A 115,343-nucleotide genomic window follows, 5' to 3' on the forward strand; every position below is an offset into this window, starting at 1 on the left:
GCTGGCGCCTATTGTTGGACGGCCGTTGTACAACCAGGTAATTTTTCATCCATCAAAATATCCTGTTGGCAGCGACTGGCCGCAGAAAGCCTGCGGCATAACGCCCGAAGACATTTACTTCCAATCTGAGAACGGCAATAAGCTACATGGATTACTTTACAGATTGCCGGGGGCAAAGAAAATCGCCCTGATCAGTCACGGCAATGCGGGAAACGCGTTGCAACGAGCATTTCTTGCCGAACGACCGCTGAGCAACAATTGCTCCGTCTTTGCATACGACTATTCCGGCTATGGTCGCAGCCAGGGCGAGCCGTCGCTGGAGGGCATCGTGCAGGACGCGGAGGGCGCCTACAAATTTCTGCTCAGTCATAACTACAAGCCGGAGCAGATCATTTTCTTTGGTGAATCGATAGGGACGCTCGTAAGCGGCGAACTTTCGCGGCGCCACAAAAGCGCGGCGGTTATCCTTGAGTGTCCGCTTTACTCACTGCGCCATAAAGCGCTCTCCATTCTGCCGTTTCTGCAGTATTATCCGCAGTGGCTATGGTTTGCTCCTGGATATTATCTAGACAACTCGACAGCTTTCCACGAGCAACATGCACCACTTTTATTGATTGCCGGAACGGCTGACCATCTAACACCGATCGAACAAGCCAATCTGCTCTTTGATATGGCTGCGGAACCGAAAGGAATTCTTCGTATAGACGGAGGTGGGCACGGAGACAGAGTAATGATGTCATCTCCCGTCTATAAGAACGGCTTAGCCGAATTTATGCAAAAACTGGAGTGAGAATTTCAAGAGGATATACTCGGGAAACATTTTGAAGGTGCCACCCGATGATCAAAGATTTCAAAGAATTTCTCCTCAAAACAAACGCGTTTGCCCTTGCCGTAGGCGTCATCATCGGTGCAGCCACAGGAAAAGTCGTTTCAGCAGTTGTCGACGACTTGCTCATGCCGCCAATCTCTTGCGTCATGCCTGCAGGTGATTGGCGCGATGCACAAATTGTGCTGAGCAAAGGCGTTGATCCCAGTGGTAAGCCGACGGTGAGTGCGGTCAAGTACGGGCACTTTCTTGGCTCGGTCATCGATTTCACCATCATTGCCTTTGTTGTGTTCGCCATCACCAAGACTGTATTACCGAAGGACCCAGAACCTGCACCGGCTGACCCGACCAAGCAATGTCCGGAATGTTTGGAGACAGTGCCGACGGCCGCGCGTAAATGTCGCGCCTGCTGCTCTGTGTTTGCTTAACCACTACAGACGGTGGCTTATGTCTTTGATCTTTTCGGCATGGGCGAAGACTCGCTCAGCAAATTTGCTGTCACCTTCAGCAATCGACTGCTCCCGAGAAACTCCAAGCAATTCAAAAGCGGTCGTTGCGGTTCCGTATAATCGCGGTGAAACATACATATTGGGTAAGTACGTCTGAGGCACAAATCTTCCCTGATAAATAGCATCGAGCAACTCAAATGTGGATGGATCAAATTGTGCGAGCCAAGCGGGACCGCGCTCGGGGTAAGGATCCATGTATCCGCCGTCGCCCTCGCTGCCGCAATACCATGTGCTCATCTCAGCAAAAAACTCGTCTGAATTAGTTCGCGCCCAGGTGGCAGCCCAGTGATTTTTGGAGGCAAGATATTGCTCTTTGACCGCATCGCGCATGGCGGCATCAAACCCAAAGTCCATCAGACCGTGAGCGAATTCATGAATACAAACATCGCGCAAGTCTAACCCTTCACGCTCAGGCAAAAGATTTTCCTCACCGCACGACGAAAACAAACCGCCCTGCCCGCGCACCCTCTGGTCGAAAGAGAAAATACCCGGACGAGGTTTTCGCCTGCCTCTAAAGCGATGCTGGGGCAAATCTGAAGTCTTTTGCTTGAGACCAATAATGTGATATTCAGCCTTCGCGTGCAGAAGATTTGCCAGAACCTCAGGAGCCTTGTGCAAGGCATATGAAATCCTTCGGTGCGCCTCAATCAGTGCCACATCACTGACGTCTTCATGACCCATGATCAAGAAGCCTTTGTAGTGGACAGCCTTTGAGAAGAAGCCACGAAAGGGCTGAGGCAATCTGTAAATCTGTGGAGGCGCAATTTGGCTCGTGGTCATAGGATGTCCTGCGAAGAGTTCAGCGAAACGACCTACGCAGACCAAATTACCACGGCTAGCGCTTAAACTCTATTGATCCATCCTTTTGAACCCTGGCGCTAGTCAAACAACCTGCCTCTTCCTTCGCTTCCTGAAATTCTTTCTTCATTGCCGGAGTCAACTTTCCTTGTTTCTCAAGACCGGCAAAGTATCCTAATTCTTGGCTGTTTGGATACTGCCTGTACCCTGCCAGCGCCTTCCGCTCATCAGAAGTGAGCTTATCCCCTTCGTGTTCTCTAGTTGCTAGATACGAAGCGCTCCGGCTGTGGGGAAACTCACGGTCTCCATACTGAGGCGCGTGGGGCAACACCGTGTAAAACTGAAGTCCCATTCCCTGAGGCGTATAAATCGTCTCGACACGCCCCTCTTTCGGGGTTCCGGCCTCCCTGGCCATGTCCATTAAGTCGACGAACGTTGTACCTTTGCAGACTGTGTCGCCTGAATCTCGATGTCTTACCATTGAAATCTCTCCAGAATCGGGGGCAAGGTTATATTGCCGTTTCCTTGTTACCAAGTTCTTACTCGAAAAATGAAAGCAATGCGCCTGTAACGGTCTTAGAACGGGCTAAATTATTTCGGCGTTCGATACGGTAAAATCAACCACACCGCGGCACCCAGCGGAATTTTTATGCGAGGTTAGTTGGCAATGCTGGAATTTCGGCAAAAGTTCTTTCTATCTACGGCGATGACGTTGTCACTCTGTTATTCGGCGGCTTTTGCGGAGGAGACGACTGGCGAGGCAAAGCATTCCACTGCACCTGTACCGGGAAACGCCCCTCTTCACCTGATGCAACCCACGACCAGCCAGGGCGTCGCTAACGGAAAGGACGAAGAAGAAGCACTCCTCCCGAGAGAGAGCGATGAAGCCATTAAAAAGGCGAATGAGCTGCATGCCCAGGCGGCAGAACAACTGAAAAAGGACAACATCGAACAAGCAATCAAATTAGACGAAGAAGCGATGAAAGCAGCTCCGCACTACTGGCTGCCTCACGTTGCCCTGGCCTATCTGTACTCATATTACAAAGGCGGCGGTCCTGCCCTGGAACAAGCTGCGATGGGCGTCAAATGCGAACACCCAGCCATGGCAGAAAACACACATGCTGCACTGATCGGCTCACTGCATGCCTTCGCCTCAGCGATGGAAAGATACAAGAAGCTAGCCGCAGAAGATCCAACCTCCTGGCGCGCTAAGGTCGGTCTTGCGGCTTGCTATATGAATAAGGGTGATGCGAAATCCGCCAATGCCATTCTCGATGAATTGAACAATGCGGGCGTTAAAGAACCACCAGCGCTGCTGATGATGGGCAACTACTACAAGAAGACCGGCGAACAAGAGAAAGCCAAAGACGTATTGAAACGAGGTCTAGCCAACAATCCAGATCCAAAAATCAAAGACAAGTTGCTGATTCAGTTGTTTGAAATAGCCGTAAACACTAACGATGCAGCATTGATAACAGAACTCAAACCAAAAGTATCGCCAATTCTTGATGCCAGACAAAGATCCTGGTTGCGCACAGGCGATATCAAACTTGCAAAGACTCCAAAAGAAGCAAAATTGGCTCTGCAACTGGCAGAAACTGAGACAATCACAGACTCGGAATATCGAAGCTACGCAAGAATTTTCGATGCCATGGCCAAAGCAAATCCATCGGAACAAACTGCGTGGCTCAAGCTTTCTCAGGAAGCGCTTACACAGGCATTGACGCTAAAACCTGCCGACCTGGAAAACAAAGCATTGCTCGCAGCTAACGACGAACAGCTCGGTGACAAAAAGCAAGCACTGAAAATTATCCATACACCGTCACCTGTGACTCAGGCAGAAGCGGAACAAGATGTGTACCTCTCAAACTATTACAGGAAGGCACGAAAAGCACAGGACGACGCGTTGGCAAAACTGTTCGTTGCGGATAAGGACGGATACAAGTGCTTTGCACAGGCCATCGATTTCAAAATACCGATGGCTAATTGCAAATGCAAAGTCAATTCAGCCAGTTCGATGATCAAGGGCATTCCAGGAGTGTTCGATGTCATCGTCGGACCAGGCGATACACCTACAGCTACAGTCGTTTTCGACAAGAAGAAGCTAACTGGTCCTGGCATTTTTCAGGACCCCAAAATCAAAAACTTCAAGGAAAAGCTAGAGGTCAGCAACGAAAGACCGGTCAACAGTATCTCTGAGCTCGCGCAGATCTATGGCAATAAGGAACAATATCCGATCGCGCAGAGCCCGGCAGTTCAACTCGTCTCATTGCAATATCCATCAGTTGAAGATGCAGTGACAGCCGTTTCAGTGGGCTCGAACTCCCACACTAATTAAGCTGCGATACCGGTAGCGCTTAACCCGAGAGCCTTATGGGTATAACCATCTCAGACAATCTGTCTGGGGTAAATCTATGGCTAGCTTAGAACGTAGACGCAAACTAACGCTTGACGAAGTTAACATCTACTGGCACAAACTCAAGGAAGGCACTGAGCGTGCCAACTTGCATAAGTTGTGCAACGCCATACGCACAATCGACCTGGCGCTGGCAGAAGACAGTCCAGCCCTCTGTCGAAGACTGACCGCAAAAGGATGGTCACGCATTCGAGATGATTGCTTCGACTACTTAATTTCATCATTTCCAGGCCACTTCATCATTTACGACGACGAAAGCAAAACGCCGGTCGAACCGGGCGTAGACTGGCCGGAGAGCGGCACGCTGGAGTTCTATCCTGAGGGCGTGAAACGTCGCGAAGATGCCTACCAGTCACAACTCGAACGCATACACAAAGACGTCGTAGTGCGCTACAGATGGTGCTTCGCCGAAGGCAGACAAAACACCACTCCACAGGATTTTGCTGCATTCAGAGATGGGCTTGAACAGCCGAACACCGAAGAAGCCGAGAATGCGCGCAATCTCATGGAGCAGCTCTACGAAGCATGCGCTGAGGAAGCAGTTAAACTGAAAAAAATTGCACACCGCCAATGGTGGCAGCTTCACTACGAGGCAGATGCCTGCGCTGATAGACGGCACAAAAATGCCCTCAGGCAACAGATGATAAATCTGGAGCTGCTCTGGGGCAAGAGCACTGCACAGTAGCTACATGTTTCCGTTCTGTCCTACAGATGCATAATGGGGAGCCTGACCGCTGCCTGCATTCAAGGCTTGTGCGACAGCAGAAGTTCCTACTGTTTTAGCCAGCGCATCGAAGAACATCGTGCTGCCATGCGGGTTGAGATGCACCGTCTCAAGGAAATTGGAAGCATCGTTCAACGGCGCCTTGTTCAAATCTTGGAACTCGACGGAATTCTCGCGACACAGGCGTTGTGATTCTTTCATGTAGTAATCGTAGAGTTGCGGCGGCATGATGGCGACATTATCTTGAGAGATAGGCATGTTAACTACCAAAACGGGCACATGCCGACTGCGACAGAGCTTGAGCAGGCGATCGAAATAAGCAAATTGAGTTTTGATTTGACTGGGAGCAAGAGGGTTATACCGATTCAGATAAGCTTCCTTCATATGCTCAGCGCTGGGATGACCGACAGACTCTCCAGGCGCGAGGGGTCCATCAATCTGCATAGCCGGAGCGGCTGAAGGTTTCGCCGCGACTGCGGGAAGTAACGAGCCAACAGGCTTGAATGCAACCTTGCCCACCTGATTGCTCAAGGCGCTGCGATCATCCCAAAGAGGACAGACAGATGCCAGAGTCAGGGCCAACTTTGTGTCGGCTGTCATCTTCGGAAGACGCCAGATATCCGGCAAATCTTCAGGCTGGTAGAACAATTTGAATGCTTCGCTAGTCTCGACACCAAACATCAAATTATCTTGAAAGTCTCTGACGCTGATACCATATATGATGGCGCGTGGGGCTTTGTTGCCGTTCAAAACATGTTTAGCCAGCAAATAAGCATCAGAAGCCATTGCCCCTCCAAGAGCGAGGCAAGCAGTATTGGTCTGTACGCCAAGATTCCGAGACAGAGCCTGGTCGAAATATTCGCTGTTTCGATGGGTCAACCGGTCCACCGGTTTCTTTTCAGCAATTGCTGCCGCCTGAACAGACGAGACAGCCACCAGCGACGAACCTAAAAGTCCAATGTCAGGCGACAATTTCTGCTCACGCATGAAACTGGAAACAGCCAACGCATCACTGGCGTGGGGGTCTAAACGGCTCTCACGGGAGAGGCTGTCTTGCCCCGAAAGCCAGAGATTAACCACGAACACAATTACCAACGCGACTATGGCAGCGCTGACGGGCACATTTTGTCTTGATTTCAAATCGGTCAAAGCGATACCGCAGCCGTTCTTTTCGGACCAACCAGGCTTTCCACTTGGCTAGCGTCGAACAATTTTACCGTGTCTCTTGTCTACACGTCCACGAATAAAAAGCCCGAAAAGCCGCCAGCAGCTAGCAGTTGCATTAGACCTGACTTATAAACGTCCAGTAAAACATACAGCCACGCTGACCACGTCCATGAGCCAGGCGCACTATGGCTAGTTTTTAGATCGAAAGCCCGGTACTTAACTGCGGAGCATGACCTTCTGCCGAATTCGCATCCTTCGCATAGGCTTCGGCACCATAAAGCAGCAGAGCGAGCAAGCTAGCTATCAAAAAACGTACTTTTGCTGATTTCATGGTTCCTCCACTGACGCCTCGCGTTGACTCCTGCGTTGATTGTTGTCACTGACGGATTCAACGACAAAAAGCTCCTAATTTAGGCGGAAAGTTATGAATTTCAAGTCGACTATATCCAAATTGGGAATAAAGATTAGGGCTATTACGAGGCACTGGTTTGAGTTTCAAAGAAAAATCAAAGTTTGAATTGAAAACTTGCTGTTCAACTTGCGGAAAGCCGATTTCAACAAAGGCAGAAAGTGACGTGACCCGTTTTCTTTCCTTCGAGAGTCGTTGCACATGCGGCGCTCCGCCATCAGGAGATACCGCAGATAGTGCCGACTCGCCAGCGAATACGCACGACGCAGAACCTGGCGAAACAGCGCCCGTAGACGAAGAGGCATTAAGAAACAACGTTAGCGAAAATCTTGGTGAGCGCTATGAGGTGCAAACGCTGCTTGGTCAGGGCGGAATGGGCGCCGTCTACAAAGTTAGAGATAAAGAACTGCAAAAGACATTCGCCATCAAAGTTCTAAATTCAAATCTGGTTGAAGACAAAAACTCGCTCAAACGTTTCGAGCAAGAAGCCCAAGCAGCGCGCGGTCTGACCAGCCCAAATCTGGTTGCTGTTTACGATTATGGCATGGGCAAAAAAGGCTCACCATATATCGTTATGGACTATCTGGACGGCACCAGTCTTGATGCAGTACTGGCAGACGGCGGCTATATGGACGTTCCGCGCGCCCAGGATATCTTTATACAAGTCTGCGAAGCGATGGTGCATGCTCACGGCAAATCAGTAGTCCATAGAGACATCAAGCCAAGCAACATTATGCTCACGAAAGGCATCAACGGCGGTGACTTCGTCAAACTGGTCGATTTTGGTATCGCCAAAGTCCTGCCCAGTCAGCAGAAAGCAACGCAGAATCTTACCCAGACCGGAGATATCTTCGGAAGCCCGCTGTACATGTCACCTGAGCAGTGCCTGGGCAACAAGCTCGACAATCGCAGCGACATTTATGCCTTTGGCTGTGTCATGTATGAAACATTGACCGGGCAAGCACCTTTTGCGGCGGAGAATCCAATCAAAATAATTCTCAAGCACTTAAACGAGCAAGCCAAGCCGTTTTCCAGCCTTGTCAATGATTACAAAATTCCCGCTCAACTGGAAGCGGTGATCAGGCGATGCCTGGAAAAGGACCCAAACGACAGATATCAAAGTGCCGACGAACTGTTGAAAGACTTGCAAGATCTCAGAGACGGAAAGACACTCAAAGTTAAGAACTCTCAACGCAAGAAGTCCTACGGTTTGGACAACAAGGCTTATGTAGGCGCTGTTAGCGCCGTTGCACTGCTAGTGAATTTCATGTTTATCGCAGGAGCATTTTTAGTGATCAAAAATGTCCCCGCTCCTGCCCCGGTTCAGCACAGCCAGCCAGGCCCTTACGATCCACTCAAAGACGCCAACGATTTCGACAATAAATCCTATCAATACTTCGTCAACAAAGACTATGAAAAGGCAATTCCGCTTCTGCAGTTTGGATTGAGCGCCTACAAAGACCGAGGTCCTTACTATCTCGCCGACAATTATCAACATATCGGCAAATGCTACCTCGGCTTGCACAAGTACGCACTTGCCCTGCCTTACTATGAAATGGCTCTGAAGATTTACGGCGAGCAGAAAAAAATTCATGGACCGGGCTTCGGAATGGAAGGCGAGGCGCGCAGTGACTACGCTGAAGTACTTCGTCAACTCGGGAACCCGGACAAAGCGGAGCAGGTCGCAAGCGGGCAATACACCCCGACCACGGCCGTCGAACCATCGCCAAACATGCGATAAGTCCGAAAATGCCGAAACTGTTTGAAATGTCACAAGCGCGTCACGCGGCTGTCATAAGCAGGTCACGACCGTAGCTCATTATGGGTGTACAAACCGAAACCTGGGTTTGCTCATTAAAGAGGAACGACGCGATGTTTGCGACTGCGGCTAGATTTGCTTTGCTGAGCCTCCTGATCGGTCTGTTTACAGCCGGTCCCGCCGGTGCACAAAATGTCCGCCAGGCAGTAAATCGCATAGCCACCAGGGCGGTCGGCAACGTGCTCAGACAAGCCACCGGAAATTCCAATCGTGCAGTTACTCAAAATTCGCCTCAAGGTGGTGTCATCCCTGGTGTCATCATGCTGCCGAACGTATCGACTGCATCGGTCGACCTCAACACTTGCGACATGGATTTCATCGGCGGCAGATCGCGTCCATCGGCTGGACCGGGCGGCGGCAGCGGTGGCAGCGGCGGCTCAAGCGGCGGCGTCGATACGACAGGATATCCACCCAAACCAGGTCCTGACTACCAGCCCATGACGCAGCACGGACAATTTGTGGGATGGTACAGCCCGGAGGAAGTCGCTCTTTCCCAAACAGACTTTCCTGCCGCCCTGGTAAGCATTCTGAGAAGCGATCGTTATTATGGTGGCATAAGCGGAGCGGCATCAATTTTGTACGAAATTGGAGCAATTTCCAGTCCATTTAACTTCGACGAAGCAGCAGCATTTCTTGGCAAGTAAGACTGCTGAAACGCCAGCGGCTCACAAAGATTTATTCGTCATTAACAGTCTGCCCATACCGCACGAGTATATCCATGATACAAATCCATAATTGGATTCGTACGAGTGGAGAAAGTCGTGAAAAACATAGGAATCATTACATCCGGCGGCGATTGCGGTGGGTTGAATGGAGTCATCAAGGGCGCTGCATTGATGGCGTTGAGCAAAGGCATTACGGCCTGGATCATTCCCAACGGCTACGCTGGGCTTTACAACCTGAAAGATCTTAAGAGCTTGACTAAACTGACCAAAGAACGCGTCGAGGAAATCGATGTAATCATCGCAGGCAGCGAAGCGGGAAATTCGCGCGTCAAAGTCTCGAAAATTAAAGATGACAACAAATATGAACGGATCAAAGAAGGATTGAAAAAATTCAACCTCGATGCGCTGGTCATCGCAGGTGGTGACGATACAGGAAGCGTTGTAGTCGACCTGGCGAGCCGCGGAATTCCTTGTGTTCATGCACCGAAAACGATGGACCTGGACTTGATGCCATACAGCGTCGGCGGCGATTCAACAATCAATCGCATCGCGGAATTTGTTCGCGACTTAAAAACAACAGGAAGAACACACAACAGAATTGTCGTCATGGAAGTTTTCGGTCGTTACGCCGGACACACAGCATTCCGCGGTGGTGTAGCAGCAGACGCCGACGCAGTTTTAATTCCGGAAATACCGGTTGATTTTGACGTCTTGTACAAGAGCGTCAAAGCAGCCTTCTGCAAACGCATCGAATCAAGCGATGTGCACGCAGGCACTGCAGTCGTAGTGGTAGCTGAAGGTCTTCGCGATGCATCCGGAAACGAATTGGTCGACATGAGTTCAGAACCTGACTCGTTCGGTCACAGAAAGCTGATGGGCGCAGGACGATACGTCGTAAAACAAATCGAAGATCGAATCAAGAAAGATCCCGAAATCAAAGAGTTCATGAAACGCACCGGACAGTTTGTTGAAGGACTTTATGAAATTCCCGAAGTGCGCGAAATTCGCCCGAGCCATCTTGTGCGATGCGGCTTCAGCTCAGCTGTCGATTCAAATTTTGGATTGGAAGTCGGCTCTGCTGCAGTTGAATTGATGACTCAGAATATATTTGGAGTCACCGTTGTTTCCTACCGCGGCGGCAAAATCGAGTACATGGACGTGAAAGATGCGATCGTGCAACGTCACGTCACTGAAGCAGATGTCGCGCTGTTCGAGACGCTGGGCGTTTGCTTCGGACGAGAGCCGAAGAAGCCTTCCGCTGAAGCTGTAAAAGTTTCCGGAACGCCTGTTCGGGTCTACTAAAAGCGCGCAGGTAACTGAAATTGCAGTTTTGCTGAAACTGTTTAGCGAGATTGCATTGGCTGAAATATAAGCGTTGAGAAAGACTGCTCCCAAAAGAGAGCAGTCTTTTATGCACCCGCCGAGTGCTCCATCCGTTTATTTCGCGTGTGACGAGAGCTCAGCTAGAGTTTTCTTTGCGTTCGACTGGACGAACATATTTTCGTCATCGAGCAACAACGCAAGAATTTCAGGCGGAATCTTAGGGTTGTTTGCCAGCCCAAGGCGAACATCTTCGCTTGAGTCTTTCGCTAATCGCTCTAGCACCAATGGCGGTGCCTTAGGATTTTCTGATACGGCAAGTCTAACATCAGGATGATCGTCACTTGCCAGGCGCAAAAGCACTTCAGCTGGAGTTTCTGGATTCTCCGCCACTCGAGCACGCACTTTTACAGTCGTATCGTCAGCCAACTTTGTCAGCACCATAGGAGATGTGTGAGGATTGCCGGCAAGCACATAATGCACATGAGCCTGAGCTGTTGGATCAGCCTTGGCGTCCTTAGCTTCGCCGTCTGTGTTCAATTCATAAATGGACTTGACCAGCGCCGTCAAATTCTGTGCAGTCACAGGCTTCGCCAGATAGTAGTTCATTTTCAATTTCAACGCTTCAAGCACATCCTCATCGCGCTGTGATACGGTCAAGAGCACAACCGGAATTTTAGACAAGTCTTTGTCTGATTGAACATCAGCGAGCACTTCATGACCATTCTTTCTTGGCATATTGAGGTCCAAGAGAATCAAATCAGGCAGTTTCTGCCCGCCATTCTTACGCTCATTGAGGTAGTCCATAGCCTCGACGCCGTCGTTAACAACGGACATCGTGTACTTCAATCCGGATCTCTTGAGAGCCTCCTGGGTCAAACGGACATCACTAGGTGTGTCCTCGACCAGAAGTAATTCGATGTTATTTTCCATTACCGCTCTCCTTCATTTTTCCTGCCGGCAAAGTGAAAAGAAATATGCACCCCTGCCCGACTTCTGATTCCACCCAAATTTTTCCGCCATGCGAATTGACAATTTTTTTGCAAATCGCTAAACCCATTCCCGTTCCTGAATATTTCGTTTTGCCATGAAGACGGGCAAACATGTCAAAAATTTTGTCAGCGTATTTAGGATCGATGCCGATACCATTGTCACGTATGGAAAACAGCCACTCATTAACACTCTTCTCTGCAGTGATGAAAATCTGAGGCGCCGCTTTGTCCCTGTATTTCAGGGCGTTACTGATGATATTTTGAAACAGCTGAATCAACTGCGCGCGCTCAACAGCTACAGTTGGAAGATTGTCCACCTCTAATTTAGCGTGACACTCTTTTATCGTCGCGTCAAGATTATCGAGAACCTCTTCAATAATTGCATTGCAGTCAGTTTCAATATCTTCTACCGTTTCATCTCTGGTAGCGATGTTCGAATGCACCAAAACGGACTGAATCAACTGCTGCATTCGTTGCGTGCCATCGAGAATATAGTCGATGAATTCAATCGAATCCTGATCCAATTTACCTTTCGTGCTCTCCTGCAATAGATTAGCGAAGCCTTGCACCGCTCTTAGTGGCTCCTGCAAATCATGAGAGGCAATCTTGGCGAATTGTCTCAGCTCTTCGTTCGAATGCGTTAATTCAGCAGTTCGCTCTTGCACACGGCGTTCAAGCTCTTCAGCAACGTGCTTTCTTTCAGTAATGTCGCGGGCGAATGCACAATACATATAGCTGTCATCTTCGTAGATTCGGAAAACAACGATTTCGATTGGAAATTCATGACCATCTCTGTGCTGAGCGATCAACTCGGTCGTGTAGCGCTGGATTTTGCCCTCACTGGCCTTGAAGAATTCGTCGACTTCGCGAGCATACTGCTTCCTCAGATGATGAGGCGCGATAATTGCCAGACTCCTGCCCAGCGCTTCAGTTCTCTTGATGCCGAAAGTCTTTTCCGCTTGATTATTCCAATCAGTAATGTTGAATTGATTGTCCATAGACGCGAACGCATCATATGAATGTTCCAGAATAATGCGCAAACGGCGTTCGCTTTTGCGTAGCGCCACTTCCACCTTATTTCGCTCGATGGCGTACTGCAAACAGCGATAGACCGAATCATCACCGGCAAGACCTTTGATTAGATAGTCCTGAGCGCCGTTCTTCAGCGCCTCAATGGCGATATCCTGATCATCTAAACCTGTAAAAACCACAGTTGGCACGCCTGAGGCAATTTGCCTGATTTTATAGAATGTCTCAATGCCGTTGCTGTCGGGCAACGACAGATCGAGTAAGACGACGTCGATGGCATCCCGTCTCAAATAGCTCATCGCCTCATCCAGGGTGGAGGCACAATTAACGTCCAACCCCCGCCGCTGCAAGCTGATGCGAGCAAAGGTCGACTGCGTCGGATTATCTTCGACGACCAGCACACGCATCAGTGCCCACTCCTGATTTCAGTCACAACGTAGCTCTGCATTTGGTTTTATGTCGTGAACTAAACAAAGAAGTTCCCGAAACCTGAAATCAGGGTAGCAGAGGGTTTGGCCCCGAATATTAAACGCACAGGTTAACGAGTAGTTTCAATAGCTTAGAAGCAACGAGGTCGGTTAACTCTTCCGTGGTATGAAAACGGTAGACGAACCCCGAAGGGAGGTGTGACATGGCGCCACAGGATGAGCAGGGCAAGCCGGCAAAGAAGGATGCATCAGCCGTTCTTCACGACAATACGATTTCGCCCCGCGATAATCGAAAAGAGAGAGGAAAGGCACTGAGAGCTGCATTTCCGCACAAACTCCATGCGCCGTGGAATCCATCACCGACTCGCCGAGATCCAATCACAGTGCTGGAGGAATCGAATGTCGGGCGCATCCAGGAACTGGCGCCAGTGCGCTACGGACGCATGATGCAGTCGCCATTCACCTTCTACCGTGGCGCTTCAGCAATCATGGCTGAAGACCTTTCGATTACGCCCAATACAGGTATTCGAGTCCAGGCTTGCGGTGACTGTCATCTTCTCAACTTTGGTGCGTTTGCAACGCCGGAACGAAACATTGTTTTTGACATCAACGACTTCGACGAGACACTTCCAGCGCCATGGGAGTGGGATTTGAAGCGGCTCGCCGTCAGTTTTGTGCTCACCGCTCAAGATAACAATCTCAGTCCCAAATATGGGGAGCAAGCCGCCCAAACAGTTGCCAGAGCGTATCGCGAGCGAATGGGCGAATTCGCGAAAATGAGCATCCTGGACATCTGGTATGCCGCAGTCGATTGGAACAGCGTTATCGAGCGCACCACAGACGTTGAGTTGCAGAAGCAGCACAAGAAGCAGCTGAAGAAAGCGATGAAGCGAACGATACAAGATTATTACTTTCCGAAAATGACGCAGCAGATAAATGGTGCGTACAAGCTGAAAGACACGCCGCCCATCGTCTATCACTTTCCTGAAGATGAGCAAGAAGCATGGCACGAACGCATTACAAAGGCATTCGAAAAATATCAAACCACACTGCAAGAAGACCGGGCGCGCCTTTTCAATAGATACAGACTCTCAGACTTTGCTATTAAGGTAGTTGGTATCGGCAGCGTGGGCACGATGTGCGCCGTTGCAGTCATGCTCGCGCCTGATGATGAGCCGCTCTTGCTGCAACTCAAAGAAGCGCGTGCTTCGGTACTCGAGCCGTATGCAGGCAAAAGCGAGTTTGAAAATCACGGTCAACGTGTCGTAGCGGGGCAGAGAATTGTTCAATCGGCAAGTGATATCTTCCTTGGATGGACTTCAATTGACGACGGCAGACACTTCTATATCAGGCAACTGCGAGACACGAAGGTCAAGCCGGAGCCGGAACTCTGGCAGGGACCACAGCTTCTCGAAATCGCAGAAACGCTCGGTTCCGTGCTGGCTCGCGCTCATGCCCGTTCAGGAGACGCCGCCTACATTCGCGGCTATCTAGGCAGCAGTCCCAGTTTTGACGAGGCTATCGCTGAGTTTTCACTGGCTTATGCAGACCAATGCGTAAAAGATCATGCGTTGCTGCTTGCGGCAATCGAGTCGGGTCGGATAAAGGCCGATCCCGATGCTGCGAACTAGTGAGCGTTCGTTATTCTAGTAAGCCCAACGCAAAAGCGTCGCACCGGCGCTGAAACCAGCGCCCATAGATGCAAGTAGAACCAGGTCGCCTTTCTTGAGCATACCTTTCTCGAGGGCTGTGTGCATCGCCAGTGGTATCGTACCGGCTGTGGTATTTCCGTACTCGCCGATATTTACAACAACTTTATCCATGGTCATGCCGAGGCGTTCCATGGCTGAAGTGATGATACGAAGATTGGCTTGATGCGGGATGAATACATCAACGTCTTTACCAGTCAAGCCATTGCGATCGAGTACTCGAGTGCAAACCTCTGCCATCTTGCGCGTAGCGAATTTGAAAACAGCTGGTCCGTCTTGATGCACATAGTGCATGCGCTTATCGACAGTTTCATGTGAGGCAGGATAACGGCTACCGCCCGCGGGTAAGCAGAGCGAAACACCACCTGAACCATCAACTTCATGCACGAAGTCGATTAATCCAAACTCTTCCCCGGCTTCGCACGGCTGTATCAACGCCGCGCCACCACCGTCACCAAATATGATGCAAGTTTGCCTGTCTGTGTAGTCGATGATTGAAGACATCACATCAACGCCAATCACCACAACATTTTTGTGAGCACCCGTCTGTACAAATTGAGCGCCAACTTGCAACGCATAGAGGAAGCCTGAGCAGGCTATCGAGACATCGAAGCCCCAGGCGTTCGTCGCACCGATGTTGTTCTGAACTAGACAGGCTGTGGCTGGCAACTGCATGTCCGGCGTTATCGTGGCGAGAATAATCAGGTCGATTTCCGTTGCCTTGATTCCGGTTTTAGCCATGAGTTCTCTCACAGCTTCGGTGGCCAGGTCTGACGATGCCACTCCCTTGGCGGCTATGTGACGCTGATGAATACCTGTTCGCTCGACAATCCACTGGTCGGATGTCTCAACCATGCCTTCCAGGTCTTTATTGGAAAGAATGCCGGGCGGAACGCAGGCTCCAACCGCACTAATCTTAGGTATTGGCACTAATAAGCTCCTGAGCGCTGCCAGCAGAGGCATGACAGCTTCTTTGCATTCCGGACATCATACGATACACGATCTATCGCGTCACTCTCAACATACGTGACGTTTCTTAGTCACCAGGATCACCACAGAAACGGCGCTTTCCGCGTCTAGTCAAGCGACGATTCGATAAAATCGTTGTCATGCCAGATTCTGCTAATCCCACCAGAAGTGCCAGACTCGACCATTGAGCAGCTCGGCAGCCAGGCTGGACACATTTCCAGCCCCTTGATCGACGGAGTCCGGGCAATAGACAAAGTGTTCACGAGCTATTTCGAGCGCCTCCTCGCGCGTTGATGGAGGTCTTTCTACGACCATCTCGATTGTTGCTCGCCCGATCGAAACAATCTCGGCGTCGTGCATTTTGAACCATCTTTTGAAAAATCCAACGTGCACCTGAGGCACGGGGCAATCGTTCCAGCCCCCGTACAAAAGCTTTGCCGGCACTTCCCATGCATAATCAGCTCGAACAAGCAAAATGTAGACTGAGTCCAATTCACGGCTGCCCAATTCAGGGTCCCAAATCTGAAGCGACTGCAGGTTGTTATCAGGCATGACATCAAACGGCCATTCGCCCTCATCCTCATCAACGCCATCTCTTAATGCAGATTTGAGGTGCAACCATTTATCCATATTCATCTTTTCGCCGGCCGCGACCAGATCATCAAGAGAAGGCTTAACGGCACCGCTGCCGTCTAAATCAACAGGATCAGCCGAGCCTTCCAGCTCCTTCAAATCTCGAAAAAGAAGCGCGGCTCGGTCTCCTTCATCCAGCACCAGGTCGTTGCTGTTGTATGACTTCTTGCGCGGCGTCCAGACGTTCTTGCTCTGAGAAAATTCAAGATGACAAGACAAATTTTCTACAATTCCATCCAGTTCGTCCTCATCCGCAGCAATGACCGGCCAGTAGCCGGTTTGTATTGAAATTCTGCGCAGCGTGCCCCAGATATTTTCAGCTTCGGAGCCCTTGACTGAAAGCGAATAAATCATGTCGACAAGTGGCCAATTCAGCCGACCAAGCGTGCTGACGTTGATGTTGGCAGCCTCGAGTTTGCCGCAAAGATCTTTGACGTGATTGTCCTTATCACTGGAAATAGCTTCAGGAGCGGGATTAAGCGTGCCTTCGCGCTCGCCGCAAACCCATTTACTGACTTCCATATCCGACTCCTAAAAAATGGAAACTCAGATACTACGGGTTATGAACTTTGTTTTCAACAACTGCAGTCGCCACAGCCTGAGCAAGCGTCGAGCCCACCGGCGCAATCGCCGCAGCCACCGGCACAATCACCGCAGCCCGACGCACAATCACCGCATCCAGAGCAGACGTCGAGCCCCGCACCGCAATCGGCACAACCTGAGCAACAATCTGCACCAGCGCAGGCGTCTCCACCAGTGGCACAGCAATCCAAGCCTGTGCAGCAACCGTTAGTACCCATACCGAGGCAGTCGCAACAATCACCGGCACATTCTCCGGACTCGCAGGCATCAAAACAGCAATTGGCGCACATATTGAAGCTGCAATTCATCAGACATTGATTGCAGAAGAAGTCATTCGGCGTCTGGCTGGCGCGATAATTCTCCGCTCTTCTGAATCTTCTTCTGGAATTGTTTTGTAGTGGTGGTGGCTCAGAATTTTCAACATGTGGATCTGGCGATGCTCCAGAGTCCGCCGATGCAGCTGGTTCCGAGTGGAGCGGTTCCGAGTGAAGCGGTTCCGAAGAATTGTGATACGACAAGGAAGAAATGAAGGGGGAGACAACGCCGTCTTGCGACGAACTAATCTCAGGAGATGATTTTTGTTCATCGACATCTAAGGGTTTAGTGTCAGAAACCTCAACCAACTCAGGAAGCGGCTCAGATATACGCTCGTCAGAGAATTTTCGAGGACGCCTGCCGCCCCATTTTTGTGGCTCGGCCTTCGCATGCTGATCAGATGGGACATCGCCACCGCCAGTACTACCACCTTCAGCACTGCCACCTTCGGCACTTCCATCATCGGCACTGCCACCAGATGAACTACTACCTTCGGCACTACCACCGCCGGAACTGCCGCTGCCCGAACCACTACCACTGCCGCTGCTCATTGCAAAAGCAAACTGAAGTTTTTGATTCGGAAAAGCCAAAAGTTCATTGACCAGAGCGCCCCAGGCAATCAAATTGAAAGGAAGTCCGAAGATCTGGTCTCGATTCTTAACCAGCCGTGCATGATAAGGAAAAGCAAAAGCAATCAAGAAAACAAAAGGCTTGATGATGAAATCGAACCAGGAGCTTTGGTTGGAACAGGCATGTTCACAAATTGACACAGCAGCGCTATATCTCTGCGTCATGCTCAACCGCGCATTGGAGCATGACCGAGCAGAATCTCGAACTGATGAAGAGCAAGAATGCACATGCGATGCGCAAGCCGATCTGACAAACTCGAGCCAGTCTGTTCCTAGTTTGTCAGAAATATTCTGGCGCAATCTGGAGCGGAACTGCTGCAGCTGCTCAGGATCCAGAATCAACGCGGAAAGAGCATTCTCAATGGTCTTCGCCAATGACTGCACGTAAGGATAAATATCCTGCTTACAGTGTTCGGGCAACACAGTTGCTTCAATGCTGTAGGCGACTGCGAATGGATTGAACTCACCGCGTCTTACGTCTCTGGCAAAATCATCAAATGCATCAAGCACATAAACGAGTTTTCCAAAAGCATTGCCCAACTGATGCATCCGGCTGAGCACCATATTGTCGGAACAGCCAACAGCACGCGCACCACTTTCAAATACAATAGCGGTCATATGAGCAGTAGGATTTGCGCAATAATCGATCAACTGTCGAGGAAAGTGCGTTTCCATAAACTCTTCAGCGGAGAGTTCATGCTTTCCCTGCTCGTCAAACCACTTCCAGAGTTGATCGACAGGGAAACAGAGTTCTTCTAAAGCGTTCGAAGCTTGCTGAAATTTTTTCGAAAACAACTTCTGCGCAGTTTTCCAATGATTCTTTTCCGTATCAATCAGATGGTCAGCGATTTTAAGTTCGGTCAGCACCATCGTCACGTTAGCCGCAATCGAGAGAGGAAGCGGAATTGTGTTTTCATTGGCAGGCACAGCCAGGCAATTAAATGATTGGTATGCGCCGGCCCAGGATGAGATGTTTGCGGGTTGCGGAGATATAGCAGACAACACTTCCGCAAGAAAAACGGCATCATTATTCAAAAGAAAGCGGGACGCTTGACCGAACAACGTACCCATCGTTTTGCACGTTCCGCAGTAATGCATCCGATATTCAAGTTTCTGTTCATCACTCTGCGAGCAAGAGCGATTTTTCATCACTCCGAACATAGGAATCCTTCCCGCTCACCGGTGCTATGTTTTTTCATGCGACGAAACGGATTTCCCGGTTGGTTTGTCCTTTGTACCAGCAGCACCGTGGTTCTGGTTTCCAGACTCGTGTGCAGGCGCAGCTTTACCCTTTGAGTTAGTCTTATTCTTTGTTCCAGCAGCCTTTGAGTCAGAGTTCGGCTTGCCGCTTCCTGCTTCCCCGCTCTTACTCTTCACTCCAGAATCCTTTGTACCTTTATTCACACCCGACTCAGACTTATCCTTCGATCCAGCCTCGCTTTTGTCCTTAGAGCCTTTGCCGGCACTGCTCTTAGTTTTATCCGTTGTTTCACTCTTGCCCTTCGAAATGACATCCGCTTTGACTTCCGGTTTGACATACTTGGGCAAACTCGGGTCGACAACCAGCACATGACGGCTATTCAAACCGACCGCGTAGCCAATGAACAGTCCGTTCAAAGTAACGAGACAACAAATGAAATAGAACTTGATTCTTTTAACTGCGTCCACTAGTTACTCTTCGTGAATTTCATTGTCTGGGTGTCGTTTTCAGTCTGAGCAGCATTGCGCTGATAACTCAGCACAACATCACCAGGTTTGTAATTCTCTTGAATAACAGGGCCAGAAACCAAATTCAAAATCAACTTCTTCGAGTCATCACCCTTGTGTGCGTTGAACTTCTCTTCCAGTTCCTGCGCATTGAAAGTAATCGAGTTGTCGCCCTTCTTCAGCAAACGCGTGATATCAACAGCCTTGCCTGGAGCGAAAAAATTATCGACGTCTTGATCGTTGACTGTGACCTTGATCGAATAGCCGATGTAGTCTGAGCCGCTGGATGCAATCCAGAATTTTTTACCGTGCTTCTTCGTCGAAGATGATGCCGGTGTCGGAGTTACAGTCACAGTCTCTTCTGGTTGCTCATCAGTCTCTTCGGGTTTACCACCTCCAGATTTTGGAGCCACTGTATTTGGTGTTGCAGGAACTGCACCAGGCGTACCTGCACCTACTAATTGAACAGGCGCCATGCGCTGTATCGTGCCGAACCAGTAACCGGCGCCGCCGCTGGCTCCCAACATCAACAGCAACAAGAGAAGATCGCCGATTGCTCTCATGATTCCGCTTCCAGCACTAGCAATCGCACTCTTCGGCTTCTGAGTCATTTCAAATTTGCTCCGATATCTGGCATAGTCAGCATTATAGGTTTACCACCAGCCTTCCAATTCTAAGCTATGGCGCAGCGCCGTAAACCGTTGAAAACCCTGACGTAAAACTGCCGACCTACGGCGCTGAACGCACAAAACGAGCCAGAAAAATCATGCTTATTAAGAGAATACAAAGAAGTGCTAATGCTACCCTTAAGGTCAAAATTTCAGCGGCAAAACCGATGATAGGAGGTCCGGCAAGTAAGCCGAAGTAGCCGACCAGCGCAACGGTTGCAATGGTCGGTCCAGGCTCCATATTTGGTGCATTTCCGGCTGATGTAAAACAAATCGGCACGATATTTGCCACACCCAAACCGATCAATGAAAATCCACACAAAGCCAAGACCGGGTTTGCGGGAAATATTATGAGACACAATCCGACTAACGCCACTAAACAGCCGTAGCGAACCATTGCAGCTGCACCGAACCTGGTATTCAACTTATCGCCAAGCAACCGCCCCGCAGTCATTGCCACCGAAAACCCAGCATAGCCGAGAGCGGCAAATCCAGCGTCGGTTTTCAGTGACTGCTGCAAAAACACTCCGCTCCAGTCGCCCATTGCACCTTCCACGAGAAAACAACAGAACATCATCACACTGAGAGCCAGCAAGAAACTGGAGCTGGATAGAAGTTTCAGTGTGTCAAGATGCATAGAGCCGCTTACCTTCGCACCAGTCTTGTCTGCAGATGCGGGCAGCAACCAGCCCTTACAAAGAAGTCCGGAAAGCAACAAAACCGCTGCTACAGCGGGGAAATGCAGTTCAGGCGAGATTTTCAAAGACGCCATAACCGCCCCCAAACAAGCCCCGGCAATACCGCCGATACTGAACAAAGCATGAAATGCCGACATAATAGGTCTCTGGTAAGCACGTTCGACGGCTACAGCATGCGCATTCATAGCTACATCCATCGACCCGGCAAACAAACCAAGAGCGGCGACTGAAGCTGAAAGACTAGTCAGGTCTGGGGCGTAAGCCGGAAATATCAGGGTGAGGCAGGTAAAAACAAGGGTCCAGACGATTACAGGACGACTGCCGAAACGAGCGGAAAGCGCTCCAGCGAACGACATTGCTGCAAGCGCACCGAATGCCATGCTTAACAACGCGATGCCAAGGTTACCGGTGCCGAGAGCCAACTTGACTTGAATCGCCGGAATGCGCGAGGCCCAGGTGGCAACAACAGCGCCATTGACGAAAAAGACAAAACCTACTGCGGCTCGAGCCCGTGACAGCTCCGGAGCTTCGCGTGTCGGTGACGACTCAGAAGCGGCGTTACTTGCAGGTAGTGGTTCCGATGACAAAGGTTCCGATGACAAAAGATAAGTTCCAGAAAGAAGCCTATCTTAGCAGATCAATCAGTAATTACTCGTCAAATTTTAGCACCATATCTGGTGCATAAATCGTGGCGATGGCATTGCCAAAGTAATTGGTAGCAGAGAAAATACTGGCATCGATAACGTTGGCTGCAATCAAATTGACGACAACGGCTACAGCGACGCCTCCGAATGCACTAACCGAGCCTGCCAACACGTGCCGCTTGCCAAAACTAGAATCTTCGGAGATTTTTATCAGTCCATAAAGTAAGAACGGCACTCCGCAAGCGATTCCCACCACTTCAATAGCATTTGAGACTGCCAGCATCAGGGTCTGAACGTTCATCATCGAAAACAGAAACACAACCGGAATGGCGGAGAAAGCAGGATTAACGCTGCGCAGAGAAAACTGAGGAGCAGCCGACACTAATTTGGATGCTCTGGTGGCGGAGAGATGCTGCTCGAAAAGTTCATTTATCGCAAATGCCAACGCTATAGAGGCGATTAAACAGACAACAAATTGATTGTGACTACAGATCGAGTAACCGCTTATCATCAACATCGCGGTCGCGGCCATAAGCCCTTTAACAAACGATGAGGCGATGCGCGCCGGTTTCGATTTAACAAAACAGTAGTCGAAGTAAAGCCAGTCTGGAGGAGCCTCGGAAAGCTTATAACTGACTGCGGGTACATCGCGCGTTTCGATGATAATCATTGATAATAGTCCTGCAGGACAAGAGACAGCCCGCAACCAACCGACCAGTTCGCTTAATTGAACTGGACAAGCGAAAAAGACCTTGCGGCCACGCTCAGTTTTTTGAATTTAGTAAGTGCTTCCAAACCCAGGAAAAGCCCTGAGAATGATAACTCTAGCGGAATGACCACCCGCTGTCAAGTTGAAACAATACATCCAGCAGATGCAAAATCATTGCTGGGCGTCCATAATGTATGAATCTGATGAAATGGTTCCTGAAAGCACGCTTGAGTACCAATGCAGACGCCCCTGGATAAACAGTCCCGCCCAATGAAACTGCTTGCCGCAGTTGATCTGCACGATTTGGCGCTGCGAAATTCAAGCTTGCCAGGGTCGAGTGGATACTTGCCTCAACACGGCATCATTAATGTCTTTGTCAGTCATTACATCGAGCAATGTCAATCGAAGGACAGGACGTGTTTCAAGATAATCTGGACACATGGGAATGCGCTCGCACCACATGTGACACCAACAGGCGAGGAGACAACAGCCGCTTCATCACAGCCGACTCCTCGGATTATGACTGGAATCTCCAATCTCTCAATCACCACAGATACTCACCCCCGCATCGAAGAGGCGAAGGCAATCTGCGCGTTTTCCTCGAACGGCATAACATATAACGAAGCAAGAGCAAATGATGACTGTTATTCGCATCTTATCGCCCAGGCACACAAATGGCGTCTACTCCTGCGCATCAGTGATGAGCAAACCGATTATCTAATCTTGATTCACGAGGATGACCCGGCTCAAGAGCAGTTAGAAAAAGCATGGCTCGTGCGTTTTAAAAGGGAATAGCTAAATTGGAAACGGCGACCGAACCCGCGGAACACTCATAATGCATAACACCCGTCAAATTCTCTCTGCCACTCTTCTAGCGTGTCTGCTCGGCTTTGCGCCTGCCGCACACGCAGACGCAGCGCTGAATGAGGGCATCGCTTGCTACAACAAACACGACTACAAGAAAGCAATTGAATTGCTCACCAGGTCTGCAAATGCCAATCCTGGGCTTCCCACGCCGCTCTATTACCAGGCTCTAGCCTACTCGCAGCTTGGTGATGCGCAGAAAGCGAAATATTTGTACTCAGTCATCGCCCGCAAATTCCCGGAGTCTGAGGAAGCTAAAAATGCAAACATCTATCTAGCTAGAGTCAACAATGTTGGTGCGGCTACGACAGCCGGAGCGGCGACCTCCAGCCAGGCGGCGCAGCGCTCCAGAGCCTCCACAGCTGCAACTGCGCCCATGGGCGACATGACCACTTTCGCCGCTGCCAACGCAACCAGCGAAGATCTGAGCAAGTTGCCTGATACAGGCAGTGTGCCGTTTACACGAGGTTCAGGCGGACACTTGTTCGTTGACACACAAATAAACGGGCGCACTGTAAAAATGATGTTTGATACCGGTGCCTCTACCTGCTTGATCGGCAAAAATCAGTTAGAAGCAGCCGGAGTGATGGACAATGTGATCAAAGGACAGCACACCCAGATGGGCGGTGTCGGGAGTGCTACCAACTCTGCCGCTCCGATGATCGTTGACTTGCGAGTCGCCGGTATCCAACGACGCATGCCTATCATGGTGCAAGACAGGTTCGATCTGCCACCACTGCTGGGGCAGACTTTCTATAACGGCTATCAGTACGACATCGATAACCAGGCGGGCGTCATTCGCTTCACAAAGAAAAGCGCCGCTCGCAACAACATGGGTTACGACGCTATCGAAATTCCTTTCCAAACAGTAGGCAACAATCTCGTCGTTACAGCCCAGATAAATGGTCACCAGTGCCCCATGTATTTCGACACTGGCGCAGCAATGAATTGCTTCGCTATGCAGACGTTCCTGGCGATGGGGCTATCTATTCCTTCTGATGCTTCGATGGCTATGGTAGGTGGCGTGGGCGGTTCTGCACCAGCGTACAGTTTCAATGTCAGATCGATGAAACTGGGTTCCATGGAAAAGAACAACATTCCAGTCTACGTTATGCTCTCAGGCGGACCACCGCTGCCGCTTCTTGGCCAGCCCTTCCTGCATGATCGACGCTTCGTCATCGACAACGACAAAAAAGTGATTCGATTTTCTAGATAGTTCTACTTACCGTCCGGCTCCACTCGAAACTGGTCCGGTCGGAATTTGTCCCTTTTGATAGTCAGGGTTGGTCATCAGCTCTTGTCCCACGTCTCTCCACTGGGGCAAAATATGACCAGATTGGCCCGAGAAGAACTGCTGATAGGTTTCGCCGGGCGCCATGTAACCCATTACTTGCGCGGTATTAGGATTTCTGACCTGCACCCAGTCGGGACCGATGGGATATTGCGGATTGCCTTCGGGCGCATTAGCCGGGTTTTGCGGATTGCCTGCCGCATCCATCTGAGCGCCGGGACCACCCAGTCTCGGGTTGCCGCCGTTGTGCCCAGCTTGACTCCACTCTGCTCCGAGGAACTCATCATTGCCCCAGGCAGATGGCAAATAGCTGCCGTGCCCTGTCGTCAAACCTGCATCACGTCTATCGAAAATGCCGCTGTTGATGCGGTTCTCATACACAAACTCGGAAAACGGAGGCGGTCCTTCATGACCTTCATCTCCATAGATATTTTCAGCTTGACCTGCAGCCTGCCTGACAAAACTGTCGGTGCTGGTAGGAGGCAATCCCTTGCTATTTAGTTGTGCCATGGCCGGCGTCACAAGCGCCACAGTCAGACAGAGGCAGAAGAGAAGCTTGGCAGGCAATGTCTTATTCATTTGCACCTTCGCAGGAAATTAGAATGACACCATGTCTGGTGATTCGTACCGCCAACCTGAAAAGCCAGGTTGCAGATACAGCTCAACGGTCAACTAATAAACTGAAAAGGCTGGTAATTGTTGAGCGTATATATATTGAAGGAAAAACCATTAAATGTCAAGTGAGAATGCCATTTTACGGGCACTACGCCGCCCAGGCGTCACATGATACCCTGAGGTTGCCGCACCAGGGAATCAGGAATTTCAATGAACATCGTCGTGGTCAATTCTGGCTCCAGCAGCCTAAAAATGTCCATGTTTCAGACAAATGACGGTTCTGTGCCTCAACAGACAGCCTGGGACCACGAACAAGACCTCGACTGGCAAACAGAGAGCGCCAGCGAAATCGATCATAAAATTGAATCGACGCTGTCTGAGATCTGGAGCGGCACAAACCAAGTTTTACGAGGTCCGGAGGAAGTCGGCTTCGTCGGGCACCGCATTGTTCACGGTGGTTCACTTTATTCATCGCCCGTAGAGTTAAAGCCCGCGGTCGTACAAAACCTCGAGCAGTTGAACGAATTTGCGCCTTTGCACAATCCAATCAACCTCAAAGCGCTGCACTCCGTGCAGAGAATTCTGCCGAAAGCAAGGCACATAGCAGTTTTTGACACTGCCTTTCACGCCACCTTACCAGAGGAAGCGGCTGTCTATCCAGGTCCCTATTCCTGGTACAAAGACCTGAAGATCAAAAAATACGGATTCCACGGGATCAGCCACAAGTATTGCAGTGAAAAGGCTGCCGCTATCCTGGGACGCAAAGATCTGCGCCTCGTCTCCTGTCACCTCGGTGGTGGATGTTCACTGGCCGCAGTACTGAACGGAATCAGCGTCGAGACCACTATGGGCTTCACGCCTCTGGACGGCTTGATGATGCGCTCGCGCAGCGGCGCCGTGGACCCAGGCATACTGATCTATCTATTGAAAAACCACAAGTATTCAGTCGAGGACCTCGATCATGTCCTCAACAAAGAGTCGGGAATGAAAGGCATCTTCGAAAAGTCAGCCGACTTGAGAGACATCGTCAAAGCGCTAGGTGAGGGCGATATCCGCGCGCAATTGACTTTTGATATGTTCACGCACCGGCTGGCTGCCAGTGTAGCCGCCATGGTGCCGGCATTGGGCGGAATTGACACGCTCCTTTTCACAGGCGGAATTGGCGAACACAGTGCTCAGGTGCGCGCCGCCGTCTGTGAGAAACTCTCATTTTTCAACCTGCACCTGAACGCCGTGCTCAACGAAAAACATCCTGCCGATGTCGACATATCTTCAGCAAATTCGGCGGTGCGAATTCTAGTTGTGAAAGCCAGAGAAGATTGGCAAATTGCCAGCGAATGTGCGGCATTCTCATAAATCGTCTTTTCAAAACTAAAAAAGTGCACGATCTTTTTCGGTAATCAATTTCTGAGAAATTAAAGCCACCCTTTGGTCACAACTTCCTCCTAAATTAAAGTCATGGACTGGCGAACGAACGAGGAGAAATCGCATGAGCGTGATGCTTCCAGCATTTTTTGGACAACAAGCAGCAGTTACCAAATATGAGCTTTCCGACTTCGCTGGAGAAAACTCGACTCGTCTGGTCGATGGCACTCAGATGAAGCTGAATGATGATGGTCGTGTCAGTCAAATTCAGTATGCCAGTGGTGCGACAGTGCGCCGTCATCAGAGTTATGTGCTCGTGCGCTCAAGCAATTCCAGTTACTGGTTCGGCGATGCCAACGGTCGCTGGTACCCGATCGACTAATACAGCACAGATACGAATAAAGGTTTAAGCACCGAATGTGGTGCGACTACTGGAACAGATCCTTGCGCAGCTTGCGTGGATTTTGCCAGCCCATTTCGTCAAGGGCAGTGTCGAAATCGACGCGACTGCGACTGCAGTAGTTCAAAGCGATGATGCATTGTTCCAACTTCAAGAAGCCTTCTCGAATCATGGGCAGACAAATCACGGCCGCATCAAAGGTCTGTTTATCGAGCTTTCCAGCCGCCTGCAAAAGTTGAGCGATATCACCGCCGACTTTTGACCGTGTGGCAGCAGCAGCGTTCAAATCGCTTTGCGTTAACAAACCGGCTTTCACCAGCAAATCGAACGCGGCCTTCGCCTGCGCTCCACTATGTGGTCGTACTTCGTTCGGCTTTTTCTTTTGCACTTCAGGCAATACGACCGAATCAAAATCAGTCAGATACTCACCGATTGCCTGTCCCTTCGAGTGAAACTTGAAAAGCCCCTTAGCTGCTTGTTCAGGCGTACAAAGTCCCTCTTCGACCAGAGTTTGAAGTTTCAAAGCCGCATCGAGTGTCAGTTCAGAGATCAATGTTGATTCCAGAAGCAGCTTCCCAAGCTGAATTTTGGCTCGTTTGGAGACAAGATTGTAGTCAACCGGCAGCTTAGCAGTAGGAGCGCTACCGCCAGCTAAAGACGAAGATTCCTGGGGAGCCTGAGGCGGAGGAGCCTGTGGGGGAGCGCCGGCAGGAGGATAAATTTGCCCCGGAGGATACGAGGTGCCCGGTGGTTGCTGCTGCGGGTAGTTGGCAGGTGGCTGACCTTGAGGCGGGTATGGCCAACCAGGTGGTGGCATCGCCGGATAGGGCTGACCCGGGTAGTAAGGCGGATAGCCATATTGAGCAGCCATATTCGGGTCCATAGGCGGATAAGCCATGTTCGGGTCCATCGGAGGATAGCCCGGCATCGGATACATCGGAGGATAGTAGCCAGGTGGAGGCATCTGCGGCGCGACCGGCTCCGGAGGTGGCGGCGGCGGTGGCGGCGGTGGTGGAGGGGGTGGCGGCGGCTCAGCAGCTGCCTTGGGAATAGGGTCACCCATCGTCGACATACAGACAACGTCATACATTATCGGAATATCGCCCGGAGCATACGGATTAGCCCAGTGCAACTTGGATTCTTGACCATACTGCTCATAAAGCGACCAGATCGGACCGTCGCCGTTAGACTGCCATTCGACGCCCAATATCCACAACTGCATGGGCTTATTGCCCTGCCACGGCAATTCGACCAGGCATCCGCGACGCCCTTTAGCTTCATTGAGCTGGGCTTCTACGGTATAGAGGGAAGGCAGCTTAGACTCGATATCGAGTCTCAAACGGTTAGTATTTCTTTGCTCAGGCTTCGGTTTGTACATGGGCGGCTCGTTTGACTCCGGTTATTTTATTCCCGGAGAACTGACACAGTAGCATCATCGCATATTAACGTTGACACAGTTTCGCTCAACATTGCCAAGATGATCGTAAAATATGGCTGTCCAATAATATCTTGCCCGCAACTGGTATGTGCAAACGCAGCCCGGTTGGCGCACAACTGCCACATCATGAGGGAATTATGACCAGTCATCTGCTCGTTTGCAGTCAGCTACCAGACGACGAGAACGGCGTTATCACAAGAGTAACCGCCGAAAGTGCAGGCTGGGAATTTCTCAACATGGAGGCGCGTCGCCTCGGTAAAGGCCAGACATGGAAACATCAGACCGACAGCAACGAACTTGTGCTGGTCATACTAGGAGGACGTATAAATGTACGTTCGAATCGCGGTGACTGGCTAAACATCGGGCGAAGAGCAAACGTATTCGACGGTATGCCAAACGCTCTTTATCTGCCGCGGGAGACTGAATTTGAGGTGCAGTCTCTGACTGAACATACTGAAATTGCGGCAGCCTGGACGGCGACCGACCAGGAGCATCCGGCACGACTGATTACTGCAGACCAGTCCAAAATCGAAATTCGAGGCGGTGGCAACGCCACCAGGCAGATAAACAGCATCATTGAGCCCGGGTTCGATTGTCATCGTCTTGTCTGCGTCGAAGTGTATACGCCAGGCGGCAACTGGAGCAGTTATCCGCCTCACAAACATGACGTTCATAAGGAAGAGCAAGGAAAGCTACTGGAAGCAGATCTCGAAGAGATTTACTTCTACAAGTTCAATCGTCCAGAAGCTTTTGCTTATCAAAGAGTCTATACAGACGACCGTTCACTCGATGAATCGATTGCGGCATCGAACAATGACATTGTGTTGATACCAGAAGGTTATCATCCAGTTTCTGCGGCTTATGGCTACGATTGCTACTACCTGAACTTTCTAGCGGGCTCAGCACAGTCGCTTGCTGCTACTGATGATCCGGCGCATGCCTGGACACGAGAGACCTGGCACGCAAGAGATCCACGTCTGCCCCTCGTCACACATGCGATGGAAGAGATGGTCCTCTCATGAGCGATAGAAAATACGATTTGATCTGCATGGGTCGCAGTTCCATCGACCTTTACTCAAACGACAGTGGTGCCGAGTTCAAGCACATCACAAGCTTTTCAAGCTTCGTGGGAGGCTGCCCGACTAACATTGCCGTGGGCACCCGCAGGTTGGGATTGAAAACACTTCTGCTCACGGCTGTAGGCGAAGATCCGGTCGGCGACTTCATACTCAACTTTTTGCAAAACGAAGATGTGGAAAGCAAGTTCATTCCACGCAAAAGCGGCTTCAGAAGCAGCGCCGTTCTACTTGGAATAGAACCCCCAGACAAATTTCCGCTCGTTTTCTACCGGGAAAACTGTGCTGATTTCCAATTGACTATGGACGACGTTGACGCGGTGCCAATAGAGGAAGCGAGAGCAATCCTTGTTTCAGGCACAGGTTTGAGCCGAGAACCGAGCCGCAGCGCCACAATCTACGCTGTGGAAAAAGCACGCGCGGCTAAAGTCACTGTTTTCCTCGATCTGGATTTTCGTGCAGACCAGTGGACAAACGGTCCATCCGCCGACATCCGCGCCTACGGAGTGACTGTGCGCAGTATCTTGAACCATGTCGATTTTGTAATTGGCACCCAGGAAGAAATTAAAGCCTCGATGCTGAAAGACAAATCATTCGTGCAAGTCAAAGATTCAAAGATCTCGGCACCAGAAGTGTCAGGTAATGTCGAAGACGGCATCGAGGCGCTTTTGAAAACCGGACTTAAAGCGGTAATCGAAAAGAGAGGCGCCGCAGGTGCAATCGTTCACTTGCCGGGCGGAAAGAGCGAGACTGCTCAACCGTTCAAAGTTGACATATGCAACGTTCTCGGTGCAGGCGATGCCTTCGCCAGTGGTTTCATATATGGTTACTTGAAAGGTTGGAATTGGGCAAAATGCGTGCGCATGGGCAACGCCGTCGGTGCCATCGTGGTAACACGACAGGGTTGCGCAAACTTCATGCCGAGCGAAACTGAAGCTCTCGACTTTGTCAGTTTGCATGGTGGCTTTACAAAGGAATCAGCTGGGGTCCCACGATGAAAAAAACATTGAGTGAACATATCAAGGAAATTACAAGACAACGTATCGAAACACCTGATCTGGGTCGAGTGTTAGCCGAGAAGCGCTTGCGGCGAGAATCGCTGACAACGGATGGACGCCTCAACATCGTGGCAGCAGACCACCCGGCCAGGCGTGTAGTGCAAGCTGGAAGCAATCCGCTGGCTATGGCTGATCGAGCCGATTACTTGCGCCGAATCAGTGAAATCCTCATCGCCGATGCCGCTGACGGTGTCATGGCGACAATGGATGTGCTGGAAGAACTGCTGATACTTTCACATCTGATCGAACAGAGCGGCGGAAAGTCTTTCATCGACAATAAAGTTCTGATCGCCAGCCTCAACCGCGGAGGACTGGCACGAAGCGCATGGGAACTCGACGACCCTGTCACTGGAGCAAATCCACGCACCTGCGCAGATTGGAACCTGGATGGTGCCAAGATGCTACTGCGCATCGACGACGAAGATCCAAACTCTTTAAAGACAATCACTTATTGCACCGAAGCAATTAACCATCTTCTCTATCTCAACCTGCCGATGTTCCTGGAGCCACTGCCTGTAGTGCGCGAAAAGAGCGGACTCCTCAAAGTCAAGAAAGATGCAGAGTCACTGGCAACCATTGTTGGAGTCGCATCTGCACTGGGTGAATCAAGCAGCCGCTTGTGGCTCAAACTGCCATACTGCGACAATTTCCAAATAGTAGCCCAGAGCACCACACTGCCGATTCTGTTATTGGGCGGCGAATCGCAAGACGAGAAGGTTGTGCTGAAAGGAATTAAAGCAGCTCTGGCAGACCATCCTAATGTCTGCGGCACCATGATCGGGCGCAACATTCTCTACTCCAACCAGCGCTCACACGTCAGCATGGCGGAAGAAATCAATGGGCTCGTACACGATCAGATCATCATCATAACTTGAGAGGGAATTGCCGTGAAAACAGTGAAGTTGACCATGGCTCAGGCGCTGGTAAAGTTCATCAAGAACCAATATGTGTGCCGCGACGGCTCTTCACAGCCATTCTTTGCCGGCTGCTTCGGAATTTTCGGACATGGCAATCTGGCCGGAATAGGGCAGGCGCTGCAAGAGCATGAAGACTTCACCTACTACCAGAGTCGCAATGAGCAAGCGATGGTTCACGCGGCAGTAGCCTATGCTCGCACAAAAAACCGGCTACAAACTATCGCCTGCACAACATCAATAGGTCCCGGTGCGACAAATATGGTAACAGGTGCAGCACTTGCCACCATCAACAGGTTGCCCGTTCTTTTGTTACCCGGTGATATATTTGCCCGTCGCGACGTGGCGCCGGTACTGCAGCAGCTTGAATCTGAACACTCTCAAGATATTTCAGTAAATGACTGTTTCAAACCAGTCTCCAGATACTGGGACAGAATCAACCGCCCCGAACAGCTGCTTACAGCTTTGCCGGAAGCGATGCGCGTCCTCACCTCGCCTGCCGAGACGGGTGCTGTCACGCTCTGCTTGCCGCAAGATGTTCAAGCCGAAGCATATGACTATCCGGAAAGTTTTTTTGAGAAACGCACCTGGCATGTAACAAGACTGAGGGCAGACACTGATTCGATTCAGACAGCAGCCGATCTTATCAACTCGAGCAAGCAACCCTTGATCATTGCCGGTGGTGGCACCATCTACAGCGGCGCGTCTGACGTGCTGGCAGAGCTGTCCAAAGTCGCCGGCATTCCTGTAGTTGAAACTCAAGCGGGCAAAGGCTCGCTCCACTATGAACATCCGATGGCACTTGGCGCAATCGGTGTCACAGGAACTAAGGGAGCTAATATTCTCGCCAGAGAAGCCGACTTGATTATCGGCGTTGGCACCAGATATAGTGACTTCACTACAGCCTCCAAGTCGGCGTTTCAAAATGACGATGTAAAATTCATCAACATCAACGTCACCGATTTCGACTCGCACAAGCACAACGCGCTGGCTCTGGTGGGAGACGCGCGCGTCACTCTGGAAGAACTATTACCGCTCGTTCAAAAGGGACAACGAGAAAAATACATTCAAAGTGTGCATGAATATCGCAACGAATGGAACAACATCGTCGAATCCATTTACAATCCCCCTGACCAGCCCGCCGACTCACCAATCAGTCAGGGTGAGGTAATTGGAGTACTGAACGAACTTTCCGCACCGGAAGATGTTGTCGTCTGTGCCGCCGGTAGTTTGCCTGGCGACCTGCACAAGCTGTGGCGCTGCCGAGACGTAAAAGGCTATCACGTCGAGTATGGCTATTCTTGCATGGGTTATGAAATTGCAGGCGGACTCGGCATCAAAATGGCCGCGCCGGAGCGTCAGGTATTCGTCATGGTCGGCGACGGGTCATACCTTATGATGGCGCAAGAGATCACGACGGCTGTGCAAGAAGGCGTAAAACTGACGATCGTGCTGCTGGACAATCACGGGTTCGGAAGCATCGGCAGTCTTTCGAAATCGTTGGGTAGCGGTGGATTTGGCACAGCATACAGATATAGAGACGAGCATGGACAGCTCAATGGGGAGTTCCTGCCTATAGATTTTGCCGCTAACGCAGCCAGTCTCGGCGCCTCCATCTGGAAAGCTAATAACAGAAAAGAACTTATTCTGGCTATCAATCAAACAAAACATCATCCCGGTGTATCAATGATCGTCGTATCTATAACGAGCGACAAGAAAGTGCCAGGCTATGAGACGTGGTGGGACGTACCGGTGGCGGAGACGTCGACTATGGCGGCTGTTCAAGACGCACGCACAAGTTATGAGCGGCAGCGAAAAAAACAGGTGGCATACTACCAGCCAAGCAAAAAAACAAAAGTCGAGCCAGGCAAATTGAAAGAGGCAGCAGTCAAATGAAAAAGATAAAAGTGGCAAATGCACCTTGTTCCTGGGGTGTTTTAGAATTCGAACTCGACCAGAAGCCCCACACGTTCGATCGGGTTCTGGACGAAATGGCGCAAGCAGGTTACGCAGGCACCGAACTTGGTGACTGGGGCTTCATGCCTACCGATGCTCTAGAATTGCAAAATGAGCTCTCCAGGCGTAATCTCAGCATGCTTGCCGCCTTCGTGCCGGTTGCGCTTGCTCAACAATCGGCTCACCAGGAAGGCATAGAGACAGCTGTCAAAACAGCCCGTCTGTTAGCGCGTGTCAGTCCTCATCCCTTCATCGTGCTCTCCGATAATAACGGCACGAACGATACGAGAACCAGGATGGCTGGACGCATTACTGAACAGCAACAGTTGACTGAGTCACAATGGAAAACATTCACGTCAGGAGCTGAAGCGGTGGCACGTGCGGTGCTCGAGGAAACCGGCGTCAAGACGGTGTTCCATCATCACTGCGCCGGGTTTATTGAAACACCGGCTGAAATCGAAAGATTTTTGCAGAGCACAAATCCCTTGCTGATCGGGCTGTGCCTTGACACCGGTCACTATACTTTTGGTGGTGGCGATGCTCTTGCCGGTTATAGAAAGCACGCAGATCGCGTCTGGCATGTCCACTTCAAAGATTGCCAGAGCGAGCTGGCGAAAGAATCGAGAGAGGACGGCTGGGATTATTTCGAGTCTGTCCGCAGAGGCATTTTCTGCGAATTAGGCAAAGGAACGGTTGATTTTGCCGGGCTAACGAGAGAGCTGGTCGACCGAGGATACGGCGGCTGGATCGTCGTCGAGCAAGATGTGCTTCCAGGCATGGGAACACCGCTCGAAAGCGCCATCCGTAACCGATCATTTTTGGAGAGCATCGGCATTTAAATTCAAGCCTCGGATCAAACGAACGCATCGAAGACACGCACCCGCATTTGAGGAAAAAATTGTGAATAGAAACAAGCAACTCAGAGTCGCTGTCATCGGCGCCGGTCGCATCGGACGAGTACATGCACAGCACTTAACAAACCGCATTGCCCGGGCCAGACTGATTGCCATTGCAGACACCCATGAACCAAGCGCGAGGAAGCTTGCAGACGAGCTGAATATTGACGCAGTTTATTCCGACCACAAGAAAATGTTCGAGAAAGAAGAACTTGATGCGGTTCTAATTTGCTCCTCGACAGATACACATTCTCAAATCATCCAGGACGCTGCCGCTGCAGGGCTTCACATCTTTTGCGAAAAGCCCATTGACCATGAGGTGAGCAAAATAGATAGAGCCCTCAAAGCTGTGCAACAAGCTGGAGTCAAGCTGCAAATCGGATTCAACCGCCGCTTCGACCCTAACTTTCGACAAGTTCATGCGGTCGTAAAAGCAGGACAGATAGGAATACCTCACATCATTCGGATCACAAGCCGCGACCCCGCACCACCGCCGATTGAGTACATCAAAGTCTCGGGCGGCATGTTCATGGATATGACCATCCATGATTTCGATATGGCTCGCTTTCTTGCCGGGTCCGAAGTAACCAAAGTGTTCGCCACAGGTGGCGTCAGAGTCGACCCACGCATCGGTGAGGCAGGCGACATAGATACAGCCGTCGTCACCCTCGAGTTCGAAAACGGCGCCATAGCGACAATCGACAACAGCCGTCAGGCCGCGTATGGCTATGACCAGCGAGTTGAGGTTTTCGGTTCGGAGGGTGCAGTCGCTGCCGACAACAATACGCCCCATCGAACCGTTAAGTCCGACAAAACGGGAGTTCACACACCGCTGCCGCTTAATTTTTTCATGGACCGGTACATTGACTCCTATCTCTGTGAAATTAATGAATTCGTGCAAGCCGTTTTAGACGACGCCGACGTGCCTGTATCCGGCGCCGATGGAAGGATGCCGGTGTTGATCGCACAGGCGGCAAAGCAGTCTCTGAGGGAGGAAAGGGCTATTGCGCTTTCTGAAATTGCCGCTAAGATTTCCAAGTAGAGGGTATAAAGCCTGAGTAGCCACGCATTCGAGGTCAGCGAATTTGACCGCCGGAAAAAATCGCAATCCTCGTAATGCTCAGGGGCACGGCTCTTTGGACGATTTACTGTGGTTGCACAAGGCCAGTGCGCCCACCACAGTCGAGCACGTCGAGTCTCTCGAGCAGGAAACGCTCGACTCAGAAGCTTTCGCACGTATCTTCATTCAGACTTATCCCCGCCTGGACCCGAAAAACCAGGGGCTGACCAAAGAGCACCTGAGCAAACTGATTATGCGTCCAGACGCCTTCAGCCATGATGAGTACGTCATGCTCGTCATGTTAGCCAAGTATTTCGACACAATTGCCAACCTGGTCGATGATGAACCAGGCCCGCAGACCATGATCACGCCCATGGACAGGGAAGTGCTGTGTCAGTTTATCGTCCATGGCAAGTTGAGCCTGGCTGAACTGCACCGCTGGCGACTTCTTTGCCAGGCTCCAAAGGAAGAGCCATTCGAAGGTCCACCGCTAAGCGGCGCTTGAGCGGCAGTTCGCGCAGCCCAATTTTGCACCACATGCGACACCACAAACAGGACACTAGACCTGATGATGTTTCTGACAATCTGGTGAGCACATGTGGTGTCCATCAGCTTCAGCAATAGATTTTTCGACGCTTTTCTCCTTCAATGCGTTCTCTTCATCATGTGCTTTGCCGACAGGCGTTGATGGCTTACCATCGGGATGCAAGTAGTCGATATCCTTTTCTTCTTTAGTGGTTGACATAGTCATTTCTCCGTGAGACGAATCTGGGACGCAACAAGCGCTACCAGAGTTCCCGCTCAGTCAGGAAATGCGCCGGATTTGTACTTTACGCTTATACTTAAGATTGACCATACGGCGCAGTCCGAGATCCGAGGCCACATATGGACGAGACAAGAGTTCTGGTCGTTGAAGATGACAAAAGCAATCAAATAGTTTTTTCCACACTATTGAAGAACATGGGTCTCGACTTCGACCTGGCTGAGACAGGCCGACAAGCAGTGCAGGCGGTAAGAGAGCGTACTTATTCGATTATCCTGATGGATATTCGAATGCCGGAGTTAGATGGGCTGGAAGCCACAAAAACAATACGTTCGTTGGGTTCGGTCAACGGCAAACAAATCCCCATCGTTGCCGTCACCGCGCAGGCTATGGATGGCGACAAAGAACGCTGTATCTGGGCCGGGATGAGCGATTATCTCTCCAAGCCGTTCACGCGCGAAGAGCTTGAAAAAACAATTCGACATTGGCTTGGACCCAGCGAGCCATAGATGATTGAAAGACAGGTGAGATGGAAAGACAGGCGAGATGGCTAACTCTCAGGATGACGGGCGGCGACAGCAGCCTCTGAGAGCAGGCGATATTCCTCCGCTGATGAAAGCTCCAGCGGTGCGCTCTTGACGCGCTTGTAAACGTTCGAACAATTATCACAACGATAAAAAGTAATGTACGAATAAGTCTGGGGACCGCCGTCAGCATGCACTTTGAGCGTTTCGAGTGAATTCAGCTTGCGTCGTTTACAGCTGGGACACTTGTCACGCAATATATTCGGGAGCAGTGGAGTGATCAAGATCACTGCAAAAACAATGAACCAATGCCAATCTTTCATGTGCTTGTTGTCATCCCTTTAGACCGCAACTCTGCTGCAGTAATTTTTCGCTTGCAGATATGATATCAGGAGAACTCTGCAGTTCCGCGCCTGGTAACAAAATGAAGACACGAACAAATCAAACTTTTCCCTCAACACTTAAAGGGCTCTGGTAAAAACCGTCTGACAATGATGAGATGCCAGAGTCAGCCATGCAATAACAACTGTGCAAATCGACTCACTGTTGAGCCAGCGCTGCTGCACTTCAACACCACATGCGGTGCATGACTTCAACTCAAATCTTCATGCCAACCGGTTACTCAACTGTTCCAGGTTCAAAACACCATGGGAGGTTCCAACATCGTAACAGGCACACTTTTTAACTCTTTGGTAGCAAAATGTTGTTCTTCTCGAAATATTAGACGTAGAATATATCTTGGAGCTTAATCGCGGAACGAGAATGGAAAAACCAGCAATCCTAGTAGTCGAAGATCACGTCATCGAACAAAAACTGCTCTTCCTCCTGGCCAAGAAGTACGGGTACGATGTACAAATCGTTTCAAGCTCAGAAGAAGCACTGAGCGAGATAGAGAAAGGTCGTCCGTTCGCTTTGATTTTGATGGACTGGAAACTGCCCGGCAGCGATGGGCTGACGTGCACCCAGCGAATACGCGAGCTGGAGCGCGACAAAGGTTACCATACGCCCATTGTCGCCATTACCGGTCGGGCCATGGACGGCGACAAGAAAAAGTGCCTCGGTGCTGGTATGGATGACTACATGAGCAAACCATTTACTGCTGAAGAGTTCAGAGAAATGATCTGCAGATGGATTCCCGATGGTGGCGGCAAGCACGCCTCGCACTGAGCAAGCGCACCGAGAAGGCGAACTGTTCCACTGAGCTATCCGCCATGCCCTTGCTATGCGCTCTTAGCCAGCGAAACCATAGCGGACTTGAGCGTATAGACGACATTGTGGGTCACATCCTGCTCCGGCAGCAAATCTGTCTGCACCAGAGACAGTGACAAGTTATCCAGGTCGCTTAAGCTCGACTCGTACAGAGCAAGAACGCCGTTTTCGATATTTTCGAAGAACATCAAAATTCGCGATGAAATATCATCAGCTGCACCGTTGAAAATGAAGTCCAGTGGTGGACGGCGCGAAAGTCTCTCGACTGGCTTGCCGGCAAGCTCACGCAGACGCTTCTTCAGCTTCTGAGCGCGCTTGGAATGAGCGATGTGGAGTTCCTCTAGTTCCGCCTTGATGTCCAGGTTCGGTTGCCTCTGAACAACCTGTCTGTAAGCTTCTGCCGCTGTCATTTCTTCCATTAATAGTGAATTCAAAACGCTTATCACGGCTTCAGTCATCAAAAGCACCTCGTAGGAACTGGTGTTGAAGACTATTGAGCCTGAGCAAAGTTCCCAAATTCGAGTCGAGTCAGCCGTTCTGCACTTCCACATCGAAGCGATCAGACGGCAGGAACAGATCGTCACAGCCCCCGTCTAGAGAACGTTCCCCGATCAAGTGGTGCCATTATGCCTAGAGCGATTTGGAGCGGAGTAATTAGCTTTGGACTTGTAAGCATTCCGGTTAAGCTGTACACGGCGACGGAAAGCAAGAGTCTGTCATTTCACCAGCTTCACGAAAAATGCAAGACCCGCATAAAGGAACAACGCTGGTGCCCTCACTGCGACAAGCAAGTAGACTACGATGAAATCGTCAAGGGCTTCGAGTACAGCAAGGGTGATTACGTTGTGGTGACCAGGGACGATCTGGAAGAGTTGCCACTGCCAAGCAAGAACATCATCAACATTAGTGCATTTATTAAGGCAGAAGAGATTGATCCTCTTTATTTCAACGGCAGTTACTATCTCGAACCGGAAAAACTTGCCCAAAAGCCCTGCGCCCTGTTCATGCACGCCATGGAGGAGAAGGGAATGGTGGCGATAGGTACTCTGGCACTTCGCAACAAAGAACGGCTGTGCTCGCTCAGGGTGTTGGGCGGCAACCTCCTTGTAGAGATGTTGCTCTATCCCGACGAAATAAGAGTAGACATGGACAAAAAATTGCCGGCAGCAAAATTGAGCAAACAAGAACTCTCTATGGCTTCTAGCTTGATTGATATGATGACACAAGATTTCCAGCCGGACGATTACGAGGACCACTACAGAGAGGCGCTACAGGCGCTAATCAAAGCCAAAATCGATGGCGATGAGACAATCGAGCAGCCGGAAGAAACCAAACCAACGCGCGTTGTGGATTTGATGGAAGCGTTACGCGCCAGCGTCGAGAATGCAAAATCAAGTCGGTCGAAGAAATCGCCTCAAGCCGAAGAAGAAAAAGTGCTCAAATCAATTAAGCGCCAAACAGCAAGCAAGAAATCAGCAGATAAACAAGCACCTGCGAGAAAAGGCAGGCGCTCGACAGGATCTAAGCCTTCAGTAAAGAAGAAAGCTCCGGAGAAGAAAAGAGGAGCTGCATAAATCGACCACCACATACGGTGATAAGCAGCTCCCTTGAAGACGCTATCCTTTTAGCTCATCGCTACTTTTCTGAGTGATACCCTGGCACGTTGATTGAACGACATAGGCATTTTCACAAGTGCCGGTGGGGCGATTCTATTGAGTGTACGCCTGGCTCTGTGTGCGACATAACAGTTCTCATCGGCGGCCAGCAACTGCAGTAATTCTTCACTCAAGTTGTGGTTTTCGGCCATTGAAAAGCGAACATCTGCATGCTCATCGTTGACCAGTATATTCAAAATCTCAACTGGTGTATTGATGTTTTCTGCCACAGCGATGCGAACGGCTGGTGATGCGTGTCCGGCTAGCCGCGCCAGTGTAGAAGGTGCGGCGTTAGGATTCTCGGCGATACGCTCAGCAAAAACCGAGCTATCGACACTGGCCAACACGTCCAAAACAGCAGGACTTGTCTGCGGATTTTTGGCAATCATCCAACAAACTTTTGCGGCCAAATGATCTGACTCAGACACTTTAGATTGATCTGCATTATCGTCTGTCAACTCAACCAGACGCGCCCAAATCAACCTTCTCAGCAACAACTCTATATGTTCGGGCCAATCCCACTCCAGAAGATAGCTGTACGGAAAAGTGTCAGAGTCTGTTTCGGAATGTAGTATAACTGAATGCATTGTTTTAGCTCCCTCCCGCTCAACGCGGGTTCGTACGCCTGTTCCCGTTATATCACGAATTATTGACGCGAATCGGCTGCTGGTGCTGGATTCGGTCATATTCATCTATGGAAAACCCCATGTACAGACGCACGTCTACCAGCCTGTAGTACGGAAACAATGACGGGATGAGGCACTGCAAGTTCCCGAGTCTAATTTCCGCTTGCTTCGAAACTATGGATTCCCAAGCGAAGGCAAAGCGGAGATCAATGTTCAGTACAACGTTTCGGTCCTACAACTCTACGCGCATACTCAGGCAATCATTCCACACTCGGATCTGAGTGAACTTAATATCCGAAAAGATATTTCTACAAAAGTTGCAACGAATTTTTAGATCTTGCGTCACTAGGTCACCGACTAAAAGTCGAAGTGATCAGTTAATTACAACGGCCCTTCAACTGAAGGATACTGGAGGATAAATGGCGCAAACAGTTATCGGTTTAACAACCACCATCGACCAAGCTGAATTATTGGTAGACAGACTGAAAACAGCCGGCTTTAGCAGCAACGACATATCAGTGCTATTGCCAGACAGAGAAGGTGCGCAAGATTTTGCTCACAAGAACACGACCAAGGCTCCTGAAGGCGCCACCACTGGTGCATCTACCGGCGGCGTGATTGGTGGAGCACTGGGTTGGTTGGCTGGTATTGGCGCGCTGGCGATACCCGGACTGGGCGCTTTCGTGGCGGCCGGACCAATCATGGCAGCGCTCAGCGGAGCCGCAGTCGGAGCCACCGTCGGCGGCGCAGCTGGTGCTCTCATCGGCTTGGGTATCCCCGAATATGAGGCAAAAATGTACGAAGGCAAAATTCGCGAAGGAAATATCCTCATAGCGGCACACAGCGACAGTAAAGATTTGCTGAAAGCAGCCGAGGAGATCTTTAAAGACCTGGGTGCAAAAGATGTTCATCGCACATCAGAAGCCAAAGTCGAAAAGAGATAGTCGCAGGTCAGCGATTCGAACTTCGAACAAGCTGGGACTGCGATTCAATTCAGGCTGTAATTTCGAAAAAGAAGAGGGCTGCTTACGCAGCCCTCTCCTTCTTACACTCGATTGATGTCAACGTGCCGCTGTGCTTGGAGCAGCTACCGTATTTTCAGGTTCGGTAGCGACCGACTGCACTGATGTCACCACATGCGGTATCTCAAATCGGTCATTCTTCAATTTTGGCATAAGAATTGCCGGCATAGAGAATGAGATGAAGGATTGAAAGCAATTCATCCAGGTCTTGGCTCGCATCATGCGCATCCCTTCCACAACCTTACGAACAGTTGATTCGAGTTGCAGAAGATTGGCTACATATACAATTTGAGCTTCCGGTTTCACACGCTTGAAGTGATCTTTTACTTCTTGCGATACGCCGGCAGTAGAGACCACAAATGCCAACTTCGGTCTCTGCAAAGCTATTCTCGTGCCGAGAGAATAGGCATCACTCAAACCATATTCACTATCTTTGAGTTCGAAGAGAACAAGCGTGCCGTCTATATCTACAATAAATTCGACGTGATCAGAACCTTCCTCGGTGTGCAAAATTATCCGATCTGACGTTACGCCCAGACTATTGAGTAGCCTGACAACAGTAGCGGTCATCCAATAGTTGCTGTCCAGCATACTCTGTAAGGACTCATCGGCAGCCAGCAGACCTTCGATGGGCTCAGAAGCGATATTTTTTCCGCACGAGCACAAAACACCGAGCGCGCCCATTTGCTCAATAGTTTCGCGGCTTTCCACCCTGTTTACGTGTGCACCGGTTTTGGAGCACATGACTACATATTCTTGATGAACCAGATCGGCTTGCAATAGCTGATCGACATATTTGATCAACTCGCTTGCGTTCTCGGCCTTCTGCTTGAGCAACTCCTTAGCCAGGATTACACCCGAGCGGCGCACCAGCTGAGCGGTATCGCGGATGGCAGCATTTTCGAGAGCCTTGGCTGCTTTCAGGTCTTTCTCGCCAATCTTGGAAGCTAAATGATACGACTCATCGTGAGCCCCAACAATATCGTTGAACTGCTTGCTCTGCACAACATCGTTCGTCCAGACAATATCTACATTTTTCTCTTCGAAAGCTTTTGCCACCGCATCAGAGAATTCAAGTAAACTTCCTGTCTCATCGGGGTCGCCGATGAATCCGATGCGCAGCCTGCTGACGGTGTCTGGAGTAGGCTTCTGTTCTGTGCCTTTAGTGTAGTAGTCAACCATGGTAACGAACAGCAGTCCGGCTCCATCTTCACTGAAAAACACTTCGCCTCGAATCTCGGGCGTTTTTGTGGTGCCTTTGTGGCTCTCGAGACCGAAATCATATCCCAACTTTTCGAGGCTCATGAGTTTGCGCCGACCGAACTCACATTCCTTCTCCAGATCTTCGAGTTCGTCATCCTCTCCTGAGAGCGCTTCGTCACCGTTGCCACCAAAAGCCTGCGAAAAATTTTGCGCTGCTTTCCGCATCAGTGGTTCATAGCCGAGCCGCTCAAGACGGTCGATCAGGTTTTCAAAACTATCCGGAGAGTAGCTGAATGTCGCCGATCGGCTGTCAATAAAAAGATTCATGACCTATTCCCTCTTAAATCGTCGCTGATAGATTTGTTCCCCAACTGCACACTTACTATGCCGAAATCTGCGAGATTAATAGAAAGTTTCCGGCGACCGATAACGATTATTCCCATTGACAACCACCCGTTTGGAACCGAGTAGCAGTGGTTTCCGTCGCAGCAAAGGTGAATGGAGGAATGGGAAATGAACGCCAATAGTTTGAAAGGATGCCTGGCCATAGCTTTGACTGTCGCACTGCAACCTCTTTGTTTTGCCGACGACGCCGTCAGCACAACAACAGTCAAGACCGAAGGACCGCCAGTAGTGCTGGACAGTTACATGAAGCCCACGGTTGTGCAGACAAAAGAGACTACCGATGCCAACGGCAATGTAGAGAAATCGGTCGCGCCGATTATTCAAGAACGACATGAGCACGTCATGTTGCCTTCGAGCGAAACAACTACCACTATGACTGAGCACACGGGCACGAGCCAGACAGTCAAAACCGAGGCTACCGCAGTTGCGAGAAGCACCTTCCGCAGTGCCCCGCGGCGCAAGGTCGCGCACCGTGTACGACACCACCGCCGTGCTTGCGTAGCAGCTAAGCCGAAAAGTGTTGCCGTTGCTCAAAAGACGGTCGTAGAAAAAAAGGTTATCGAACCGACTGTGATTCAACGCCAGGATACGACTGTTGAAAAAGCAACTGTCATCGAACGCAAAGATCCAGCCTTGAACAACCAGTAAATTCACCGTTTAATAAAGCGCGAAACTGCCTCCCTGACTACAGTTGGGGAGGATCGCCGCGCCTTGCGGAACATGAGCTCCTGCCAACCGTCAATACTCTTGTAAGTGAGGATGGGAAGATGAGCGAACTGGATTCGGTCAATTTTTGCGTGGGCGCTTCTGCCGGTATCAAATATGGTGCCGAATATGCAGACGTGGGGAACACTTCTGAGCTTCTGGACAACGAATTGGTGGATAATTCGAGCCTGATGCACGACTTTGAGTCTGTGCCCCGGGAGCAAGACGAATTGCTGGCGGACGTATGTGCCGACGGGGTCTGTCCGACTAATTGGAAGCCCGAACGTCCGCAGGCTGCGTGAACAAGTAAGGGCATAGCAGTAGAAACTTAGAACAGAAGAACAACTCCAGAACAACGAGTCTCTGGAAGACAACGAGTCTCTGATTGCCACAGGTGCAAACCTTCACCAGGCTTTCAGGGGCTCTTTAATATTTATAAGCCATAGCCCAGACGGATAAGAAATGCCGTGCCACGCAGTACTTGGAGTATTTTGCGCATAAATTGCCAGGCTCCTCGCCAACCTCCAACCTCTTGATAATTGTTGAAAATGACACGCTGTTGCCACGGAGATGAGTTATATTCAGATCATAGGGAAGAGAATAATGTTGCAACACGAGCGGCCAGACCTGAAAGAGCAGCTTGAACAGCGTATTGCGGAACTCGAAAACGAGCTCCGTATGCTGGAAAGCGACATCGAATATGCACCTGCATCCACTGAAAGCAACATAGGCACAGAGTATCGCAGCAGTCTGGAACGTTTCCTCGCCGCCGACTCCATCGCTATAATCCGCGCCAGCCTGGCCGGCGCCATACTGGATGTGAACCAGGCCTTCACTGACATGCTCGGATACACCAGAGAGGAAGCCCTGTCGGGTGCCTTGCAGTGGACAGAAATCACTCCACCGGAGTGGATACCACACGACGAACTGGCTAAAGAGCAGATTTTGCAAACAGGCAATGCCGCACCTTATGAAAAAGAACTTGTCCATAAAGACGGGCACAAAGTGCCGGTGATGCTGGCTGTTGGCGGCGCTGACCCAAACGGAGAAGACTGCTTCTGTCTGTTTGTCGACATGTCGGAGCAGAAGCGCAAAGAAGCCGAGCTCAAGTTGACCGAAGCGCAATTCAGGTTACTGGCGGAATCTATCCCGCAAATGGTGTTCACAGTCGGTGCAGACGGCACAACAGACTATTTCAACAAGCGTTGGGGCGAACTGACCGGTTTTCAACCAACACGAGGATTTGAGAAAACGTGGCACGAACTATGCCACCCAGACGACGTTCAGCGCGTGCAAGAGCACTGGGACGTTGCCCAGGCCAACAAAAGCGTCGTCGAAATTGAATCGAGATACAAACGAAAAGACGGCACTTTCGCATGGGCGATGCAACGAGCTTATCCTCTCATTGCTGAAGACGGCAGCATTGCGAAGTGGTTCGGCACTCTCACCGACATAGACGATCAGAAACGAGCCGAAGAAGAGATAAGAGCCAGCGAAGTCCGCTTTCGCACACTGGCTGACGCCATTCCACAAATTGTCTGGACGGCCGACGCGAGCGGGCAAATCGACTTCTTCAATAACCGCTGGTTTGAATATACCGGTCTGACCATTGAGCAAAGCCTGGATGACGGTTGGAAGCTTTTGATCCACCCGGACGACCTGCCGCTGTATGTCAAAGAATGGGAGAACGCCATCGAAACAGGCGACACCTACGAGGTAAATTTCAGACTGCGTCGAGCCGTTGGGGTAAAGAACGGCTCAAAGAATCAATACAGACGGCATTTGGGCCGCGCTGTTGCCTTAAGGGGCAAAAATGGGCAAGTAACTAAATGGTTCGCCACGTGGACTGAGATCGAACATCAAGGGACGAACGAATAGCCATGACGGCCAGCGACACATCGGCAAGATCCTCCGAACTGCTTTTGCTGCGGGCGAAGATTTTTGAATTGGAAACGCGGGTTGAGCGCGCCAAGCTGCAAAGAAAACTGAAAAGCACCGGCTTTAAAGATTTTACCGATCTGGATCGGCTGCGGCGCTTCGTTGACTCCAACATCGTGGCAATCCATCGGGCAGATATATACGGAAATATAACTGAAGCAAACGACGCAACCGTGAAGTTGCTGGGCTACAGCAAAGATGAACTGTATTCGGGCCGAGTGAAGTGGACTGATTTCACCCCTCCCGAATATCTGCACATGGATGATAAAGCGATAGTCCAGCTGCGCACCACAGGACGAACACCGTTCTACCGAAAAGAATACATTCGCAGCGACGGCACCAGAATTCCAGCGCTGGTGCAAGTGACCGCCATCAACAGCGAAGCAACAGACTGCTTCACAGTCGTCTTCGACCTGACTGAAATGGAAAAATTGGAGCGACAGCTAAGGGAGAGCGAGAACCAATTTCGTTTATTGGCTGAAGCGATACCGCACATCGTCTGGATGTGCGATCCATCCGGAAAAATCGCCTACGCAAATCAAAGATGGTTTGACTTCACTGGACTCTCAACTGAAGATCACGAACGGAAATGGCTTTCCGTGCTTCATCCTGACGATAGACGACTTTGCCTGGAAGAAGCGGAACGAGCATTTCGCACCGACACAACTTTCAACATGGAAATCAGATATCGTGCTGCAAATGGTTCATACGTGTGGCACCTGGTGCGAGCTCAGACAATAACTGATCCGCGAACCGGAGAAAAAATCTGGTTCGGCACAAGCACAGATATTGACGATAAAAAACGAGCCGCAGAAGAAATCAAAGAGAGCGAAATGAGATATCGCATGCTCGCCGATGCGATACCACAGATAGTGTTCACAGCAGATGCAGCCGGCGAGATCGATTTTTTCAATGACAGATGGTTTGAATACACCGGATTGTCGCTGGCACAGAGCCAGAACAATGGCTGGCAATTACTGATTCACCCTGACGATCTTGATAAGTACATGGCTGAATGGAACCGCTCTCTTGCAACCGGAGACAGCCACGAAATCGAATTCAGATTGCGCCGCGCAGTAGGTGTGAAGACGATGAAAAACCACGCCTATCGCTCCCACCTCGCCCGGGCAGTAGCCTTACGAGGTACGGACGGTGAAGTGATTAAGTGGTTCGCCACCTGGACAGAAATTGAAGGTACTAAGTAAGACCGGGTCTACCAGGCACGACTGTGTTTAGACATGCGTGTGCAATTGCTTTGAAGACATTGTTTGCACATTGGCGGGCGGCGCAGATGGACTGACTTCAGACCCGCCTTCACTGGCGACAGTCTTTCCAAACATGAAGTACATCAAGCCGAAACCTATGGCCGCGACCACACTGAGAGCCATAAATATTGCTCCGAAATTCGATTTTTCCTTGGCGAGATAAGTCATTCCCTTCTACCTCTAGAGTCGATGCGCGCAGATTTAGCGCGGTTCCCCAACGACGGAAAGTATTTCAACGGCAGTCGATCGATTGACGCCGCGACTACTAAGTTCAATTCAACGAGTAACAACTGCGTTGAATCTAATTAAATAGACTATCGAAAAGTCCAGATGTTTCCAGATGCCAATCAAGATTTTTTTCGAAATTTTAGAATTATTTGCAGCACTGAGGAATTCTTGAGATGCTGCCCTGGGCATGGTCTAGAGGCTGGGGAGGGATTAGATGCTCGGTCTCGTTTCCAGGTGAAAAGCAGCCGGGCGAATCAAGACGGATAACTCGGCCGGACTCTGAGAAACTGGGGCAATGCTCAGCAAAGTCGGCGCAGGTACCATGACACAGAACCATATTGCAGATATATGGACAGCAGTAGTTCTGCCGCCATCTCTCAAAGGAACTGCGAAACGTCGGCGTGCGCATACCGGCATATATCAGATCTCCAAGGAGACGGTCGTTTGTCTGTCGATCGGATAGATTTTGCGTTCCATGCGCGTCTGGTCTGGGAATGCGAAAGCAATCCGCACTCTCTTCAGCAAAGGCCAATGGCACCCACAGCAGAGAAAAAACAATAGCTATCAGCGCACCACAAGAGCTCTTTATGGTGGCGCCGGGAAAAGCCCTCCGGTATATCAACAAGCGGATAAGCTGCCAGTCTTTCATGCTCATCCCAATACTCTAAAAATGAAAGCCGCCGCCCATCATCCGACAAATCGGGCAGTGCAATCCTGACGAGTAAAGCGCTGCGCGCATTCCGACATTGAGGACCTTGCCAAACCCGCTGCCATTTTTGGGCGGCTGCTGTGCTACACCCATGGTTGGCGGCGGACCTTGCTGATTCACTGACATCCTTCCGGCAAACGGCTGGCTGACCGACATTGTCGGGGCGTAGTTATTAGTGAACTGCGTTGTATTCATGATCAAATCGTTTTTGGTACCACTCAGTTGAAAAGGCTGACCGTTCACTCCGCCGCTGATTGGTGAGCCCACGTCTACCAGAGGAGCGCCGGCAGTTGCAGCATCTACAGGCACCCTGAAATGACCAACAGTAGCAGTTTTCGTCGCATGAAGGGGCGCCGCAGATGAAGCCGGTGAAGCTGATAACTGGTGCTCCATGGCGTCGACAGCAGTGATGTAATCTTTGTCGGTGGGATTGAAATTCAGCGCAGCGCGATAGTTCGTCAAAGCAACGACATAATCGCGTCGGCGTTCAGCCAGCGATCCCAGATTGTAGAAAGCATCAGCATTGCGAGGATCGACGGTGAGGACCCGGCGAAACGTCTCCTCAGCGTCGTTATACCGACCGTTTGAAAACTGCCGCATACCTTCGCGCAGCAAATCCCGAGCTTGCGAACTTTTCGATGGTGCTTCTGTTTTGGACGCGGTTTTCAAATAGCTGTCGTTCGATGAGCCAGCGACACCTTTCGGCGCAGATTCTGTCGCCTCACGTTTCGGCTCTACAGCCTTACTTACTTCATTCATCGAAGCATCATGCGGCGCAACATCTTTGCTCACTGACTCCTTCGAATCTTCAGGCGCCGCAGAATCATCAGACTTTACGCCAAGAAAGTCCGAGATAGCATCAAGACGCTTAGAAACCGATCCATGCTTCGTCTTTCCGTAAAGGCTCATCTCGATCGTATCGAGGCGAGTTTCAAGGGACTGGTCTGCTGAAATCTTGCCGAGCAACAGCTGCTCAGCTTTGCTGATTCTGGGATCAGCAGCATCATCGGCCCTGGCTGTTCCTGCACTCAGGGTTGCAAGCAGAAAGAAAGAAAGCGCTAGATACATTCGATAGTTCATTAATCTAACACTCGCGGCTCTAAAAAATTAGGATGAGTTGCAAAAGATCCTGGCGCCTGATCTTGAGAGTTGCTGCCTAGTATGTACCCTGCCGGAGGGCTAAATTCCTGAACAGTACAGACCATTTTACAAAAATCGAACTTGCTTGAACCGGGCAGTTAGCTTTGTCATACTGCAACAGTTACCGCCCGCTTTCCGTCGAGAAAACGCAACTGTTCGGCACTTCTAAAGGTGAAGGGAAATTCAATGAAACGTACATCAATTTTTGCAGCAGTCCTCGGGCTGTTGGTAAGTATTTCAGCACTTCAGCAGCCTGCGCAGGCTGGTTGGACAATCTATGAAAGACAAGTCCGCCTGAGAAAAGAAGTCAGTCAGGGCATGAAAGCCAACGAATTGACTAAAAAAGAATATGACGGGTTGAACGATTCATTGACGAAAATCGATGAACGAATCAAGAAAATGAAAGCAAAGAACTTAGGCAAATTGAGCATCAAAGACCAGGGCAAGATCGAGAAGAGCTTGAACGATGTTTCACTTAAAATACAGAAATATCGCCTGGAGAAGCGAGTAGCAAAATAATCGTATCACCGGCTCTTAGAACAGTTCAATGATCACAGGGCCGAAAATCCGATACTACATTTAGTGGCGGTGGCAGTTGTGGTTCTACCAGGAATCAACTCCACCGCCTCCGAATCCACCGCCAGAAAAGCCGCCTCCATCGAAGCCGCTGAAGCCGCCGCCGGCAGAGTCGCCACCGCCCCATCCGTCCGACTGTCCACTCGAGTAACTGGGCACAGACGGAGCCGGCTCAGATGTCAAAGCACGCGACATCGTAAACAATGAATTATCAAGCTCCTGCAGAAACGAGTAAGTAGTCCACTCTACGTCACCAGTGCCAACGTACCAGTCAGGTGGAGTCGTAGCCAGATCCTTAAAGGCTTTCGACCATTGTTCGGCGCAGCCCAGCACCATTGCATAAGGCAACAGTCTGCCGAAGATTGTAGGATCTTCCTTCGCTAAAACTTCGAGTCGCTTCTTTTCAGCCTTCTGAACAAAACGTTGAAAAGCCTGACACTGATTTAGAGCCTTGACTCCAGCAGCAGTGCGAGAGGGCATGGCTCGGGCAGAAGCAGCCAGGACGATACCGGAAAGCAGAAAGCCAACGGAAGATGCGCGCAGATCATTGCCGCCGAGGATAACGAAGAATACGCCCACGACAACTACCGTGATGCCGAAGGTAACGAAGGTGCTGCGATCGGTATTTGGATCTCGTGCGAAGTATTTCTTGGCCAGTAGCGAGTCGTATACAGCACTGCGAATTTCCGGAATGTTGGCGTAAAACTTGCCCACCAGTCGAGATAAAGAACTCTCTCGAGAGACATAACCAAAGACTGCGTTCAGCATCAATGACTCATGCAGCTTCAATGGAATGGCATCAGGGGGCGGTTTCAGTTCAGTGAAACGATAATCTGATTTGGACATCATCATGATTCCGTCGTACGGAATGCGCTCGATCTTCATGAAACCTCGAGCCGCCAGATCGATGAGAGTCGAGGTAATGTCGGACATATCGCACTGTTCATCAATCAAAGTTCCAACTTCAGCCGGAGTCAGATCTTTAGGAGGCTCCCACTCGACGCCAATTGCTTTCGAGCCGCCTCTATCTCTTCCGAAGAACAACCAGTAAATCCAGAGCATTACTGCCGTTGCCAACGGCAAAACAAAGGCTTCCCACCAATCCTGCGCAAACCAAATAATCTCTTGCGACACCTTCGGTGGTGTCACAGTACCGGCGGGCATACGAATGGCAAAAGTCAAGCCCTGACCTGGTGGCAACTTAGCCGGAGACCTGACTGTTACGACATTGTTCGACTCGCTCACGGGAACAGTCTTAGTGGAACCTGGCGGTCCGACGAAAGCTTCCGTTCGAATTCCCGACAGACTGGTCATAGGCAAATGTATCGTCGCCGAGGCTGAATCGATGGCATATTGCGACTGATCGCCAGTGACGTTCCAATAGAGTTCGGGCTCATTGCCGAAAAAATTGACAGCCCTGGCTACTTGATAATGAACTTTATAGACATGACGCCCGCTTATTAGCGTGCCGGCATCACCGATTTTGATAGTAACGTCGCTTCCCGCATCGGTTTTTTGAAAATGATAAGGCACTCCTTTTTCATCTGCCACAGACAAGACGCGAATGAACGTAGTGTAAGTACCTAAGGCGCGATGAAATTTCACGGGAATAAATCGGAAAATGCCGTGTCTTGGTTGGTTGGCATAGTCCATATCGATCGTCTCAGTGATGTCGAGTACCCCATGCTTCGACAAGGCAATATCTGCATCAAAGCTGATCATTTTCGCTGTTGGCACCTTCGTAGCAGGCGCCTTAACCGACTGATGACGCAAATCAGACGTCGCAACTTTTGCATCTGCAAAAGCGCATGTGATACCAAAAATGGCACCGGCAAGTACCAGAGTCTGGCAAAAAGATCTAGAAAAGAATTTTCGCATTGGGTTCATGACAATCCAATCGAGCCCGTGACGGCTATTATAGCTACATTCGGGTATAATCGGAACGCACCTCTAAGGCGGTCTGGCATATGTGGCTGTGGATAGTACTCGGAATCATTGTTCTTCTTGCATTCTGGATGATTGGCAATTACAACCATATGGTCATGCTGCGCCAAAATGTTCGAGAAAGCTGGTCAGCAATTGAGACCGAACTGAGACGTCGATATGACCTGATACCAAATCTGGTTGAAACAGTAAAAGGTTACGCGACTCACGAGAAAAGCACTCTAGAAGAAGTTATACGCGCACGCAATTCGGCCGTATCTACAGTCGGCATGCCTGACGCACAGAATGCTGCCAACATGGCACTGACTGGAGCGTTGACCAAGCTCGTCGCCCTGAGCGAAGCCTATCCTGAACTAAAAGCAAACGATAATTTCAATCAGCTGCAAAGAGAATTGACCGAGACCGAAACAAGAATTTCACAGGCACGTCGCTTCTACAACGCCAATGTGAGAGAGCTGAATGCCGCGGTCGAATCTTTTCCTACCGTACTGGTTGCAACTAGCTTCGGATTCCGCGCCCAACCGTACTTCGGCATAGAAGACCCAGCAGCCTTCGATGCTCCGGCTATCAATTTCGGCGGCAACAAACAAGCCGAAAATTCACATACAATTACCTTGAAACAAACCGAAGAGGAAAAGAGCACCTGACGGCGCGGCACTGGAATGGCAAAAATTCTCTTAGTTGAAGACGATCGCGATCTGGCCGGAATGGTCATTGACTGGCTCAAGTTCGAGCACCACCTGGTGGAAGTCGTGCATGACGGTGAAGACGCAGTCAGTATGCTCAAGTCTTATCAATTCGACGTAATCATTCTCGACTGGCAATTGCCGAAGATGGAAGGCGTAGATGTGCTCCGTAACTACCGCGCCGGTGGAGGTCAAACACCCGTCTTGATGCTCACGGGCAAAGGTGCAATCTCGGAAAAAGAAATCGGACTGGATGCAGGCGCAGACGACTATTTAACCAAACCATTCCACATGAAAGAACTCTCGGCCAGGTTGCGAGCGCTGCTGCGCCGTCCCGGCAGTGTCACGGGAAACATCCTGACGGCCCGAGATATCTGCCTGGAACCAGCCACTTTCCGCGTCACCAAAGGTGGTGCTGATATTTCACTGCTGCCCAAAGAGTTTGCTTTGTTGGAATTCCTGATGCGACATCCGAACCAGGTTTTTAGCGCTGATGCGTTGCTCGACCGAGTCTGGAAATCAGAGTCGAACGTCTCTCCGGAGACCGTGCGCACCTGCCTGAAGCGCTTGCGTCGGAAGATAGACAATGAAGACCAGGAATCGCTCATCCAGACGCTGCATGGCGTTGGCTACAAGCTCGTTTCTTGATCGGCAGCGGCTGATAATAAGAACGACCCAGGGCGGAAGCGTAAAGGTTACCGGTCAGTGCGCACAAGGCAACGCCTCTGCCGCGAATGACGCCGCCGTAAACAGGGAAAGAGAAACATAACTAGCGTTGTGTTTGCACCCGATGTTCTCCAACTTGAACTTATCGCAAAAGGGCCTCATCCTGGTAGTGATTCCACTACTGTTTCAGCTCGGGTTCATCTACGTCCTCAACGGTCAACTGGACCAGGCGGAAAAAGAACGCGTACAAGAGTCGATTTACAAAGAGAAAAAGCGACACCTGGCCAAAATTTCCCGCATTATTCTGGCTGACGCCGGCGGGTTAGCCATTTATGGCATCAGACGGGGAAGCGACGTGAGCGGCCCGGAGGTTCGTTACAAGCACGTTTCAGATGCCGTACCAGCAGAATTCGAAGCACTGGAGAGACTATCGCAAGACGACCCTCAAGAGTTGAAAAACATTCAACAGATGAGAGACCTGGCGACAAAAATCGTCCAGGACTTTCGTCGTGTGCGCAAAGACATCAGTACCGATAATTATCTGGTTGCAGTCAGGCAATTCAATTTGCTGCGTCCTCAAATTGCAGAATTGGAAAATCAGCTACAGACAATAAATGACCTGGAAGACCAGCTCGAGGACGCCGGCACTGAAAACTGGTCGGCACGGCGAACGACAGTAAAAATGGTGTTGATGCTGGCCACATTTGTCAACATCTTAATCGCCTCGCTGCTATCGCTCTTCTTCTACAGGGGCACCACACATAGGCTCTCTATACTCGTAGACAATTCGATCAGGTTAGCTACAGGGCAGCCGCTGCATCCCCCGCTCTCAGGCACCGACGAAATCGCCAAACTGGACGAGATGTTCAACGCCATGGCAAAAATATTGGAAGAGTCAGCGCGTAAAGAACGGGCCGTTGTAGAAAACGCGGTTGATGTAATTTTCTCGGTTGACGAAAGAGGTTCGCTGGAAAAAGTCAGTCCGGCCTCACTGCAGGTTTTTGGATATGAATCAGAAGATTTGCGCGGGCATAACGTTCGCTTCCTGCTACCGCCTGACGAAGCAGATGCGATACTGGATAAATTAACGGCTACACAACACGGTGATGCTCAATTTGAAAGTCATGTCACTAAATATGGTGGCACCATTATCGACGTACTCTGGAGTGTTCACTGGTCTAAAGAAGAAAAGCTCTACTTCTGCGTTGCTCACGACATCACAGAGCGGAAACGAGCGGAGAATTTGTTGCGCTTAGCGGAAGCGCGTATCAGGCTGATTGTCGAGAGTATGCCGATAGGCTTGATTATTATCGATAACAACGGGCGCATGGAGTTGAATAACCCGAGCGTAGAGCGCATGTTCGGACTGACCCAGGATAAACTGCAAGGCAAGTACATTGGCTCACTATTCGGCAAACCAGACACGGTGACAGAGGCAGAGTTTACAGCCGATTTAATTCAAAAAACCAGAAATCATGCCTATGAAATGACCGTGCCTTCAGTCTACAAAGAATCACTGCCAATCGAACTTTCAATGAACGAATTCGAAACACTGGAAGGGAAAAGATATCTTGTACTGGTTATGGATGTGACCGAGCGCCACGTAGTAGAACAATTGAAACAAGAGTTCATTTCCATGGTCAGTCACGAGCTGCGCAGTCCACTTAATTCGGTGCTCGGCTTTCTGGAGATGCTGCCCGAGGGAATCTATGGCGAGTTGAACGCGACCGGTCAGGAGAAGGTGACCGTGGCCGAACGCAACGTCAATCGCCTGATCAGACTGATCAACGATCTGCTGGAAATCGACAGAACCGAGGCAGGACGTTTGAGTATGGAGATAGAAGAAATCCCTATTAAGCCACTCATCGATCGTTCGGTCGATGCCGTAAAGGCGCTAGCCGACAAGGAGAATATCACAATAAGCGTATCCGACAGCGATGCCATTGTCACCGCTGACGGTGACAGAATTGTGCAAGTGATCGTCAACTTACTTTCCAACGCCATCAAATATTCACCCAGTGGGGGCACAATCGAAGTGAGCACAGTTACCCAGGAAGAGTGGCTCGAGGTGCGCGTCAAAGATCATGGCAAAGGAATTCCGGAACAGTACAAGGCATTGATCTTCGAGAAGTTCCAGCAAGTCAACTCGTCTGACTGGCGGCAAAAGGGCGGCACCGGTCTGGGATTAGCCATCTCAAAAGCAATTGTCGAGCAACTAAACGGTTCAATCGGCGTCGAAAGCGAAGAAGGCAAAGGCAGCACGTTCTGGTTCCGACTGCCCCTGAAGTAAGCACAACCTCGCAAATTTGAGCCTCTTAGGCTAAAATGACGTATCGTCTCAGATGCTCGTTCATGTTATTCAAAGCCAGGCAATCGCTAATTCTGGTCGGATGCTTATCAGGACTGCTCTTACAGGCAGCTTCTGCAGAAAGTGGCGACGTAGCGGCGATTGGACCACCCTCCGAGAGAATCGAGCCGGAAAAGAAATTCAGCGAGAACGTCGAACTGCCTGTTACTGACACGTGGACGAGGGAGTACAACTCCGGTTTAAAAGCGGTTCAGAATCGCATGTACGCAGAAGCAGAGCAAAAGCTTTTGGCTGCAGTAAAAGACGCTAAAAAGGGCTCATCAGGCTCAACCGGTGACCAGCGATTAATTCTCGCCCGCACAGCTCTGGCTGATGTCTACTGCGCGCTGGAAAAATACGACGAAGCCGAAAAGCTTTACAGCTGGGCATATCAGGCAGCTCGCAAAGGCGGGGAGGAAAGCGAAAGCTTTGGAAAGGCGGCTCACGGTCTGGCTCTGGTCAACTATATGCACGGCAATTATGAGAAAGCAGCGACAATCTGCAAGCAAGCAATTGTCGCCCGGCGCAAAGCGCTCGGCGCCACACACCACGATGTCGGTCAGAGTTATGTGCTCATGGCAGTCATTCTCGGAAAACAAAATTATCCCGATGAGGCTGAACCCTATCTCACCAGAGGGCTTCGCTTCCTGGAAAAGGCTCCCGGTCCCAGGCAGCTCGACTATGCCGACGCGCTCAGAACAGCAGCGCAGTACCGCCAGAGCCGTGGACAGAAGAAAGAAGCAGAACAATTGTTCGAAAAATCCTATGCCATTACAGATGGTGCAGTAGCGTTCGACCAGCCGGCCAGCTTGAAAGGGGCAGTACTCTACAAATGGGAGGCTGGCTCACCGCGAGCGCTGGAGATACCCGACTACGACTTTCCCCTGCGCTACATAAACATAAATGGCGTCAGAGTGGCGGCTACGATCATCGACTTATGGGAATTAATGGGTGTGCTTATTTCCATCACCAACACCAATGACGAGCGAGTCGTGCTCGGTCTCGACAAAGTCAACCTCGAGCAACTCAGTCTCAATCAAAATGACACCATGCGTCATCCTCTCACTTTCGTCGACCCGAACAGCATCGACAGAATTCGCAGAGAACGCGTGATGTGGGACTTAACCATGAACCGCCCCTGGCTCGCCAACATTCAAAAAACGAGAAGCGTCAGGGGTCTGGTGCCGCAGCAGGGACACGATCTTTTCAGGGGTCCGAACATTTTCGGCGTCTACGGCGACTGGGGAGCGATACCGCGCGTGATGCCAGGGCGACTGGAATCACAAGCATCGCCTGAACGAGTTCAGTATCAAATGGAAAGCAAGCTAGACAGCGGACTGGTCAATTCCAACACAGTCAAAATGACAGGGCTGGTGCCTGTTTCACTGGAACCGTTCGAGTCTAGAACCGGCGAACTCTTCTATATTCACCCACGTTGCGAAAGTGTTCTTCTCACTGTGCGAGTAGGAAACACGACAGTGCAGCTGCCTTTTCAACTAAGAAAACGTCGAATCAACTGAGTCTGGCAGAATGCGAAAGTATTTCTCTGTAGCCTTCCTTGTAGGTTGGATATTGCAACGTAATTGAAAGCTCTTTCAGCAATCGAGAAGAATCGACTTGCCGATTACCACGCAGAGTCGGCGTCACCTGGTCGATTGGAGCAAAATCAGGCAATTCAGCGCCCATTGCCTGGCAGAGCCAGGTGATCGTCTCCAGGTGAGTGGACGGCTGCAAATCGCCAACTACATAAGTAGACAGCTCGAGACTTTCTCTTGCAAAACACGCCTCGATAATGCGCGCCAGATCGTCGAGATGAATGCGCGATACATACCGCGAACCGTCACCAGGAATCTTGACTTGATTGATTCTCAAATGCATACCAGATTCTGCGGCATAAAGTCCGGGGCAACGAAGAATGATGGCGCCCTTGTTGCGCCACACCTCTTCAGCCTTAAGACGCCGCGCTGCCGACGGTTCGCTTGCATCGACAGGCGAACTTTCGTCGATCACACCAGACGTTTTTCCATATACGCCTGTGGAAGATATGTAGATAATTCTTCGAGCCTTAAGGCAACGTTCAGACCAGGACAGATCAGTTGCGCCATCGGGCGGAAACGAAACCAGAACGTTGGCATTCTCGAAAAGGCTTGCCGCAGGAGGTTTACTGTCAACGACGACTGGCTCAATGCCTGCCGATTCGAGCACAGAAACGCGCTCGACGGAACGAGTAGTACCATATATAGTGCAACGCCGGGAAAGCAGCCTTGCCAGATGCAGCGCCACATTGCCGACGCCTAGAAATACAAAAGACTCAGTCATTTACACACTCACGGAACAGCTTTAGAGTAGCCCAAAATCTGCTAGAATGCTGCAAAAATAATGAGAATATTGTGCTCAACGAAATAAATATCAACGGTACGAAGTACGGACCAGACAACGATGCTCTCACGTTGCTGGGGCTCTTGCGTCGCCATCTGGATCAGACTCTCTCAGACTCGATCTATTTGCAGCAAGATGAGTTATTCGCCCTTAAAGCCTGGCTTCTTGGGCATGCTGAGGCGATGAAACGAGGCAAGGCAATCTGGCTGGAAGAGTCTGACGACGGCAAATTATACAAACTGGTCGCTGCTGTCGGCAAAACCGAAGAGGGTCAAACCATTCTCTGGCACGAACCGCTGCCCTGGCCTTTCGCATTCATGAACCAGAGCTATCGCATGGAAGAATAACGCTGACACCATTTTTGGTGCCGCGGCGCTAAGGCTTCTCCCAACCAAGCTCTTCCACTGCATCATCAAAACTGGCTCTGCTGCGCTGGCAATAGTGCAGCGCAATCATCGCCTGTTCCATCTTAAGACGCTCTTGAGCCATCAACTCATTACATTTGAGGGCGGCTTCGAATGTATTAGTATCAAGCTTTCCTGCGGCTGCCAGAATTTTCGAGACTTCCCCGCCGTGTTTGAGCTTCACCGTCACTGCCGCCTGAAAGTCTTGCTCCTGCAGGAGTCCAGCTTTTTTGACCAGATCGATAGCTTTGACAGCCTCAGGAGGTTCACTGGTGCCGTGTTTGCCGGTTTTGCCAAAGTGCTCTCGAATAAAGCCCTGCACAGCATCGTCTTTAGTCATGGCGCCATTGCGAACCACTTCTTGCAAATTCAAGGCAGCTTTGAGAACAGCGATGCTGATCAAGCCGGCCTCGACTAAGATCTGTCCAAGCGGCGGAGCCACTGCCCGCGCATCGCGCATATCATCTCTGGGCGGGCTGGCAGAAAAAACATTAGGGTCAAGCGCACCGCCGCGATTGTGAGCACGCCGCACCGCTTCGGCTGCTTTTGCCGTTGTCAGAGCGCCAGTGCGCACCATCTCTTGCAATTGCAAGGCGGAATTAAGTGTCGAATCCGGTATCAGGCCGGCTTCAACCAGAAAGTTGCCCAGCAGTACGTTGGGGCGTTTCTTAATCAGGTCATTATCAATCGGCACGGGCGGGGGCAAATTACTCGGCGGCGACTGCTGGGGAAGCACACCGGGTTGCACGGGTACAGTCTGCGCAGGCTGCGGATAAGGTGGATACGGGTATGGTGCCGGGTAAGGCTGCTGAGTGCGCGGATCTATATAGACCGGCGGCACGTAGCCAGGCGGATAGGCAGGGTATCCGTAGCCCTGAGGCGGATAAGGGTAAGGCGGTGGAGCGTAGCCGGGAGGATAACCATAGCCGGGTGGGTACCCCTGAGGCGGATAGCCCGGGTAAGGCGCCTGAGGATAGGGTGCGGGTGCGCCCGGTTGCGGCGGTGTGGCAGGTGTGGGCTGCGGAGCCGGTGCAGCTTCCGGAGCAGCTGCGGGGGCAGCCGGAGTAGCTTCCGGCGCCGGCTGAGCCTGTGCAGCCGGGCGTGATGCTGGTGCCGACTCGGCTGGCTTTTTGGTCGCGTACTCAAATTCATCAGAAGGCTTGAAAAAGAACGGCTCCTCTTCTGCGCCCGGTCTTGGGGGCATAGGAAAACCGTCGTCAAAGTCCATACTCGGCTTCTTATGTTCGATAATGAACTCTTCACTGCCTATTTGAGTGTTCACGTCGGCAGGCAAAGACAGGCAAACAACGTCGTAAAGCAAGTCCAGGTCTTCAAAAGGCGAACTCCACATGACCCGCGAGTTATTGCCATCACCTTCATAGAGGGTCCAGATTGGCTCACCACCGCCGAATTCGACGCGCACTGTCATGCTGTAGTGAAATTCGGTTTTAAGCGACTTCCAGGGCAGCTCAACGGTACAGCCCTTTTGCTTTCGAGCTTCCGTCAAAAGCGCGCGCATACTGCTTATCTTCGGCAACCCGCGCACGGCGTCAAGACGGATGTGTTTTTTAGGTTTGTACATTTGCAATCACTTGAAAAGCTCGAAACTTCACTGCTAAATATCTACCCAGCCAACAATCATAATCGACCACATGGGATTATGCGAAAATCCCCGAAAAGCTCAGCCACGCATCTCCATCAAATTTCCAGACTCGTAACGACGCAGCCCGTAGTAAAAAACAAAGACCGCCACGGCCAGCACCGCCGCCGCACCTGCAACGGCAATCAGCGCATTTGACATCGACATCTGACGCAGGGCGATAATCGGGTAATAGCTGACAAAAACCGCGGGAATCAATGTATAAAGCAAAATCTTGACGGCGCCTTCAAAGAGCGTGGCCGGATAAGTACTGAACGTGATCATGGCGTAACGCCACTGCTCTGCCAGAGACTCTGAATTGCCAAGAAAAAAGGTCAAGCTGCCAGTGAAGATACTGAAGCCGATAAACAGAAATGCAATTGAAACAGTCAATGCAGAAAAGAGAATGAAGTGCGGCAGATCTGGTTTGACGAAAATCAGATAGACGACATAGCCGAAAATGGCGTCACCCCAGGCGGTGGCACTCATACGACCGAGCAAAATATGAGGCAGCAAGGCTCGAGGATAAAGCATCCAGACATCGAGCTGGCCTCTGGCGATGAGCACCGGCAAATGCAAGGCGTTCCCACAGATAGTATGCGCCAGCCCGAAACCGGATGCAGCTATGCACCACAATGTGACGACGTCGTTGATGTCCCAGCCTCGCAAAACTTTGAATCGACCGAAGAACAAAACCCAGAACCAAACCCAGATTATGTTGTTGACGAACATGGCTACAACTTGAGAGAAAAATGCACCGCGATACTCAAGCTGCGCATCGAGATTCAATCGCGTGTAGGCGACAGCCAGTTTCAGATAGTTCAAAAGGGCGCGCATTCAGCCTCCATTAGCAAAGACACGGCGAGAGGCAATACGAAACACGAGAGCCACGGCGCAGGCAAATACGAAACAAGCGATCACCTGACGCAGTAAAACATCCTGATAGAAACTCCAATCTGGTGCAACAAAAAGGCGAGCCGGTCCATAGACGATGGTAGAAAATGGCAAAAGCTTGAGAGTGGCTTGCCAGCTGTCGGGAAACAGTTCAAGCGGTATGAGCATGCCACCAAGTATCATGGTCAGACGGGAGTAGATCAAAACCAGTCCGTTCGTGTCTTCAAGCCAGAACGCAGCCAGACCAATGAGAAAATTGCCAAGGAAATCGACGATGAATGCCAGAGGCAACACCGTCAGAAAACAAAAGAATCCGAGCGGATTGATTGGCACGAAGCCGACAAAGATAATTGATATCAGCGCCCCCACGAACATATTGACGCAAAAGCGCACAGCCCGCTCACCTAAAGTATTGAAGAGACAGTAGAGAGGATAGGACAGCGGTCGAATAAAGTGAATTGAGATGGCGCCAGTGCGCACATCTTGATCGACACTTTGCGCTACGCGAGGTCCGGAAAGAATTATCGATTCAGTGACGGCAAGATACCAGAGCATCTGAGGCAGAGTAAGCCCGCCCAGGGTCTGAGAGCCAGTCTCACCGTAGGTTACTTGCCATAAGCGCAAAAAGATATAGAGAATTACGCCAAGGAAAAAAACACGGCTGCCTATTTCTGCTAAATAAGCGAGATTCGATTTTGCTGATGTGCGCGCAATCCACCAATATTTTGCCGGAGCTGCAAAACTGTCAGTCATTGTCTTCTTCACCAGTAGAAGCCTGGGGCGGCTGACTGTAGATATGGGCAATCACTTCTTCAAGGGGCGGATCTTCGATGGTGATATCAGCGACTGCACCAGCTTTGAGAATGTGTTCGATCACAGCCTCAATAGCAGTGACCTGCGTGTCCACTTCCAGTCGAACCGCATACTGACTGGATTTAACGATGGTAGCGCCGGGAAATTCCAATGAGCCTGGGTGGTCGTGATATTTGACCGACAGCACTTTAGCCCCCAAATACTGACGGCGCATCGAAGAAACCTTATCGTCGAGCACCACCCTGCCATGGTTGACGACAATGACGCGTCTGGCTACATATTCAATGTCTCCAGCATCATGGCTGGTTAGAAAGACGGTTATCCCCTCTTGCTTATTCCATTCACGGATCAAGTCTCGCAACTCCTGACGAGCCATCACATCTAAGCCAATAGTCGGTTCATCCAGGAACAAAACGCGCGGATGATGCAATAAACTGGCGGCGATTTCGGCGCGCATCCTCTGACCTAGAGACAATTTACGCACTTGAGTATCAAGGAAAGCGCCAATGCCGAATCGCTCTATCAACATGTCACGACGACTTTTAAAGTCGTTATAAGGCAACTCGTAAATCTTCCCCAAAAGCTCAAAAGTATCTCTGGGAGGCAGGTGATACCACAACTGCGAGCGCTGTCCGAAAACCGCGCCAATTTGCCTTACCAGCTTTTTGCGCTCAGTCCAGGGTACCAGTCCCAACACGCTGGCACTACCTGTGGTGGGTCGCAAAATACCGGTGAGAATTTTGATGGTAGTCGATTTACCGGCGCCATTTGGACCGATGAAAGCAACAGACTGCCCGGCAGGAATGGAAAGCGATATATCATCGACTGCTACAACTTCTGTTGTAGTGCGCTTCAGACCCTTGCCTGTATGCAAGTCAAAGGTCTTGCGCAAGTTTTCAATGATCACTGCTGCGTCTGACAAAACTAATAAAACTTCGTCGCTTGAATATTACTTTTCGGTTCCGCTTGGAACCGGAGATGTCTTTCCTGAAGATTTTACTTGAGATTGTGCCGGAGGTTGCGTGGGAGTCGTCTCATAGGTGCGCACGTAAAGATTGGTGCCATTTGGTGACAAATGTACCTTTCCAGCGCGCTGCTGCTCATTCATCTGCTCTCTTAGTGAATTCGCCGTATTTTTGATTTCGATGCTCTGCCTGGCTCCGTTCTCGATGTAGGAAGATTTCTGCGATTCGTATAATTTCTTCAAATTGTCGATGCTCTTGCTATCGTCCCCACTCAAACGGGGTTGAACAATACGCCCCCAACGGGTCGTATAGCGGTTGGCATCCAGCAAATCATTGGTTCTTTTGCGAACCAGTTCATCGCCGTGCCTGGCGGCCTCTTCACCAGCCAGGCGACTCTGCTCGCCGCGCAATATTGCCAGTTCCTCTGCTTGCTTTTCCAGAAGTGATTTCATTTTAGGCGCATCAGTCACCATATTTGGTTGCCCGGCTGGCAGCTGCGGTCCTCCGACAGAGATCGCAGGCGTTCCGCCGGCAACGCCAGGTAATGGGCCAACGCCAGACACTCCCTGACCGAGCGGACCGGGACCTGAACCGGCAAGAGGGTCGGTCCTCTTCTCCATCGGTCCACCTGAGTCGTATCCGTACAGCTCAAGTGCCTGTTTGGCAAATCGCCCGACCAATTTCTCTGGTTCAAGCGCATAGGCGATTCTAAATTCTCTTACGGCGGTTTCTTTTTGCTTCATATGCGCATAGCAACTGCCCAGATAGTAGTGCAAAGTGGCATTGTTGAATTCAGTGGAAAGAGCACCAGCAAAATGCCCGGAGGCTTCAGCATAGTTGCCGGCCGCGTACTCGGCCATACCATCTTTAATGAAGTCGGAGGCAAATGCTGATGGAGAGAAGGCTAGCAGCAGTACTGTTAGCAGTAAAAATTCAATTGATTTTCGGGGTCTCAATTTGAGCATAGACTGGTCACAAATTTAAGCCCAGGCGCTTCCTAAAGCCAGAAAGTTTTAGCACCGATTCCTCAACTCACGGTCTTTATTATGATATGCCCGTGTGCAGGTTTTGTAGACCGGATCAGCGAGATACAGATCACTCTTCTGCTAGCGCCTTTGACCTGCCCAAATCGGTTTTGGCAAGGTCAGGCTTTCCGAGTTTCTCATAGACCTTAGCGCGTTCGACAAACCACTGAGCGTTGGTAGGATCAGATGAAATCAGCATTGTATAGTCGCGCAGGGCCGAATTGTAGTCATTCAGTTCAAAAGCGATTCTGGCGCGCTTCGCTACTGCCTCCGTACTTCTTGAATCAATGCGACAAACCCAGTCGACATAAGTTTTGGCAGATTTGTAATCATGCACCTTCTCGCAATCTTCAATCAAAGAAAAAAGAGCCAGATGATCAGAACCGGAAAGACGACGAGCATGCTCGCAATCAGCCAGGTATGGCTTCCAGACTTCGATAGCCTTTTGAGTTTGCCCTGTCTTTTCATAAGCGAGCGCCAACAGTCGCATTGATTTTTTCCCAAAATCAGCAATCTTCTCCAGTTCGGCGCCTTTGATTGCGTCTGGAATGGCTTGAGCGTACAACTTCTTTTCAGAGAGAAGACGAGCCCGGCGAAAATGTGCATACTGGCTTCTGGGACTGAGCTTGATCGCATGATCGTAATCAGCTTTCGAAGCAGGAAATTTGCCGGCTTCATCTAAAAAATCGGCACGCATAATAAAAACTCGAGCCGAATTCGGATTTTTTGCCACCACTTTGTTGTAAAAAACTTCCGCTTTTTTAGACTCACCCGCACCAACATAACCAACTGCAGTCCACAGATCATAAGCATCAGGAGTCGGATCGATCTTTTTTGCCGTCTCGATTTCGGCCATCCCCTTGTCGAGTTCATCCATGTAACAGTAACAACAGCCAAGAAATGCATGAGCGAGCGCGTTTTTGGGATTCAAACGAATTGCCGTCTCCAGCTCGGTTTGTGCTGGAATATACTTCCTCGATACAAAAAGAGCATAGCCACGCCACATTGCCGCCGTGGACTTGTCGGGAGCTAGAGCTGCGGTCCGATTAAACAGCACTGAAGAATAGCAATCGGTAACCTCGCGAGTTTTAGCCTCAAGCAAAGAGGCTTCGTAGTTCTTATCGGAGATTTTCTGAACCAGCTTGAGGGTGGTGCCGTAAAGTGCCTGATCGTAGGCTTTGTTGGCCTCATCGAGGTTGACATTGGACGCATCTGCAGCTAATCCAAGCAGCGCCAGTGCTTGAGTGAAAAGAGTAATAAACAGCCAATTTTTCGTCATTCTGTGCCCGTCCCCCTGGTCATACGTTAACATAGCAGGGGATAAGACGCCCGCTCGTCATTCGGAAACTCGAAGTTGAATCTTACGTTGTCTCAAAAAGGACTGATGCTGGTGGCGGTGCCGCTTATCTTCGAACTGGCATTTGTGGCGACACTTTTCTTTCAGCTGCGTGGATTTGGCAGAGAACTAGCCGCAGAGCGCCTTGACCGCGACGTTTTGACGACCGTAAATTTAGAGCTGACGTGTTTGCTGCAAGCAGCAGGAGCGATGGCCATGTTTCAGGTGCATCGCGAAGACAGGTACAAACAGCAGTACCAGAGAGCTCTCGACGATCTGAAACATTATCGCGCCGAACTGGAAGATAAAATCAAGTTCGATCAAAGTGAAGATCTTAAGGTATTCGCTCAGGCCACTGATGCAGTAGTGGCAGCACTCGATGAGACTGATGACCTGGTCAATTCAGGTGATCGGATCGATCGCATGCGCAGCATGATCAAAGCGGACAAACTGCTGCGCCGCATGGACCGAGCCGGAAACATTGTCATTAAAAGATGTCTCGCTAACAACGAGTTGCAGCGCAAACGAGAGCAGAAAAGCCGGGATGCAATGGAATGGCTGATTCTGATAAGTGCGCTACTGAGTTCCATTCTCGCCTTAGTACTGGCACGCTATTTCAACCACGGCACTTCACGGCGCTTGAATGTGCTTCTCGATAACACCTACAAATTGGCTATGGAAAAACCCTTGCAGCCACCACTTCAAGGCAAAGATGAAATTGCCATCATAGATGGTGGCTTCCACAGAATGGCAGAATCGCTGATAGAGGCCCGTGTTAAGGAGCAAGCACTGACTCAAAATGCCCGCGACGTGATCTGCTCTCTCGATGAGCGCGGCAAATTCACCAAGATGAATCAAGCGGTGAAAGAAGTCTGGGGCTACGATGATGATGAATTGATGGGAAGAACAATAATTTCTCTCGTCGAGCCTGCCCAAGTAGAGCAAGCAAGAACCGCACTGGAAGACGCGATCTCGGGCAAATCAACAGCTCCTTTCGAGCTGCGCATGCGACGCAAAGATCAAACTACATGCGACATGTCCTGGTCAGCTCAATGGTCAAAATCTGACAGATCACTTTTCTGCGTTGCCCATGATATTTCCGAACGAAAGAAATTGGAACGCATGAAGCAGGAAGTAGTGGCAATGGTCAGTCACGATCTGCGCTCCCCCCTGACATCAATTCAAGCCATGTTCGATTTGCTGGAAGCAGGCGTTCTTGGTGAACTCAACGAAAAGGGCGAAGACAAAATTCGCCGTTCCAGCGCTTCCCTGAATCGGTTGATCTCCATGATCAACGATCTGCTGGACATGGAGAAACTGGAATCAGGAATGTTCGAACTGCAACTCTCGGACGTCCCATTTTCTACACTGGCTTCTCACGCGCGTGAGGCCATACAAACCTCGGCAGAACAGAAAAAAATCGATGTGCAAATCACTGACTCGAACACAAACATTTACTGTGACGGTGACAGAATCGTGCGTGTACTGATTAATTTTTTATCGAATGCAATCAAGTTTTCGCCCGAAAACTCCACAATTAAAATGCAAATTTCGCCGCTGGAAGATTCGACCAAAATCGAGGTAATCGACCAGGGCAAAGGCATTCCAGCTGATCAGCTGGAAACTGTTTTTGAAAGGTTCAAGCAAGTTGAACGTGCTGATGAGACAACAAAAGGTGGCTCGGGTCTGGGTCTGGCAATCTGCAAAGCGATAGTGGACGCCCACCACGGCAGCATTGGAGCATCAAGCCAGATCGGGCAAGGCAGCACGTTCTGGATCAGCTTGCCTAACAAAAAGTAGCCCTCAACGTCCGAGACCGCCTGCAACTTGAAAAGGTTGGCATTTGAGGTCATATATCGGACAATGCTTGATGTATTTGGGAGAAGACACAGTGACCAACGAAGCACCAGTAGCCAAAACAGCCCTGGACACAGGAAAGCACCCGATCCCCTCAGCATTTCGAATCTGGCTGTTTCCATTCACCAGAATCCATCGCATTCCAGTCTTCAAACGAGTCTGGTTATACCTTGCAGTCATGGCAATGTACGGTGCCGGCGTTGACTGGATAACCGACCACGAGTTGCGAGCCGCACAGGTCTTTAAGGAGATAGGAGCTGCCGCTTACACAAGCGTGATCCTTGGTCTACTCCTCGTTTTCCGTACCAATTCCGCCTATGAACGATGGTGGGAAGGTCGGAAACTTTGGGGACAACTCGTCAATGAATCACGCAATATGTGTCTTAAGGTGAAGATATTGGTCGGGGCAAGCAAAGCCGATCGAAATCGATTTGGCGAGCTTTTGATTTCGTTCGCCTACGGCTTGAAGCACCATCTTCGCGACAGCCGTCCGACAAAAAATGTGCATGGTGTGGATCTCGACCCGACAGCGAACATTCCTGTAGCAATGGCCGGCGAGCTCTACAAAATGATGATGAAGTGGCAGAACGAAGGGATCATAGACGGTTTCACACGCCTGCAGCTTGATGCCCACATCAAAACATTGATGGATATCACGGGCAGTTGCGAACGCATTAGAAGCGCACCACTAGCAGTATCTTATCGAGCCTTCCTGCGGCAGGGTATAGCTCTGCAACTCCTGGCTCTGCCATGGTTTGTTCCACCAGACGTGCCATATATTTTCAGCATGCCTATTCTACTTATTGGTTCCTACTTCTTGATCGGACTGGAGCTAATCGCAGAAGACATCGAAGATCCGTTCGGTGAAGATGGCGACGATCTTCCGCTCGACTACATCTGCGATAAGATTCAAGCCACCATAACCGAGATTTTGGAACTGCCGAAACAGCGCTTTACAGCGGCTTTCAAGGCGCCAAAACTGGACCCGCTCAAAGCCACAGAAAGCCCCAAGTGAAGCCACCGCAGGCAATGCCGTAGCAACATAGACGACCAGGAAAAACATCCACGTCAAAAGCCATCGCCGCAGGGCGATGGCTTTCAGATTTTCAAACCGGTTGTTACCAGCGTCTGCCGCCACCGAATGAGTAGCCGTAGCCGCCACCCATGCCGTAACCGCCCACACTGTTGTATGTACCGTCAGTCGGTGGTCTACCCCACGATGCAGCCCCCATTTCACTTTGCAGTTCATTGAATTGATTGATGCGCATCATTTTATTGAAGTCGTCATCACTCTGGGCTGCAATCTGGCTTTCGCGCATGCCTTGAATTGCACTGTTCATATTACTGACGTTTGCATTTTCAGACTCGCGCAAATTAGCAATGGCTTGATTGAGCTGCTTGATTCGCGCCTGTTCAGTCGCACGAGTTTTATCGTCTGCTTGCAGCCAATTTTCGAGAGCATGCAAATCGCCAGTGCGATTGGCATAGCTGCGAGAAGGAGACCCCCCCGCCGCTTTCAGCTTAATCAGCTCGGCAATCCTTTTCTCCGCATACAAGCGATATGGCTCGTTCTTAGCGTCGTTTGCCGCCGCAGCTGCAGCATACTGCTGCTCCTGATTCGTCAAACCATTGAGTTTGGCCTGGTTGTCCAACTCCATCTGTCTTTCATCTTGAAAAATCGCCTGATTGCTGCCCTGGCTGTACGCCGGCATGGCGCTGAGCCCCATAGTACAGACAGCTATGGTCAGTATTGTTTTAAATCGCATCCTTACATCTCCAACACAGGTCTCGGAATCCTGCCTACCAACAGTTAAAACATACCCAGGCGTTTTATGAGATAACCGAACCTCTCAGTAACGCTTGTTGAAGGCTGAAACGCCCAAATATGCCAGTTCCCGTTAGGTTACCATGCCCCGAGCATGCTAAGTTTGGCACTCAATTGGGGCTGACGCAAACACATATTAAGGTTTGGACAAGTAGTCGTATCGACAAAAGGAAGAGAAATCGATGAAAGGCATTGTTATTGAAAGAAACGGCGGTCCAGACGTTATGGAATTGACCGAGCTATCGCTGCAGAAACCCGGTCCTGGGCAGGCAAGAGTTAAGGTTATAGCCGCGGGTCTGAATTTCATCGACATTTATCAACGTCGCGGCGATTATCCAGTCAAGCTGCCCTACACTCCAGGTCTGGAAGGCGCGGGCATAGTCGAAGAAGTGGCAGCCGACGTTACCGCAGTCAAGCCGGGCGACCGGGTAGCCTACACATCACAGCCGGGAGCCTACGCCGAAGCAAGCCTGGTCAAGGCCGACAGCCTGATTCCTTTGCCGGAAAGTTTCTCTTTCGAGCAAGGAGCAGCTTTCCCCTTGCAAGGAATGACCGCCCACTATCTGATCAATGAATATCGCCGCATCAAGCCGGGCAATGACGTTCTCATTCACGCCGCTGCCGGCGGCATGGGTCTTTTACTGGTGCAGTGGGCCAAACATCTGGGCGCTCGAGTTTTCGGAACCGTCTCCAGTGAAGAAAAGGCACAGGCAGCAAAAGAAGCTGGCGCCGACGAAATCATTTTCTACAACAAAGAAAACTTCGCCGAGGCGACTAAACGACTGACAAATGAGAAAGGTGTTGAACTGATTATCGACGGTGTCGGCAAAAGCACCTTTGCCAAAAATCTAGAGGCTGCGGCCAGACGTGGCACAGTAGTTATTTTCGGCTCAGCCAGCGGACCAGCTGAACCAATCGCACCCAACAGCTTGCAAGCCAAATCGCTCACCGTAGCTGGTGGCTCACTGTTCAACTATCTGCTCGACAGAGAAGAACTTCTCTATCGTGCTAATGACGTGCTCAAAGGTATTCAAGAAGGTTGGCTGAAATTACGCATCGACAACGTATTGCCGCTTGCACAGGCGCAAGACGCACACACTCTGCTCGAGAATCGAAAGTCAATCGGCAAAATCATTCTTCGGTCTGATAACTAAATATGGTGGCATGAAGAAATGATTGATTTCGGAAACCTCCCCTAATTATTTTCGTCGACCAGTATTAGGAACTACAGGGTTCCGAAAATAACTAGAATGGAAGTGGATATGAAAGCTCTCAAGAAAAAGGTAAGACATCTGACAATCGTCGAAACCAACGACAAAGCATGGAGCAATCTCGATATAGAAGACTTCGAAGACCTTTTCGAGCTAGCCGACGATGCCTACATGGCAACTCTGGATACTCATCTAGCCGAACTGGAATACACGCATTCAGAACATTCTGAAAGGTAGATAACTGGAAAGGAAAGGACTGACGAAAACCAACGCAAGGTCTGCGCACAGTATATCGAATACAAACAGAAGGAGCGCCCCGTGAGGCGCTCCTTTGTGTGTTAGCGTCGCTAGATGACAAAACCGTCGGTGCTTTGAGGCACCAAAAAGGGTTCTACACTGCGGTGTATTTGCGATTTCTGCTCTTTAAACAGCGGGCATCGGAACGGCATATGACGTCCATTTTTCGCTGTGCAATCATCTCGTTAACGGTGTTCTTTAAATAAGCGATGGCATTCGCGATCGCACGAGCAATCGAGAACTGCATCTTAGTTTGTGCATGTGCTTTTCTGCGCAAACTGCGAATATCAGAAACAGTCATTCGCTTGACTGGATTCAAGTCTTCAAGAGAGCCGAGCTCTGATGATGACGTTAGTCGAATAACATTCACGTTTACAACCTCAACACCTAAGACCAGCTTAATACTAAGTCTACTCGGCGCCAAACTCAAGCTAATTTTTTCTTGGCAACACATATACGAATCAGCAGAAGTGATAGCAAAAGCTAGTAAAATACAGATGCTTAGTAGCCTCTAAAAGATATCGAATGCCGCAACTGACCCGAAATGAATTAATCCAGCGTTCTCGCAGGGTGGTTGTCAAGCTCGGAACAGCGGTTCTGATGCGGGACGAGGGCGGTATTGCGTTAAGCCGTTTTTATGCATTTGTTGAAGGACTGGCGGCACTAAAAAAGAGCGGCCGCGAAGTTTTACTGGTCACTTCAGGGGCAGTAGGACTGGGAGCGCAAAAACTCGGCTTCAGCAGCAAACCCAAACTGCTACCGCAAAAACAGGCCTGTGCGGCAGTCGGACAGGGCCGACTGATGGCTCTCTACAGCGACGCCTTCGATCGTCTGGGCATCACAGCCGCTCAAATTTTGCTCACAGAAGAAGACTTTTCCAATCGCCAGCGTTATCTGAACTTGAGAAGCACGATAGCGGAGCTGGTCTCCATGGGCGCGATTCCAGTTTTCAATGAAAACGACACGGTGTCGACAGCAGAAATAGAACCGCTGCGAAACTCGGCCGACTTCAAAGTCAACTTCGGAGACAACGATAAACTCTCAGCGCTGGTGGCAAGCAAAATCGACGCCGATTTGCTGGTCATTTTGACTGATGTAGAGGGCTTATACACAGCCGATCCGCGCTCTGACCAGGGCGCTGATCTGATTTCAGTCGTAGAGAATATAACGCCCGAAATCGAAGCGCTGGCATCAGGTGAAAAATCCAAAGTGGGCCGCGGTGGAATGAAAACAAAGCTAGCCGCAGCACGGGTTGCTACTCAATCGGGATGCGCCACCATCATCGCCGGCGGCAAAATTCCAAACGTTATTGAAAAGATATTTGCCGGCGAAGAGCTTGGCACTATCTTCCTCCCTCACGCCATGAGGAGCGGTAAAGAGAAGTGGATTGCATTTGCAACGACAGTCAAAGCAGCACTCGTGATCAACAAAGGTGCGCAAGAAGCTTTGCTGAAGAAAAAAGCTAGCTTGCTTCCAGCCGGAGTGACTGAAGTAAGAGGCGCCTTCGACAGAGGAGATGTTGTCAGCGTTCTGGACGAGTCTGGTTGCGAATTTGCTCGCGGCATTGTCAACTACTCAAGCGCTGAAGCAAAGAAAATCTCCGGCATGCACTCGGATCACATTGATGAAGTTATCGAAAGCAGAAACTATGATGCGTTGATAACCCGTGATAATATCGCTTTTCTGGAAGCCTAACAGGTGGCGCTATGACCGGCTCTGTCGAAAATCAGATGATGGGATCAACATCCTGCAAACAGGCTTCGGTCCTCGAACTGGCGCAGCGAGCAAAAACTGCCGCAAACACATTGGCTGGAATCACAGCCAGTCAACGCAATCTGGCTCTCAATTCTATTGCCGAGTCCATCGGCGCAAATGTAAAGGACATTCTGGAAGCCAACAAAGCAGATCTGAAAGCGGCAGAGATTCTTCTTGCCGAAGGCAAGATTTCTCAAACACTCGTTGATCGTTTGAAGCTCGACGAAAACAAGCTTTCTTCAGTGCTCAAGGGCATTCAGCAGCTCTCGAAAATGGCTGATCCCCTGGGAAAAATAGATCTCGATCGCGAACTTGATACAAATCTGGAACTGCAACGTGTGACGTGCCCGATCGGTCTGATTGCAGTTATCTTTGAAGCTCGCCCAGACGCGCTGCCGCAAATTGCCTCACTCTGCCTCAAGAGCGGCAACGCGATCATTTTAAAAGGTGGTGCCGAGGCGGAGCACTCCAACCGAGCTCTCTTCGCATGCCTGAAGAAAGCCGCTGTCACTGCCGGCTTGCCGGGTGACAGCCTGGTTCTTTTAGAAACGAGATCTGATGTGAATGAGTTGCTCAAAGCTGATCGTTTCGTCGACCTGGTCATCCCCAGAGGTTCCAACGCGCTGGTTCGTTTTATTCAGGACAATACTCGCATTCCGGTTCTCGGGCACGCGGAAGGAGTATGCCATATCTACGTTGACGACTCGGCCGACACCGAAAAGGCGGTCTCGATAATACGCGATGCGAAAGTACAATACCCTTCAGCATGCAATGCGGTTGAGACAATTTTGATTCACCAGAACATAGCACCACAAGTGATGCCGGTCCTGGCCAGGGCTCTGACTGAGCAGAAAGTCAGTATGCGCTGCGACCCGCTTTCACTGAAACTGGCAGGAGCTGAAACACTCACATCCCCGGCCAGAAAAGAAGACTGGGGCACCGAATACGGTGAGCTTATCCTCGCCGTCAAAGTTGTAAAAGACATAGACGAAGCTATCGAACACATCAATCGATACGGCTCGGGTCACACCGAAACGATGATCGGGTCAGATCAAAAAAGATTCGACAAGTTCTTCGCCCAGGTCAATTCTGCTGGAGTTTACTACAACGCCTCCACACGTTTCGCAGACGGCTATAGATACGGATTTGGAGCAGAGGTGGGAATAAGCACTGCTAAACAGCACCCACGCGGTCCGGTTGGCATAGAAGGTCTGGTTACTTACAAGTACAAACTGGTTGGCGATGGACACATTGTCGCTGACTACGTTGGCAGTAACGCTAAGCAATTTACACACACAGATTTGAACGAACAACAGAAACAGGAAAAGAAGTAATGCTGAAGGGTAAGAAACTTGGTGTCGTCGGCGTCGGGAAACTGGGCGAAGCTCTGATTTCAGGACTGCTCAAACAAAGCGATTTAGACGTTTGTGATATCACAGGCAGTGTGCATCACGAAGCCTCGATCGAGCGGGTAAAAGATCGACTGGGCATCGAAACGACGCTGGACAATAGGGCGCTGGCTAAAGGCAAAGACATTATTCTGATTGCCGTTAAACCACAGAATATGGATAAGGTTTTGCGAGAAATAGGCGAGCACCTGACCTCTGACCAACTGCTGATTTCGGTCGCCGCCTCGGTCACTACATCCTTCGTCGAAGAACGTTTGCCCAAGCCGATTCCGGTTGTTCGCGCCATGCCCAACACACCCAGTATCATGAACGCAGGTATGACCGGGCTTTGCGTTGGACGTCATGCGAAACCGGAGCACAAGGAAATATCCGAAGCAATTTTCGACTGCGTCGGTAAAACCGTTTTCGTAGACGAGAATCTTATGGATGGTGTGACAGCCCTGTCAGCAAGCGGACCGGCATACCTTTACGTTGTCATTGAATCGCTGGCTGAGGCAGGCGTTAAGATGGGTCTTTCCAGGGAAGTGTCGACATTGCTTGCAGCCCAAACCATGTACGGGGCATCACGAATGGTGCTGGAGTCGAAAGCACATCCAGCTCTCCTCAAAGACATGGTGACAACACCAGCAGGCTGCACAATCGACGGGCTGATGGAACTGGAAGAAGGAAAACTGAGAGTCACCTTGATCAAAGCCGTCGTCAAAGCATCCGAGCGCGCTCGAGAACTGGTCAACTATCAAAATTCGGCTAAATAGCTACGAGTTAAGAAGGGAAGAGCAAAATCGGCGTCGTCATCGTCTTCGCTGTCTCTTTAGCCTGACGAGCCGCCGCAATCAAAACTTCCGGATCGTCGCAAGTCTGCGGCATCGTCGCCATCCCTATAGCGGCAAGCACACTCTCATTGCGACTGCTTGACGACAACGGTTCACTCGTTAAGGCAGTATGCAAGGTCTGAGCCCAAGACGAGACTGCAGCACTATCCAGACCCGGTACTATTGCAGCGAATTCACCGCCGCTCAGATGAGTGACGATATCGAACTCGGTTGCCACTGTATTGATACGCTCGATAATAGTCGGCAGAGCGACAGCCGGTAAAGCGACGTTCTCATAACCAATTCGCAAAGCGACCTCGAACACAACGACTGCAAACGGCGTCCTGGCGCGTTTATAGAGCGCCTGCTCTCTGAACAAGAAATAGACGAATGTCGCAAAAGAGTGCAAAGTGGTGTTCGGGTCGATCAAGCCCGAGCCGACCCTGTCGATCAGAGTCACATCCAGCTTGATTGGCGGAGGCAGTGGAACCCTTGGAGCGGTCGGCTCCGGAGCAACGACAGGAGCAGGTGCGCTAGCCTGTGGCTGCTGTGGATGCTGGTGGGCTGGTGCGGTCGGGGCTGCTTGAGAGGCGGCCGGGACCTCATCGACAACCGGAACCTGATCATTCGGCAGGGGAGCTGCCGGCTTCGGTGAGCTGGCAACGGGCTGAGCCGTGCCTGGATGCAACGCCGGCATATTGGTTTTGGATGCATTCGGATTGAAAACCGGAGGTTGAACCAGCCCATCGGCCCAGTTCTCACCAAAAGCTGGTGCTATCTGCGGTGGCGCCTGAAAGGCATTGATTGCCTGTTGTTGAGATTGAGCAAAGAAAGTGTTGGCAGCCGGCGCAGCTACGCTCTCAGGTGAAGCGACGGCGCCCGGAGCAAGTGGATTGTCTATGTCAGAGCCGCCGCCGATGTTGACCTGCAAAGACATGGGCTGAGACGGTATTACCGTCTCGGTTTCACCATCTTGCGGAACATATTGAGTATCGATCTTAATTTTGTTCTGCACCATCAACACATCTTCAGAGTTGCGATTCCACAACCTGGCTGCGTTTGGTCCATCGCCTCTCAACAAGGTCCAGGCTGGGGGATTTTTGTTGCCGACCGACAAAACGAGCTTCACAACAAACATTTGATGGTTGCTCGGATGTTCAAAAGGTAACTCAATCGTCTTGCCGATCCGTTTTTGCCCTTCAGCGATTGCGTAACGCAAGTCATCAGTTGTCGGCACCGAATTCATTTTCGGCAACCGAAAAACTTGTGAAGTGCTCAAGGAATCGTATAAAGGCATGCGTTTTTAACCCTCACCGCAGAACCGCGCTCAGTCAATATACCCATATTAACGTACCACTCTTACGCGCCCTTACATCAATCCAGGACTAACATTTCAAGATTTTCCCGACTCGATTTCCTTGATGCGTGTCTCCAGTTTGGCTGCTTCCTCGTTTTTGCCGAGTTTGCGCAATTCCTGAGCGTACATCTTCATAGTTCTGGCCACTTCAGGATTATCCGGTCCAAGCGCCACTTCTTTGATCTCAAGAGCCTGCTTGAAAAGAGGCGCGGACTCAGCTGTTTTTCCCTCAGCATCTTTAAGAACGGCGAGACAGGAAAGTATTTCCCCTGTGCGCAGATTTCGATATCCCAGAGACTGCTGCCTGATCTTCAAGGCTTGATTGAAAAGCTGCTCAGACTGATCGAACTGATTCTGCAAGAAGGCAATACTACCCAGCCCAACCAGACTATCGGCAACCATCGGGTGGTCAGCACCAAGTGTCTTTACAAGAATCGCCTGTGCATCTTTGTACAAAGAGCGAGCACGATTCAAATCGCCTTTGATCTGGTAATCCATAGCGAGACTATTTTCAGCATCAGCAACTTCAGAACTACCGCTTCCTAACTGCTCCTTCCGAATCGACAGAGCCGTCTGCAACAACTTCAGGGCCTGGTCGATTCGCCCTGTCTTGTTGTACAGGGCAGCCATCGCTTTCAAACTGTCGGCATATTCAAGTGAATCGACGCCCGCACTCGCTTTCCGAATCGCCATCGCTTTGTTCAGCAAGGGCTCAGCCTGGGCAATTTTGTCTTCCGCGAAATAGACCATAGCCAGATCGTTCATGCTGTCGGCGACAGGCAGTCCAGTTTTACCGAAAATTTCTTGACGAATAGCCAGTGCCTTCTTCAAAGACCGCTCTGCCTCAGGATAAAAATCTTCCTTAAAGTAGACATTGCCCAGATTATTCAAACTCGTGGCATAGCGAGGATCTTCGCTGTCGAATTCTTCTGCGGCTGTGCAGGCTTCTTTGAAAAATCTGCGAGCTGCCGGGTAGTGAGCACGATCGAACTCCTCCTCACCTTTGTCATTCAACTCTTTCCAGTCGGCGGTCTTTGCTGGTGCTGAACTGGTATGCTCGCGAGAATAGAAGAAGTACGCCATGGAAAGCCCTGCCACTACAAGCGATACCAGGGCAATCAGCGTTTGTAGTGGAAATCTCGTTTCCTTTGATTCTTTGTTTACAGAAATGGTGCGCAAAGGTCCAGACGATATCTCACCCACCTTCATAGCGGGAATGCAGGTTTGAGTAGCGTTCTTAGCCGGGCGCAGAGTGTTTCTGAACAGCTCGAGATCTGTCCAGAGCTCTAGAATCGATTGATAACGCTCGTCGGGGTCCGGGCGCAAGCATTTTAAGACGATATTCTCGATTTGCTCGGGAATGGAAATAAGCTGGGGATCGACACTGGCAAAAGAACGGGGCTGCTCACTGATGTGCTTTTGAATAGTTTCTAAAATGTCATTGCCCAGCAACGGCGGTTTGCCGGTCAGGGTCTCGTACATGACACAGCCGAGAGAATAAATATCAGAACGAGCATCCAGCCGTTTGCCCGTGCACTGCTCCGGACTCATATAGGCAGGGTCGCCGAGAAGCTGCCCGGGTTTAGTCAACTGCCCCGCCTCGGTTGAGGCAATACCCAGATGTTTAGCAATGCCGAAATCAACCAATTTAACAACATCGTCTTGCTGCTCTTCGTCAACGAGCATAAAATTACTCGGCTTCAAATCGCGATGAATCAGCTCTCGTTTATGGGCGTAATTGAGGGCATCGCAGGCCTGGCAAAATATCCAGGTAGAACGAATCAGATCAAGTCGTTTCTCATTCTTGATCTCATCCCTGAGGTTGCTGCCTTCCAAGAAATCCATCACCAGATATGGTTGCCCTTTAGATGACACTCCAAAATCAAAGACGGTGACGATATTGTGGTGATTCAAGCTGCTTACAAGCTTTGCTTCCAGCTGAAATCGCTTCAGTGTCGGAACATCAGAAGCAGTCAAAACTTTCAGAGCCACCAGGCGGTCCATCAAAGTATGTTTGGCTTTATAAAGGCAGCTGGCACCGCCGCGTCCCAGCCTGTCCATGATTTGATAACGGTCTGCGAACAACGTCCCTATCAAAGGGTCAGAGCCTTTTGGCGCAGGTTTCTGGTTATGTTCCGACTCGGACGTCACTATCACCACCGCCGCCCAGGCACTTGCTACGCCGGAATGCCACTCGCCATAATAATCTCGCAATTTTTTGGAAATGCATCTTTCAGTTCGCGAATTGTCGACTCAGCAACATCAGTGCCGGTCAGCGAGACCTTCGTCAATCCCTGCAATTTCTTCAAAGTTTCAAGCGACGCATCAGTGACTTTTGTATTATCGAGCCAGATCTTTTTCAACGAATGGATCTGGGAAAGTTTCTCTACACCTTCGTCGCTGATTGACGTGTGCGACAGATCGATTTCGTAAAGCTTGCTGAAGTGCAACAAGTACTGCAGATCGTCGTCTTCTACTGCACTTTCGCTGCAGTCAATTGATTGCAGTGCGTGCGGATCCAGTTCTTTCAAGGAAGAAAGATGCAGTGGTTTTTCTTTGCGCACTTCCAACTGCACATTGCTGCCCTTCGGAATCTTCACCACACCGCGGGCTTCACCAATACCTTCCCAGTAGTCAGGATCATCCTGAGATTCGACAAGCACTTCGCCAAGCGAGGTATCGGGAAACTTGATTGATTTCGTTGCCACATTAGGTGATGACTTCGCATCCTGTTGAGCAGAAGACTTTTGCGCCGCATTCGTTACTGCCGATTGAGAGGCTTGCTGGTTCGACTCGTTTTTGGTAAGCGTGGCATCATTCGACCTGACTGCAGGTGCCTTCTGAGCAGAAATAACAAGCCCGAAAGTGACGACAGCAGCCATTACCCATTCAACCGACAAGCGCATGTAATCAAGCTTGACCTGCCCCGGTGGAGGTGCATAGAGAAAACCAAATGAAGTGGGAGTTTCAGTGATGAACTTCCAGGGCGGATAGAGCCCCATGGCAACGATGACCAGGATGCCCAGCCAGAGACAAAGTTTTTGATTTTCGTTCAAGTGATTCATTTGTTAATTTCGTACTCTGAAGATTATTATCCAACACGACGCAGCTGTTTTCTAAACAGCGCCCTTGTATGCTTAGAGTACCTCGGTAGACCAATCATTGGAACCTTTGGAGGAACTCAATATGTGGGAACGATACAACTTGTCAGGGCAACAATCTATGTCTGCGGGGCGCGCCGCCGACGCTGAACAAGCATTCCGATTGGCTTTACAAGAAGCAGAGAAGCTGGGTTCGTGGGACCCGAAAGTTGCAGTCAGTTGCGTAAACCTGGCTAACTGCTTAAGGGCTCAAGGCCGCTTCGCAGAAGCAGAGGAACTTTACAAGAAGGCAATTACTGTCAAGGACAAAGCATTCGGGCCTTTGCATAAAGAATTGATCCCGGTGCTTGAGAACTACTCTAAAATGCTGCGTGCAGCCGGGCGAGCAGCTGAAGCCGACAAAATGGACAAACAAGCAAAAGCAATTTTTGTCAGACCATAAAACGGATGTAAGCACGTGAAAAAAGTAGCTGAAAATATCAACAAAAATAATGGCTCTTCAAGACTCGACCAGTCTGCCTTGAAATACTTGAGCGGTTTTGCCAACCACTTCGAAAGTGAAGCAGAGCCAGGAACTTTGCCAGTCGGGCAGAACTCTCCGCAGCGCTGTGCTCGTGGACTTTATGCCGAACAATTGAGCGGAGCGGCATTTACAGCCAGTCGAGCCGAGAATCTGCGCAGCTGGTTATATCGCATCCGTCCTTCCGTGCTGCACTCTAAGTTCAAGAGTTATAAGCAAGGATTATGGCGCGGCAAACCATTTTCAGACGCTTTCACCACACCAGAGCAGCTGCGCTGGGACCCAATGCCCACGCCTGACAAACCGACAGACTTCGTAGACGGCGTGGCCACGATAGCAGGCAACGGTGACGCTGCCAGCTGGCGCGGCTGTGCAACCCATATCTACTCGATTAACCGCTCCATGACCGACCGTTTTTTTTACGATGCTGATGGAGAGCTGCTTTTCGTTCCGGAGCGTGGCGCGCTGCGTATGCGCACCGAATTTGGTGACCTTGACGTAAAACCGGGAGAAATTGCCGTCATTCCACGCGGCGTCAAATTTCAAGTGCAGCTTCATGAAGATACCGCCCGTGGTTACATCTGCGAAAACTACGGACCACCTTTGCGCTTGCCTCCTCTCGGCGTAATCGGTGCCAACGGATTGGCCAACCCGAGAGACTTTCAATCACCGGTAGCGAAATATGAACAGATCGAAAAAGCGCACGAACTAATAGCCAAGTTCAACGGCAAATTGTGGGGCACCGAGCTGCGCCATTCGCCACTAGATGTGGTGGCATGGCACGGCAACTACGCTCCTTACAGATACGATTTGAATCACTTCCAGGCCGTTAACACGGTTACTTTCGACCATTCCGATCCGTCGATTTTTACAGTCTTGACTTCACCGTCTGAAGTGCCTGGGTTCGCCAACGTCGACTTTGTCATCTTCCCTCCACGCTGGATGGTTGCAGAACACACCTTCAGACCGCCCTACTACCATCGCAACATGATGAGCGAATACATGGGCTTGATTCTCGGCGTCTACGATGCCAAAGAAGAAGGTTTCGTACCGGGTGGAGGCAGCCTGCATAATTGCATGACCGCTCACGGTCCTGACACCGACACTTTCGAGAAAGCAAGTGCAGTTGAGCTGACCCCTAAATATCAAGGTGACACTCTCGCTTTCATGTTCGAGAGCTCCTTAATTTTTCACCCCACCGAATTTGCAGTCAAATCGGAAATTTTGCAACCAGATTACCTGGATTGTTGGGCTGGCCTGAAAGCCAAGTTTTCTCCAGAGTAATCGACGTTAGCTAATATCCTACCCGGGGAATAGACGGATAGGCGGGGCAATCGTGAGCACTCAGCCACAGGCAACCTGCCGCCAAACCTGGTATTGTTCCGACTACTTGAACCAGATAGAAAGACAAACAGGCGAGAGTCTTAACTCGAGAATTTGACCGACTAGAATCCCTACTTTTCCGACAAACTGAATGTATAAACCTAAAAAAGAAGAGAATAATAATCCCGTCGTCACCAACCGCCAGAGACTGCCTGTAACGGCAGCGATGCCGGGACTGAAAGCCATTCAGGCACAATTCGATGCCGCCGTACACAGGCGCGGACTTATTGTCGAACAGCCATGGACGACCAGCGTTCCAAAACAACAGTTTGTTCTCATGGTGCAGTGGGATGCCAGCGCCGAATTTCCGCTCTGGACACTCTATGAAGAAAACGCCAATGAATCGAAGATGCACTGGAGTCAGACATTTCCGCCCAGTGACGTGCAACTGATGTACGACGTTCTATCGATGTCGGTTGAGTCACAAGCTGGTCAGGGCAGCTTCAAGATACCCGACGAGCTGAAGCCAAAAGACGATTTTGATTTAGCCAGGCCCGAACCGATAGAGGCCAAACCCGCGGTGGCACCACCGCCGCCACCGCCCCCTCCTCCACCGCCTCCGGCACCTGTAGCAGCTCCTGTTCAGCCGCCACCTCAGCCATATCCGGCTCCGGGAGGCTATCCGCAACCGCCACAGGGCTATCCTCAACCGCCTCAAGGATATCCTCAGGCAGCTCCAGGATATCCATCGCCGCAGGGTTACCCGCCAGGATATCCGCAGCCCGGTTATCCTCAACAAATGCCAGGCTATCCACCAGCCGGATATCCGCAATATCCACCCCAACAAGGCTACCCGGCGCAGGCTCCCGCACAGGCCCCGGCTCCGCAGCCGAGCCCACGGCAAGACTCGATCTGGCAATCGGGTTATGCACCGACCTCACAACCGTCCCAGAGCGGCGCCTCGAAAAGTGCAGGCGACGACTTGAGACCGATCGACTACAACATGATGGACAAACGAGCCAACGTCTTACTTGGCACGTTGCTTGTCGAAGCAGGTTTAGTCACTACACCTACATTAAACGCAGCTCTGAAAATTCAAGAGCTTGTACGCGATGAAAAGATGGACCAGGAACAAGCTTTTGATGCACTGAAACGCCTGCACTCAATGGGTGGGGCCATCGATAACTACCTGAGCCCAACTGATTTCAAGTCAGGGAAAGTGAACAAACCGAGGCCGCCTCAAACCAGCGGTGGTGGCAGTGCGCCATCATCTGCAGGTCAGCCGCCACGATCAGGAGCAGTCGACCCGGAAAAACAGCGAGAGATGATGGCATCTTTCGACCTCTTACAAAAAGCCGGATTACTCAACGAAGCTGACCTGAAATCGGCGCAAGCAGTGCGTTCGAAACATGGCGGCGATATGGTGCAGATTCTCAAATCAGCCGGAAAATTGGAAATGAAGACATACGAAGCGGCTGTGACTTGCATTCGTCTGATACACGTCGGCAAAATGAAAGTCGAACAATGCATTATCGCTTTGAACTACTGCAGCCGCAGCAGAGTGGGATTCGATGAAGCAATGGAAGAACTAAACTGGCCAAATCCGAAAAAGTCCTGAAGTTCAACTGACGCCCAATTTGAAGAGTGCCGGGTCATGACAGATAGTTTGCAAGTCGACAACCCGTACAAGCACAGCCAGTTGGCGCAGCAATTTGAATCGGTTTCAGATCTTAGACGCGCCGAAATCGAATTCAAAGCAGCCATACAAGCTGCAGACGCGCTGCCATTGGCAGAGTACAAACAACACTTTCAAAGCAATCTTGCCCAGGAGCACATAGTCAAACAAGCAGCCGAGAACTTTGACTCAGCGCCGCCCCGGATAGGCAGCCTGGAACAGATCGCACAAGCCTATCACGAACTGATCGCTCTGCCATTTCTGACCCGCTTGCAATTAGCAGGCTTTTACGCACGGCATGAAGCCCTGCCGGAAGCGAAAGAAGCTTGTGATGAAGCTTTCCGGGTCGGTCTGGATGCACTCGTGGATGACGATAAATCCATTCAGGCGATGTACAAAAGAGCGGAAGAATTGCAACGCCATCTTATAGAGATCCTCGGACCCGAAGACGTCGAAAAAATATTCCTCAAAAATTTCGACAAATTAGACGTAAACAAAGATGGTTTCGTGGACGAAGCAGAATTGAGGCGAGCCCAGCTAGACATAACAATTAGCGCAGAGACTCAGCAAGTAGTTCGCTATTTACTGCACAACTATCTGGCTGTCGAAAAAGCAAGCAACGATGAGTTTGGTCTGGAAATCAGAGGCATCACAAAAGCCGACGTGCATAAATACGAAGGCAATGCATCGGCGCGCTGGAAACGCGTCAAGAAGAAAAAGTAACTATCAGCCATCAAACTCCTCTACACGCCATTGGGCACCAGTTTTGGTTTTCAGTATCGTATGCCGTTGCCCGGGAATGAGCCGCGGATGCCGCGCTTTCAATTCTTCATAGGCACTATGCATGGTGCTGCATATCCATGATTCAGATTGGCGGTCGGAGCCGACGCACACCATCGTCATCACAGCCAGGTCATTGTTGACCATCATTTCAACGTGCTCTGCGTGAATCTCATTTGGTTGATCCTCAACGACAGAAGCGCAAATGTTTTGAACTTTCATCTAATTCCTCAACTGTAAAACCCAGACTATTTACTGCACACTCTCACTCTAGCCAGTAATTTTGGCAATTTGCTGGCAGCGCCTCGGCCTGGTCAAATCAGATCGATTATCTGACGGAGCAAGTGCAAATATCGGTCAGCCCGTGCCTGAACCATAACTAGGCTTGTTCTTGGGTATACTGTTTGGAAAGGACGAGGCACACAGGCTTCTGATGGGCAAAAACATCCTACTTCTAGACGACGACAAGCAGTTTTGCAAACTGATGGCCTCGGTGCTAGAGGGGCGCGGGCACAAAGTCTTGCAAGCCGACAGCGGTGAAAAGGCCTGGGAAACTCTAAACAAAGAGAATCTCGACCTGGTTATCGTTTGCGGACCACTGCCAGACAAATCGGGCGTAGATTGGATAAGCGAGGTGCGTGCCAAGGGCAACGACATACGCTGTGTTTTTGTCGGGCAATCGCAGAAAGATGTGCAGATAAATAAATCCAAGCTTGAAAACGAGCTTGGCATCTCGCTTATCGTTCATAAGCCTGTGATTCCATTTGTCTTTGGCGCCCAGATAGAAGGTCAGTTCGCCGAGAGTGCCTCTGCTCAAGCGGGCAAACTGAAAGATTTCGAAACGATGTTTCTGGCGCTCGTAACAAAATATGCTCACCTGTTGCCGACAAAATTGAATGACCTGTCTGCAGCAATTCAAAAAGCGAAAGCAGATCCGAATAATAAAGATCTGGTTGGCGAAGTGCGCGCACAGGCTCACAAAATCAAAGGCACGGGAGGCTCGCTGGGTTTCAGAATGGTCGGGGAAGCAATGGCTTTCATCGAACAAGCAGCCGTGGCGATGCCAAGCAAATCTCACGAAGAACAACAGATTTCCTGGGCCGAAATCGACAGAAAGCTGATCGAAGCTCAGGCGGCAGGCGAAATGGAGGCACGCGAAGTTGCCTCGGTGGTAGCCGGTAAAGACGAAGGTTCAAGTGCCGAGCACGAACCAGCTATGGCGAGAATATTAGTCGTCGACAGCGATCAGGAATTTCTCAATCTGATCGAAGATCTCGGTCGCGAGAGGCTTGTGGAAATCGTTAAAGCACTGAACGTCACCGAAGCGCTAAACAAGGCGTGCCTGCTCCCTCTCGACGCGGCACTGGTAAATGTCGTGCAAGACTCAGCCGAAGAATCGTTCAAACTGGCGAGACAACTGCGAGAGCTGCCTGGTTACGAGAACCTTCCTCTGGCTTTCATTTCAGGCGATGCAATCGGCAAAGACCGCGTTGAAGCCGCTCATGCCGGTGCTTCTCTATATCTCGACAAACCACTGCAATCAGATTCGCTCGAGACCGCTGTTCAGCATCTCGTCGCCATCAGACAGGGCGGTCGGCCGCGCATCTTAATCACTGATGACGACGAATTTTTCGCCAACACAGTCGCCCTCACCTTGCGCAACGAAGGCATGATTGTGCGCACCTTGCTCGACCCGACAAAAATTCTCGACGTCATGCAAGATTTTCCACCCGACATGCTGCTTCTCGACGTAATGATGCCAGGCATCACAGGCTTCGAAGTCTGCCGTATGCTCAGACAGGTACCGCGCTGGCAAGACCTGCCAATCATCTTCCTGACTGGACAAACCGGTGTTGATGCTCGCGTCGAAGCCTTCAGATCTGGCGGAGACGACTATCTGCCAAAACCGGTAGTGAACGAGGAACTGCTTACCCGAGTCAAAGTAAGACTGGACCGCTCCAAACTTTTGAAAGAACGTTCAGACAAAGACACAATCACCGGTCTCTTGCTGAGACGGGCATTTTCAGAGCACCTCACCGGAATGATCGCGGAAGCCCAGCGAACAAATTCTGGTTTCTCAGTTTGCTTGCTTGACGTCGATCACTTCAAAAAAGTGAACGATACGTACGGTCATCTTGCCGGCGACAAAGTACTGGCCGGGCTCGGACAGCTGCTTTCCCGCAGATTCCGAGTCGACGATCTACGCGGGCGCTGGGGCGGCGAAGAATTCATTCTCGCCTTTAGAAGAGAAGCAAAAGAGACGATGCATGCAGCCGTGCTGCGCGTTTTAGACGAATTCAGCGACATGACTTTCGTCAGTGATGAAGGTAAAGAATTTCACGTCAGCTTCAGCGGTGGTCTGGCTACTTTCCCGGAAGACGGCGAATCAGTCTACGACCTGCTTCAGACAGCAGACAGAAGACTCTATGAAGCGAAACGAGCCGGCAGACGTCGAATCGTTTTAAACGATCCGGATCCAGCGGCTGTTCCGACTACGACTTGATCTCGCAACTACTGACTTTCAGAGAACTGAATTTAAGCCTATTTCGAACTACTGATTTTCAGCTTGCTGCTTCTTATAGTTCTCGTAAGCCTCTTGCTGCTGCACATATTGTTGTGCGATTTGCAAAAGGGATTGCGGGCTTTGCGAGCCGGTTGCGCCGCCGATTTCTACGGCGCGACGGTAAGCTGCCACTGCACCCTTATAGTTCTTGTTGCGCATCAATGCATTGCCCAGACCAATCTGGTAGTCAGCGTTGCGCGGCGCATTTTTAACAGCCAGTTGATACTGCCCGGCCGCACCATTTGCATTGCCGCCTCGCAGCAAGAAATTACCGTAGTCAAAGTGTAACTGCGCATCTGAAGGCTTCATGTTCAGCAGTGCTTGATACTCAGCGCCTGCTTCACTTTTGCGCTGCGACAAATAGATTTGCAGTAAGCATCTGTGAATATTTTCTCGCTTCTGAGCAGGCGTGTCAGCGATACTGGCTGTTGCTGAAACCGCCATGACCACAGCCGCTATGCCGAAAGAAAACACAGAGCGTGAAACCGTAGAAAACATCTCGGACCTCCAAATCATTTTAGCTGTTGGGATTGCGCATGTTGAATTTGTCGAGCAACTGATAGAGATTATTCAAATTGTCATCAGTTGCCGGCTGGCGTCCATACGAGCCCTGGAAGGTCTCGAACATGCCGCGCTTAGGCACAGCGAACTCAATAAACAAAATCCAGCTGCTTCCTTTTTCAGGCAATGTTTTTTCGCTAAACTTCCACCCGGCTGGTTTAGCGGTGTTGACCAGATCGTGGAAGTCATACTTGAGCGGCAGCGCTTTGTTTAGAGGCGGTCCTTTCAAGTTCTTGGTGATGTGATAGTGAGCCATCGGTGGGTGGTTCCAGCTGGCGTCTTTCTCTGTGTTTTTTTCAAGCCCTTCGAATTCAGCGATCACGATACATTCTGCCTTGACCGCATTTTCGAAACTGAGTGAATAAGTTTCGGGTGGACGCTCGGGCTCTTTAGGCTTCTCCGGCACCTTGGGCTCTTCCTTTGGTGGCGGTGGTGGCACGTACGGTGTTGAAGGAACGATGTCTATGTTCTTGATTTTAGGAACGAAAGCCACAGTGGGAGTATCGGCGTTGGCCAGAGCCTTTTTCAACCATGGCACCGCCTCATCATATTTGTTAAGGTGGAAAAGAGCCTGTCCATACTCATAAGACAGCGTGGGCTGTTTCTTAGGATCGAGCTCAAAAATCTTCTCAATCGCGAAGGCTACCTGGTCCCACTCGCCAGCCTTGATGGCCGAGTTGTAAAGCCCTTCATACAATTCAACAGATTTGGGGCTGAGACCGATTGCAGTTCTATATTCGTCGCGAGCCCGACCATAGTCGCCGGCATTGTAGTAGTCAGCGGCTTTGTTCGAATGTCGAATCAGTGTTACAGACTCTTCTGCCAGAGCCCCAGGAGGCACTGCAGAGACCATTGCAAGCAACATCGCCGAACCAGCCAGGAGGAATCCGTTGCGTCTCATGCCATTCATCCTTGAAATATTAGAATCTGGGACCTTTCTGAACATTCAAAACTCCTCTCGCCAACATTCGCTTGCTGCACGAACAACCAGCCAGTGCACCATCATAATCTCATTTCTACCACTTTGATGCTCGAACCCTAACCTTGAAGGTTTCTTTTTGTCTTGCAATTCTGGCTTTAGACCGGTTTTTCAGGGCTCTCAGGCAGACGAACGTTTTCAAGTACGGCGCAGGTTAAACCATCAGGTCGAGCTTCGGTCAATAGACCTGAATGCTTACCAGGACCCGCCGCCACCACCACCAAATCCGCCACCACTGTAGCCACCCGAGAAGCCGCTGCCTCCTGAGGAGGCGGAACTTCCACTGCTCGAGCTGCTTGTCTGCACTGGCATCGAAGCAAACGTGCTGCGCATGGTATTCATTCCATAGCCCAGGTCATCGACAAAGTCAGTGACGGAAAAAATGCTGTTCGGTCCATACCCCATGGGCTGATACCAGTCGGGAGGGGTCGTCAACAGCCCCTCGAAGGCAGTAGCCCACTGGTCGGCAGCACCGAGCACCATGGCGTAAGGCAAAAGTCGCCCGAAAATAGTCGGATCATCTTTGGCCAGCACTCTAATTCTTTCTTTTTCCGCCATACGCACAAAGCGTGCAAAACCGAGACACTCTCGCTTCGCCCTGGAACCAGCAGCGGAACGCGCCGGCATCGCTCTGGCAAAAAGAAAAATAATGCCGGCTGATGACAGTACCCCGATACCCCAAACAGCCGCATAGATCAGCAAATATACGCCGGCGAAGAGGAGGAGGACTGCCATGGCGTAATAGTTCGTGCGAACAAGATCGGGATTGGCCAGAAACAGTCCTTTGGTTGTCAGCGAGTCGTAAATAGATTTCTTTATGCCTGGCAAAAACGCATAAAATTTTGCTTGCAAATTGCTCAAGGTATTAGTTGCATTTGCATGTAAATCGTAATTGAACAAGCCCTGCAAGAACGATAGTTCGTGAGGTGAGAGGCTCTCACCAGCAGGTGGATCGAGCTTGACGAACAGGTAATCTTTCTTGGCGAAGAACAGCAACCCCGACCCCTTCTGCTGAACGATCTTCAAATGACCACGCACAGCCAGATCGACCAGTGTCGAAACTATGTCTTCCATGTCACAAGATTCATCAACAAGAGTGCCGACCTCCGCCGGTGACAGGTCTTTCGGAGGCGTCCACTCGACTGCGATGGGCAGATCACCATCTACATCTCGACCTGAATACCACCACAGCAACGACATCACGCTCAAAGTGCCAAGCGGCAAAACCCAGGCCGGCCAGCGCTCTTTGAGATATTGCAGGATCTCTTTCCACAAGGGCGGTGGCGTCACCGACCCGGCAGGCAGACCAACAACGATAGTCAAGCCTTCTCCAGCTTGCAGTGGTGCCGGGCTAGCGAAGCGAGCAACATCGCCGCTCACGGAACTAATTGCATTAGTTGTACTGCCAGGTGGTCCATAAAAGGAAGTAACGCGAATCTCTTCCGGTTTGACAGTCTTTGGCACGCGCACATTTGCACTGGCGTGAGCGATCGGATAAGGCCACTGATCCCCTGTGACATTCCAGTAGAACTCAGGCTGTTTGTCTTGATTGAAGAAATTAAGCGCCCGCTCTACTCTGTATTTGATTTGATAGAAGTGCACACCACTGACGGTGCGATCGGCGTCGCCGATCTTGATCATCACTTCATTACCCTGATGACTGAAAATATAATTCGCAGATAATCCGGAATCGCTTACCACACTCTCCACCTTTAAGGGCAAAGAATACGTTGAGCCGTGCCGCTGGTAGATGACGGGGATGTGTCGATATATTCCGTGGCGCTGATTATTTTCGAAATCGACTGTGATAGCTTCCGTGATCTCGACGGAAGAATCTTCCTCAATGACAATGTCGGAACTGAAGTCCTGCACCACATCGGCAAATGCGGGAGCCGACGAGCCTAGTACCACATACAGTGCTATTGAAAATACGAAAGGGAAGACTTTCATCTTGAATACCCGCTTTAATCTGCGGCGCTCAGGCAAAATTCGAACTCGACCTAGATAAGAATACACATATTGGATTCAAATCACCCGTCCCAATCCCGGCTTGGCAAAAAAATCCTCCGCTTTTGGAAAATTTTGCATCGAAAAGCCTCGAAATCGTTGGAATAATTGGACGCCAGTTTTATACTGAAACTATAGCCAAAGCTTTATACGAGGCATTAATGGAATTACCGCCGCGCGAAGTTCCTGAGGGACTTTCAGCTCAAGAATATTACAAACTTGGCGTCCAATATAAATCAATGGGTTGGACGGAACAGGCTCGCGACGCGCTCAATTTCGCACTTGAAGATACGTCAGACGCTGCGACCACCGCCTCAGCAAAGATTTTCTTGCGTACTAAGATTCCCCGCTATCCCGTGCCACTGCTGGCCGAGCAAAAGAATATCGAGGGATTCAACTTGATGGCAACCGGTGACGTTGACGCCGCTCGCAATACATTCGAGGAATTGATCGCCCAATTTCCGGATTTCGAGTGGCCATACGGTAATCTGGCCGTGCTATGCCTTCATGACGGGCAGATTCCAAAGGCCAAAGATTTACTGGAACAAGCTCTCGAAATAAATCCCGACTATGTCAATGGCTGGTTGCACATGGCGACCGCGAAAGGACTGGAGTTAGACCTGGACGGTGCTCGCAAGTGCGTCGAACGGGCACTGCAGTCTGATCCCACAGACACGGCAGCAAAAGCAATGCGCGATGCGCTCAATGAGCTTTAGTACGGGCGCGAGTCTGACAAACTGAAGGCGCATCACAAAATCGGGCGACTGATAAGTAGCATAATCCTCGCCTTATTACTCCTGGCAGCTGAACAGTCGCCTGTTTTTCGGCAATTTATATGTGTTTTCCTATGTTCTATATAGTCGGTTTTAGCTGCAAGCCTGAACAATTGGGTGCATGATATTGGTGCGGAGGGCTCTCCGCCTCATGTGACTGTTACTACGTCCGAAAAGCGAAAACAATTCGCGTCGCACTTCGCGGCAAAAATTGAGTTGCAGCCGTCAGATCAAACTGGCGACCGGTGCGCTCATGTCTATGCCAGGCCGCACTTGTGCCGGGCTTCAGTGTGCCAAAAAGGGTCAATCTTATGAATACTTTGGGAAGCAGCATGCTAATTGGCGACCTTTTAAGGGGCGCCAAACTTATTCAAATTCACGATCTTACTAACGCAGTACAGGTAGCGAGCAAAACAGGGTTGCCTGTAGGAAGAGTGCTCGTCATGCTCGGGCTGGTGACAAGCGAAACCGTTCATGCGGCGCTACAAGCTCAATCACTCGTGCGCGATCGGCTCATAACGATGGAAGTGGCTACCAAAGCAATTGGTATGGTGGCAAGCTATCGCATCGATCTGGAACGGGCGCTCGAATGCTTAGGCTCATTGCCAGGACGAGAATTTGAAACCAACAAGCTGGGCGACTTACTCGTGCTCGCCGGGCTGATTACTAATGATTGCCTGGTGGAATCTCTGAAAACCAGTCAACATCTCAATTTACCGCTTGGGCGTATCCTCGTGCTGAAGAACATCCTCAAGGAACACACAGTCGAAGCAGCACTTAATGCTCAGGTGCTACTGCGCGATGGAGTTATCGACCGCAAAACAGCAGTGGCTGCATTGAAAAACGCCAGGAAAACACATACATCTCTGGAAAGCTGCTTGACTGCAGCCGGAGTAGACTCAGGCAACAAGCGCCAGACGATAAGGCTGGGAGAGCTCTTCGTACTCGCCGAAATAGTCACCGAGCCAGACCTTCTGGCAGCCGTGGAAATAGGACTCAACGAAGGCACTCAAATAGGCCAGGTCCTGATGCAATTTGGTTTTATCAACAGCGATACACTAGAGACTTCACTAAAACTACAAGAGATGGTGCACAAACACTCGCTCTCAGTCTCACAAGCCGTGCAGGTGCTGAGACTATATCTCCAGGGTGTCGACATTCCTCATGCCATTGCCAGCATCGCCGAACCTGAAGTCAATCCGGTGCAGGCGGTAGGATTAGCTGAGGTCCTCTATCTATCAGGGTTGGTGCCTCAGGAAGATACAGAAAAAGCTTTAGCAATCAGCTATGCCAGTCGCATTCCATTCAACAAAGTTTTGCTGCAATACAACATGATCAAAGAGGAAGCGTTGAATGTTGCCACCCGCTGTCTTCTTCTCATGGGAGAGAATCTGCTTACTGCCGAAGAAGCAATCGTAGCCATGCACCACTGCATATGGAGCGGCACTGAGTTAGTTGTGGTTCTTAGCAAAATGGGCTGGCTGGAAGAGCAACAACGCAAAGAAAATGAAGACGCGCTTCCAATCTTGCTTGGTGACACTCCAATAACATACACCCCTCCACCGACGCCTGAATTCAACCCAACCGCTTCGATCTGGTAAATCAAAGTCTAACTAAGCAAGCCGGTTAGTTGGCACCCAGAGCAAAACAACCGAGTTGACCTGAATATTAGTTTTCTTGGGCGCAATGGAAGTCGACTTGATTGAATCGAGATGCGACTGCATCTCTTGATTGAGCCGATTCACTTCGCCATCGAACTGACTTTGCATGTCTTCGAACTGCTCTCTCAAGCTCTGCAAAGATTCAAGTGCTCGTTCCGAATCTGCTTGTTTTTGGGAGGCGCGACTCACTCTCCTTGCGGCCGTCGTCGCCTTGTTAATGGTGCCGCTTCCAAGCGGTCGACGTGAAACCATAGCACCAAAAATAGTGGCACCAACTGATATCATCGAATGCAGTTGTTCATCCCGTGATTCTTGCGCTTGCCGCTCTGAACGTTGCTGAGCGATTCGCATCCGCTCCTCCAGAGCATTCAGTTTGGGAGCATATTTAGTTCTCAACTTCTCCTTCAGCTGATCTCGCAGTTCGTTCAACTTCTGCTGCACTCGAACACTAAACGCTCCTGGCTGCTCATTTGGCAGCGAGTACATTTGCAACCCCGGACAACACAGCAACTGATACTTTTGGGATTGACTCAGCCAGACGGCAAACGATTTAGACCAATTTTTGTAATTGACTTCTTGACAGAGAGCACTGGGAGGTTCAACAAAACTCGCGCCAGGTTCCGGCTCGGAATTGAACTTCTCGATTGTATACTTCACAGCCTGTGCATCACTCCAATTGAAGGTAGCACCATCACCGGTGACATTGGCGATGAAGGCTTTCGAAACAGTTTCATCAAGCTGCGTTTTCGAATCTGTAAACCGAATTGTTGCCGAGGCATACAGAAATGGCTTGTATACGACCGATGCATCAGACAAAATGCTTTGCTTGGAAGGCAAAAAATACTGTTTAACGGCAGGAGGTAAAGCGGGCCGGATAGCCGATTGATTCAGCCCGGTCGGTTGATTGGGCGCGACGGACTGCGGATTCGCTCCGGTCGATTGATTCGTTGCGACGGACGGCGAATTCATTGCAACGGATCGATTTGTCACTGCATCCACACCTCCGCTCCCGTCTGGAAGCCGAGCTTGTTTACCAGCCATCAACGCCTTGATTTGCGCCTTCATCAGCGGTCCACGCAAATAAGACAAAGTCCAACGAGTTTGGAAAATTTCAGGGCGACTCTCATGCACATTATTCATCAAGAAAACTCGCCGACCAAGCCCGGACAAAATCTTTTCCATTTCCTGTCGATCGAATTTGCCACCGGTTTCTGCCGTTGCACCCTCAAGACCTTCCAAAACGCGCATCTTATCGCGCTCCGTCTGCAGTCTGCCAATAAACCAGGTGCCTGTATTTGCCAGACCTTTGTAATCAAGGTCAACCGGGTTTTGTGTAGCCAGTATCAAACCCAAACCGTATGCACGAGCTTGCTTAAGCAAAGTCAAAAGTGGCTGCTTCGATGGAGGATTGGCGACAGGAGGGAAATAACCAAAGATCTCATCCATGTACAAGATAGCGCGCAGGCTGCTTGTGCCAGATTGAGAACGCATCCAGGAAACCATCTGACCGAGCAGGAGGGAGACAAAAAACATGCGTTCCGTGTCACTCAAATGAGCGATCGAAAAGATGCTCACCTGCGGTTTACCGCTCTCAGAGTGCAGCAACTTACTTATGTCGAGCGGTTCTCCAGAAAGCCAGGCATCGAAGCCCGGCGCCGCTAACAGATTATTGATCGTCATAGCCAATTCGAACCGGTCTTTAGAAGGAAAAAACGACTCGATGTCTATAGCACCAACTTGCGTCATCGGCGGTTTCTGAATTTGCAAAATGATTTCGGGCAAAGTCAGATCATCACCCTTGCGCCAGGCTCGGTCCAGAATATTCGAAAGCAAGATATGCTCTCGACTCTTCAACGGATCGACGTTACCGCCCAGCAAAGCCAACAAACAATTGGCAGTAGTAACGACACGATCTCGCATTGCTTCACTATCTTCGATGACTTCTCGAGGCGGAGATGAAAGTGACTGCAAAATCGAAATCGGAATTCCGGCAGTACTTCCCGGCGTATAAATCTTGAAATCAGCGGATGACTTAAGCAGCTTGATCCGCTCTGCACTCTGCCCCCATTCCGCCAGACCAGTTTTCCAAGCCATTGCTTGCTGCTCGGCAAATTGCCCGGGAGTGAGATTTTTCTGCCTCGCTTCATCAGCATTGACCCAGGGCTCAAACTCCTCAACACTCAGATTGGGAAAGGTCAACAACAGATTCGATAAATCACCTTTGGGATCGATGGCGATCACAGGAATATTGTCGATTGCCGCCTCTTCAACGAGATCAAGGCAGAGACCTGTTTTGCCGCTACCAGTCATGCCAATGCATACAGCGTGGGTCAGCAAATCGCGACAGTCATACAAAACCAGCTCGTCTGTTGTTTTCTCGGCTCCTAGGTCGTATCGACGACCAAGATAGAAGAGTCCCAGTTTCTCAAAATCCTGACTCAGCGCCACAGTCACAGAGCATACCTCACTAAGATTTCTCGGGCTTAGCCTTAACTAGTGACTGCTTCTTTGCCTCTTCATACTCTTTTTTGACGTCGTCGATATCTTTTGACTTCAGCATCTCCATGTAGCGAATCGCCTCCGCATAAAGAGGCAACGACTCAGCCCATTTACCTTGTTTCGTCAAAATTCGTGCTTCGTTGCGCTCAGTAACTGGAATGCTTTCATTCATGTCGCCGTATGCTTTGCGAAAAATTTTGCGCGCCTTTTGCAAATAACCGGCACATTGCGTATACATCTTCTTCTTTTCGTACAAAGAGGCAAGATTGTTCAAACTGACTGCCACACGAACATCTTCGGGACCACATTCCTCCGCCTCTTTGAGACCGGCGACGAGGTTTTTCTCGGCAGCATCCAGATCTCCGCTTGTCAAAGCCGCAAGCCCGGCTTTATTTTTCTGATCCCAGTCCCTGGCATGCTCGGCTGCGATCTCTTTTGGATCGAGTTTCAAACTGCTCTCTTTCGGCGTACAACCGGCGATTGAGGCACAGACGATTACCAGCAAAGTAATTTCAAGCAGAGCAGAACTTTTCATCAACAGTTTCCAGGAGACGTGAAGTCATATTTTACCCGGTTACGAGCATCTCTGGCTCGATCTTAACTGCGGTTACCGTGCTCAACCTTGAATCTTTACTGTTTCGATGCCACTTGAGGTCTGGTGGCAATTTCTCGCACTTCTTCCAATCTTCTGGTGATTGATTTTGCAGTTCTACTTCTTGTGATTGTTCCTGCAAAAGGAATAGAAATACCTGCATCAGTGCGCGAACTGAGTTTCACCTCGGTCTGGTTGTCACCGGCTGGTCTCAGATTCCATTCACCATCAAACGCTTTTAACTTATCCGACTTGAGCAGAGAATACTGCAACTTTTGCATCGGGGTCTCATGCTCCTTATACGTGCAAACAGCAGACCCAATCACGGGTATACCATCGAACTTTTCCTCGACGACATAGTCGCCGGCTTTGCTGGACAAAATTTTGCGATGAGCGGGATCACTACGACGCAGCGTTCGCATTGCTTCCCACACGGCTTTGACAGGCGCGTTGATCACCATCGTCTGCGATACCATCGCATTCGTGTCACATTCGGCCATAGCCGGAGACGCACCAAAACCCAAGATCAAGCCGCACAAAATCCACCTACGCATGTTCGCCATGTGTATTCCCTCTCCCGTGACTGTATCTCCAGACGCGAGAGGGAATACTTAGTTCCGCGTTATGCGCTCACCTGATCCTGAATTCGGGGAATCCATTCGCGTACTGGTTTGCCGACGTAGACTGTGCCTCTATCGTGCATCAGTCCCAAACCTAATTTCAGGTGACAGACTTCTCGATGCAATCTGTTACTCAAAGTTTTGATAGCGGCTGTAGAATCGACTTTGAAGTCTTCAACGTATTCGCTGACGTCGACCGCTTTCCCTATTGAAATTCGAGCAAACCTATCGTCACCATTTTCAACATATCTGATCGCCATGGGAACAACTGGAATATTGGTGCCCGTAGCCTGGCAATTCAAGGCGATGCGTGCCACACCAGGCTTGAAAGGATGAGTGGTTCCGTCGCGAAAAACATTGCCTTCCGGAAAAACGACAAGCACTTCTTTTTTGCGGAATTGATTGAGAATGAAATCGTAAGCAGCGCGGGAGGCAACGGCAGGAAAAGCTCCAATACCAGGAATAATCGCACCCTGCAAACCTTTCATCTCATTTGGCGAAGCCATATAAATTGCCCGACGGCGCTCCAGCACTTTCTGTACAAGCGGTGGATCCCAGCGAGAATAGTGGTTGGATATCAAAATATAGGGACCATCGGCTGGGAGATTTTCTTGACCCGAAATTTCGATACTGTTGAAATGAACGTTCAAACAAATGTTATTGAGCACATTTAAAATGCCAACGCTCCACCAACTTTTTCTGTCCACTAACTGGTTCATGTCTTTACCCTCGAACTCCTGTTGCTGTAAACAACATACGCCCGCAGATAACCACCCTGGTCTTGCGATCAACAGTTCGAAGAGTGTCAGGTTCTACAAAGGTGATTATTTACTTGAAGCTGGCTGAGACGATTTGGACATGAGCGCCAGATAGATGATTGCAGATGTTGCAAAACCAACGAACCAGGCATAGTCGAAAAGTATTTTCAGCGGCGGATAGAACCATCCGACCCACGCTGCAGCGCAACCGACCAGGGTAGCCACAAGAGCGGCTGGATTCGATCCACCTCGATACTTATATATGCCATCGACCAGATAGAGGTCAGGCAAAGCGAGGGTCTTCTTCTTTACTATCCAATAATCGATGATCAAAACTCCGGCAATCGAACCGAGACCGCCGGAATAACCGACCAGCCATTGAAAGATGTAACCGGATGGATCGGCGATAAGCTTCCACGGCTGCATAAGAACACCCAGAATAGCCGTAATCAATCCACCTGTTCTGAAATCGATATAGCGCGGGAATGCATTTGAAAAATCATTGGCAGGTGATACCACATTCGCGGCAATATTCATGGCAAGCGTGGCGACAGCGACCGTGAACATAGCAATGAAGACAGTAAGCGGGTCAGTGAAGAGTGAAATGAGCGAAATAGGGTCCCACAAAACTTTGATGGAAGTGTTTGGATAAATCACCTGAGCAGCGGAAGTGACAATCACACCCATCATCGACAGCAGAGTCATTGCTGCAGGCAAAGCCACCACTTGACCGATGGTTTGCTCTTTCTGACTGCGACCATAGCGGGTGAAGTCAGGCATATTGAGCGAAAGTGTCGCCCAGAAACCAATCATTCCCGTCAAAGATGGAATAAATACGGCTATGAATGAAGGAAAATCTTTGAACTTACCCGGGTCTGAAAGCAACGTTCCTACGCCATGGGCACTCGAGACTGCCCAGACAACCAGCAAGCCGCACATCAGTAAAACAAACGGCGCAGCCAGCCCTTCTATCTTTTTCAAAAGGTCCATGCCGCGGTAAATAACCAGTACGTTCAGTGACCAGAAGATGGCGAAAGAGATCCATTCAGTCAGGGAGTGTTCAAGCAAGGTTGGACCGCCAAGCAGCGTCGGCCAGTCTTTGTATAAGGCAGTAAACAAAGTGTGCAGCGCTTTACCGCCCAACCAGCTCTGAATGCCAAACCATCCGCACGCGACGAGGGCGCGCATCAAAGCCGGCAAATTAGAGCCATACGTGCCATACGCGGCTCTTGCAAAAACTGGAAACGGTATACCGTATTTGGTGCCAGGATGCGAGTTCAACAGAATCGGAATCAAGACAATGATATTGCCAAGCATAATCGTGATGATCGCTTGCCACCAGTTCATACCGGAGGCAATCAAGCCGGAAGAGAGCATGTACGTGGGAATACAGGCAGCCATGCCGACCCACAACGCGGCAAAATTGTATGTGCTCCAGTTTCTCTTAGCCACCGCCACTGGTGCCAGATCATGATTATAGAGAGGGCTCGAACTGATAATACCTTCGTCGCGCAGTTCGACGCGTCCATCGGAATGCTCTTCGACTAAATTTGCGTCCATGCTGTTTCTTCCGTTCATGTTCGACGAATCCTACGGCATAATACTACTCGACAGTTTGTGATTGAACTGTTGATAACCTGCGGCACCGTTCCGCCACGATTAAGAGGCTCAAAACTACAAATGTCCAATCCACACTCAAAAGAGGAAATGGAGCGTTTTCTGAAAGAAGCAATTGCTGAGGCTAGACTTGGCCTCAGCGAGGGCGGCATTCCAATTGGTTCTGTACTGGTACGAGACGGAAAAGTGATCGGGCGCGGTCACAACAGACGAGTCCAGCACAATAACCCTACTGCACATGCCGAGATTGATTGTCTGGCAAATGCTGGGCGAATCAACGATTATTCAGACACGGTCTTGTACTCAACCCTGATGCCATGCGCGATGTGCGCGGGTGCTGCAGTGCAATTCAAAGTTCCGATTGTCGTCGCCGGTGAAAACAGAACCTTCAAAAGTGCCGGTGGATGGATGGAATCGATGGGTACGAAAGTCATCGATATGGATTCAGATGAATGTTTCCAGATGCTCGCCGACTTCGCAAAGGCTTATCCAGACATCTGGAACGAGGATATAGGCATTCCGACAAAGAAATAGTCGGCTAAAAACCCGCAATCGATTCACGATCGCAACACTCGCTATCCCGCTCAGGACAAGCATTCCCAACCTTTCATCTCGACCGATCGGTTAAAAAACTCGTCGGATTGGGCATTTAGTGGTAGAACAGAGTAGGGGAATAAAGGAGAGCTTGTATGAAAGCGCCTACAATCGAAAAGAAACCCGCAGCTCAAAAGAAAAAAGCGTCAACAAAGAAAGCCAGTGCCGCTCTTGCGACCTGCCCGGTGAACGGAGCCGGCTGGTGCCCCTATCCTTTCACTGTTGAACAACTTGAAAGAAGGCTTAGAGAGAAAGCTGAAGCGGCAGCGGAAAAGAAAAGCCGCACAAAAGGCGTGTGAGCGAGAGATTCAGGCTGCAGCCGGTCTTTGAGGCTTCCAGCTAACCAGGCAGACACCATTTTTGCAAACCGGGGCGTTCGCATTCTCTTGCGATTCGGTTGCCTTGTCTCGATTTTCACCGACGTTTGTGGATTCGGTACGATTCGTTGCTTCGTCGTTCTTTAAAATCTGGTGCGTATTCATCGTGGGCTCCGTCATATTGATCGGGTTTCTTCATCCGTGCCAGGATAATAGTCCTTTCATCTGCTATGGTCGATTGGGGAAATTACTAAGTAGTGCGTAAAAATCCCATGAAAAATACCGTTTCGAACGACGGCGAGAACTCAAAAATGTCATATCGAACGCTTATCTTGCGCCTGATAATTCTGGCAGCATTCCTGCTCAATTGCTCAAAAGCCTCAATAGCTGAGCCTTTGCAGGGAAAGATCGAACACAGTCGAAAAATGCCGTCAGTCAATAAAATGCTCAAGCCAGGCATCCACTACGACGAAACCGCCGATAAACCTATGTCGAACGCCTGGGTCCGCATTCCTCACTGGCTGGCTGGTATCTGGTCGATCAAAGAAGAGACGACTGTTTTTCAGGAAGACCTGAAAACCGGGCGGCGAGACAGAGAGCAGCACAGCTTCACGGCTAAAAGCAAGTTTGGCTATGGCAAACAAACGGACAGAACTGGTCAAATCTGGCACTATGTGGGCGTTCCCTATACCTCAGACACAACCATGTCGGGGCTTATTGAATATCACCAGGTCCTGGAAAAGGACGTGTCAATCCAATCCACAAACAAAGTCAGCGTCAAAACCAGGGTGATCGTGGTGAAAGTGCGCAAGCCGAGCGGCGATATCAAAGAAACATACCAGCAAGAAAGCATCAATACCTATACCTACGATCCAGCCCAAGACGTGATAGCGATGGAATCTTCCACCAAAGCATTCAATGCGGATGGCACGCCCGTAAGCCTCACATGCAACAAGGCGACAATTCACAGACAGAACAAGTACTCAGTAATCAATGAGGAATACGGCAGAGACCTGAAGTCACTCTTCCATCAGTTCTTGTTGTCGCAGGGACTGGCTACGTTAGTTCCTAATTGAAATCGCCCGCGGGTCAAACCCGAGCAGCCGGTTTGTAGGGCTGGAAACCGAGAAAAGATGAGCCTTGCCAGCTTCCGGCCGTGACCACAAGTGGTCCGATTCCATCCAATTCCAGCTTTACCACAGGACCGTGCACTGTTATGGATTTGAGCTGGGACTTGTAGATCCAGCTCCAGTCCACGGCACAAACTGCTTCGGTCGGAACAGGCAAGTCGTTGTTAGGAACAACTTTTGCGGAAATTCGCGGACCTTCGTGAGAGTCCATCTGAAGCCCGTGTTCTCCCTCGAAGTGAATGGAAAAATTCTTCAAGCTACTCGTTGCTTTGCTGATCCGTTTACCAATCAAAGTTGTGACTTCGTCGCTCATACTCGACCTCTGCAGTTAATCCAATCGCGGCGTGATTTCGCTGCGATGATTGTACCGCGGACAGAGGAAACGAATAAAACGATTCTATCGACTTGCGGATTTCGCAGATTCTTCGATGTTCTTCTTTGCCGCGTTGGCATTGGCATCCACGACCGCCTTATCTGCTTTCACCTGACGATCTAAATCTTTCTTTTCCAGATCATGAGTCTTATCCGCATTTGCCTTGGCGGCGTCGAGGCTCTTCTTAGCCAGATCAAGCTCTTGCTTTTTGTTGTCAATCGCTTGCTCAGTTGCTTCATGCTTTACGTCTGATGCGGCTTTCAGCTCACTAGCCTTCTGATCGATCAATGCTTTCTGCTCGTCTTTTTGAGCATCAATATCCTTCTTCTGTTCTGCAACTTCGTGCGCCCGTTCGCTGCAAGAGCAAAGCAACAACGTCATCCCACACGCCACAAACAAAGACTTTGCTTTTCCGTCTACCATTTTCAATTCCTCTGTGATGAGATACCGCCGATACGTTGATGTGGGACCAACTGAGCTGCTGAAAAGTTCCCGCAGGAATGCTCCGGCGAATATTGTTGACAATCAATTGCGATATCATGGAGCGCACCCGTCCAGGGATCAGCGAACGTCTCACATGGAGCGCACCCGTCCCGGGTGCACGATGCTAACATTCAAATGCTCTCTCGTATTTACGAGCGCAATTACTAGAGAAACATAGTGTCGCCAAACGTTTTATCGCCAGAAGATGCGTCGCCAAAGAAGCCAATCGAATTGCTGGCTGTAGCGATCCTGCTTTTGCTTATCGGCACCGGCGCGTTCATGCGTTTCGAAAAACTGGATGACAAAGAATTCTGGCACGACGAGTCATTCACAGCGCTGGTTCTATCTGGTCGCACGACATCTGAGATGAAATCAGAACTATCGACCAAACCCTGTCAGATTTCCGATTTAACAAAATATCGAACCATCAATGATTCTACGAGCGCCGGTTCCATACTCCACTCTCTAGGCGAGGACGAACCTGGACACGCACCACTGTTCTACTTTATCGAGTGGGCGTTTTGCAGTGTTCTCGGCACGACACCACTGACGATGCGATTAACTTGTGCACTGATCAGTCTCCTCACTCTGCCGGTCTTCTATTGGTTAGCGCTGGAAACTTACCAATCAAAACAAATAGCTCTGCTCACAACTGCATTTGCCAGCCTGTCACCTCTGCTCATCTACTATGCACAGGAAGCGCGCGACTATTCACTTGGCGTACTCCTGATGACACTGTCGAGTGCACTACTTCTAGCCGGCCTGAGAACCGGCAAAAAGGCGATGTGGATCGGCTATACAGCAGCTCTAGCGATCGGACTTTACAGCTGGCTTTTCACTACAATTATCGTTGCTGCCCACATACTTTATGTCGCAATCACGCAACCGCGTGGCAAGACAGTCTGGCTTCCATTCGCGATTTCAATTGCAGTTGCCTGTCTGACATTCACACCCTGGCTCATTTTTCTCTCCGCACATTCCAACGACTTCAAACGAGCATACGATTGGGTGCAAGCACCAATTACAAAGTCGGAGTTACTGAGCGTCTGGCTGGCAATTCCATACAAAGCTTTTGCTCTGTTTGGCTTCAAGACGGCAAAATTATCCGCCCCCCTCTTGCTTGTTACCATGCTGCAGACGGCAGCGGTCGCACTAGCTGCAATACCATTCCGAAACACTAAATACATTCACATCGCTGTCATCGTCACTTGGTTAGTAGTTTTTGCCGGACAGGATGTGCTGACGGAAGGCGCTCGTTCAGCAGTTTTCAGATATCAGACGGCAATCATCGTGAGTATACTCTTTCTTTTTTCTGCCCTGATTGAGTTTCTATGGAAGAAAACTAGATTATTGAAAGGTTTGGCTCTGCTCGTCGTCACGTTCACTTTCGGAATCGAACTACTCTCCGATAATTACATGTTAAATTGCAAAATCTGGCCAGACAAGGCAATAAACTTACGCTTTACTTTGCCGGTCGCGGAACACTTGAACAAAGAGCCGTCTGCTGTGTTGGTTGTCGAAGAGCAAACCATAAATCCAACTGAACTACTGGATTTGAGCTTTCAAACTCATCCTGACTGCCCAATCATTTTCTTAAGTGCCGACAAACCTCAGACAATCCCTGCTCACAGCGAGATTTTGTATTTGCTGAATCCGTCGGAGCGTCTCACAACTGAACTCTCATCAAAATACGAAATCAGCGACAGCGTAGACAAGTTTCCATATCTCAAACGAGCGCAGAAACAGCAATGAGTTAGACAGTCACTTTGCAGAATCGCTTTTGTAGACTGGTTGACCTTTGAAATACGTCCGCAGTACATGCACACTGTGTATCGTCGATGGATCAATCTCGAACAAATTTTTATCGAGAATCAGGAAATCGGCATCTTTTCCAACTTCGATAGAACCGGTCTCTTTTTCCTGATGGTTAACGAAAGCACCATCAATGGTGTAGGCGGCAATTATCTGTGGCAAAGAAACACACTCTTCGGGGTTAAAAGACGGCCCAGATGCGTCAGTCAAAGACCTTCTGGTAACCGCAACCTGGATGGCATCGAGCGGGTTCATCGTAGTCACAGACCAGTCACTGCCGGCTGCGACGACAGCACCAGTCTTAATAATCGAATTAATTTGATAGAGACGCCCGGTGCGTTCAGGTCCCAGCAAGGGCTCAGTACACTGAGTTATGTACGCATCACGATAGGCCCAGAATGGTTGAAAATTCGCCACCACATTCAACTTTCGAAAGCGTGGAATATCAGCTGGCTGTATCAGCTCGAGGTGCGCGACATGATGGCGATTGTCATTTTGACCGTTCGTAGACCTGGCCAGTTCCAAGGCATCTAGAGCCTGATGTACAGCCGCGTCACCTATAGCATGTGTATGTACCTGAAAGTTGTTCTTATCCAATTCTTGAACGATGCTATTAAGTCGCTCAGTGGAGAAATTAAGCAATCCAGAAGTGTCATGTTTGTCGGTATACGGTGAAGAAAGCGCGGCAGTATGCGTTTCAACAACACCATCAGCAAATATTTTAGCCGAGGTCGGACGAACAAATGGCGACAAATATTTGTCGCGCAGCACAACAAAATCTTTCACCTGCTCAGGACCACGCTGCGGGTCAACATGCAGCGCAGCTACCAGCCGCACCGTCAAACGGCGCCAGTTAGCCACTTCAGTGTAAGTTTTCAGAGAGTCTTCATCTGCACATGCATCTTGCAGCGATGTGATTCCAAAACTATTTGCCATTCTCAAAGCGCGCATCAGCCCCTCTTGCCGCTCTTCCCTCGTGGGTTTTGGAACGAGTCTGCTGACCAGCTCAGTTGCCGATTCACGCAAGGTTCCTGCCGGTTCACCCCCTGCGGTTCGCTCGATTATTCCCAGAGGCGGATTCGGAGTAGAGCTGGTGATGTGTGCAAGTTGTAGAGCCTTTGAATTCACCCATGCAGAATGAGCGTCTTGTGAGACAAAATAGGCCGGCCGGTCGGGAATTAAGGCATCTAGATCTTGCCTGGTAGGACAAGCATCAGGAAACAATGGCAGGCTCCAACCGCTGCCTGTTATCCATGCCGACTGTCGGTGATCTTTGACGTATTTCTTGATAATGTCGAGCACCTCAGCCCTCGATCCCGCGTCATCAAGCCTGCAGTGAGCAAGTTCTATTCCGCTATCGATAGGGTGAACATGACTGTCATGAAAACCCGGTAGAACCATTTCGCCATGAAGCGAAATCCGTTCAGTCCCCGGTCCGACAAAATCGCCCACCGCCCGATCGTCTCCGACAAAAATGATCTTGCCGTCTTTGACAGCCATGGAATGCGCCCAGCTCCTCGCGCCGTCAACCGTATATATGTCGGCTCCTGTTACGACCAGGTCAGCATTATGAGGACCATCCGCCAGACAGGCAGGGAGACAGCCGAGAAGGCTGAGCACGAGTGCCATCTTGGCAATGCTTCGGTACATTTCATACCTCGCGACGAATGAAATCGAGAGTGGACTGAATTATTCTAGAATACATGCGAAGATTGTTGCGTTAACAGGTTTGTTGAAATGGCGTTGGAAAGAGACTTTGACGTTGTCATCATCGGCGCAGGCGGTGCGGGAATGATGTGTGCTCGCACAGCAGCAGGTCGCGGACGCAAAGTGATTCTTCTAGATCACTCCACCAAAATCGGCAGGAAGATTCTCATATCCGGCGGTGGTCGCTGCAACTTTACCAACACCGGTGCCACCGCAGACTCTTTTGTTTCGAAAAACCCCCACTTCTGCAAATCCGCACTTTCAAAATTTACGCCTCAAGATTTTATTGCTCTGGTCAAAAAGCACAAAATAGGATTCCACGAAAAGAAGCTGGGACAGCTATTCTGCGACGATTCAGCCTCGCAAATTGTAGACATGCTCGTCGAGGAATGCGACGACGCCGGAGCACGATTTCAAATGGATTGCAAAATATTTGCAATTGAAAAGAAAGACAGATTTATCATTTCCACAAGTGAAGGAGATTTCCGGTGCGAATCGCTAGTTGTGGCTACGGGCGGACTATCCATTCCACAAATCGGTGCCACTGGATTTGGTTATGACATCGCCAGACAGTTCGGTCTGAAGATTGTAGAAACAGCGCCGGCCTTAGATGGCTTTAACTTCAGCAAAGCAGACGCAGAGCACTTCAAAGACTTACCTGGCATTTCCTTAGACACAACAGTAACCTGCAATAAAGCTGCTTTTAGAGAAAACATACTCTTCACCCATACAGGCTTAAGTGGACCAGCGAGCTTGCAGGCATCGCTTTACTGGCACAAAGGAGATGCCATAAAAATAGATTTGCTGCCCCAATTCGACGCAGAGAAATGGCTAACCCGCATAAAAAACTCCAACAACAACAAAGTAGAAGTAAAAAACGTTCTCAGTGAGAAGCTGCCAAAACGATTTGCCGAAAAATTTACTCAGATGATCAATTTGAATCGACCGATTAATCAACTAAACGAGAAGCAAATCAATTCTCTGGCTCAAAATTTACATAGTTGGTCGCTCTTCCCGGCGGGCACTGTGGGTTACAGAAAAGCTGAGGTGACGCGAGGCGGAGTGGACACACAAGAGCTTTCCTCACAATCAATGGAGTCGAAAAAAGTCCCCGGACTTTACTTTATAGGCGAAGTCGTGGACGTTACTGGTCAACTGGGCGGATATAATTTTCAATGGGCTTGGGCTTCCGGCTATGCAGCGGGAATGCATTGTTAGCCGGGCAACAGCTGGTATCCGATGGAAACAGATTCGAAATTGAGAAAAGCAATAGCTGCAATATTCTTATGCACTCTTGCAGGCATTACACCCGAGCCAGCCTTCTGCAGAAAACTGACGACCTACGAACAAGCACTTGGAGATATAGATAATAAGCGCTTTGAGAGTGCTCAGCTGAAACTGCTGAATATTCTTGCAAAAAATCCCTCTGACGCAGATGCACACGCTGAACTCTCCAGAACTTATATGGATACCAATCAGATCGATAAAGCGTTCATCGAAGCAAACAAAGCTATTCAGTATGATCCTCGAATGTTTCGAGCGTACGCGACGAAGGCATACTGCGAATTTCGCCAGAATCATATGAAAGAGGGCTTCAATGATTCCGCAACGGTGTTGAAACTGTACACGGTAAATCCGCTGGATTGGACAGCCTGGTACACTCATAAAAATCTCTCCCATGCATACCAAATGACGCACCGCGCAAAAGAGTTTGCGGAAGTACAGACTAACGTCTACATTTGTGATCTGCTCACGGCCGCCGATGAAGCTCGCAATGCAGGTCAACTCAACGAATCTTTGCAAAAAATCGATTCTGCCCTGAAAGTCGATTCCAGAATTCCTGACTTGTGGTTTTTCAGAGGCGTGATTTATCAAAATCAAGGTCAGAACGCTCAAGCTCTAGCGGATTTCAGTAAAGCAATTGCGCTGACCCCCACTGCTGTGCCCATGCTCTACTATTTTCGAGGCGACACTTACCAGCAGCTCGGAAAGCATCAACAAGCAATCGCTGATTTCACTAAAATAATTCAAGCCAAGCCTAAATTAGTGGCGTACCGTTTTGTCTGCGAAACAGGTCGGTTCCGAAGTGAAGGTATGCGTGAAGATTTAGCTCCGGTGTCGCTTGGCGATATCTATGTGCTGCGCGCACAGTCTTACGCTATTCTGAAAGATAAGGTCCGAGCCCGCAAAGATCTTGAAACAGCAAGCCAGCTGGACCCCACTGACGATAAGGCTATTGCCAAGAAAGCGGAGCTCCACCTGGAAGCAGGAATGCCTGAACAGGCAATCAAAGATTACTCGAAATCGGTCGCCGCGAATCCAAATGATTGGACAAGGTATAAAGAGCGCGCTGATGCTTACATGCAACTTGGCAAAAACAAAGAAGCACTTGATGATTACACGCAGGTGATCAAACTCACTCCCAATGAACCTGGTGCATACATGTTGCGGGCAGTCGCTCTTAAATCGATGAAAAAATATGCCCAGGCAATTGCTGATTTTTCAAAAGTATTGCAGCTGCGCAACGATGATGATGACGCATACATGGAGCGAGCTGAGTGCTACAGACTGATGCACCGTTACAACGATGCGCTCGCGGATCTCGACAAAGCAACGAACCTGGCGCACGCCAGCAAGACATTTATCAACGAAGAGCGCTCAAAGATCCGTGCAGAGATGAAAGAATCTAACTATAGCGACGGTTCACAAACAAGTTTAGAAAGCGGTTCACAAACGAGTCTAGCTGACATTTCAAAAACGAGTTCGACAGACAGTGCACAAACAGTCTCAACAGACATCTCACAACCGAAGAAGAACAAAACAGAGCATTCCGGCAAAGAGGAAAACTGGCTGGCGCTGGCACTTGCAGCAGCGCTCGGTGTCATGGTGATTGGTTTGCTTGCTGCACATCTCATGCGTTCTAAGAACAAGCGCTAGCAATTCAGATGTTGAATTTTTTCCTCGCTGCCGCAACTGAAGCATCCGCCTTTGGTGGATTTTTCAAATCTTCCAAAATCGCAGGCAGTGCCTTTCGCGCTGCCAGTTCGCCAGACAATTCGGCTTTCTTTGCATAGAAAGTCTTCTTTGTCAGAACTGGAATCGTCGTCACATCCGGATTGATCACAACATCCGCAAATTGCAGTTGGCGCTCATCAGCGATGGCAAGCACGATGTCGGCCATACGTGATGCGATTCCTTTATATGATTTGAATTTTCGAGCCGGAATCTGTTGCATCGGCTCATCGACGAGCACTGCGATTACTATGTCCGCCCCGGTGTCACGAGCAGCAGAAGCAGGAAGATTGGCTCGAACACCGCCATCAATATAGATTTTGTCATCAATAGGAACTGGTTTGATCAACGGCGAAATAGCAGAACTCGCCTGAATAGCGATAGCTAGCGGACCATCGGAGATTCGATAAGCCTGCCCATCAACCAAATTGGTGGCAACAGCCGAAAAAGGAATCTTTGTGTCTTGCACTTGCATATCAGGTCGAGGCAATTTCTTAGTCAAGTATTTTCGGAACGATTTCCCGGTAAACAAACCAGCATAAGGATTGCTTCCCTTGAAGGGCCACAGCTTTTGCAAACCGGCCAAAACCACTTTCGGAGCGAGAGGCATGGGCGTATAAGCTTTCCTCATCGAACCATCCTGAATCATGCGCCGGATGTCATCCAGCGGTACGCCTGCCGCATAAAAACCGCCTATGATGGCACCCATACTGTTTCCAACGATATAGTCAATAGGGATATTGTTCTCTTTCAAAACCTTCAGCACACCAATATGCGCACCGCCGCGAGCACCACCCCCACCCAGCGCGAGAGCTACAGTCGGACGGCGTTTCGGTGCCCCGGCAGCTTCGGGCAGAGTGGGCGACTTTCCGGGCTCATGTTCATGAATGAGAGTTGCTTCTGAGGCTTTTTCTGCGGTCTCGGCAGGAGTACTCAGTACAGCTCCCGTCGTCATGGGCTTTGTGGCTGGGTCCAACCCATCCGGAGCAGCCTGGACCTGAGGCGGAAGTCCATTACCGGTCGTCACCTTGCTTTCGAGAGTATCACCAGGCTTTGCATTCTCCTTATTCGGGTCACCCTTCATTAACTCGCCGGGCGGAATCGGAGCACCTGCATCATCGGCATAGACGGGACAGCCAACCGTCATCATCATTGAAAGGCTCAGGACTGCGCTTAACGATAGGAAGTTCTTTCTAGTCATTTTTCAAGCTCGCTCGGTAGGACCCGGAGGGGTGACGGTGCGAACTCGACAGACGTTCCCTTCAAACCGAAGAACAAATAGAAAACCTCGCAAGGACATCGCGAGGTTTCCTGAATATTCAACAATAGCTGAGCTTGAATTATTTCGTTTCAGTAGTCGTTTTAGTGCTGTTCTCAGTTTCAGTTTTGTTGCCCGAAGTTTTTGTATCTACTTTGTGACGGGTAACAGTCTTTTTTGTTTTCGGCTTGACGTTGCCTTTCTTTGTCTCAACGGTAGTTTTAACTGTTTCTTTGCCGGTTTCGTCTGCAGCCAAAACAGATGTGGCACCCACACCAGCGAAACTCACAGCTAACATCATCGCAACTAGATTCTTCATTTTCACTCTCCAAATTTGATACTAAGGTCTGTCTCACATACTACTCACCAAATTCGAAAAAAGGAGAACAATTCGAAATTGCAACACAGCCTGAAACGCTTCGCCTGGACCCAGTTTACAGACAGGGCGATCTAATTTAACTCTAAAGCAATACAGACTGTAGACTTCACGAATTCTGCACAGGTCGTAGCCTATAAGTCACAACCTCAAGATTTGATATCTATTCTGTGATGAGTTTCTTCGTTTAAAACCTTGATGTCAACATCAAGAAATTTCTTGATCGTTTCTATATTGGTTTCTGTATGCGGAGAAATCTCGTCGGCTGTGTAAGAACCTGAGCCAGCCAGCGCAAACGGAATGATAATTTGATCGGCAAGGAATTCTCCAACCGCCGCCGTACTCTCCGTGTATTTACGAGCATATGAAACAGCATTCTCTGCCACTTTCTCTGCTGGTAAACCACGTGTGCCCACCGCTGTAAATGTCTCGGTTATGTACTCACACTCGAACTGTATAGAAAGAGCGTTACCCGGGCTGATTGCATTATCGGAAACGTCCAGCCGCAATTCGCCACCGCCCCAATCAGGCATGTTATTGCGAACATAATCAAGTTCCTTCTGCCCGATGCGCTGGGAAAGCCGCACAAGCAGCGCCCGAGCACATCGCCTCAGTGTCTTACCACGTCGAAGCAATTCTACAGTCGCCAACTTCTCTGCTGGTTTAACGGTTGCAGAAAAACTGCCACCACCAGGAGGATAAAATCCGAGCCGACCCAATTCCAATTTTACAACTGGTCCAAACTGTTCGAGTGTTGGTACGTATGTCTCCTTAACGTAGTCAAATGGCGGTGCATGCGGGTTATGCGTGCCGCCGCTAAAGGAGAGTTCGCTTTTCTCGGAGCACAACATTAGAGGCGGTAGTATCGTTTGAAAAACCAGAGTGGTACTGCCTGCAGTGCCAATATCAAATTCGTACTTACCAGGTTTAACTTTTCCTGGTTCAAATATCAATGACTGAGATGTCTTGGAGTCACCTTGAACGGTGGCATCACCAACAGTCGCCGCTGCTCGCACAGCAGTCAGATGCTGCTGCTGCAAACCAGGATTAGTACGATTGGCGCGAATGTTAATCAGCTTGAACGGTTTACCCGTAACAAGAGACAAAGCCAGTGACGTGCGAAGTATCTGCCCGCCGCCTTCGCCAAAAGATCCATCAATAGTTAACATTCATCCCCACCCAAAGTCTCCGCGCCTAGTTGCCCTCATCGAAATTGATGTGATGTGGAATCGTAGGGTCGAGACTCTGCGCTTTCTCCACATCAGCTTGTGACAACTCAAGCTTATTTTGTTCATGATACAACCGGGCGCGAGCCAAATAAAATCTTGATTTCGTCGAGTCGAGCTTTATCGCCTCGTTGAAATCAGCCAGTGCCTTGTCAGCCTCGCCCAGGCGCTTATAGGTCTTACCCCGGCGAAAAATCTCTGCGGCATCGGTCGGGTTGTCTTTTATATACTCATTTTGTTTGTTCAGCAATTCCTGCAAATCTTCTTTCGAACTATGAGTAGTTTGAGTCGACGCGGATGAGTCAGCGGTCTTAGGCTCGTTCAACTCGGGATGCTCGACGAGATACTTTGCTACCGCTTTCTCGTAAGCCGTAACGGCGCCCTGGTTTTTCGGATTGACGGTCTGAGTTTTCGCCTTTCCCTGATCCTTGAGGAACTGCTTAACAAGTTGCGGATTAAGCTTAAATGCCTGCAGGTAGTTCTCTACCGCCTTATCGTCATTGCCTTGCTTAGCCTCGATAGTGCCGATCCAAAGAACAGGCTGGCAGTCGTAGGGGGCAGCTTGCATCACTCTTTCAAAGTCGGAACGAGCCTCGGCAAATTTGTTCTGATAGTAGTAGCATTGCCCGCGCTCGAACAGGGCATCCGTATTGTTCATATTCAGCCCCAGCGCTTCAGTGAAGGATGAAATCGCGCCATCGAAGTCTCTGTGTGACTTCTCGAGTTTCCCCCTCTCCATGAGCGGCATCGGCGCCTCGGCTCGTCTGGGGCCCGTCTCAGTCAGAGTAATCGGCTGCTGAGCCCCGGCTGTTGGCTGCAGCGAAACGAAACAAACGAGCGCAGTCGGTAGAGAAACCTTCAACAAAACTGAAATTGTCATGAATTATCCTCGCCTTGCCCAAACCGCCTGCCCATTCAGCCCTAACATTGATTTAGTTAAGTAAATGTTCGAACTGCAGACCAAACGCCATTCTACGTTGTGGCGATATGATAGAGCTTCGGTTTTAGCCGGTAACGTCCACAGATACGGGGTTTAACAAAATGGAAGTATCCCACAGATTGAAAGCGATTCCTCCCTACGTTTTCGCGGAGATCGACAAGAAACGACAAGCTGTCGTTGCTCGAGGCGTAGACGTAATCAATCTCGGTATCGGCGACCCCGATCAACCAACACCGCGCCACATCGTCGATGCGATGCATGAAGCGCTGGAAAAACCGATCAATCACCACTATCCGCCGTTCGGTGGCATGAAGGAATACAAAGAAGCAGCTGCTGAATGGATCAAGAAGCGCTTTGGAGTAACTGTCGACCCAGCCACAGAGGTCACCTCGCTGATCGGCTCGAAGGAAGGTCTCCACAACACCATCATGGCGTTCATCGACAGCGGCGACGTCGGGCTCATCCCTGATCCGGGATATCCGGTCTACCAGACATCAATCTTGCTGGCCGGCGGAACTCCGTATTTCATGCCGCTTAAACCAGAAAACAAGTTTCTGCCAGACCTGGACGCCATTCCAGAGGAAGTCTGCAAAAAAGCCAAGTTGATTCTGTTCAACTATCCAAACAATCCGACTGCCGGAGTCGCTGATATGGCGTTCTTCGAGAAGGCTGTTGCTTTCGCCAAGAAGCATGACATTTTGCTCTGTCACGACCTCTCGTACTCCGAAATGACATTCGACGGCTACAAAGCTCCATCGATTCTCCAGGTGCCAGGCGCCAAAGACATCGCTATCGAGCTGCACACGCTCTCCAAAACATACAACATGACGGGATGGAGAATTGGTTTTGCCATCGGCAATGCGCAGGCAATCAAGGCTCTAGCCAGCTTGAAATCAAACGTCGACACCGATGTCTTCAAAGCGATTCAAGTTGCTGCAGTAGCCGCTTTCACCGGACCAACAGACTTCATCGACCACTGCAACAAACTGTATGTGGAGCGCCGCGACCTCGCCATCAAGTGCCTGGGCGAATTGGGTTGGAATATCCCACCGCAAAAGGCGACATTCTACATGTGGCTGCCCACACCCAAAGGCGTCAGCTCTGCCGACTTCTGCACGCAAATGCTGGAAGTAGCAGGCATCGTCGTGCCGCCTGGCACAGCCTACGGCCCCAACGGCGAAGGATTCTTCCGCATGTCGTTGTGCACAGACGTAGTGCGCTTGCAGGAAGCGTTCGATCGCATGAAGAAGCACTCGATCACTTTCGACATGGGCAAAGCACCTGTCTAAGTAGCGATAATATTCGAAAAGAAGTCCCTCCTCGCCGGGGGACTTTTTTTGTGTTCAAATGCCGGGGAGTCCGTCATATAATACGGACTTCCGCTCCTGCAGGTACTCGTGACCACCGACACAAGAACAGTCGCATCTATCTGGGCACCGCTGCGCCGGCCGGTTTTTCGCGCTTTGTGGTGGACCAGTGTGGTCTCGTCCGTCGGGCTATGGATGCAAGACATAGCACAATCATGGCTCATAACATCGCTCGCACCATCACCGGTGATGGTGTCACTCGTACAGACCGCGACATATTTACCATTTTTCCTGCTTGCCATACCGGCAGGTGCAGTTGCAGATGTAGTCGACAGACGCATTTTGTTGCTTACATCAATGCTGTGGATCTGCACGGCAGTAGTCACACTGGGGCTGCTCACAATCAGCGGCTCGATGACAGCATGGCTGTTGATTGTGCTGATCTTCGTTTCAGGTCTGGGCTCGGCAATGAATTCACCAGCATGGAATTCACTGACACCAGAATTAGTGCCAAAATCCGAATTGGAATCAGCTGTTGCCCTGGGCGGTGCCGGGTTCAACTGCGCCCGCGGAGTAGGCGCCGCACTGGGAGGTTTGTTGGTGGCACAGCTCGGTGCAGGCTGGGTGCTGCTCATAAATGCCATGCTCATGAGCCTCGTGTGGACAGCAATTTTCAGATGGAAGCGAGAGCCGGTAGTAAACGAAGTGCCTGAGAGGGTGCTTGGCGCAATGCGCGCCGGAATTCGCTACGTGCGGCATTCCAAGCCACTTCGTCACGTCCTGGCTCGTACCGGAATTTTTGTCTTCAGCGCCAGCTGTCTCTGGGCGCTGCTACCATTACTGGCTCGAAAAATCATGAATCTGGATTCGACGCAGTACGGTCTCATCATCAGTATGTTCGGATTGGGCACCCTATCTGGTGCAACACTCCTGCCGCAGTTCCGAAAGTCCGTGTCACTAGATGTTCTGGCAGCCACAGGCACTGCACTCTTCGCGGTAGGAATGGCAAGCGTTGCGTTTTTCAGCTCTTATCACGTGGCATTAATAGCGATGCTGCTCAGCGGCGCTGGTTGGATATTTGCATGCAATGCCATTAATTCAGCAATGCTGATGGCATCACCTTCATGGGTGAGAGCGCGCTCTGTAGCCATGTATTTGCTAGTCTTTCAAGGCTGCCTGGCTTTTGGCAGTCTGTGCTGGGGATTTGTGGCGCAAAAATTCGACATGCCACATGCGATGTTGGGTGCAAGCCTGGGACTTGTGGCGAGTCTCGCCATCGGCATCAAGTATAAGTTGACGGCAGTGGAAAAGCTGGACATGCGAATGTCCGGACCCTGGCCGAAGGTTGAGACTACAGTCACCCCGCACCCAGACCACGGTCCCGTTTTAATAACCATCGAATATCACGTCGACCAGGAGAGTATCAATGAGTTTTTCGATGCTATCGGAGCTCTGGAAAAGCAAAGACGCAGAAATGGTGCCTTCCAATGGCACCTCTTCATCGATCTGTCTACACCAGGAGTCTACGTCGAATCTTACTTCGTAGAGACCTGGGCCGAGCATCTGCGCCTGCGAGACCGGGCTACTCTTGATGACATCACCGCGGAAAAACGAGTCTATGCCTGCCATACAGGCGACTGCGAACCAAGGGTAAAACATATGGTGACAGAACGACGACGAAAAAAAACGAAGGAGTAAAAATGAGCGGCATAGTTACTTTGCGAGAACAAAATTTCAAAGTAGACCTCAAACCTGGCTCAATGCCTGTCTTTTGTGCCGAGCCAGACAACAGCACCAGGCTGCCTGGATTGATCCTGATTCACGAAATCTTCGGCGTCAACGATCACATACGAGACCTGGCAAGAAGATTCGCCGAACATGGAATCAGAGTTTATGCACCGGACCTTTTTGCACGCTCGGAACTGTTTCCCGCAAGCGAAGCGGATCGAGACAATCTTGATGTGATGCGACAGGCGTGGAACTCAATTCCGGACAGTCAAATCATGGCCGACCTCGATGCCCTGTTCACGCACATCCAATCACAAGAAAACATCAACGGAAAGACAGGAGCAATAGGCTTTTGCATGGGCGGAGCGATAGCACTTTTACTCGCTTGCCACGAGCCCAAGCTGGCATACGTCGTCGATTTCTATGGACGAATTCGATACGGTTTCACGTCTAAAACAAAGCCGAAAGATCCAATCGAGTATCTCGTCCCGCTCAAGGCTCCTCTTCTTGGATTGTTCGCGGGCAAAGACGAGTTGATTACAGCAGACCATATAGAAGAGTTTTCACAGCGACTGCAAAAGCTGGAAAAATCATATCAGCTCAAAGTCTACGAAAACGCACCGCACGCCTTCTTCAACGATCGAAGACCGCATTACAATAGAGAAGCCAGCGAAGACGCATGGCAGCTAACTCTGGCATTTATAAAGAAACATAGTAAAGAGGAACGACTCGGCCCATTGTGAATCGTTCCTATTTTAATGGAAGTGCTATAGCCAGTGAAATCTAGCCACACGTTCAGAACTTTTAAAAGAAGTGTCGAGGCATCACTGAAGGCTCTGGCACCTGCAGGGTCGATATCGTCAGTCTTCCCATCTACCGAATTCATCACCTGCATTATCCTTGTAGCACTGAAGGTACTCGAGGCACGCAATCAACTGGATCGGTTGAATTGTGTCGAGTCACAGCTCTCAAAAGTCGGTTCACTTCGCCCGATGATCGACCAGTTGTGCCAGACCGTTAACATGACCGCCCCGAATGAAATTCGCCTATCTACAACCGAAAACGACTTTCCTTCGGAATCTCAAATAGCAGAGGCGCTGAGACATCTTGAACAAACACCGTCGGAAACATGGCAAAACGATCTGACCATAGGCTATGCATATCAGTTTCTTTCAATGCAAGCAAGAAAGAACGCACAGGCAAATATCCAGACGGCCAATAAGGAATTCTCAAAAACAGACATGATTGCCTTCACTCAGTTGTATACACCAGACTGGGTCGTCGACTTTCTCCTTGCCAATTGCGCTCTGCCGCAGCTTGAGCCGGCGTTTGCGAATCAGGCACCGAACGCTTATAGAATCTGGCAAGTGAACGCTCCTATCAACACGCACAGCATAACAAAGAGCCGAAAAGAGACGGCTCACCGAACTGCTTCGGATCTCACCATCCTTGACCCCGCATGTGGTGCCGGTAACTTCCTGGTGCGTGCGCTCGATTTATCAATCAACCTTCATCTAAAAGCTGGACTCTCGGCAGAGAAAAGCGTGCAACTGGCTCAGAAACGTAACGTCTACGGTGCTGATATCGACATAGCTGCATTGTGGATTACTTGTCTTTCTCTTTTGATCAAGTGTTTTCAGTATTCGAAAAATGCACCCTCTGATTTCTTCAATGTAGCAATTGCGAAAAGCCAACAGTCTCCAGACGGTGACCACAGAAACGATTTGCTGGGCAGCCTGGCGCGAGATTTTGAAGCTCCCCATGTTCTGTCCCAGAAATATGCCGTCGTGCTTATGAATCCGCCGTATATTGGCCGCAAGTTGATGAGCAGACAGCTCAAGTCAGCATTGAAAAGTGAATATCCAGATAGTCACAGCGATATCAGCGCAGCATTCATAGAACGTTCTTTGGAATTGCTGGAAGATTGTGGCAGCCTGGGCACCATAACCCAGGCATCTGTCTTGACACTGCCAAGCTACGGCAAACTGCGCAAAACCATACTGACTAAATATCACATATTTTCTTGTGCAGATGCCGGTTCAGGCGTATTTCCGCTACAAGGTGGAGACAAAGTAAACAGCGCTCTTTTAGTAATCGAAAACAAGGCGCAACCGTCAACAACTTCGAATTTTTTCGATTTGCGCCTGCACAAAGACAAGCCACA

Annotated in this window: 106 protein-coding genes and 1 pseudogene (2 of these 107 cut by a window edge); 56 read left to right on the top strand and 51 right to left on the bottom strand. The window is 50.2% G+C overall.

The window, feature by feature from the left end; genetic code table 11:
* Positions 1 to 790 carry the 3' portion of an alpha/beta hydrolase gene (locus EKK48_15310; GenBank protein ID RTL40627.1) on the top strand. The gene continues 101 nt to the left of window position 1, outside the view, so the window shows 790 of its 891 coding nt (coding positions 102-891); its start codon lies beyond the left edge, outside the window; the stop codon is at positions 788 to 790.
* A 47-nt stretch (positions 791 to 837) separates the two neighbouring features.
* Positions 838 to 1,254: a large conductance mechanosensitive channel protein MscL gene (mscL, locus tag EKK48_15315; GenBank protein ID RTL40628.1), complete on the top strand. Its 417-nt coding sequence runs from the start codon at positions 838 to 840 to the stop codon at positions 1,252 to 1,254.
* 3 nt (positions 1,255 to 1,257) lie between these two features.
* Here the strand turns inward: mscL and EKK48_15320 are convergent, their stop codons facing one another.
* Both EKK48_15320 and EKK48_15325 read right to left on the bottom strand, forming a co-directional pair.
* Positions 1,258 to 2,115 (bottom strand): hypothetical protein, encoded by an 858-nt coding sequence (locus EKK48_15320; protein RTL40629.1) that lies wholly within the window; start codon positions 2,113 to 2,115, stop codon positions 1,258 to 1,260.
* Between the two features lie 55 nt (positions 2,116 to 2,170).
* Positions 2,171 to 2,614, bottom strand: a complete 444-nt coding sequence (locus tag EKK48_15325; GenBank protein ID RTL40630.1) for a hypothetical protein — start codon at positions 2,612 to 2,614, stop codon at positions 2,171 to 2,173.
* Positions 2,615 to 2,800: 186 nt separating this feature from the next.
* On the opposite strand from EKK48_15325, the gene EKK48_15330 reads away from it, so the two are divergent.
* Positions 2,801 to 4,471: a tetratricopeptide repeat protein gene (locus tag EKK48_15330; GenBank protein ID RTL40631.1), complete on the top strand. Its 1,671-nt coding sequence runs from the start codon at positions 2,801 to 2,803 to the stop codon at positions 4,469 to 4,471.
* 76 nt (positions 4,472 to 4,547) lie between these two features.
* Positions 4,548 to 5,234: a hypothetical protein gene (locus EKK48_15335; GenBank protein RTL40632.1), complete on the top strand. Its 687-nt coding sequence runs from the start codon at positions 4,548 to 4,550 to the stop codon at positions 5,232 to 5,234.
* Here EKK48_15335 and EKK48_15340 read toward each other — a convergent pair whose 3' ends face one another.
* Positions 5,235 to 6,422, bottom strand: a complete 1,188-nt coding sequence (locus EKK48_15340; GenBank protein ID RTL40633.1) for a hypothetical protein — start codon at positions 6,420 to 6,422, stop codon at positions 5,235 to 5,237.
* A gap of 593 nt (positions 6,423 to 7,015) precedes the next feature.
* Here EKK48_15340 and EKK48_15345 point away from each other — a divergent pair.
* The 3 genes from EKK48_15345 to EKK48_15355 all read left to right on the top strand — a co-directional run bounded on the left by EKK48_15345 (position 7,016) and on the right by EKK48_15355 (position 10,635).
* Complete coding sequence (locus tag EKK48_15345; GenBank protein RTL40634.1) at positions 7,016 to 8,590, top strand: serine/threonine protein kinase; 1,575 nt, start codon at positions 7,016 to 7,018, stop codon at positions 8,588 to 8,590.
* A gap of 131 nt (positions 8,591 to 8,721) precedes the next feature.
* The gene (locus EKK48_15350; protein ID RTL40635.1) at positions 8,722 to 9,312 is read left to right on the top strand and encodes a hypothetical protein; all 591 of its coding nucleotides are present in this window, start codon (positions 8,722 to 8,724) and stop codon (positions 9,310 to 9,312) included.
* A 117-nt stretch (positions 9,313 to 9,429) separates the two neighbouring features.
* Positions 9,430 to 10,635, top strand: a complete 1,206-nt coding sequence (locus EKK48_15355; protein ID RTL40636.1) for a 6-phosphofructokinase — start codon at positions 9,430 to 9,432, stop codon at positions 10,633 to 10,635.
* Between the two features lie 135 nt (positions 10,636 to 10,770).
* Here the strand turns inward: EKK48_15355 and EKK48_15360 are convergent, their stop codons facing one another.
* Together EKK48_15360 and EKK48_15365 are read right to left on the bottom strand one after the other, a co-directional pair.
* Positions 10,771 to 11,586, bottom strand: coding sequence for a response regulator (locus EKK48_15360; protein RTL40637.1), 816 nt, complete (start codon positions 11,584 to 11,586; stop codon positions 10,771 to 10,773).
* Positions 11,576 to 13,081, bottom strand: a complete 1,506-nt coding sequence (locus EKK48_15365) for a PAS domain S-box protein (protein RTL40638.1) — start codon at positions 13,079 to 13,081, stop codon at positions 11,576 to 11,578. Before EKK48_15365 ends, EKK48_15360 begins: the two co-directional genes overlap by 11 nt.
* Positions 13,082 to 13,305: 224 nt before the next feature.
* Between EKK48_15365 and EKK48_15370 the strand changes: the two genes are divergently transcribed.
* Positions 13,306 to 14,733: a DUF2252 domain-containing protein gene (locus EKK48_15370; GenBank protein RTL40639.1), complete on the top strand. Its 1,428-nt coding sequence runs from the start codon at positions 13,306 to 13,308 to the stop codon at positions 14,731 to 14,733.
* Between the two features lie 15 nt (positions 14,734 to 14,748).
* On the opposite strand, the gene EKK48_15375 is transcribed toward EKK48_15370, so the two are convergent.
* The 7 genes from EKK48_15375 to EKK48_15405 form a co-directional block, all read right to left on the bottom strand.
* Complete coding sequence (locus tag EKK48_15375) at positions 14,749 to 15,774, bottom strand: ketoacyl-ACP synthase III (protein RTL40640.1); 1,026 nt, start codon at positions 15,772 to 15,774, stop codon at positions 14,749 to 14,751.
* Between the two features lie 159 nt (positions 15,775 to 15,933).
* A complete protein-coding gene (locus EKK48_15380) occupies positions 15,934 to 16,935 on the bottom strand; it encodes a DUF4253 domain-containing protein (GenBank protein RTL40641.1) in 1,002 nt (333 codons plus the stop codon).
* A gap of 53 nt (positions 16,936 to 16,988) precedes the next feature.
* A complete protein-coding gene (locus EKK48_15385) occupies positions 16,989 to 19,010 on the bottom strand; it encodes a hypothetical protein (protein RTL40642.1) in 2,022 nt (673 codons plus the stop codon).
* A 114-nt stretch (positions 19,011 to 19,124) separates the two neighbouring features.
* Complete coding sequence (locus EKK48_15390; protein ID RTL40643.1) at positions 19,125 to 19,607, bottom strand: hypothetical protein; 483 nt, start codon at positions 19,605 to 19,607, stop codon at positions 19,125 to 19,127.
* A complete protein-coding gene (locus tag EKK48_15395; GenBank protein ID RTL40644.1) occupies positions 19,607 to 20,257 on the bottom strand; it encodes a hypothetical protein in 651 nt (216 codons plus the stop codon). The genes EKK48_15390 and EKK48_15395 overlap by 1 nt, the downstream gene beginning before the upstream one ends.
* A gap of 118 nt (positions 20,258 to 20,375) precedes the next feature.
* Complete coding sequence (locus EKK48_15400) at positions 20,376 to 21,614, bottom strand: MFS transporter (GenBank protein ID RTL40645.1); 1,239 nt, start codon at positions 21,612 to 21,614, stop codon at positions 20,376 to 20,378.
* Between the two features lie 46 nt (positions 21,615 to 21,660).
* Positions 21,661 to 22,326, bottom strand: coding sequence for a hypothetical protein (locus EKK48_15405; protein RTL40646.1), 666 nt, complete (start codon positions 22,324 to 22,326; stop codon positions 21,661 to 21,663).
* 276 nt (positions 22,327 to 22,602) lie between these two features.
* Here EKK48_15405 and EKK48_15410 point away from each other — a divergent pair, with 276 nt between their 5' ends.
* On the top strand, positions 22,603 to 23,160 hold the full coding sequence (locus EKK48_15410; GenBank protein RTL40647.1) for a DUF1963 domain-containing protein: 558 nt from the start codon (positions 22,603 to 22,605) through the stop codon (positions 23,158 to 23,160).
* A gap of 40 nt (positions 23,161 to 23,200) precedes the next feature.
* The gene (locus EKK48_15415) at positions 23,201 to 24,445 is read left to right on the top strand and encodes a hypothetical protein (protein ID RTL40648.1); all 1,245 of its coding nucleotides are present in this window, start codon (positions 23,201 to 23,203) and stop codon (positions 24,443 to 24,445) included.
* 6 nt (positions 24,446 to 24,451) lie between these two features.
* On the opposite strand, the gene EKK48_15420 is transcribed toward EKK48_15415, so the two are convergent.
* On the bottom strand, positions 24,452 to 25,099 hold the full coding sequence (locus tag EKK48_15420) for a hypothetical protein (GenBank protein RTL40649.1): 648 nt from the start codon (positions 25,097 to 25,099) through the stop codon (positions 24,452 to 24,454).
* A gap of 246 nt (positions 25,100 to 25,345) precedes the next feature.
* Here EKK48_15420 and EKK48_15425 point away from each other — a divergent pair, with 246 nt between their 5' ends.
* Positions 25,346 to 26,491: an acetate/propionate family kinase gene (locus EKK48_15425; protein RTL40650.1), complete on the top strand. Its 1,146-nt coding sequence runs from the start codon at positions 25,346 to 25,348 to the stop codon at positions 26,489 to 26,491.
* A 133-nt stretch (positions 26,492 to 26,624) separates the two neighbouring features.
* The gene (locus tag EKK48_15430; GenBank protein ID RTL40651.1) at positions 26,625 to 26,882 is read left to right on the top strand and encodes a hypothetical protein; all 258 of its coding nucleotides are present in this window, start codon (positions 26,625 to 26,627) and stop codon (positions 26,880 to 26,882) included.
* A gap of 46 nt (positions 26,883 to 26,928) precedes the next feature.
* Here EKK48_15430 and EKK48_15435 read toward each other — a convergent pair whose 3' ends face one another.
* Positions 26,929 to 28,278 carry a hypothetical protein gene (locus EKK48_15435; protein ID RTL40652.1) on the bottom strand — a complete coding sequence of 450 codons (1,350 nt, stop codon included), beginning with the start codon at positions 28,276 to 28,278 and terminating at the stop codon, positions 26,929 to 26,931.
* Positions 28,279 to 28,475: 197 nt separating this feature from the next.
* On the opposite strand from EKK48_15435, the gene iolB reads away from it, so the two are divergent.
* The 7 genes from iolB to EKK48_15470 are packed head-to-tail and all read left to right on the top strand — an operon-like array spanning position 28,476 to position 35,803.
* Positions 28,476 to 29,360 (top strand): 5-deoxy-glucuronate isomerase, encoded by an 885-nt coding sequence (gene iolB, locus EKK48_15440; protein ID RTL40653.1) that lies wholly within the window; start codon positions 28,476 to 28,478, stop codon positions 29,358 to 29,360.
* Positions 29,357 to 30,412 (top strand): 5-dehydro-2-deoxygluconokinase, encoded by a 1,056-nt coding sequence (gene iolC / locus EKK48_15445; protein ID RTL40654.1) that lies wholly within the window; start codon positions 29,357 to 29,359, stop codon positions 30,410 to 30,412. Before iolB ends, iolC begins: the two co-directional genes overlap by 4 nt.
* Complete coding sequence (locus EKK48_15450) at positions 30,409 to 31,347, top strand: aldolase (protein ID RTL40655.1); 939 nt, start codon at positions 30,409 to 30,411, stop codon at positions 31,345 to 31,347. Before iolC ends, EKK48_15450 begins: the two co-directional genes overlap by 4 nt.
* Before the next feature lie 33 nt (positions 31,348 to 31,380).
* Complete coding sequence (iolD, locus tag EKK48_15455) at positions 31,381 to 33,282, top strand: 3D-(3,5/4)-trihydroxycyclohexane-1,2-dione acylhydrolase (decyclizing) (GenBank protein RTL40818.1); 1,902 nt, start codon at positions 31,381 to 31,383, stop codon at positions 33,280 to 33,282.
* On the top strand, positions 33,279 to 34,181 hold the full coding sequence (locus tag EKK48_15460) for a xylose isomerase (protein RTL40656.1): 903 nt from the start codon (positions 33,279 to 33,281) through the stop codon (positions 34,179 to 34,181). The genes iolD and EKK48_15460 overlap by 4 nt, the downstream gene beginning before the upstream one ends.
* A complete protein-coding gene (gene iolG, locus EKK48_15465) occupies positions 34,105 to 35,280 on the top strand; it encodes an inositol 2-dehydrogenase (GenBank protein RTL40657.1) in 1,176 nt (391 codons plus the stop codon). Before EKK48_15460 ends, iolG begins: the two co-directional genes overlap by 77 nt.
* A gap of 43 nt (positions 35,281 to 35,323) precedes the next feature.
* Positions 35,324 to 35,803: a hypothetical protein gene (locus EKK48_15470; protein RTL40658.1), complete on the top strand. Its 480-nt coding sequence runs from the start codon at positions 35,324 to 35,326 to the stop codon at positions 35,801 to 35,803.
* Positions 35,804 to 35,857: 54 nt separating this feature from the next.
* Here EKK48_15470 and EKK48_15475 read toward each other — a convergent pair whose 3' ends face one another.
* Positions 35,858 to 36,043: a hypothetical protein gene (locus tag EKK48_15475; GenBank protein RTL40659.1), complete on the bottom strand. Its 186-nt coding sequence runs from the start codon at positions 36,041 to 36,043 to the stop codon at positions 35,858 to 35,860.
* Positions 36,044 to 36,183: 140 nt separating this feature from the next.
* Here EKK48_15475 and EKK48_15480 point away from each other — a divergent pair, with 140 nt between their 5' ends.
* A complete protein-coding gene (locus tag EKK48_15480) occupies positions 36,184 to 36,570 on the top strand; it encodes a response regulator (protein ID RTL40660.1) in 387 nt (128 codons plus the stop codon).
* 41 nt (positions 36,571 to 36,611) lie between these two features.
* Here the strand turns inward: EKK48_15480 and EKK48_15485 are convergent, their stop codons facing one another.
* Positions 36,612 to 36,908, bottom strand: a complete 297-nt coding sequence (locus EKK48_15485) for a hypothetical protein (protein ID RTL40661.1) — start codon at positions 36,906 to 36,908, stop codon at positions 36,612 to 36,614.
* A gap of 439 nt (positions 36,909 to 37,347) precedes the next feature.
* On the opposite strand from EKK48_15485, the gene EKK48_15490 reads away from it, so the two are divergent.
* Positions 37,348 to 37,752 (top strand): response regulator, encoded by a 405-nt coding sequence (locus EKK48_15490; GenBank protein ID RTL40662.1) that lies wholly within the window; start codon positions 37,348 to 37,350, stop codon positions 37,750 to 37,752.
* A gap of 53 nt (positions 37,753 to 37,805) precedes the next feature.
* Here EKK48_15490 and EKK48_15495 read toward each other — a convergent pair whose 3' ends face one another.
* Positions 37,806 to 38,252, bottom strand: coding sequence for a ferritin-like domain-containing protein (locus EKK48_15495; protein ID RTL40663.1), 447 nt, complete (start codon positions 38,250 to 38,252; stop codon positions 37,806 to 37,808).
* A 168-nt stretch (positions 38,253 to 38,420) separates the two neighbouring features.
* Between EKK48_15495 and EKK48_15500 the strand changes: the two genes are divergently transcribed.
* Positions 38,421 to 39,368, top strand: coding sequence for a Ku protein (locus EKK48_15500; GenBank protein ID RTL40664.1), 948 nt, complete (start codon positions 38,421 to 38,423; stop codon positions 39,366 to 39,368).
* Between the two features lie 50 nt (positions 39,369 to 39,418).
* On the opposite strand, the gene EKK48_15505 is transcribed toward EKK48_15500, so the two are convergent.
* The gene (locus EKK48_15505; GenBank protein ID RTL40665.1) at positions 39,419 to 40,036 is read right to left on the bottom strand and encodes a hypothetical protein; all 618 of its coding nucleotides are present in this window, start codon (positions 40,034 to 40,036) and stop codon (positions 39,419 to 39,421) included.
* Between the two features lie 458 nt (positions 40,037 to 40,494).
* Between EKK48_15505 and EKK48_15510 the strand changes: the two genes are divergently transcribed.
* Complete coding sequence (locus EKK48_15510; GenBank protein RTL40666.1) at positions 40,495 to 41,019, top strand: hypothetical protein; 525 nt, start codon at positions 40,495 to 40,497, stop codon at positions 41,017 to 41,019.
* Between the two features lie 117 nt (positions 41,020 to 41,136).
* Here the strand turns inward: EKK48_15510 and EKK48_15515 are convergent, their stop codons facing one another.
* Entirely contained in the window at positions 41,137 to 42,627 is a 1,491-nt protein-coding gene (locus EKK48_15515; protein RTL40667.1) for a hypothetical protein, read from the bottom strand.
* Between the two features lie 186 nt (positions 42,628 to 42,813).
* Here EKK48_15515 and EKK48_15520 point away from each other — a divergent pair, with 186 nt between their 5' ends.
* From EKK48_15520 to EKK48_15535, 4 genes are all read left to right on the top strand, one after another.
* Complete coding sequence (locus tag EKK48_15520; GenBank protein ID RTL40668.1) at positions 42,814 to 43,353, top strand: hypothetical protein; 540 nt, start codon at positions 42,814 to 42,816, stop codon at positions 43,351 to 43,353.
* Positions 43,354 to 43,472: 119 nt separating this feature from the next.
* Positions 43,473 to 43,712, top strand: coding sequence for a hypothetical protein (locus EKK48_15525; GenBank protein ID RTL40669.1), 240 nt, complete (start codon positions 43,473 to 43,475; stop codon positions 43,710 to 43,712).
* A 268-nt stretch (positions 43,713 to 43,980) separates the two neighbouring features.
* Entirely contained in the window at positions 43,981 to 45,288 is a 1,308-nt protein-coding gene (locus tag EKK48_15530; protein RTL40670.1) for a PAS domain S-box protein, read from the top strand.
* Between the two features lie 2 nt (positions 45,289 to 45,290).
* The gene (locus EKK48_15535; protein ID RTL40671.1) at positions 45,291 to 46,553 is read left to right on the top strand and encodes a PAS domain S-box protein; all 1,263 of its coding nucleotides are present in this window, start codon (positions 45,291 to 45,293) and stop codon (positions 46,551 to 46,553) included.
* 27 nt (positions 46,554 to 46,580) lie between these two features.
* Here EKK48_15535 and EKK48_15540 read toward each other — a convergent pair whose 3' ends face one another.
* Positions 46,581 to 46,781 carry a hypothetical protein gene (locus EKK48_15540; protein RTL40672.1) on the bottom strand — a complete coding sequence of 67 codons (201 nt, stop codon included), beginning with the start codon at positions 46,779 to 46,781 and terminating at the stop codon, positions 46,581 to 46,583.
* Positions 46,782 to 47,505: 724 nt separating this feature from the next.
* Positions 47,506 to 48,630 carry a tetratricopeptide repeat protein gene (locus EKK48_15545; protein ID RTL40673.1) on the bottom strand — a complete coding sequence of 375 codons (1,125 nt, stop codon included), beginning with the start codon at positions 48,628 to 48,630 and terminating at the stop codon, positions 47,506 to 47,508.
* A gap of 246 nt (positions 48,631 to 48,876) precedes the next feature.
* Here EKK48_15545 and EKK48_15550 point away from each other — a divergent pair, with 246 nt between their 5' ends.
* Entirely contained in the window at positions 48,877 to 49,209 is a 333-nt protein-coding gene (locus EKK48_15550) for a hypothetical protein (GenBank protein RTL40674.1), read from the top strand.
* 84 nt (positions 49,210 to 49,293) lie between these two features.
* Here the strand turns inward: EKK48_15550 and EKK48_15555 are convergent, their stop codons facing one another.
* Positions 49,294 to 51,153: a DUF2207 domain-containing protein gene (locus tag EKK48_15555; protein ID RTL40675.1), complete on the bottom strand. Its 1,860-nt coding sequence runs from the start codon at positions 51,151 to 51,153 to the stop codon at positions 49,294 to 49,296.
* Between the two features lie 80 nt (positions 51,154 to 51,233).
* Between EKK48_15555 and EKK48_15560 the strand changes: the two genes are divergently transcribed.
* The 4 genes from EKK48_15560 to EKK48_15575 all read left to right on the top strand — a co-directional run bounded on the left by EKK48_15560 (position 51,234) and on the right by EKK48_15575 (position 56,429).
* Positions 51,234 to 51,857: a LemA family protein gene (locus tag EKK48_15560; GenBank protein RTL40676.1), complete on the top strand. Its 624-nt coding sequence runs from the start codon at positions 51,234 to 51,236 to the stop codon at positions 51,855 to 51,857.
* A gap of 15 nt (positions 51,858 to 51,872) precedes the next feature.
* On the top strand, positions 51,873 to 52,544 hold the full coding sequence (locus EKK48_15565) for a response regulator transcription factor (GenBank protein RTL40677.1): 672 nt from the start codon (positions 51,873 to 51,875) through the stop codon (positions 52,542 to 52,544).
* 142 nt (positions 52,545 to 52,686) lie between these two features.
* Positions 52,687 to 54,852: a PAS domain S-box protein gene (locus tag EKK48_15570; GenBank protein RTL40678.1), complete on the top strand. Its 2,166-nt coding sequence runs from the start codon at positions 52,687 to 52,689 to the stop codon at positions 54,850 to 54,852.
* 35 nt (positions 54,853 to 54,887) lie between these two features.
* Entirely contained in the window at positions 54,888 to 56,429 is a 1,542-nt protein-coding gene (locus EKK48_15575) for a tetratricopeptide repeat protein (GenBank protein ID RTL40679.1), read from the top strand.
* Here the strand turns inward: EKK48_15575 and EKK48_15580 are convergent.
* Positions 56,422 to 57,228: a hypothetical protein gene (locus EKK48_15580; GenBank protein ID RTL40680.1), complete on the bottom strand. Its 807-nt coding sequence runs from the start codon at positions 57,226 to 57,228 to the stop codon at positions 56,422 to 56,424. The genes EKK48_15575 and EKK48_15580 overlap by 8 nt on opposite strands.
* A gap of 71 nt (positions 57,229 to 57,299) precedes the next feature.
* On the opposite strand from EKK48_15580, the gene EKK48_15585 reads away from it, so the two are divergent.
* Positions 57,300 to 57,635 carry a hypothetical protein gene (locus EKK48_15585; protein ID RTL40681.1) on the top strand — a complete coding sequence of 112 codons (336 nt, stop codon included), beginning with the start codon at positions 57,300 to 57,302 and terminating at the stop codon, positions 57,633 to 57,635.
* Between the two features lie 28 nt (positions 57,636 to 57,663).
* On the opposite strand, the gene EKK48_15590 is transcribed toward EKK48_15585, so the two are convergent.
* The 6 genes from EKK48_15590 to EKK48_15615 form a co-directional block, all read right to left on the bottom strand.
* Positions 57,664 to 59,274 carry a hypothetical protein gene (locus tag EKK48_15590; GenBank protein RTL40682.1) on the bottom strand — a complete coding sequence of 537 codons (1,611 nt, stop codon included), beginning with the start codon at positions 59,272 to 59,274 and terminating at the stop codon, positions 57,664 to 57,666.
* 99 nt (positions 59,275 to 59,373) lie between these two features.
* Positions 59,374 to 60,168 carry a hypothetical protein gene (locus EKK48_15595; protein ID RTL40683.1) on the bottom strand — a complete coding sequence of 265 codons (795 nt, stop codon included), beginning with the start codon at positions 60,166 to 60,168 and terminating at the stop codon, positions 59,374 to 59,376.
* Positions 60,169 to 60,978, bottom strand: a complete 810-nt coding sequence (locus EKK48_15600) for an ABC transporter permease (GenBank protein RTL40684.1) — start codon at positions 60,976 to 60,978, stop codon at positions 60,169 to 60,171. It lies immediately after the preceding gene.
* Complete coding sequence (locus EKK48_15605; protein ID RTL40685.1) at positions 60,971 to 61,960, bottom strand: ATP-binding cassette domain-containing protein; 990 nt, start codon at positions 61,958 to 61,960, stop codon at positions 60,971 to 60,973. Before EKK48_15605 ends, EKK48_15600 begins: the two co-directional genes overlap by 8 nt.
* Before the next feature lie 27 nt (positions 61,961 to 61,987).
* On the bottom strand, positions 61,988 to 62,968 hold the full coding sequence (locus EKK48_15610) for a hypothetical protein (protein RTL40686.1): 981 nt from the start codon (positions 62,966 to 62,968) through the stop codon (positions 61,988 to 61,990).
* 130 nt (positions 62,969 to 63,098) lie between these two features.
* The gene (locus tag EKK48_15615) at positions 63,099 to 64,340 is read right to left on the bottom strand and encodes a tetratricopeptide repeat protein (GenBank protein RTL40687.1); all 1,242 of its coding nucleotides are present in this window, start codon (positions 64,338 to 64,340) and stop codon (positions 63,099 to 63,101) included.
* Between the two features lie 42 nt (positions 64,341 to 64,382).
* On the opposite strand from EKK48_15615, the gene EKK48_15620 reads away from it, so the two are divergent.
* Together EKK48_15620 and EKK48_15625 are read left to right on the top strand one after the other, a co-directional pair.
* Positions 64,383 to 66,164 (top strand): PAS domain S-box protein, encoded by a 1,782-nt coding sequence (locus tag EKK48_15620; protein RTL40688.1) that lies wholly within the window; start codon positions 64,383 to 64,385, stop codon positions 66,162 to 66,164.
* Positions 66,165 to 66,234: 70 nt separating this feature from the next.
* Positions 66,235 to 67,236: a hypothetical protein gene (locus EKK48_15625; GenBank protein ID RTL40689.1), complete on the top strand. Its 1,002-nt coding sequence runs from the start codon at positions 66,235 to 66,237 to the stop codon at positions 67,234 to 67,236.
* A 103-nt stretch (positions 67,237 to 67,339) separates the two neighbouring features.
* On the opposite strand, the gene EKK48_15630 is transcribed toward EKK48_15625, so the two are convergent.
* A complete protein-coding gene (locus EKK48_15630) occupies positions 67,340 to 67,987 on the bottom strand; it encodes a hypothetical protein (protein ID RTL40690.1) in 648 nt (215 codons plus the stop codon).
* 241 nt (positions 67,988 to 68,228) lie between these two features.
* Between EKK48_15630 and EKK48_15635 the strand changes: the two genes are divergently transcribed.
* The gene (locus tag EKK48_15635) at positions 68,229 to 69,200 is read left to right on the top strand and encodes a quinone oxidoreductase (protein ID RTL40691.1); all 972 of its coding nucleotides are present in this window, start codon (positions 68,229 to 68,231) and stop codon (positions 69,198 to 69,200) included.
* A 108-nt stretch (positions 69,201 to 69,308) separates the two neighbouring features.
* Positions 69,309 to 69,494, top strand: coding sequence for a hypothetical protein (locus tag EKK48_15640; GenBank protein RTL40692.1), 186 nt, complete (start codon positions 69,309 to 69,311; stop codon positions 69,492 to 69,494).
* Between the two features lie 154 nt (positions 69,495 to 69,648).
* On the opposite strand, the gene EKK48_15645 is transcribed toward EKK48_15640, so the two are convergent.
* Positions 69,649 to 69,924, bottom strand: a complete 276-nt coding sequence (locus EKK48_15645; protein RTL40693.1) for a hypothetical protein — start codon at positions 69,922 to 69,924, stop codon at positions 69,649 to 69,651.
* Positions 69,925 to 70,079: 155 nt separating this feature from the next.
* Between EKK48_15645 and proB the strand changes: the two genes are divergently transcribed.
* Genes proB through proC form a run of 3 tightly spaced genes read left to right on the top strand, consistent with a single transcriptional unit; the run spans position 70,080 to position 73,473 of the window.
* Complete coding sequence (proB, locus tag EKK48_15650) at positions 70,080 to 71,249, top strand: glutamate 5-kinase (protein ID RTL40694.1); 1,170 nt, start codon at positions 70,080 to 70,082, stop codon at positions 71,247 to 71,249.
* 35 nt (positions 71,250 to 71,284) lie between these two features.
* Positions 71,285 to 72,643, top strand: a complete 1,359-nt coding sequence (locus tag EKK48_15655) for a glutamate-5-semialdehyde dehydrogenase (protein ID RTL40819.1) — start codon at positions 71,285 to 71,287, stop codon at positions 72,641 to 72,643.
* Entirely contained in the window at positions 72,643 to 73,473 is an 831-nt protein-coding gene (gene proC / locus EKK48_15660) for a pyrroline-5-carboxylate reductase (protein ID RTL40695.1), read from the top strand. The genes EKK48_15655 and proC overlap by 1 nt, the downstream gene beginning before the upstream one ends.
* 7 nt (positions 73,474 to 73,480) lie before the next feature.
* On the opposite strand, the gene EKK48_15665 is transcribed toward proC, so the two are convergent.
* The 3 genes from EKK48_15665 to EKK48_15675 all read right to left on the bottom strand — a co-directional run bounded on the left by EKK48_15665 (position 73,481) and on the right by EKK48_15675 (position 77,952).
* Positions 73,481 to 74,827 (bottom strand): diguanylate cyclase, encoded by a 1,347-nt coding sequence (locus EKK48_15665; GenBank protein ID RTL40696.1) that lies wholly within the window; start codon positions 74,825 to 74,827, stop codon positions 73,481 to 73,483.
* Between the two features lie 96 nt (positions 74,828 to 74,923).
* Positions 74,924 to 77,038 carry a serine/threonine protein kinase gene (locus EKK48_15670; protein RTL40697.1) on the bottom strand — a complete coding sequence of 705 codons (2,115 nt, stop codon included), beginning with the start codon at positions 77,036 to 77,038 and terminating at the stop codon, positions 74,924 to 74,926.
* A gap of 26 nt (positions 77,039 to 77,064) precedes the next feature.
* Positions 77,065 to 77,952, bottom strand: a complete 888-nt coding sequence (locus tag EKK48_15675; GenBank protein ID RTL40698.1) for a hypothetical protein — start codon at positions 77,950 to 77,952, stop codon at positions 77,065 to 77,067.
* Between the two features lie 121 nt (positions 77,953 to 78,073).
* Between EKK48_15675 and EKK48_15680 the strand changes: the two genes are divergently transcribed.
* Both EKK48_15680 and EKK48_15685 read left to right on the top strand, forming a co-directional pair.
* Positions 78,074 to 78,430 (top strand): tetratricopeptide repeat protein, encoded by a 357-nt coding sequence (locus EKK48_15680; protein RTL40699.1) that lies wholly within the window; start codon positions 78,074 to 78,076, stop codon positions 78,428 to 78,430.
* A gap of 78 nt (positions 78,431 to 78,508) precedes the next feature.
* Positions 78,509 to 79,792, top strand: coding sequence for a homogentisate 1,2-dioxygenase (locus EKK48_15685; GenBank protein RTL40820.1), 1,284 nt, complete (start codon positions 78,509 to 78,511; stop codon positions 79,790 to 79,792).
* A gap of 591 nt (positions 79,793 to 80,383) precedes the next feature.
* On the opposite strand, the pseudogene EKK48_15690 reads toward EKK48_15685, so the two are convergent.
* A pseudogene (locus EKK48_15690) lies at positions 80,384 to 80,470 on the bottom strand (BA14K family protein).
* A 1,015-nt stretch (positions 80,471 to 81,485) separates the two neighbouring features.
* Between EKK48_15690 and EKK48_15695 the strand changes: the two are divergent.
* On the top strand, positions 81,486 to 82,229 hold the full coding sequence (locus EKK48_15695) for a hypothetical protein (GenBank protein RTL40700.1): 744 nt from the start codon (positions 81,486 to 81,488) through the stop codon (positions 82,227 to 82,229).
* Between the two features lie 3 nt (positions 82,230 to 82,232).
* Here the strand turns inward: EKK48_15695 and EKK48_15700 are convergent, their stop codons facing one another.
* A complete protein-coding gene (locus EKK48_15700) occupies positions 82,233 to 82,508 on the bottom strand; it encodes a hypothetical protein (protein ID RTL40701.1) in 276 nt (91 codons plus the stop codon).
* Positions 82,509 to 82,719: 211 nt separating this feature from the next.
* Here EKK48_15700 and EKK48_15705 point away from each other — a divergent pair, with 211 nt between their 5' ends.
* Entirely contained in the window at positions 82,720 to 84,789 is a 2,070-nt protein-coding gene (locus EKK48_15705; GenBank protein ID RTL40702.1) for a response regulator, read from the top strand.
* Positions 84,790 to 84,837: 48 nt separating this feature from the next.
* On the opposite strand, the gene EKK48_15710 is transcribed toward EKK48_15705, so the two are convergent.
* The 3 genes from EKK48_15710 to EKK48_15720 form a co-directional block, all read right to left on the bottom strand.
* Positions 84,838 to 85,365 carry a tetratricopeptide repeat protein gene (locus tag EKK48_15710; GenBank protein ID RTL40703.1) on the bottom strand — a complete coding sequence of 176 codons (528 nt, stop codon included), beginning with the start codon at positions 85,363 to 85,365 and terminating at the stop codon, positions 84,838 to 84,840.
* Between the two features lies 1 nt (position 85,366).
* A complete protein-coding gene (locus tag EKK48_15715) occupies positions 85,367 to 86,356 on the bottom strand; it encodes a tetratricopeptide repeat protein (protein RTL40704.1) in 990 nt (329 codons plus the stop codon).
* 228 nt (positions 86,357 to 86,584) lie between these two features.
* Positions 86,585 to 88,339, bottom strand: coding sequence for a DUF2207 domain-containing protein (locus EKK48_15720; protein ID RTL40705.1), 1,755 nt, complete (start codon positions 88,337 to 88,339; stop codon positions 86,585 to 86,587).
* A gap of 218 nt (positions 88,340 to 88,557) precedes the next feature.
* On the opposite strand from EKK48_15720, the gene EKK48_15725 reads away from it, so the two are divergent.
* Together EKK48_15725 and EKK48_15730 are read left to right on the top strand one after the other, a co-directional pair.
* Positions 88,558 to 89,112 (top strand): tetratricopeptide repeat protein, encoded by a 555-nt coding sequence (locus EKK48_15725; GenBank protein RTL40706.1) that lies wholly within the window; start codon positions 88,558 to 88,560, stop codon positions 89,110 to 89,112.
* Positions 89,113 to 89,480: 368 nt separating this feature from the next.
* Positions 89,481 to 90,770 carry a hypothetical protein gene (locus tag EKK48_15730; GenBank protein RTL40707.1) on the top strand — a complete coding sequence of 430 codons (1,290 nt, stop codon included), beginning with the start codon at positions 89,481 to 89,483 and terminating at the stop codon, positions 90,768 to 90,770.
* A 12-nt stretch (positions 90,771 to 90,782) separates the two neighbouring features.
* Here the strand turns inward: EKK48_15730 and EKK48_15735 are convergent, their stop codons facing one another.
* The 5 genes from EKK48_15735 to EKK48_15755 form a co-directional block, all read right to left on the bottom strand.
* The gene (locus tag EKK48_15735) at positions 90,783 to 93,284 is read right to left on the bottom strand and encodes an ATP-binding protein (protein ID RTL40708.1); all 2,502 of its coding nucleotides are present in this window, start codon (positions 93,282 to 93,284) and stop codon (positions 90,783 to 90,785) included.
* Positions 93,285 to 93,297: 13 nt separating this feature from the next.
* The gene (locus EKK48_15740) at positions 93,298 to 93,864 is read right to left on the bottom strand and encodes a tetratricopeptide repeat protein (protein ID RTL40709.1); all 567 of its coding nucleotides are present in this window, start codon (positions 93,862 to 93,864) and stop codon (positions 93,298 to 93,300) included.
* A 95-nt stretch (positions 93,865 to 93,959) separates the two neighbouring features.
* The gene (locus EKK48_15745; GenBank protein ID RTL40710.1) at positions 93,960 to 94,484 is read right to left on the bottom strand and encodes a hypothetical protein; all 525 of its coding nucleotides are present in this window, start codon (positions 94,482 to 94,484) and stop codon (positions 93,960 to 93,962) included.
* 59 nt (positions 94,485 to 94,543) lie between these two features.
* Positions 94,544 to 95,260: a 1-acyl-sn-glycerol-3-phosphate acyltransferase gene (locus EKK48_15750; GenBank protein ID RTL40711.1), complete on the bottom strand. Its 717-nt coding sequence runs from the start codon at positions 95,258 to 95,260 to the stop codon at positions 94,544 to 94,546.
* A 105-nt stretch (positions 95,261 to 95,365) separates the two neighbouring features.
* Positions 95,366 to 96,859 (bottom strand): nitrate reductase, encoded by a 1,494-nt coding sequence (locus EKK48_15755; GenBank protein ID RTL40712.1) that lies wholly within the window; start codon positions 96,857 to 96,859, stop codon positions 95,366 to 95,368.
* Positions 96,860 to 97,006: 147 nt separating this feature from the next.
* Here EKK48_15755 and EKK48_15760 point away from each other — a divergent pair, with 147 nt between their 5' ends.
* The 3 genes from EKK48_15760 (at position 97,007) to EKK48_15770 (ending at position 98,903) form a co-directional block, all read left to right on the top strand.
* A complete protein-coding gene (locus tag EKK48_15760) occupies positions 97,007 to 97,450 on the top strand; it encodes a nucleoside deaminase (protein ID RTL40821.1) in 444 nt (147 codons plus the stop codon).
* A 155-nt stretch (positions 97,451 to 97,605) separates the two neighbouring features.
* Positions 97,606 to 97,809 (top strand): hypothetical protein, encoded by a 204-nt coding sequence (locus tag EKK48_15765; protein RTL40713.1) that lies wholly within the window; start codon positions 97,606 to 97,608, stop codon positions 97,807 to 97,809.
* A 290-nt stretch (positions 97,810 to 98,099) separates the two neighbouring features.
* A complete protein-coding gene (locus EKK48_15770) occupies positions 98,100 to 98,903 on the top strand; it encodes a hypothetical protein (protein RTL40714.1) in 804 nt (267 codons plus the stop codon).
* A 13-nt stretch (positions 98,904 to 98,916) separates the two neighbouring features.
* On the opposite strand, the gene EKK48_15775 is transcribed toward EKK48_15770, so the two are convergent.
* Both EKK48_15775 and EKK48_15780 read right to left on the bottom strand, forming a co-directional pair.
* Positions 98,917 to 99,270 (bottom strand): hypothetical protein, encoded by a 354-nt coding sequence (locus tag EKK48_15775; protein RTL40715.1) that lies wholly within the window; start codon positions 99,268 to 99,270, stop codon positions 98,917 to 98,919.
* Positions 99,271 to 99,354: 84 nt separating this feature from the next.
* Entirely contained in the window at positions 99,355 to 99,753 is a 399-nt protein-coding gene (locus EKK48_15780) for a hypothetical protein (GenBank protein RTL40716.1), read from the bottom strand.
* Between the two features lie 237 nt (positions 99,754 to 99,990).
* Here EKK48_15780 and EKK48_15785 point away from each other — a divergent pair, with 237 nt between their 5' ends.
* Positions 99,991 to 101,565, top strand: coding sequence for a phospholipid carrier-dependent glycosyltransferase (locus EKK48_15785; protein RTL40717.1), 1,575 nt, complete (start codon positions 99,991 to 99,993; stop codon positions 101,563 to 101,565).
* Positions 101,566 to 101,574: 9 nt separating this feature from the next.
* On the opposite strand, the gene EKK48_15790 is transcribed toward EKK48_15785, so the two are convergent.
* Complete coding sequence (locus tag EKK48_15790) at positions 101,575 to 103,275, bottom strand: amidohydrolase (GenBank protein ID RTL40718.1); 1,701 nt, start codon at positions 103,273 to 103,275, stop codon at positions 101,575 to 101,577.
* A gap of 87 nt (positions 103,276 to 103,362) precedes the next feature.
* Here EKK48_15790 and EKK48_15795 point away from each other — a divergent pair, with 87 nt between their 5' ends.
* Positions 103,363 to 104,550, top strand: coding sequence for an NAD(P)/FAD-dependent oxidoreductase (locus tag EKK48_15795; GenBank protein ID RTL40719.1), 1,188 nt, complete (start codon positions 103,363 to 103,365; stop codon positions 104,548 to 104,550).
* 21 nt (positions 104,551 to 104,571) lie between these two features.
* Positions 104,572 to 106,269, top strand: coding sequence for a tetratricopeptide repeat protein (locus tag EKK48_15800; protein RTL40720.1), 1,698 nt, complete (start codon positions 104,572 to 104,574; stop codon positions 106,267 to 106,269).
* 4 nt (positions 106,270 to 106,273) lie between these two features.
* Here the strand turns inward: EKK48_15800 and EKK48_15805 are convergent, their stop codons facing one another.
* The 4 genes from EKK48_15805 to EKK48_15820 all read right to left on the bottom strand — a co-directional run bounded on the left by EKK48_15805 (position 106,274) and on the right by EKK48_15820 (position 110,084).
* Positions 106,274 to 107,545, bottom strand: a complete 1,272-nt coding sequence (locus EKK48_15805; protein RTL40721.1) for a hypothetical protein — start codon at positions 107,543 to 107,545, stop codon at positions 106,274 to 106,276.
* A gap of 139 nt (positions 107,546 to 107,684) precedes the next feature.
* Positions 107,685 to 107,921, bottom strand: a complete 237-nt coding sequence (locus tag EKK48_15810) for a hypothetical protein (protein RTL40722.1) — start codon at positions 107,919 to 107,921, stop codon at positions 107,685 to 107,687.
* A 206-nt stretch (positions 107,922 to 108,127) separates the two neighbouring features.
* The gene (locus EKK48_15815; GenBank protein RTL40723.1) at positions 108,128 to 109,147 is read right to left on the bottom strand and encodes an RNA 3'-terminal phosphate cyclase; all 1,020 of its coding nucleotides are present in this window, start codon (positions 109,145 to 109,147) and stop codon (positions 108,128 to 108,130) included.
* Between the two features lie 25 nt (positions 109,148 to 109,172).
* Positions 109,173 to 110,084, bottom strand: coding sequence for a tetratricopeptide repeat protein (locus EKK48_15820; GenBank protein ID RTL40724.1), 912 nt, complete (start codon positions 110,082 to 110,084; stop codon positions 109,173 to 109,175).
* 161 nt (positions 110,085 to 110,245) lie between these two features.
* Here EKK48_15820 and EKK48_15825 point away from each other — a divergent pair, with 161 nt between their 5' ends.
* The 4 genes from EKK48_15825 to EKK48_15840 form a co-directional block, all read left to right on the top strand.
* Positions 110,246 to 111,433, top strand: a complete 1,188-nt coding sequence (locus EKK48_15825) for an aminotransferase class I/II-fold pyridoxal phosphate-dependent enzyme (protein RTL40725.1) — start codon at positions 110,246 to 110,248, stop codon at positions 111,431 to 111,433.
* A 96-nt stretch (positions 111,434 to 111,529) separates the two neighbouring features.
* Complete coding sequence (locus EKK48_15830; GenBank protein ID RTL40726.1) at positions 111,530 to 113,149, top strand: MFS transporter; 1,620 nt, start codon at positions 111,530 to 111,532, stop codon at positions 113,147 to 113,149.
* A 2-nt stretch (positions 113,150 to 113,151) separates the two neighbouring features.
* Positions 113,152 to 113,922 (top strand): dienelactone hydrolase family protein, encoded by a 771-nt coding sequence (locus EKK48_15835; protein RTL40727.1) that lies wholly within the window; start codon positions 113,152 to 113,154, stop codon positions 113,920 to 113,922.
* A 33-nt stretch (positions 113,923 to 113,955) separates the two neighbouring features.
* Positions 113,956 to 115,343: the 5' portion of a hypothetical protein gene (locus EKK48_15840; protein RTL40728.1), read on the top strand. It continues 937 nt past the right edge of the window; the window shows 1,388 of its 2,325 coding nt (coding positions 1-1,388); its start codon is at positions 113,956 to 113,958; its stop codon lies beyond the right edge, outside the window.

It is taken from the genome of Candidatus Melainabacteria bacterium (assembly GCA_003963305.1).
Lineage (GTDB): Bacteria > Cyanobacteriota > Vampirovibrionia > Obscuribacterales > Obscuribacteraceae > PALSA-1081.

Excerpts from the sequence above, each read along its gene's own strand:
- EKK48_15760 (RTL40821.1), top strand. The coding sequence starts at position 97,007 with ATGGAGCGTTTTCTGAAAGAAGCAATTGCTGAGGCTAGACTTGGCCTC.
- EKK48_15320 (RTL40629.1), bottom strand. The coding sequence starts at position 2,115 with ATGACCACGAGCCAAATTGCGCCTCCACAGATTTACAGATTGCCTCAG.
- EKK48_15385 (RTL40642.1), bottom strand. The coding sequence starts at position 19,010 with ATGGGTACGTTGTTCGGTCAAGCGTCCCGCTTTCTTTTGAATAATGAT.
- EKK48_15575 (RTL40679.1), top strand. The coding sequence starts at position 54,888 with ATGACGTATCGTCTCAGATGCTCGTTCATGTTATTCAAAGCCAGGCAA.
- iolD (RTL40818.1), top strand. The coding sequence starts at position 31,381 with ATGGCTCAGGCGCTGGTAAAGTTCATCAAGAACCAATATGTGTGCCGC.
- EKK48_15365 (RTL40638.1), bottom strand. The coding sequence starts at position 13,081 with ATGCGTGTGCTGGTCGTCGAAGATAATCCGACGCAGTCGACCTTTGCT.
- EKK48_15725 (RTL40706.1), top strand. The coding sequence starts at position 88,558 with ATGGAATTACCGCCGCGCGAAGTTCCTGAGGGACTTTCAGCTCAAGAA.
- EKK48_15615 (RTL40687.1), bottom strand. The coding sequence starts at position 64,340 with ATGTTAACGTATGACCAGGGGGACGGGCACAGAATGACGAAAAATTGG.
- EKK48_15665 (RTL40696.1), bottom strand. The coding sequence starts at position 74,827 with ATGCCTTTATACGATTCCTTGAGCACTTCACAAGTTTTTCGGTTGCCG.
- EKK48_15570 (RTL40678.1), top strand. The coding sequence starts at position 52,687 with ATGTTCTCCAACTTGAACTTATCGCAAAAGGGCCTCATCCTGGTAGTG.
- EKK48_15480 (RTL40660.1), top strand. The coding sequence starts at position 36,184 with ATGGACGAGACAAGAGTTCTGGTCGTTGAAGATGACAAAAGCAATCAA.
- EKK48_15460 (RTL40656.1), top strand. The coding sequence starts at position 33,279 with ATGAAAAAGATAAAAGTGGCAAATGCACCTTGTTCCTGGGGTGTTTTA.
- EKK48_15800 (RTL40720.1), top strand. The coding sequence starts at position 104,572 with ATGGAAACAGATTCGAAATTGAGAAAAGCAATAGCTGCAATATTCTTA.
- EKK48_15335 (RTL40632.1), top strand. The coding sequence starts at position 4,548 with ATGGCTAGCTTAGAACGTAGACGCAAACTAACGCTTGACGAAGTTAAC.
- EKK48_15410 (RTL40647.1), top strand. The coding sequence starts at position 22,603 with ATGCAGACGCCCCTGGATAAACAGTCCCGCCCAATGAAACTGCTTGCC.
- EKK48_15395 (RTL40644.1), bottom strand. The coding sequence starts at position 20,257 with ATGACTCAGAAGCCGAAGAGTGCGATTGCTAGTGCTGGAAGCGGAATC.
- iolG (RTL40657.1), top strand. The coding sequence starts at position 34,105 with ATGTGCTTCCAGGCATGGGAACACCGCTCGAAAGCGCCATCCGTAACC.
- EKK48_15350 (RTL40635.1), top strand. The coding sequence starts at position 8,722 with ATGTTTGCGACTGCGGCTAGATTTGCTTTGCTGAGCCTCCTGATCGGT.
- EKK48_15820 (RTL40724.1), bottom strand. The coding sequence starts at position 110,084 with ATGACAATTTCAGTTTTGTTGAAGGTTTCTCTACCGACTGCGCTCGTT.
- EKK48_15325 (RTL40630.1), bottom strand. The coding sequence starts at position 2,614 with ATGGTAAGACATCGAGATTCAGGCGACACAGTCTGCAAAGGTACAACG.
- EKK48_15550 (RTL40674.1), top strand. The coding sequence starts at position 48,877 with ATGAAACGTACATCAATTTTTGCAGCAGTCCTCGGGCTGTTGGTAAGT.
- EKK48_15835 (RTL40727.1), top strand. The coding sequence starts at position 113,152 with ATGAGCGGCATAGTTACTTTGCGAGAACAAAATTTCAAAGTAGACCTC.
- EKK48_15510 (RTL40666.1), top strand. The coding sequence starts at position 40,495 with ATGGCGCAAACAGTTATCGGTTTAACAACCACCATCGACCAAGCTGAA.
- EKK48_15425 (RTL40650.1), top strand. The coding sequence starts at position 25,346 with ATGAACATCGTCGTGGTCAATTCTGGCTCCAGCAGCCTAAAAATGTCC.
- EKK48_15530 (RTL40670.1), top strand. The coding sequence starts at position 43,981 with ATGAGTTATATTCAGATCATAGGGAAGAGAATAATGTTGCAACACGAG.
- iolB (RTL40653.1), top strand. The coding sequence starts at position 28,476 with ATGACCAGTCATCTGCTCGTTTGCAGTCAGCTACCAGACGACGAGAAC.
- proB (RTL40694.1), top strand. The coding sequence starts at position 70,080 with ATGCCGCAACTGACCCGAAATGAATTAATCCAGCGTTCTCGCAGGGTG.
- EKK48_15505 (RTL40665.1), bottom strand. The coding sequence starts at position 40,036 with ATGCATTCAGTTATACTACATTCCGAAACAGACTCTGACACTTTTCCG.
- EKK48_15430 (RTL40651.1), top strand. The coding sequence starts at position 26,625 with ATGAGCGTGATGCTTCCAGCATTTTTTGGACAACAAGCAGCAGTTACC.
- EKK48_15640 (RTL40692.1), top strand. The coding sequence starts at position 69,309 with ATGAAAGCTCTCAAGAAAAAGGTAAGACATCTGACAATCGTCGAAACC.
- EKK48_15815 (RTL40723.1), bottom strand. The coding sequence starts at position 109,147 with ATGTTAACTATTGATGGATCTTTTGGCGAAGGCGGCGGGCAGATACTT.
- EKK48_15520 (RTL40668.1), top strand. The coding sequence starts at position 42,814 with ATGAACGCCAATAGTTTGAAAGGATGCCTGGCCATAGCTTTGACTGTC.
- EKK48_15625 (RTL40689.1), top strand. The coding sequence starts at position 66,235 with ATGTATTTGGGAGAAGACACAGTGACCAACGAAGCACCAGTAGCCAAA.
- proC (RTL40695.1), top strand. The coding sequence starts at position 72,643 with ATGCTGAAGGGTAAGAAACTTGGTGTCGTCGGCGTCGGGAAACTGGGC.
- EKK48_15370 (RTL40639.1), top strand. The coding sequence starts at position 13,306 with ATGGCGCCACAGGATGAGCAGGGCAAGCCGGCAAAGAAGGATGCATCA.
- EKK48_15580 (RTL40680.1), bottom strand. The coding sequence starts at position 57,228 with ATGACTGAGTCTTTTGTATTTCTAGGCGTCGGCAATGTGGCGCTGCAT.
- EKK48_15675 (RTL40698.1), bottom strand. The coding sequence starts at position 77,952 with ATGAATCACTTGAACGAAAATCAAAAACTTTGTCTCTGGCTGGGCATC.
- EKK48_15590 (RTL40682.1), bottom strand. The coding sequence starts at position 59,274 with ATGTACAAACCTAAAAAACACATCCGTCTTGACGCCGTGCGCGGGTTG.
- EKK48_15555 (RTL40675.1), bottom strand. The coding sequence starts at position 51,153 with ATGAACCCAATGCGAAAATTCTTTTCTAGATCTTTTTGCCAGACTCTG.
- EKK48_15450 (RTL40655.1), top strand. The coding sequence starts at position 30,409 with ATGAAAAAAACATTGAGTGAACATATCAAGGAAATTACAAGACAACGT.
- EKK48_15700 (RTL40701.1), bottom strand. The coding sequence starts at position 82,508 with ATGAAAGTTCAAAACATTTGCGCTTCTGTCGTTGAGGATCAACCAAAT.
- EKK48_15630 (RTL40690.1), bottom strand. The coding sequence starts at position 67,987 with ATGCGATTTAAAACAATACTGACCATAGCTGTCTGTACTATGGGGCTC.
- mscL (RTL40628.1), top strand. The coding sequence starts at position 838 with ATGATCAAAGATTTCAAAGAATTTCTCCTCAAAACAAACGCGTTTGCC.
- EKK48_15710 (RTL40703.1), bottom strand. The coding sequence starts at position 85,365 with ATGATTTGGAGGTCCGAGATGTTTTCTACGGTTTCACGCTCTGTGTTT.
- EKK48_15745 (RTL40710.1), bottom strand. The coding sequence starts at position 94,484 with ATGGCGAACATGCGTAGGTGGATTTTGTGCGGCTTGATCTTGGGTTTT.
- EKK48_15565 (RTL40677.1), top strand. The coding sequence starts at position 51,873 with ATGGCAAAAATTCTCTTAGTTGAAGACGATCGCGATCTGGCCGGAATG.
- EKK48_15780 (RTL40716.1), bottom strand. The coding sequence starts at position 99,753 with ATGGTAGACGGAAAAGCAAAGTCTTTGTTTGTGGCGTGTGGGATGACG.
- EKK48_15595 (RTL40683.1), bottom strand. The coding sequence starts at position 60,168 with ATGCGCGCCCTTTTGAACTATCTGAAACTGGCTGTCGCCTACACGCGA.
- EKK48_15730 (RTL40707.1), top strand. The coding sequence starts at position 89,481 with ATGAATACTTTGGGAAGCAGCATGCTAATTGGCGACCTTTTAAGGGGC.
- EKK48_15750 (RTL40711.1), bottom strand. The coding sequence starts at position 95,260 with ATGAACCAGTTAGTGGACAGAAAAAGTTGGTGGAGCGTTGGCATTTTA.
- EKK48_15705 (RTL40702.1), top strand. The coding sequence starts at position 82,720 with ATGGGCAAAAACATCCTACTTCTAGACGACGACAAGCAGTTTTGCAAA.
- EKK48_15715 (RTL40704.1), bottom strand. The coding sequence starts at position 86,356 with ATGTTCAGAAAGGTCCCAGATTCTAATATTTCAAGGATGAATGGCATG.
- EKK48_15600 (RTL40684.1), bottom strand. The coding sequence starts at position 60,978 with ATGACTGACAGTTTTGCAGCTCCGGCAAAATATTGGTGGATTGCGCGC.
- EKK48_15420 (RTL40649.1), bottom strand. The coding sequence starts at position 25,099 with ATGAATAAGACATTGCCTGCCAAGCTTCTCTTCTGCCTCTGTCTGACT.
- EKK48_15560 (RTL40676.1), top strand. The coding sequence starts at position 51,234 with ATGTGGCTGTGGATAGTACTCGGAATCATTGTTCTTCTTGCATTCTGG.
- EKK48_15515 (RTL40667.1), bottom strand. The coding sequence starts at position 42,627 with ATGAATCTTTTTATTGACAGCCGATCGGCGACATTCAGCTACTCTCCG.
- EKK48_15765 (RTL40713.1), top strand. The coding sequence starts at position 97,606 with ATGAAAGCGCCTACAATCGAAAAGAAACCCGCAGCTCAAAAGAAAAAA.
- EKK48_15495 (RTL40663.1), bottom strand. The coding sequence starts at position 38,252 with ATGACTGAAGCCGTGATAAGCGTTTTGAATTCACTATTAATGGAAGAA.
- EKK48_15500 (RTL40664.1), top strand. The coding sequence starts at position 38,421 with ATGCCTAGAGCGATTTGGAGCGGAGTAATTAGCTTTGGACTTGTAAGC.
- EKK48_15610 (RTL40686.1), bottom strand. The coding sequence starts at position 62,968 with ATGCTCAAATTGAGACCCCGAAAATCAATTGAATTTTTACTGCTAACA.
- EKK48_15680 (RTL40699.1), top strand. The coding sequence starts at position 78,074 with ATGTGGGAACGATACAACTTGTCAGGGCAACAATCTATGTCTGCGGGG.
- EKK48_15790 (RTL40718.1), bottom strand. The coding sequence starts at position 103,275 with ATGTACCGAAGCATTGCCAAGATGGCACTCGTGCTCAGCCTTCTCGGC.
- EKK48_15755 (RTL40712.1), bottom strand. The coding sequence starts at position 96,859 with ATGGACGCAAATTTAGTCGAAGAGCATTCCGATGGACGCGTCGAACTG.
- EKK48_15360 (RTL40637.1), bottom strand. The coding sequence starts at position 11,586 with ATGGAAAATAACATCGAATTACTTCTGGTCGAGGACACACCTAGTGAT.
- EKK48_15375 (RTL40640.1), bottom strand. The coding sequence starts at position 15,774 with ATGCCTCTGCTGGCAGCGCTCAGGAGCTTATTAGTGCCAATACCTAAG.
- EKK48_15405 (RTL40646.1), bottom strand. The coding sequence starts at position 22,326 with ATGATTATCATCGAAACGCGCGATGTACCCGCAGTCAGTTATAAGCTT.
- EKK48_15775 (RTL40715.1), bottom strand. The coding sequence starts at position 99,270 with ATGAGCGACGAAGTCACAACTTTGATTGGTAAACGGATCAGCAAAGCA.
- EKK48_15535 (RTL40671.1), top strand. The coding sequence starts at position 45,291 with ATGACGGCCAGCGACACATCGGCAAGATCCTCCGAACTGCTTTTGCTG.
- EKK48_15655 (RTL40819.1), top strand. The coding sequence starts at position 71,285 with ATGATGGGATCAACATCCTGCAAACAGGCTTCGGTCCTCGAACTGGCG.
- EKK48_15490 (RTL40662.1), top strand. The coding sequence starts at position 37,348 with ATGGAAAAACCAGCAATCCTAGTAGTCGAAGATCACGTCATCGAACAA.
- EKK48_15695 (RTL40700.1), top strand. The coding sequence starts at position 81,486 with ATGACAGATAGTTTGCAAGTCGACAACCCGTACAAGCACAGCCAGTTG.
- EKK48_15485 (RTL40661.1), bottom strand. The coding sequence starts at position 36,908 with ATGAAAGATTGGCATTGGTTCATTGTTTTTGCAGTGATCTTGATCACT.
- EKK48_15475 (RTL40659.1), bottom strand. The coding sequence starts at position 36,043 with ATGTCAACCACTAAAGAAGAAAAGGATATCGACTACTTGCATCCCGAT.
- EKK48_15720 (RTL40705.1), bottom strand. The coding sequence starts at position 88,339 with ATGAAAGTCTTCCCTTTCGTATTTTCAATAGCACTGTATGTGGTACTA.
- EKK48_15380 (RTL40641.1), bottom strand. The coding sequence starts at position 16,935 with ATGGAAGTCAGTAAATGGGTTTGCGGCGAGCGCGAAGGCACGCTTAAT.
- EKK48_15330 (RTL40631.1), top strand. The coding sequence starts at position 2,801 with ATGCTGGAATTTCGGCAAAAGTTCTTTCTATCTACGGCGATGACGTTG.
- EKK48_15805 (RTL40721.1), bottom strand. The coding sequence starts at position 107,545 with ATGACTAGAAAGAACTTCCTATCGTTAAGCGCAGTCCTGAGCCTTTCA.
- EKK48_15740 (RTL40709.1), bottom strand. The coding sequence starts at position 93,864 with ATGAAAAGTTCTGCTCTGCTTGAAATTACTTTGCTGGTAATCGTCTGT.
- EKK48_15525 (RTL40669.1), top strand. The coding sequence starts at position 43,473 with ATGAGCGAACTGGATTCGGTCAATTTTTGCGTGGGCGCTTCTGCCGGT.
- EKK48_15825 (RTL40725.1), top strand. The coding sequence starts at position 110,246 with ATGGAAGTATCCCACAGATTGAAAGCGATTCCTCCCTACGTTTTCGCG.
- EKK48_15635 (RTL40691.1), top strand. The coding sequence starts at position 68,229 with ATGAAAGGCATTGTTATTGAAAGAAACGGCGGTCCAGACGTTATGGAA.
- EKK48_15810 (RTL40722.1), bottom strand. The coding sequence starts at position 107,921 with ATGAAGAATCTAGTTGCGATGATGTTAGCTGTGAGTTTCGCTGGTGTG.
- EKK48_15545 (RTL40673.1), bottom strand. The coding sequence starts at position 48,630 with ATGAACTATCGAATGTATCTAGCGCTTTCTTTCTTTCTGCTTGCAACC.
- iolC (RTL40654.1), top strand. The coding sequence starts at position 29,357 with ATGAGCGATAGAAAATACGATTTGATCTGCATGGGTCGCAGTTCCATC.
- EKK48_15435 (RTL40652.1), bottom strand. The coding sequence starts at position 28,278 with ATGTACAAACCGAAGCCTGAGCAAAGAAATACTAACCGTTTGAGACTC.
- EKK48_15770 (RTL40714.1), top strand. The coding sequence starts at position 98,100 with ATGAAAAATACCGTTTCGAACGACGGCGAGAACTCAAAAATGTCATAT.
- EKK48_15540 (RTL40672.1), bottom strand. The coding sequence starts at position 46,781 with ATGACTTATCTCGCCAAGGAAAAATCGAATTTCGGAGCAATATTTATG.
- EKK48_15795 (RTL40719.1), top strand. The coding sequence starts at position 103,363 with ATGGCGTTGGAAAGAGACTTTGACGTTGTCATCATCGGCGCAGGCGGT.
- EKK48_15415 (RTL40648.1), top strand. The coding sequence starts at position 23,201 with ATGCATAACACCCGTCAAATTCTCTCTGCCACTCTTCTAGCGTGTCTG.